At 41.1% G+C, this 114765-nt stretch carries 91 protein-coding genes and 2 pseudogenes; 47 read left to right on the forward strand and 46 right to left on the reverse strand.

Features of this window, described 5'->3' with window-relative positions; translation table 11 throughout:
- The 4 genes and pseudogenes from ACEYW6_RS14520 to ACEYW6_RS14535 all read right to left on the reverse strand — a co-directional run.
- Positions 1 to 620, reverse strand: a pseudogene (locus ACEYW6_RS14520) (hypothetical protein); the annotation flags it as partial.
- Positions 621 to 935: 315 nt separating this feature from the next.
- Complete coding sequence (locus tag ACEYW6_RS14525; protein WP_412980245.1) at positions 936 to 3536, reverse strand: CHAT domain-containing protein; 2601 nt, start codon at positions 3534 to 3536, stop codon at positions 936 to 938.
- A gap of 14 nt (positions 3537 to 3550) precedes the next feature.
- Positions 3551 to 6349 carry a filamentous hemagglutinin N-terminal domain-containing protein gene (locus tag ACEYW6_RS14530; RefSeq protein ID WP_412980246.1) on the reverse strand — a complete coding sequence of 933 codons (2799 nt, stop codon included), beginning with the start codon at positions 6347 to 6349 and terminating at the stop codon, positions 3551 to 3553.
- Positions 6350 to 6563: 214 nt separating this feature from the next.
- Positions 6564 to 6758, reverse strand: a complete 195-nt coding sequence (locus tag ACEYW6_RS14535; RefSeq protein ID WP_412980247.1) for a hypothetical protein — start codon at positions 6756 to 6758, stop codon at positions 6564 to 6566.
- 80 nt (positions 6759 to 6838) lie between these two features.
- Between ACEYW6_RS14535 and ACEYW6_RS14540 the strand changes: the two genes are divergently transcribed.
- Positions 6839 to 8068: an AAA family ATPase gene (locus ACEYW6_RS14540; protein WP_190893395.1), complete on the forward strand. Its 1230-nt coding sequence runs from the start codon at positions 6839 to 6841 to the stop codon at positions 8066 to 8068.
- A gap of 539 nt (positions 8069 to 8607) precedes the next feature.
- Here the strand turns inward: ACEYW6_RS14540 and ACEYW6_RS14545 are convergent.
- Positions 8608 to 9570, reverse strand: a complete 963-nt coding sequence (locus tag ACEYW6_RS14545; RefSeq protein WP_412980248.1) for a hypothetical protein — start codon at positions 9568 to 9570, stop codon at positions 8608 to 8610.
- Positions 9571 to 9625: 55 nt separating this feature from the next.
- Positions 9626 to 10837 (reverse strand): RNA-guided endonuclease InsQ/TnpB family protein, encoded by a 1212-nt coding sequence (locus tag ACEYW6_RS14550; protein ID WP_412980249.1) that lies wholly within the window; start codon positions 10835 to 10837, stop codon positions 9626 to 9628.
- A 104-nt stretch (positions 10838 to 10941) separates the two neighbouring features.
- On the opposite strand from ACEYW6_RS14550, the pseudogene tnpA reads away from it, so the two are divergent.
- Positions 10942 to 11315 (forward strand): annotated as a pseudogene (gene tnpA / locus ACEYW6_RS14555) (IS200/IS605 family transposase).
- A gap of 405 nt (positions 11316 to 11720) precedes the next feature.
- On the opposite strand, the gene ACEYW6_RS14560 reads toward tnpA, so the two are convergent.
- The 3 genes from ACEYW6_RS14560 to ACEYW6_RS14570 are packed head-to-tail and all read right to left on the reverse strand — an operon-like array spanning position 11721 to position 14626.
- Positions 11721 to 12539: an ABC transporter ATP-binding protein gene (locus tag ACEYW6_RS14560; protein WP_412980250.1), complete on the reverse strand. Its 819-nt coding sequence runs from the start codon at positions 12537 to 12539 to the stop codon at positions 11721 to 11723.
- Positions 12540 to 12557: 18 nt separating this feature from the next.
- Positions 12558 to 13598 carry a FecCD family ABC transporter permease gene (locus ACEYW6_RS14565; protein WP_412980251.1) on the reverse strand — a complete coding sequence of 347 codons (1041 nt, stop codon included), beginning with the start codon at positions 13596 to 13598 and terminating at the stop codon, positions 12558 to 12560.
- The gene (locus ACEYW6_RS14570) at positions 13595 to 14626 is read right to left on the reverse strand and encodes a FecCD family ABC transporter permease (protein WP_412980252.1); all 1032 of its coding nucleotides are present in this window, start codon (positions 14624 to 14626) and stop codon (positions 13595 to 13597) included. Before ACEYW6_RS14570 ends, ACEYW6_RS14565 begins: the two co-directional genes overlap by 4 nt.
- A gap of 331 nt (positions 14627 to 14957) precedes the next feature.
- On the opposite strand from ACEYW6_RS14570, the gene ACEYW6_RS14575 reads away from it, so the two are divergent.
- Positions 14958 to 15152 carry a hypothetical protein gene (locus ACEYW6_RS14575; protein WP_412980253.1) on the forward strand — a complete coding sequence of 65 codons (195 nt, stop codon included), beginning with the start codon at positions 14958 to 14960 and terminating at the stop codon, positions 15150 to 15152.
- Positions 15142 to 17247: an acylase gene (locus tag ACEYW6_RS14580; protein ID WP_412980254.1), complete on the forward strand. Its 2106-nt coding sequence runs from the start codon at positions 15142 to 15144 to the stop codon at positions 17245 to 17247. The genes ACEYW6_RS14575 and ACEYW6_RS14580 overlap by 11 nt, the downstream gene beginning before the upstream one ends.
- Before the next feature lie 149 nt (positions 17248 to 17396).
- Here ACEYW6_RS14580 and ACEYW6_RS14585 read toward each other — a convergent pair whose 3' ends face one another.
- Positions 17397 to 18407 carry a glycosyltransferase family 2 protein gene (locus ACEYW6_RS14585; protein WP_412980255.1) on the reverse strand — a complete coding sequence of 337 codons (1011 nt, stop codon included), beginning with the start codon at positions 18405 to 18407 and terminating at the stop codon, positions 17397 to 17399.
- 789 nt (positions 18408 to 19196) lie between these two features.
- Between ACEYW6_RS14585 and ACEYW6_RS14590 the strand changes: the two genes are divergently transcribed.
- Positions 19197 to 20585, forward strand: coding sequence for a cytochrome P450 (locus tag ACEYW6_RS14590; protein ID WP_412980256.1), 1389 nt, complete (start codon positions 19197 to 19199; stop codon positions 20583 to 20585).
- A gap of 223 nt (positions 20586 to 20808) precedes the next feature.
- Here the strand turns inward: ACEYW6_RS14590 and ACEYW6_RS14595 are convergent, their stop codons facing one another.
- Positions 20809 to 21798 (reverse strand): phytanoyl-CoA dioxygenase family protein, encoded by a 990-nt coding sequence (locus tag ACEYW6_RS14595; RefSeq protein WP_412980257.1) that lies wholly within the window; start codon positions 21796 to 21798, stop codon positions 20809 to 20811.
- Between the two features lie 1074 nt (positions 21799 to 22872).
- Between ACEYW6_RS14595 and ACEYW6_RS14600 the strand changes: the two genes are divergently transcribed.
- Positions 22873 to 25221 carry a WD40 repeat domain-containing protein gene (locus tag ACEYW6_RS14600; RefSeq protein ID WP_412980258.1) on the forward strand — a complete coding sequence of 783 codons (2349 nt, stop codon included), beginning with the start codon at positions 22873 to 22875 and terminating at the stop codon, positions 25219 to 25221.
- Between the two features lie 17 nt (positions 25222 to 25238).
- Here the strand turns inward: ACEYW6_RS14600 and ACEYW6_RS14605 are convergent, their stop codons facing one another.
- The 5 genes from ACEYW6_RS14605 to ACEYW6_RS14625 all read right to left on the reverse strand — a co-directional run bounded on the left by ACEYW6_RS14605 (position 25239) and on the right by ACEYW6_RS14625 (position 31140).
- Positions 25239 to 25817, reverse strand: a complete 579-nt coding sequence (locus ACEYW6_RS14605; RefSeq protein ID WP_412980259.1) for an HMA2 domain-containing protein — start codon at positions 25815 to 25817, stop codon at positions 25239 to 25241.
- A 286-nt stretch (positions 25818 to 26103) separates the two neighbouring features.
- Positions 26104 to 26409: a DUF5132 domain-containing protein gene (locus ACEYW6_RS14610; RefSeq protein WP_412980260.1), complete on the reverse strand. Its 306-nt coding sequence runs from the start codon at positions 26407 to 26409 to the stop codon at positions 26104 to 26106.
- 70 nt (positions 26410 to 26479) lie between these two features.
- Positions 26480 to 28732 (reverse strand): heavy metal translocating P-type ATPase, encoded by a 2253-nt coding sequence (locus ACEYW6_RS14615; RefSeq protein WP_412980261.1) that lies wholly within the window; start codon positions 28730 to 28732, stop codon positions 26480 to 26482.
- Between the two features lie 316 nt (positions 28733 to 29048).
- On the reverse strand, positions 29049 to 29888 hold the full coding sequence (locus ACEYW6_RS14620) for a hypothetical protein (protein ID WP_412980262.1): 840 nt from the start codon (positions 29886 to 29888) through the stop codon (positions 29049 to 29051).
- A gap of 37 nt (positions 29889 to 29925) precedes the next feature.
- A complete protein-coding gene (locus ACEYW6_RS14625) occupies positions 29926 to 31140 on the reverse strand; it encodes an HMA2 domain-containing protein (RefSeq protein ID WP_412980263.1) in 1215 nt (404 codons plus the stop codon).
- Between the two features lie 350 nt (positions 31141 to 31490).
- Here ACEYW6_RS14625 and ACEYW6_RS14630 point away from each other — a divergent pair, with 350 nt between their 5' ends.
- Together ACEYW6_RS14630 and pip are read left to right on the forward strand one after the other, a co-directional pair.
- Positions 31491 to 33269, forward strand: a complete 1779-nt coding sequence (locus ACEYW6_RS14630; protein ID WP_412980264.1) for an iron uptake porin — start codon at positions 31491 to 31493, stop codon at positions 33267 to 33269.
- 574 nt (positions 33270 to 33843) lie between these two features.
- Entirely contained in the window at positions 33844 to 34791 is a 948-nt protein-coding gene (gene pip / locus ACEYW6_RS14635) for a prolyl aminopeptidase (RefSeq protein ID WP_412980325.1), read from the forward strand.
- 44 nt (positions 34792 to 34835) lie between these two features.
- On the opposite strand, the gene ACEYW6_RS14640 is transcribed toward pip, so the two are convergent.
- Both ACEYW6_RS14640 and ACEYW6_RS14645 read right to left on the reverse strand, forming a co-directional pair.
- On the reverse strand, positions 34836 to 35273 hold the full coding sequence (locus ACEYW6_RS14640; RefSeq protein WP_190893437.1) for an NUDIX hydrolase: 438 nt from the start codon (positions 35271 to 35273) through the stop codon (positions 34836 to 34838).
- A gap of 402 nt (positions 35274 to 35675) precedes the next feature.
- Positions 35676 to 36647 carry an RsmB/NOP family class I SAM-dependent RNA methyltransferase gene (locus ACEYW6_RS14645; RefSeq protein ID WP_412980265.1) on the reverse strand — a complete coding sequence of 324 codons (972 nt, stop codon included), beginning with the start codon at positions 36645 to 36647 and terminating at the stop codon, positions 35676 to 35678.
- Between the two features lie 161 nt (positions 36648 to 36808).
- Here ACEYW6_RS14645 and ACEYW6_RS14650 point away from each other — a divergent pair, with 161 nt between their 5' ends.
- The 4 genes from ACEYW6_RS14650 to ACEYW6_RS14665 all read left to right on the forward strand — a co-directional run bounded on the left by ACEYW6_RS14650 (position 36809) and on the right by ACEYW6_RS14665 (position 43214).
- Positions 36809 to 38227, forward strand: a complete 1419-nt coding sequence (locus ACEYW6_RS14650) for a DUF2157 domain-containing protein (protein WP_190893442.1) — start codon at positions 36809 to 36811, stop codon at positions 38225 to 38227.
- 196 nt (positions 38228 to 38423) lie between these two features.
- Entirely contained in the window at positions 38424 to 39134 is a 711-nt protein-coding gene (locus ACEYW6_RS14655) for a GDYXXLXY domain-containing protein (RefSeq protein WP_190893445.1), read from the forward strand.
- An 865-nt stretch (positions 39135 to 39999) separates the two neighbouring features.
- Positions 40000 to 41343 carry a hypothetical protein gene (locus ACEYW6_RS14660; protein ID WP_412980266.1) on the forward strand — a complete coding sequence of 448 codons (1344 nt, stop codon included), beginning with the start codon at positions 40000 to 40002 and terminating at the stop codon, positions 41341 to 41343.
- Between the two features lie 242 nt (positions 41344 to 41585).
- Positions 41586 to 43214, forward strand: a complete 1629-nt coding sequence (locus ACEYW6_RS14665) for an NAD(P)H-hydrate dehydratase (protein ID WP_412980267.1) — start codon at positions 41586 to 41588, stop codon at positions 43212 to 43214.
- A 50-nt stretch (positions 43215 to 43264) separates the two neighbouring features.
- Here the strand turns inward: ACEYW6_RS14665 and larC are convergent, their stop codons facing one another.
- On the reverse strand, positions 43265 to 44545 hold the full coding sequence (gene larC / locus ACEYW6_RS14670; protein WP_412980268.1) for a nickel pincer cofactor biosynthesis protein LarC: 1281 nt from the start codon (positions 44543 to 44545) through the stop codon (positions 43265 to 43267).
- Positions 44546 to 44614: 69 nt separating this feature from the next.
- On the opposite strand from larC, the gene ACEYW6_RS14675 reads away from it, so the two are divergent.
- Positions 44615 to 45274, forward strand: coding sequence for an L-threonylcarbamoyladenylate synthase (locus ACEYW6_RS14675; RefSeq protein WP_190893451.1), 660 nt, complete (start codon positions 44615 to 44617; stop codon positions 45272 to 45274).
- Positions 45275 to 45670: 396 nt separating this feature from the next.
- Positions 45671 to 46891, forward strand: a complete 1221-nt coding sequence (locus tag ACEYW6_RS14680) for a HetZ-related protein (protein ID WP_412980269.1) — start codon at positions 45671 to 45673, stop codon at positions 46889 to 46891.
- A gap of 737 nt (positions 46892 to 47628) precedes the next feature.
- Here the strand turns inward: ACEYW6_RS14680 and ACEYW6_RS14685 are convergent.
- Complete coding sequence (locus ACEYW6_RS14685; protein ID WP_412980270.1) at positions 47629 to 49440, reverse strand: ABC transporter ATP-binding protein; 1812 nt, start codon at positions 49438 to 49440, stop codon at positions 47629 to 47631.
- Between the two features lie 648 nt (positions 49441 to 50088).
- Entirely contained in the window at positions 50089 to 51489 is a 1401-nt protein-coding gene (locus tag ACEYW6_RS14690) for an ATP-binding protein (protein WP_412980271.1), read from the reverse strand.
- A gap of 712 nt (positions 51490 to 52201) precedes the next feature.
- Here ACEYW6_RS14690 and ACEYW6_RS14695 point away from each other — a divergent pair.
- From ACEYW6_RS14695 to ACEYW6_RS14705, 3 genes are all read left to right on the forward strand, one after another.
- A complete protein-coding gene (locus ACEYW6_RS14695) occupies positions 52202 to 52903 on the forward strand; it encodes a response regulator transcription factor (RefSeq protein WP_412980272.1) in 702 nt (233 codons plus the stop codon).
- A 734-nt stretch (positions 52904 to 53637) separates the two neighbouring features.
- Positions 53638 to 55080 carry a glycosyltransferase gene (locus ACEYW6_RS14700; RefSeq protein ID WP_412980273.1) on the forward strand — a complete coding sequence of 481 codons (1443 nt, stop codon included), beginning with the start codon at positions 53638 to 53640 and terminating at the stop codon, positions 55078 to 55080.
- A 297-nt stretch (positions 55081 to 55377) separates the two neighbouring features.
- Positions 55378 to 56151 carry a sucrose-phosphate phosphatase gene (locus tag ACEYW6_RS14705; RefSeq protein WP_196513711.1) on the forward strand — a complete coding sequence of 258 codons (774 nt, stop codon included), beginning with the start codon at positions 55378 to 55380 and terminating at the stop codon, positions 56149 to 56151.
- Positions 56152 to 56250: 99 nt separating this feature from the next.
- Here the strand turns inward: ACEYW6_RS14705 and ACEYW6_RS14710 are convergent, their stop codons facing one another.
- Entirely contained in the window at positions 56251 to 57117 is an 867-nt protein-coding gene (locus ACEYW6_RS14710) for a DUF2382 domain-containing protein (RefSeq protein WP_412980274.1), read from the reverse strand.
- Positions 57118 to 58343: 1226 nt separating this feature from the next.
- Here ACEYW6_RS14710 and ACEYW6_RS14715 point away from each other — a divergent pair.
- The 5 genes from ACEYW6_RS14715 to ACEYW6_RS14735 all read left to right on the forward strand — a co-directional run bounded on the left by ACEYW6_RS14715 (position 58344) and on the right by ACEYW6_RS14735 (position 63248).
- Positions 58344 to 59627, forward strand: a complete 1284-nt coding sequence (locus tag ACEYW6_RS14715) for a DUF389 domain-containing protein (protein WP_412980275.1) — start codon at positions 58344 to 58346, stop codon at positions 59625 to 59627.
- Positions 59628 to 59698: 71 nt separating this feature from the next.
- A complete protein-coding gene (locus ACEYW6_RS14720; RefSeq protein WP_412980276.1) occupies positions 59699 to 60514 on the forward strand; it encodes a potassium channel family protein in 816 nt (271 codons plus the stop codon).
- Between the two features lie 31 nt (positions 60515 to 60545).
- Positions 60546 to 61553, forward strand: coding sequence for a mechanosensitive ion channel family protein (locus ACEYW6_RS14725; RefSeq protein ID WP_412980277.1), 1008 nt, complete (start codon positions 60546 to 60548; stop codon positions 61551 to 61553).
- Positions 61550 to 62899: a DUF2254 domain-containing protein gene (locus ACEYW6_RS14730; RefSeq protein ID WP_412980278.1), complete on the forward strand. Its 1350-nt coding sequence runs from the start codon at positions 61550 to 61552 to the stop codon at positions 62897 to 62899. Before ACEYW6_RS14725 ends, ACEYW6_RS14730 begins: the two co-directional genes overlap by 4 nt.
- On the forward strand, positions 62871 to 63248 hold the full coding sequence (locus tag ACEYW6_RS14735) for a DUF2808 domain-containing protein (protein WP_412980279.1): 378 nt from the start codon (positions 62871 to 62873) through the stop codon (positions 63246 to 63248). Before ACEYW6_RS14730 ends, ACEYW6_RS14735 begins: the two co-directional genes overlap by 29 nt.
- 172 nt (positions 63249 to 63420) lie before the next feature.
- Here ACEYW6_RS14735 and ACEYW6_RS14740 read toward each other — a convergent pair whose 3' ends face one another.
- The 7 genes from ACEYW6_RS14740 to ACEYW6_RS14770 form a co-directional block, all read right to left on the reverse strand.
- Entirely contained in the window at positions 63421 to 64605 is a 1185-nt protein-coding gene (locus tag ACEYW6_RS14740; protein WP_412980280.1) for an acyl-CoA dehydrogenase family protein, read from the reverse strand.
- Positions 64606 to 64765: 160 nt separating this feature from the next.
- Positions 64766 to 64888 carry a hypothetical protein gene (locus ACEYW6_RS14745; RefSeq protein WP_412980281.1) on the reverse strand — a complete coding sequence of 41 codons (123 nt, stop codon included), beginning with the start codon at positions 64886 to 64888 and terminating at the stop codon, positions 64766 to 64768.
- A complete protein-coding gene (locus ACEYW6_RS14750; RefSeq protein WP_412980282.1) occupies positions 64885 to 65646 on the reverse strand; it encodes a class II aldolase/adducin family protein in 762 nt (253 codons plus the stop codon). Before ACEYW6_RS14750 ends, ACEYW6_RS14745 begins: the two co-directional genes overlap by 4 nt.
- Before the next feature lie 132 nt (positions 65647 to 65778).
- Positions 65779 to 66411: a hypothetical protein gene (locus ACEYW6_RS14755; protein ID WP_412980283.1), complete on the reverse strand. Its 633-nt coding sequence runs from the start codon at positions 66409 to 66411 to the stop codon at positions 65779 to 65781.
- A gap of 34 nt (positions 66412 to 66445) precedes the next feature.
- Entirely contained in the window at positions 66446 to 67555 is a 1110-nt protein-coding gene (locus ACEYW6_RS14760; RefSeq protein WP_412980284.1) for an LLM class flavin-dependent oxidoreductase, read from the reverse strand.
- A gap of 32 nt (positions 67556 to 67587) precedes the next feature.
- Positions 67588 to 68604 (reverse strand): aliphatic sulfonate ABC transporter substrate-binding protein, encoded by a 1017-nt coding sequence (locus tag ACEYW6_RS14765; RefSeq protein ID WP_412980285.1) that lies wholly within the window; start codon positions 68602 to 68604, stop codon positions 67588 to 67590.
- A gap of 18 nt (positions 68605 to 68622) precedes the next feature.
- Positions 68623 to 69570: a D-2-hydroxyacid dehydrogenase gene (locus tag ACEYW6_RS14770; protein WP_412980286.1), complete on the reverse strand. Its 948-nt coding sequence runs from the start codon at positions 69568 to 69570 to the stop codon at positions 68623 to 68625.
- Between the two features lie 915 nt (positions 69571 to 70485).
- Here ACEYW6_RS14770 and ACEYW6_RS14775 point away from each other — a divergent pair.
- Positions 70486 to 71589 (forward strand): sulfonate ABC transporter substrate-binding protein, encoded by a 1104-nt coding sequence (locus ACEYW6_RS14775; protein WP_412980287.1) that lies wholly within the window; start codon positions 70486 to 70488, stop codon positions 71587 to 71589.
- Between the two features lie 23 nt (positions 71590 to 71612).
- Complete coding sequence (locus ACEYW6_RS14780) at positions 71613 to 72434, forward strand: NADPH-dependent oxidoreductase (protein WP_412980288.1); 822 nt, start codon at positions 71613 to 71615, stop codon at positions 72432 to 72434.
- A 570-nt stretch (positions 72435 to 73004) separates the two neighbouring features.
- Here ACEYW6_RS14780 and ACEYW6_RS14785 read toward each other — a convergent pair.
- The gene (locus ACEYW6_RS14785) at positions 73005 to 73760 is read right to left on the reverse strand and encodes a dienelactone hydrolase family protein (protein ID WP_412980289.1); all 756 of its coding nucleotides are present in this window, start codon (positions 73758 to 73760) and stop codon (positions 73005 to 73007) included.
- A gap of 219 nt (positions 73761 to 73979) precedes the next feature.
- Here ACEYW6_RS14785 and ACEYW6_RS14790 point away from each other — a divergent pair, with 219 nt between their 5' ends.
- The 6 genes from ACEYW6_RS14790 (at position 73980) to ACEYW6_RS14815 (ending at position 78596) form a co-directional block, all read left to right on the forward strand.
- Positions 73980 to 74429, forward strand: a complete 450-nt coding sequence (locus tag ACEYW6_RS14790; RefSeq protein ID WP_412980290.1) for a beta-lactamase hydrolase domain-containing protein — start codon at positions 73980 to 73982, stop codon at positions 74427 to 74429.
- Positions 74430 to 74595: 166 nt separating this feature from the next.
- On the forward strand, positions 74596 to 75015 hold the full coding sequence (locus ACEYW6_RS14795) for a VOC family protein (RefSeq protein WP_412980291.1): 420 nt from the start codon (positions 74596 to 74598) through the stop codon (positions 75013 to 75015).
- Positions 75016 to 75194: 179 nt separating this feature from the next.
- Positions 75195 to 76049, forward strand: a complete 855-nt coding sequence (locus ACEYW6_RS14800) for an ABC transporter ATP-binding protein (RefSeq protein WP_190893493.1) — start codon at positions 75195 to 75197, stop codon at positions 76047 to 76049.
- Positions 76006 to 76860, forward strand: a complete 855-nt coding sequence (locus ACEYW6_RS14805; protein ID WP_412980292.1) for an ABC transporter permease — start codon at positions 76006 to 76008, stop codon at positions 76858 to 76860. The genes ACEYW6_RS14800 and ACEYW6_RS14805 overlap by 44 nt, the downstream gene beginning before the upstream one ends.
- A gap of 19 nt (positions 76861 to 76879) precedes the next feature.
- Complete coding sequence (locus ACEYW6_RS14810) at positions 76880 to 77359, forward strand: MarR family winged helix-turn-helix transcriptional regulator (protein WP_412980293.1); 480 nt, start codon at positions 76880 to 76882, stop codon at positions 77357 to 77359.
- A complete protein-coding gene (locus tag ACEYW6_RS14815) occupies positions 77319 to 78596 on the forward strand; it encodes an MFS transporter (protein ID WP_412980294.1) in 1278 nt (425 codons plus the stop codon). The genes ACEYW6_RS14810 and ACEYW6_RS14815 overlap by 41 nt, the downstream gene beginning before the upstream one ends.
- A gap of 28 nt (positions 78597 to 78624) precedes the next feature.
- Here the strand turns inward: ACEYW6_RS14815 and ACEYW6_RS14820 are convergent, their stop codons facing one another.
- The 8 genes from ACEYW6_RS14820 to ACEYW6_RS14855 all read right to left on the reverse strand — a co-directional run bounded on the left by ACEYW6_RS14820 (position 78625) and on the right by ACEYW6_RS14855 (position 89057).
- The gene (locus ACEYW6_RS14820; protein WP_412980295.1) at positions 78625 to 79686 is read right to left on the reverse strand and encodes a sulfonate ABC transporter substrate-binding protein; all 1062 of its coding nucleotides are present in this window, start codon (positions 79684 to 79686) and stop codon (positions 78625 to 78627) included.
- Positions 79687 to 79716: 30 nt separating this feature from the next.
- Positions 79717 to 81567 carry an ABC transporter ATP-binding protein gene (locus ACEYW6_RS14825; protein ID WP_412980296.1) on the reverse strand — a complete coding sequence of 617 codons (1851 nt, stop codon included), beginning with the start codon at positions 81565 to 81567 and terminating at the stop codon, positions 79717 to 79719.
- 107 nt (positions 81568 to 81674) lie between these two features.
- Positions 81675 to 82742, reverse strand: coding sequence for an aliphatic sulfonate ABC transporter substrate-binding protein (locus ACEYW6_RS14830; protein ID WP_412980326.1), 1068 nt, complete (start codon positions 82740 to 82742; stop codon positions 81675 to 81677).
- A gap of 187 nt (positions 82743 to 82929) precedes the next feature.
- Complete coding sequence (locus tag ACEYW6_RS14835) at positions 82930 to 83928, reverse strand: aldo/keto reductase (RefSeq protein WP_412980297.1); 999 nt, start codon at positions 83926 to 83928, stop codon at positions 82930 to 82932.
- Between the two features lie 24 nt (positions 83929 to 83952).
- Positions 83953 to 84606 carry a dienelactone hydrolase family protein gene (locus tag ACEYW6_RS14840; protein WP_412980298.1) on the reverse strand — a complete coding sequence of 218 codons (654 nt, stop codon included), beginning with the start codon at positions 84604 to 84606 and terminating at the stop codon, positions 83953 to 83955.
- 99 nt (positions 84607 to 84705) lie between these two features.
- Complete coding sequence (locus ACEYW6_RS14845; protein WP_412980299.1) at positions 84706 to 86244, reverse strand: amidohydrolase family protein; 1539 nt, start codon at positions 86242 to 86244, stop codon at positions 84706 to 84708.
- A gap of 560 nt (positions 86245 to 86804) precedes the next feature.
- Complete coding sequence (locus tag ACEYW6_RS14850) at positions 86805 to 88169, reverse strand: LLM class flavin-dependent oxidoreductase (RefSeq protein WP_412980300.1); 1365 nt, start codon at positions 88167 to 88169, stop codon at positions 86805 to 86807.
- A gap of 66 nt (positions 88170 to 88235) precedes the next feature.
- Positions 88236 to 89057, reverse strand: coding sequence for a class I SAM-dependent methyltransferase (locus tag ACEYW6_RS14855; protein WP_412980301.1), 822 nt, complete (start codon positions 89055 to 89057; stop codon positions 88236 to 88238).
- Between the two features lie 967 nt (positions 89058 to 90024).
- On the opposite strand from ACEYW6_RS14855, the gene ACEYW6_RS14860 reads away from it, so the two are divergent.
- From ACEYW6_RS14860 to ACEYW6_RS14870, 3 genes are all read left to right on the forward strand, one after another.
- Positions 90025 to 91872: an iron uptake porin gene (locus ACEYW6_RS14860; protein WP_412980302.1), complete on the forward strand. Its 1848-nt coding sequence runs from the start codon at positions 90025 to 90027 to the stop codon at positions 91870 to 91872.
- A gap of 297 nt (positions 91873 to 92169) precedes the next feature.
- Positions 92170 to 92997 (forward strand): aliphatic sulfonate ABC transporter permease SsuC, encoded by an 828-nt coding sequence (gene ssuC / locus ACEYW6_RS14865; protein ID WP_412980303.1) that lies wholly within the window; start codon positions 92170 to 92172, stop codon positions 92995 to 92997.
- A 60-nt stretch (positions 92998 to 93057) separates the two neighbouring features.
- On the forward strand, positions 93058 to 93825 hold the full coding sequence (locus tag ACEYW6_RS14870) for an ATP-binding cassette domain-containing protein (RefSeq protein WP_412980304.1): 768 nt from the start codon (positions 93058 to 93060) through the stop codon (positions 93823 to 93825).
- A 121-nt stretch (positions 93826 to 93946) separates the two neighbouring features.
- Here the strand turns inward: ACEYW6_RS14870 and ACEYW6_RS14875 are convergent, their stop codons facing one another.
- Positions 93947 to 94456, reverse strand: coding sequence for a pentapeptide repeat-containing protein (locus ACEYW6_RS14875; protein ID WP_412980327.1), 510 nt, complete (start codon positions 94454 to 94456; stop codon positions 93947 to 93949).
- A gap of 489 nt (positions 94457 to 94945) precedes the next feature.
- On the reverse strand, positions 94946 to 96265 hold the full coding sequence (locus tag ACEYW6_RS14880) for an MFS transporter (RefSeq protein ID WP_412980305.1): 1320 nt from the start codon (positions 96263 to 96265) through the stop codon (positions 94946 to 94948).
- 613 nt (positions 96266 to 96878) lie between these two features.
- Between ACEYW6_RS14880 and ACEYW6_RS14885 the strand changes: the two genes are divergently transcribed.
- The 14 genes from ACEYW6_RS14885 (at position 96879) to ACEYW6_RS14950 (ending at position 110494) form a co-directional block, all read left to right on the forward strand.
- The gene (locus tag ACEYW6_RS14885) at positions 96879 to 98366 is read left to right on the forward strand and encodes an amidohydrolase family protein (protein ID WP_412980306.1); all 1488 of its coding nucleotides are present in this window, start codon (positions 96879 to 96881) and stop codon (positions 98364 to 98366) included.
- A gap of 244 nt (positions 98367 to 98610) precedes the next feature.
- Entirely contained in the window at positions 98611 to 99663 is a 1053-nt protein-coding gene (locus tag ACEYW6_RS14890) for a sulfonate ABC transporter substrate-binding protein (RefSeq protein WP_412980307.1), read from the forward strand.
- 78 nt (positions 99664 to 99741) lie between these two features.
- Entirely contained in the window at positions 99742 to 100371 is a 630-nt protein-coding gene (locus ACEYW6_RS14895) for a thioredoxin family protein (protein WP_412980308.1), read from the forward strand.
- Positions 100372 to 100599: 228 nt separating this feature from the next.
- Positions 100600 to 101409, forward strand: coding sequence for a nucleotidyltransferase domain-containing protein (locus ACEYW6_RS14900; RefSeq protein ID WP_412980309.1), 810 nt, complete (start codon positions 100600 to 100602; stop codon positions 101407 to 101409).
- A 30-nt stretch (positions 101410 to 101439) separates the two neighbouring features.
- Positions 101440 to 102189, forward strand: a complete 750-nt coding sequence (locus tag ACEYW6_RS14905) for an SDR family oxidoreductase (RefSeq protein ID WP_412980310.1) — start codon at positions 101440 to 101442, stop codon at positions 102187 to 102189.
- On the forward strand, positions 102189 to 102548 hold the full coding sequence (locus tag ACEYW6_RS14910; RefSeq protein WP_412980311.1) for a DOPA 4,5-dioxygenase family protein: 360 nt from the start codon (positions 102189 to 102191) through the stop codon (positions 102546 to 102548). The genes ACEYW6_RS14905 and ACEYW6_RS14910 overlap by 1 nt, the downstream gene beginning before the upstream one ends.
- 221 nt (positions 102549 to 102769) lie before the next feature.
- Positions 102770 to 103825: a sulfonate ABC transporter substrate-binding protein gene (locus tag ACEYW6_RS14915; RefSeq protein WP_412980312.1), complete on the forward strand. Its 1056-nt coding sequence runs from the start codon at positions 102770 to 102772 to the stop codon at positions 103823 to 103825.
- Positions 103826 to 103908: 83 nt separating this feature from the next.
- Complete coding sequence (locus tag ACEYW6_RS14920; protein WP_412980313.1) at positions 103909 to 105618, forward strand: fumarate reductase/succinate dehydrogenase flavoprotein subunit; 1710 nt, start codon at positions 103909 to 103911, stop codon at positions 105616 to 105618.
- Between the two features lie 26 nt (positions 105619 to 105644).
- Positions 105645 to 106340 carry an HAD family hydrolase gene (locus tag ACEYW6_RS14925; protein WP_412980314.1) on the forward strand — a complete coding sequence of 232 codons (696 nt, stop codon included), beginning with the start codon at positions 105645 to 105647 and terminating at the stop codon, positions 106338 to 106340.
- A gap of 63 nt (positions 106341 to 106403) precedes the next feature.
- Positions 106404 to 107186 carry a class I SAM-dependent methyltransferase gene (locus tag ACEYW6_RS14930; RefSeq protein ID WP_412980315.1) on the forward strand — a complete coding sequence of 261 codons (783 nt, stop codon included), beginning with the start codon at positions 106404 to 106406 and terminating at the stop codon, positions 107184 to 107186.
- Between the two features lie 175 nt (positions 107187 to 107361).
- Positions 107362 to 107589 (forward strand): ferredoxin family protein, encoded by a 228-nt coding sequence (locus tag ACEYW6_RS14935; RefSeq protein WP_069068766.1) that lies wholly within the window; start codon positions 107362 to 107364, stop codon positions 107587 to 107589.
- Between the two features lie 37 nt (positions 107590 to 107626).
- A complete protein-coding gene (locus ACEYW6_RS14940; protein WP_412980316.1) occupies positions 107627 to 108589 on the forward strand; it encodes a HEAT repeat domain-containing protein in 963 nt (320 codons plus the stop codon).
- Positions 108590 to 108608: 19 nt separating this feature from the next.
- Positions 108609 to 109370, forward strand: a complete 762-nt coding sequence (locus ACEYW6_RS14945) for a DUF4058 family protein (protein WP_412980317.1) — start codon at positions 108609 to 108611, stop codon at positions 109368 to 109370.
- A gap of 65 nt (positions 109371 to 109435) precedes the next feature.
- Entirely contained in the window at positions 109436 to 110494 is a 1059-nt protein-coding gene (locus ACEYW6_RS14950; protein ID WP_412980318.1) for a P-loop NTPase, read from the forward strand.
- Positions 110495 to 110554: 60 nt separating this feature from the next.
- On the opposite strand, the gene ACEYW6_RS14955 is transcribed toward ACEYW6_RS14950, so the two are convergent.
- The 6 genes from ACEYW6_RS14955 to ACEYW6_RS14980 all read right to left on the reverse strand — a co-directional run bounded on the left by ACEYW6_RS14955 (position 110555) and on the right by ACEYW6_RS14980 (position 114695).
- Entirely contained in the window at positions 110555 to 111523 is a 969-nt protein-coding gene (locus tag ACEYW6_RS14955; protein ID WP_412980319.1) for a TauD/TfdA dioxygenase family protein, read from the reverse strand.
- Positions 111524 to 111539: 16 nt separating this feature from the next.
- A complete protein-coding gene (locus ACEYW6_RS14960; protein WP_412980320.1) occupies positions 111540 to 111740 on the reverse strand; it encodes a hypothetical protein in 201 nt (66 codons plus the stop codon).
- Positions 111741 to 111752: 12 nt separating this feature from the next.
- Entirely contained in the window at positions 111753 to 112370 is a 618-nt protein-coding gene (locus tag ACEYW6_RS14965; protein WP_412980321.1) for a pentapeptide repeat-containing protein, read from the reverse strand.
- A gap of 193 nt (positions 112371 to 112563) precedes the next feature.
- Positions 112564 to 112872: a hypothetical protein gene (locus ACEYW6_RS14970; RefSeq protein WP_412980322.1), complete on the reverse strand. Its 309-nt coding sequence runs from the start codon at positions 112870 to 112872 to the stop codon at positions 112564 to 112566.
- Positions 112873 to 112907: 35 nt separating this feature from the next.
- Entirely contained in the window at positions 112908 to 113582 is a 675-nt protein-coding gene (locus tag ACEYW6_RS14975) for a cadmium resistance transporter (protein ID WP_412980323.1), read from the reverse strand.
- Positions 113583 to 113894: 312 nt separating this feature from the next.
- Complete coding sequence (locus tag ACEYW6_RS14980; protein WP_412980328.1) at positions 113895 to 114695, reverse strand: SDR family oxidoreductase; 801 nt, start codon at positions 114693 to 114695, stop codon at positions 113895 to 113897.
- Positions 114696 to 114765: the final 70 nt, after the last annotated feature.

The raw sequence follows: 114765 nt of genomic DNA on the forward strand, positions 1-114765 counted from the left end.
TGACCGTTGAATAAACCTTCAACTTTCTTGCCAGGATAGCTTTTCTTATTGAATTCTAGGTTAGCGATCGCTTGTTGAAGTGTCCAACTAGGTTCCATGCCAACTTGCACTCCATCCCAGAAAAGTTGGTATTTACCTAAAGCGTTTGGATTTTGGGTTGGTTGAGAAGCAGTATTGCCTGAATTGGGTAAATTGATGGCAAAATTGTCACCTTTGCAACGGCGAAATGCACATGCTTCTGCCTTCCCTTCAAATCTTAGTGGACTTCCCTTAACACAACCTTGTACTTGGGCGTAAGAGCCAGCAAAATCAACAGTACCAAAAGTCGCACAGCCACCATCACGACCTATATATTGTTTCTGACTGGTGATTGGCCCAAGCTTGGCATAAAATTCGTAACCAGCACCTTTTTCTTCAACACATACACCTACACCTTTAACATCTATGCAATTAGCCTTATCTTGTGCCATTGCAGGTTGAGCAAAATTCAATGAAAATAGTGGCACACCGACACTGATGAGTGCTGCAAGTAGACCTAATGGTTTGCGGGACATAAATTTTTCCTTACGAGTAGATTGGTGAGACGAAAAAGCAGATTTAGAGGTGTAATTAGTAGTCATGGTTTACGTTCCTTTGTTGAGTAGTTAACGGTATGATTGTTTATAAGTTGATTTGCTGTTGAGCTAGGCGAAATTAACAGGGCAAATCGCTCATCATGCTGATGATTTGCTGCCACTGTACAAATCTGCATTGGGCAGAAATAATGACTACCTGGCTTCAACTTCTGTGGAGAGTAGTTAAAGTAGTTTGAATTACCGCAACCTCGAATTTGTTGGTTGGCGTTACTTACTTCACCCTCCACAGAGTTACACGTTTAACTTTTGAGGTTTATGCACTCAAATAAGAACAAAGCCAAAAAATTTTTTAACAACCCACTAGAGCCAATTTCCCAGCAAGACGTAAGATGCCCAATGTAAAGGATGGCGGTAATCTGGGTCTTTTAAAAGAGAGAGTTGAGCTTGCCGCAGTGCTTCTGCTTTTGTCACCTGCTTTGTTGCCAATTCTTTATAAAATTGACCAATGAGGCGAGCACCCGATTCATCATCCAAACTCCAAAGAGAAGCTAAGGTACTGCGTGCACCTGCTTGAATTGCCATCCCAGCCAGTCCTAAAGCTGCTCGTTTGTCTCCCTCGGCAGTTTCGCAAGCACTGAGAACGAGTAATTCAATTGGCTCAGGTGTAGTTTGCTCTCTGCTACGAAGCAAATCTTTTAGTTCGTTGAGTTTAATCGGTTTATCCCAAGCCAGCACAAAGGTTTCATCAGCATTGGAACTAAATTGACCATGAGTTGCCAGATGCACTACAGAGAAGGGCACAGAGTCAATCTGTTTTCGTAATTCTGAACTAGTAAATTTCTGATTCACGAGAACTTCGCTAGGCACTTCCGACTCAATTGCTTTTAATTCGTCACTGACATTTGGTAAGGAACTAAACCCATGTCGTGCTTCTGTGAGTCCAGCGACCAAAGTTTTTAGCCTACCTTGGCGCAAAGGACGGGGCCCCAATAGCTCTAACCCAGGCGTAAGGGCAATACTGTATTTCTCTACCAAATACTGTTTGCCATCATACAAGGCTGCGATCGCCACATTCCGCAAAGAACCATCTAAGACGAAAACTAATGTTTTCACCTGACTTTCAGACAGTTCTGCTTCCACAGGGCGAATTAACCAGTCGTAAACTTTTGCAGATAATAATTTTCCTTCAGGTGTTGTGAAAGGCTTCTCTAAATTTTCTCTGAGTTGCTCTATAACTTCTTCTACTTCGTGTTGACTTATTTTGGTGGCATAGTGGCGTAGTGGCTGCTGAGGTAAACTCAGAATTACTTCTAGTCGGTCTGGGAGAATGATGGGATAAATTACCGCTGCTTCTGATTGTTGAATCTGCTCAATCGGTACTATCTGACCTTGTAGACAAGCTGAACGAAAGAAGTTGTCGAGTTCTGCTAGTTGTAGTGATTCAATTACTTGACGGGCTTGTTTTAGCTCCACCTGACTAGGTTCTACGCTTTCGCCCGGATTTAACAGTAATTGTACATATTCACGATATACAGGCTCTACAGCTTCACGGAAGGTAAATTGAATATCATTGTTAATTGCCACCAAATCGCTACGCAGAGATTTTAATGTTGTGAAAGCTACTTCGTAGGCAGATGTTGCCGGCTTGATTTCCCCTTGGGCTTTTAAAATGCGTCCTAATTGCCATTGCCACTGATAACTAATATGTGGAGTATTAATGGCTTGAGCTATTTGCAAAGCCTGCTGGGTTAAATCTTGAGCATTTGACCACTGCTGAGTTTGTTCGTAGAGTCCACCTAGATAACCCAAAGCATAAGACTCAGCTTGTTGGTCACTTAAGTTTTGAGCTTCTTGAATTGCGATCGCCAGTAGTTTAGCAGATTCAGCGTTTCCTTTAGTTCCCAGTTTCACCAAACTTTTGGCAAGGTTGATGCGAGAGTAAATTGTTGAGCGACTGGGAGGTAGATTACTAAACTTTGGCTGGAGTTGTAGCGAGAGATTCTCGGCTTTTTTCGTTTGTCCAGTTGCTATCAATAGCTGGAGTTGATTGATTTGAGACTGAATCTGCGTCATGTTGCTTGCAGAGGCAGTAGTTGCAGCCTGTTCGTAATATGCCAATGCTGCATCTGTATTGCTTTGGGCATAAGCTGTGTTACCCAGGCTGAGTAAGGTTGCACTCAATTCTTGTTGTGACGCATTAGCGCCACCCTGTAGCATCTGCAAACTTTGCTGTAAAACTCTGCGAGAATCAGCGAAAGCGCCCACTGATTTAAGAACGTTGCCCAGGCTACGCAATCCTGTAGTTTTTAACTGCCGGTCTGGTTGATTCTCTAGTGTTTGTTCTACTTCTGCTAGGGTTTTACGAGCTTGGAGATAAAGCCCTAGAGCTTGTTGGGCTTGAGCTTGATTAATTAAACTGCCAATTCTGCCTTGTGTATAGCCTGCTGTGATATAAATGGCAGTTGCCTGTTGCCAACTATTGAGAGCTTCTTCTGCCTTACCTTGAGCTAATTGCAAACTTCCTTGAGTGTTGAGCGCTTGGCCAAAGATGAGTTTTGTTTGTGCTGTTGTCTGTTTGGAGTTTTGGATTAAATTCAAGCTAGAGCTAATTGTCTTAGTTGCCTGCTGCCACTGTCCCAACTGCTGGTGAGCCAAGGAGAGATAATTTAGCACCATAGCTTGAGACGATAAATTCTTTTCTGCTTTGAGTGCCAATTGCCAAATATTTACAGCATCAGCATATCGTTCTGCTTGGTACAGTTCTCTACCTTGTTTAATTAAATTTGAGTTCGATAAATATTGTGTTGATCTCTGCTCCATTTTCTCTTCTACAAGCAGAGGTTGAACAGAAGAGGCTGTAACTTGCCTGAATTCGAGCATCAGAGTTAGACTCATCCCCGTTAGCACACAAAGCAGAAAAGCTAGAGCTTTACGCAAAAATCTTGGCTGTTTTTTTGCCATCTGAGAGTCCAACATCAGTTTTGGGCAACTGGACAATTAACAGGTGTGAGTGAAGAGTTGTGAGGAGTAGTAGTTGGAGCTTGAGCTACAAGGGTAATAGTACCATCAGCATTAGTTACCCATCCTTGAGCTTCGGCGATCGCAGCAGGTGTTTGTGAAACTAAGCTTACCTCTTGTTGAGAGCCACTGATCTGTTCATTAAGCAATGCGTGGGGTTGCAAGTCTTGCCAGATGGCATCACTGCTAAGTGGCTCAATGGGGTTAGGTGGCAAACCACCTCGCCCAGTGACTATAAATTCACTTTGTTGATTGGCTGTTACTCCCCCAGCACTCTTACAGGTTTGGGCAATGAGTGTGGAAGCATCTACTATATTTGTGGGCAAATTCGCTAGTCCGCGGCTGGGGTCGACATCGGGTGTGTTAATGTCTACAACTCCATTAATTCCCAGTTCTGAACTGGCGTTGATGTCACTGAGGGGTGTTAAAGTTTCACGGAATTGCAATCCAAAAATACCTTGAGCGGTAATATTTATTTTGCCTCCCGAACCCTCGAAGGCGTTGGCAATGATGTCGCTATTTTCGTTAGGGACAGCAACCACAAAACTTGTATCAATATTGATATTGCCGCCATCACCTTTGTCGAAGGCTTGGGCACTAATTGAACTATTATTCCGCAATACTACCAGATCGGATACTCTAAGCTGAATGTTAGCTTCACTACCAGAGGCTGTGGTAGCAGAGAGCGCTCCCTCGTTCAGCAAGATAGCCTTGGCGGTGATATCTAAATTACCTGGATTGCCTACTCCCAAACCACTAACAGTAACTTGACCTCCATCTCGCACAACCAAATTCTTTGTAGCAATTGTGAGATTGCCAGAATTTCCGAACCCTTGCGAACCAGCAGACAATATACTATTAACTCTACGAATACTAGAATTTCCCAACCCAGTATCTCCTATTCCAGAACCAGATACTTCTACAGATTCCAAGGCATTCACAGTCACCTTTCCCCCTAAACCCTCATTAAAGGTGCTAGCGCCAACTTCTCCCCCGTTTTGAATCAGTAAATTCTCTACGTTGAGAGTTAATGTTCCTCCCGCTCCTCTAGCAAAAGTATTAGCTTGGATTTGTGCTCCATCTTGAACTACTAAGCGACTAGTGTTGATTGTTATATCTCCTCCCTTACCAGTCGGTTGTGTAATGTCTGGTCGCCTGCCAACTGAACTGAATATGCCGCTACTTACTTGAGAACCATCGCTTCTTATGGCTGTACCGTTGGCTTCCACAGACTTAGAGGCATCCACAATCATTGTTCCGCCATTCCCGGAAGAGAAAGTGGATGTTCCTATCTGTGCGCCGTTACGGATAACTAACTGCCCAGTTTTAATTGTTAAATTTCCAGCATTACCTTTAGCACCTATATTAGATTGAGCAAACAAGCCACTGGAATTCCGTCCACCCCCGTATATTCCACTTAGCTCTACAAATTCTTTCGCAATCACTGTCAGTTCTCCTCCCTGACCCGTGTTGAAAGTAGAAACCGATACGACTCCTCCATCTTTAACGATTAACCGTCCAGTATCAATCGTTATATTGCCGCCTCTTCCCTCAGCCTGAGTTGTGGCAAAAAGACCAGTAGAAGACCCATTGAATGAAGTTCCAAAGAGTTCTACAGAATTCAAGGCATTCACAATTATTCTTCCACCTTGACCTACACCTCTGGTGTTAGCAAAAATACCTGAGCCATCCCCCATAATCAATCGGCTAGTGTTAATAATTACGCTGCTTCCCTCTCCAGAACCAGAATTAGCGACATTGATTAGACTGTTCTCGTCAATCGGGGAACCTCCACTCATTTCTACCAAATCTGTGGCGTTGATAATGACACTTCCTGGCTTTCCAGAACCTCTGTTGCGGTTAAAAATTCCTGATTCTTCGCTGAGAGTGACTTGCCTACCTTGGAGATGAACGCTACCTATACTTTGACTAATACTGTCAGAATTAGCAATGATTTCAGCCCTACGAGACAATTGGATATCCCGATAATTTTCAATGCCTTCATAGCTTAATGTCAGAGGAATAGCATCAGAGGCAAATGACCAGTTCAAGTGGACAAGACCATTGCCGAAGACAGATCCCAATTCTATCTGTCCCCCATCTGCTTTCATCCTCCCTTGTTCTAGAAAAATATCGCCTCCTACAAGTGCAAGGGTTCTTTGCGGTTGCACCTGGAGTCCGACAATTTCACCATTACTATCCTTAACAGTGGATTGGTTGAGGATACTACCTGGATTTGCGGCAAATTGTAAGCCAAGGGGTACATTGACAGTCAACAAGGGAGGAATTTGGGGATTAGTAGCACTAAAAGCAAAATTGTTATCAAATCTCAAACTATCAGCTGTACTCGCCACAAAAGAACCTGCAATGTCTAATCTTGCATTGACTCCAAATACAATACCATTGGGGTTAATTAAAAACAGATTTGCATTACCTAAAACCCCTAGTGTCCCCAAAATCTTGGAGTGGTTATTACCTGTGACTCTCGTGAGGATATTCTCTACTCCCCTGGGGTTAGAGAAGTAAACCCGTTGTTCGTTACCAATGCTAAATTCGCCAAAGCTGTGAAATAGGTTTGCTCCTCGGACTGCACCACCATCGATACGATTGCCTATTGCTTCTTTAACCTCAACCTCTTGGATTAAGATTGATGATTCACTTCCCAAGGTGGTATCAGCTTTAATTTCGGCGAGGACATGGTTTTTTCCAAAAATAGAAGAACTCAGCGCCGAAAGGGCTAATGTAAAAAGTAACAATTCTCTTAAGAGTTTAAACAATTTTTACAAAATAAAGATTAATTGTTGTTATAAATAATAACACTTTTTGATTTTTTTAGGTTTACCAAGAATGGAGATTTTATCCAATTGTAAAAAATTATTGAAGACAGAATCTCTATATCAATCCAAATTCCATTATCGTGCTACCGCACTCATGTTTTATTTGTTAATTTACCTGTACTAGCAAGAAAGCTTATACTAAACTTGAAAGGTCAGTGTCCTTGATGAATTGACACTCGATTGCATCCAATTTCAGAGACGCGGCTTTAAGGGACTCCAGAACTGCCCCACTCTCACGATCATCGGCATCGGCTGCATCTATAACAGTGTATCCATCTGATAGTTTAAATCTAGGCGATCGCTTTGCTAATCTCTGGACTACACACATTACTGACATCTTAATGTTAGATTAGATTATCCTAATTTGATATCTTTCTAAGTGCTAGTTAACCAGAAGAATAAATAAACATGAAAATTCAAAAACTAATTACAGAAGCACTTAGTTTACCTAATGATGCTATTTCCTATCATGTTAGTCAGCAGTTAGCAGCTATTTATCCTAAAAAAACGTTGCTGGGAAGTAATGATAGTTCGTTTAATTTAGAAAAGTACGCTGAGGCAAACCTCTGCAAAATTCAATATGATACTCATATCCATAACCAAATCCTCACTGGTTGGAACGGTATGGAGAACGAGATTTACAATTTTACTGAAAATGCCAGTTTTGAAGTTTCATGGCAAGGAGAAAAACTTAATGTACTTTTAATGAGTTGGCATGAAGGTTATTGCAAAACTCGCCATTTTTGGATTTTAGCTAATAGCACAAAATTAGCTAAAAACTTTTTTGCCGCAGTTTGTGATTGGAACTCAGAAATTCGTGATGAACTTTTAGTTTTTGAAGATGGGTACTGGAATAAAAACCCAGAGTTGTTTCAATCTATTCAAAGCGCAAATTTTGATAATCTCGTCTTGCATAGCACTCTGAAACAAGACATTCAAGATGACCTAATAACCTTCTTTGCATCCCGCGAAACTTACACAAATTATAGTGTTCCTTGGAAACGTGGTATTTTATTAATTGGCTCGCCTGGAAACGGTAAAACCCATACAGTGAAAGCATTAATTAATCAAATGCAGCAGCCTTGTTTATATGTTAAAAGCTTTAAATCTGAGTATGCAACTGATAGCGAAAATATCCGTAATGTATTCAAACAGGCACGGCAGTCAGCCCCTTGTATTTTGGTATTAGAAGATATTGATTCTCTATTGAATGATGAAAATCGCTCTTTCTTTTTAAATGAACTTGATGGCTTTGCCTCTAATGAAGGAATTGTGACCATTGCAACCACTAATCATCCAGAACGTTTAGATTCAGCAATTAGCGATCGCCCCAGTCGCTTTGACCGCAAATATCATTTTGACTTGCCAGCTATCCCAGAACGAGAAGCCTACATCACATTATGGAATGATAAATTAAAAACTGCTATGGGCTTGTCTGAGCCGGCTGTGAGTCAGATGGTTGCATTAACTGAAGGCTTTTCTTTTGCCTACCTCAAAGAACTATTTCTCTCGTCAATGATTCGTTGGATGGGAGCAATGGAAGATGGTGCGTTAGAGAAAATCATGATTTCTCAAGTTGCAATTTTGCGAGAACAAATGATCAGCACAACTGTTAGCAGCAAAGATTTAGAAAACTAAAATCAAAGAAGAATTTAGGAGCGGAGCCGGAGACGCTCCGCTTTCGCTCAGAATCAATATTGCTGATACCTGAATTCTGAACAACTTTAGCAAAATCGGCGGCAGATTTTCTTGCAATACAGTTCAGTTAAGCATTTTTTTCTTCCCTTTTTTCTCTTTTTTCTCTTTCTTCTCTTTCTTCTCTTTCTTCTCTTTCTTCTCTTCCTTTGCGTCCTACCCTTCTCCTTCGGAGACGCTACGCGAACGGGAAGCCACTTCTCTACGAGACACTCCGCGAACGTGTCTATGTGTCCTTCTCTAACGAGACGCTCTTGCTAGCTTGCTTCGACCTAGGAGTATGCGGTTCGTTAAAAAATTGACTTTGTTTGACAAAGAGTTAAGCCTTAACCCAAGCGTATTGGCTTTTCTTGGGTTGCGATCGCAACGGCTTGTTACAGACTTTCGGCAATTTTGACTAATAACTGCATACCGATGACTATATTAAAGCTTGGTCTAAAAGCTTTGTAAATATTAGCTTGCGAGTTTTCGGATAAGTCTTATTAATCAGCAAAGGCAATTTTAATAACTGCTAATTTTCTCACTAGCGTCATCTCTCCTGTATCGATATCCACGGTGAATAAAGAATTCATTGGCTCATGATTGAGATTAGCAACTGCATATAGTTTTCCTAATGGAGAAAAAGCTAAACTGAGCAAGTCGCTTTCTAAAGGTTTATTGTTGAAGTGTAATTCTGACAACTTGATAATTAGTGCTTTGCCAGTCATTACTGAATTATTCTCCATATCTAACTGCACCAAATGCACACTGTACCCCATACCCATGCTTGTAGCATAAATTTTTCTATTAACAGGGGATTGGGCGAGATTACTGTAGCGTCGGTCTGGTTGCAAATCGGGTAATAGTGCATCATAAGTTACTTTACCCGTCTCATAGTCAATGGTTGCTAACTCAAAAGGTGGAACACCCCCTCTTAGACCAACTATGCCCAAAAGCTTGCCATCTTGAGTTTCTAGCAGACTTTCTAAAGTACTATTATCCTGTTGAAATCCCCACACTTTTAGAGCTTTGTGAGTTCGAGAAGACTTGTCACGATTAAAAAATATGAGACGATTAAAATCGCCATTTTGCGTGCGTGCTACACAGGTGATAATGAACGTCCCGTTAGATAGATGAGTGAGACTTGTTAGCCGCTCATAAGGGTTGCTATGGAAGGCTTTATGCACATCTGGAGTACGTGTATTTTTATTCTCAACGGTGTTAACCGAAATTGGCGAGTGGGATAACTGTTTACCAGTTTCTATATCTAAAGATATTAGAGATATTTCAGGGGTCGTATGGGCTATATTTTCCACTTCTGAAGTGTGCAATGGCTTTCCTGCTGGATTACAAATTTTTTTTGCAGTTTCATTGGCTACACTTGTACTAACCATACTGAGGTTTTTCTTGGTCGCAAAGTGTACTCCATAAATTATGGAAGATGTCTGCACAGCACTTTCTTGCATATTGGAATTCATATCATTTTTAATAATTGTTTACGGACTTTTGACACTCTCACCGCTAACCGCAAAGCGGTGTAGCGGGAGATTCTTGCTTCTCAGAAACACGCTTTTGGGTACAAGTACCAACGAGTCTTACTGCTTCTCCACAAGCTTGAAGTTCGGTATGTCCTACCGTATTTGTTGACAGTATTTTTATGCCTTCTTCTCTCAAGTTTCGTGAGGCATTTTCATCCCTATCATGGGTTGTTTGGCAACTTGAACAAATCCACTCACGGACACTTAAATTCAACGAGTCATTCTTATGATCGCAGCATGAACAAAGCTTTGAACTAGGAAAGAATCTGTCAACTTGAACAAATTTACCTCCCTCTCTCTCTAGTTTGTAACTAATGAAATTAAGCAGCATACCAAAACCAGCATCATGTATTGACTTAGCCAAATTGGTGCGTGTCAACCCTTTAATACAAAGGTTCTCAGTTACTATGACTTGGTTATCATCAACTAACTTTCGTGAGAGTTTATGGAGAAAGTCTTGTCTTGTATTTGATATTTTTTCGTGAACTTTAGCAACTACCTTAATTGCTTTACATCTATTGCTAGACCCCTTTACTTTACGAGATAAAGCTTTCTGTCTAATTCGCAGTCGTTTGGCATATTTTCTAGTGGGTTTGATGGGGTCAACTTTATAACAGCTTTCACCGTCAAATACAGTTATTAAACTGGTTAATCCTAAATCAATTCCTGATATTTTTCCTTCCTTAGTGTTTGTTAAATCTCCAGTTTCAAATAATATTACTGCAAAATATTTGTCTGTACTTGTTTTAGAAACAGTCACAGATTTAATCTTGTCATTAATATTCTTTGAGAGACTAGCTTTAACAATACCGAGTTTAGGTAGCTTTAATCCGCCATCTTTGATTGAACAGCTTTCAGGAAATCGGATTGACTGTTTAGAATGCTTGCTTTTGAATTTTGGGAATCCTGTACGTTTTGCAAAAAAGTTTTTAAACGCAGATTCCAGGTTTTTTAGTGACTGTTGTAGAACAGCAGCAGTTGGTTCTTGCAACCATTCAAAATCAGCTAGTTTCTTCAACTGAGTAAGGTCTTTAGCCATCTGGCAGTAAGTCATTCCCTTACCAGTTTCTTCGTACTGATTATTAGTTTTATTAAGGTAGAAATTCCAAATAAAACGGGAACATCCGAAGCTTTTAGCTAGGGGTATTTCCTGTTCTTTGTTTGGGTAAATTCTGACCTTCAGTACATCTAACATCAATACAGCATTGAGAAACTTATGGTAATATACTGCTTACCGCTACCTCTTGCCAATATATGTAACATCATGGTTTTACGTGTGTTTCCAGGCTTAACGCTCACATTGTTCTAGTTGTGAAGTCCCGTAGAAAAGCTATTAATGCCGAAATACTAAACAGGCTAAAAGAAATCATCACAGATACCCTTAAAAAATGGGATGGTGAATTACTAGAGTTTAATGGCGAAGCAGACCATGTGCGTCTATTAATTGACTATAAACCAGATAAGCCACTATCAACACTGATTGGAAATATCAAAACAGTGAGTAGTAGATTAATTCGTAAAGAATACCCCTGGTTGGCTAAAAAATACTTCTATAACAAACCTTACTTTTGGACTGGTGCGTATTTTGTGCGGAGCCGGAGATGCTCCGCCTCCGGGCTAGTTGTGGAGGTGTCACGGTTGAACAATTAAATAATTACGTTGATAACCTTTGAACTTCCAAAACAATGATTCGCTACGCTCAATTTTATATTGGTCGCAATTCATAATCCCGTTAAGTCTGACGACTGTAACGGGAGTCCTCTTGCTCCATTCAGATAGAATTACGTTTATAACAAGTCTTAGTAGACTGTTACTACTCTCATAATACACTAGGATTGCATTGTGTAATTAGTATCAAATTTTAAAATTTCTCAGTTGTATAGGACTCCTGTCTTATTTCTGAACAATATTTCAGATACAACTTTGATAAAACGAATCGGAGTCCTATGGATTCGATTATTGCTGGCAGAAGTCAGTCAAGGCGAAATAAAAATTCTCTATTGACAAAGTAGTTTCAGGAAATTATTTAATTTAACGGCTCAACGCCGTTAAATTAAATGCGCCATCTCTCCCAACTCTCAGGCTCTGGCAGAGTGGGATAATTCACTTCCTTTACCCTTGCGTCCTATAGGTAAACACATCGGTGTCCCCACAAGTGGGTCAAGAATAATCCGACACTTCAATCCAAAAACCTCCTGAACCATTTCTTGAGTCATGACTAGCTCTGGTTCGCCAGCAGCAAAAATTCGACCATCTTTAACTGCAACTAAGTAATCAGCATAACGACAAGCCTGATTTAAATCATGCAGCACCATCACAATTGTTCGCCCCTGAGTTTGGTTCAACTCATACAACAAATCCAAAATCTCTATTTGGTGGGTCAAATCCAAAAAAGTAGTCGGTTCATCTAAAAGTAAAATATCTGTATCTTGCGCTAGTGCCATTGCAATCCAAGCTCTCTGTCGTTGTCCACCAGACAAAGTATCTAATCCTCTATCTGCTAATTCCAACAAATCTGTAATTAAGAGTGCCTGCTGTACGATTTTTTCATCTTTTGCCGACCACTGCTGCAACCAATTTTGATAAGGGTAACGCCCTTGTGCTACCAAATCTTGTACTGTTAACCCTTCCGGTGCTACTGGCCCTTGGGGTAAAATACCTAACTGCTGCGCTACTTCTTTAGTGGAAAGATTAAAAATAGACGTTCCATCAAGATAGACATTACCGCCACAGGGTTTAAGCAATCTTGCCAAACCTCGTAACAACGTTGATTTCCCACAACCATTAGCACCAACTAAAGCACTAATTTGTCCGTTAGGGATTGCCAAATTCAGGTCACGGATAATCAGCGCACCATCGTAGGCTAAAGACAGATTTTTGGTTGACAGTCCTTTCATAGGTGATATTTCTCAGCTTTATTTTTTGCGATTACGAATTAATAAATAAAGAAAATAAGGAGCGCCAACAGCAGCAGTTACCACCCCACAAGGAAGTTCAATAGGTGCAAATAGCGTTCTTCCTAGCAAGTCTGCCATTACAACAATCACTCCCCCCAACAGTGCGGAGGTAGGAACTAAGCTTTCATGGGTTGCACCTACCAACTGTCGTCCTAAATGGGGTGCGATTAAACCAACAAAACCAATATTTCCGGCGGTGGCGACTCCTGCACCTGCTAAAGCTACACCCACCAGCACCAGTAAACCACGTTGCCATTCCACCTGGCTACCTAGACTTTTGGCGACATCATCTCCTAAGTTAAGAGCGTTCAAATGCCTTGCTAGTGTCAAAGCCATAGGCACAAAAACAATTAACCAAGGTAGTAAGGAAAAGACTTGCTCCCAAGTCCGGCCGTAGACGCTCCCAGCTAACCAAACCAAAGCATTACTAACGTCATAAATTTCGCCAAAGGTAATCATCAAGCTGGTTATGGCACTGGCGATCGCAGATAAACCAACACCCATTAAAATTAATAGAATCGGGGAACTACCGTTATTCCAAGCTAGCGAGTAAATTAAAATCGCCATTAGCAAAGCACCAGCAAAGGCTGATAGAGGCAAGGTGTAAATTGGTGCTGATGGAAATAGTACAATTACTGTAACAGCCGCCAGACTCGCCCCAGCATTGATGCCAATAATACCTGGGTCAGCCAATGGATTGCGTGTCAGTCCTTGAAAGATAGTCCCAGAAATTGCTAGCGCCATCCCTACCATAAAAGCTACAAGGGTGCGGGGTAGACGGAGATTCTGAATCACGAATGAATGGTCTGGATTTCCTGTATCTAAACCCAATATAGTTTTCACGATATCTAAAGGCGAGATTGGATATTCACCCCGCCCGACATTCATCACCATCGCCACTGCGATCGCTACTGCCAAACATAGCAGTATGATTGGTACACGTCGATCGATGCGGAAAGATATCGCTTGGGAACGAATGACTAGCCAATCAAAACTCATTTTTTCACCTTTGATTTAGCTAGGTATACAAAAAAAGGAGCGCCAACTATTGCTGTCATTACACCCACAGGTAACTCCTGTGGTTTGAGCAATACACGGGCGGCAATGTCTGCAACCAAGAGTAAAATAGCACCCAAAACTGCACAATAAGGTAATATCCAACGGTAATCGGCTTTAATGTAAAATCTCACTATATGGGGAACAACTAAACCAATGAAGCCGATTGGCCCTGCAAGAGCGACGGAACTTCCTGCTAGTAAGACTACGCTGATAGCGGTAAATATTTTGATCCAAGCTGTCTGTTGACCCAACCCTTTGGCGACATCTTCACCTAAACTCATAGTGGTAATTTGTCTGCCGAGGGCAAAAGCTATTACTAATCCGATGCCGACGAAAGGCAGTAGTTGTAAGAATAAATTAAAATCTCGACCAGATAACGAACCAGCTAACCAAAATCTAACTTGTTCGAGGGTTTGTTGACTGACAATGAGGATACCGGTGGTGAAGGAAGAAATCAGAGCAGTTAACGCCGCTCCTGCTACTGTCAGATTCAGTGGGGTGGCTCCTCCCCGTCCCAGAGAACCAAGGATGTAAACTAACACCGCTGTTACTCCCGCGCCCAGAAATGCCACAAGGGCGTAAACACTTAGGGATGAGCTGCCAAAAACAAAAATTGCCACAACGACAAAGAGGGCGGCTCCCGACTCAATACCTAAAATACCTGGATCTGCTAAGGGGTTTCGCGTCAAACCCTGCATCAATGCTCCCGATACGGCAAGGGCTGAACCTACAAGGATAGCAATTAGCGATCGCGGTAATCTCACAGTCTGAATAACTAAGTGATCATAGGAACCATCAAAGGCTATAAAAGATGTCAAAATCTTGCTAACAGGTATTTCTGCTGCACCTAGTGTCACACTGTATATTAAACAAATTAGCAGCATACACAGTCCAAAAACCAGACCAAATAAGGCTGTAATTGGTGGCTTTTTCAATTCTCTAAGTGATACTGTGGTCGCTTTTATCATTATCCTGCCATTATTTGAAAATATTACGCTCTGCTGGTAGGTTGTTTTTTCAATAGGCACTCTCAATATTTAACAGCTTTTTAATCATTGGAGTTGATAATCTTTCTTGATAAATATATAGATTACACGATCGCGTAGTCTTTTCCAGATTTTTTAAACGGAATAAAGGATACCGTTCCAGCTTTGATATACTTTCTCAACAAAGTGGTATTGTTAGATCAACTTAAATCTGCTTTGTCAAAGTCACTTGCGTGCAGCTTTACCTTGTTATCAAGAGGCTGCTCTAAGGATTACCAAGAAATAAATCACTACTACTTGTGGGGCGGACAAGATGTCCACCCTTATTGAGGGTCTGGCTCTTTGGCCTACCCCACAAAAAGAGTTGGATGTTTTTTTATTTGGAAGTTCCTTTGCAGATGTGCAGAAGGGCAAAGGGAAAACTTTTCTTCCCAGCTTGTTCTTTGACCAACAGCAGTTTCAGTCACCAGGCGTTACATCTGTAAATGGTGGTGTTCATGAGGATTGATCTTTTACTTAAGGTTTACAAAAGAAAATCAATACGCGTTTTACCCTTAATACTCAGTTTCATACTGGTTTTGTTTGTCGGAAGCCGCACTATGGCTGTACCAACAAAATCCACAGAGATATTATGGGATACCTATGGTGTGCCGCACATCTACGGCAAAGATGAGCGGAGTGCATTTTATGCCTTTGGTTGGGCACAAATGCAAAGTCATGGAGATTTGCTTTTGCGTCTCTATGGTCAAGCACGGGGACGCGCCGCCGAATATTGGGGAGAGGAATACCTAGAGTCAGATCGTTGGGTACAGACTGCGGGAGTACCAGAACGCGCTCGTTCTTGGTACAAAGCACAGAGTCCAACTTTTCGTAGTTATCTTGATGCTTTTGCTACTGGGATCAATGCTTATGCAAAACAAAATCCTAACTTGATTGATGATCAGGTTGAGGCGGTGCTACCAGTCAAGGCAGAAGATGTCATGGCTCACTTACATCGGGTGCTCAATTTCACCTTTGTAGTCAATCCAGAGGAAGTATTAGATCTGAGCAAAGAAAAATTGCAAGCAGGATCTAATGGTTGGGCGATCGCACCAAGTCATTCTGCTAATGGGAACGCAATGTTGCTAGCAAACCCACACTTACCTTGGTCAGATTTATTTTTGTGGTATGAAGCCCAAATCACCGCACCAGGAATTGATGCTTATGGAGCAACACTTGTAGGTATTCCTGTATTAGCGATCGCCTTTAACAACAACTTAGGTTGGACTCACACAGTTAACACCTATGATGGTTGGGATCTTTATGAACTCACACTGGGAGGTAATGGGTACCGCTTTGATGACAAAGTTCGTAATTTCCAGACAAAAACCCTCTCCTTGAAGGTGAAACAGAAAGATGGCTCCTTGCAAGAGCAACCATTAGTAGTAAAAAGTTCTGTTCACGGGCCTGTAATAGCTGAGAAAGCAGGTAAAGCCGTGGCGCTGAGAGTTGCAGGTCTTGACCGGCCAGGCGTACTCCAGCAATGGTGGGATATGGCACGAGCAAACAACCTTAGCCAGTTTCAAGCCGTACTTAAGCGCTTGCAACTACCAATGTTTACGGTGATGTATGCAGATCGAGAAGGGCATATTATGCACCTATTCAACGGTCAAGTTCCAGTGCGCTCTAAGGGTGATTTTGAATACTGGCAAAGCATAATTCCAGGCAATACATCTAAAACCTTGTGGACAAAAATTCATCCTTACCAAGATTTACCACGCATAGTTGACCCTAAGAGTGGCTGGTTACAAAATACAAATGATCCACCTTGGACAACTACCTTTCCAGCCGCCATTAAAGCAGATAATTACCCACCTTACATGGCACCTCGTTTTATGGATTTCCGCTCCCAACGTTCTGTAAGGATGTTGGCTGAGGATGACAAAATCTCTTTTGATGAAATGGTTGCATACAAGCACTCTACCCGTATGGAACTGGCTGATCGGATTTTGGATGATTTAATTCCAGCTGCACGCAAGTACGGTCAGGACATAGGGCAAAAAGCAGCCAATGTCCTAGAAGCCTGGGATCGGCAAGCCAATGGAGATAGTCGCGGGGCTGTATTATTTGCCTTTTGGGTACAACAGATGGACTTAGATAAGGCCTTTAGTAAACCCTGGAATGAAAATTCTCCACGCACCACACCCGATGGTTTAGCTAATCCTGAAAGTGCAGTTGCAACTTTGCAAGCAGTCGCAGCAGAGGTAGAAAAAACCTATGGGGCGCTTGATGTACCGTGGGGACAGGTTTTTCGGCTAAAATTGGGTGATAAGGATTTGCCTAGTAATGGTGGGGATGGCAACCTGGGAATTTTCCGTGTACTGAATTCTGCTCCAGGAGAAAATGGTCAGTTCCAAGCCTTTGCAGGTGATTCCTATGTGGCTGCAATTGAATTTTCTAACCCTGTACGAGCAATGGCACTCACCAGCTACGGTAATGCATCTCAACCCGGATCGCCTCACATTGGCGATCAGTTACAGATGTTTGCTAACAAAAAGTTGCGTCCTGTATGGCGATCGCGCTCAGATATTCTTGCTCATCTAGAAGAACGTAAAATATTCTGAGGATTCTGGGGAGACAGCTATGAAAGATCAGATTACCAAATATCAGGCTACTGAGCTACTACTGTTTCCCCAGAATCTTATTCTGTCTGTACAAGACTTCGGTTGAAAAATTGAGAGATATCCACGTTTCAATTCGGATTGCTATAGTACTAATTGCTAGTTTTTCGTTTCCTCTGGAGGTTATAAGAAATGTCAAAAACTGATTTATTACCCATCATATAGTATTGAATTCGACGTTTAATAATATTGTTAAATCGGGAAAGAAAATCATAAAAAAAGGATGGATTTTTCCTCATTTGTGTTAATGCATTTAACCATTTTCCTTGTTTGATAGGCTCTACAACTTGAGAATAAGCTAGATTTTTTTTATAGACTGCAAGATTATAAGAAAGAGCACGCATTAAAGCTGGATTGTTTTTCACAACTTCTTGTTGCATGAAAGAATTAGTAGCTTTGCAATATTGATTTAGACGTAACAATGGGCTTTTATATACAAGAGAACCGGGGCGTGAACGGTAGAAATAATAGGGTTTTGGCACAAGAAAAAAGCGAGCACCATTGATTAAGCATTTCATGTCAAGCCAAAAGTCCTCAGCTATGCTAACGGTTTCATCGTACAAAATGCCGTGCTGAATCAGAAATTTTCGTTTAAATATAGGCTTGCTTAAACCAAGATGCAACCCTGGTTTTCCATAGACATCAGTTTCTACAAAAGAAACGATATCTATTTGGAGAATTTTATCTATATGTTCTCCACTTTCTTCAATCAATGTACTCCAAGGGGATGTTGCACCATCTTTGATTAAATAAAGATCGTCAGCAATCATATCTGCATTTGTTTCATCTGCCAGCAATACAAGCTTTTCTAATCTTTCGGGATCATACCAGTCATCTGAATCAAGAACAGCAATCCATTCTCCTTGGGCTGCTTTGAGGGCACGATTACGCGCAGCAGAAACCCCAAGGTTTTGTTGATTAACTATTTTGAGACGTTGGTCAGTAAAACTTTTAGCGACTTCTACAGTTTTGTCACTTGAACCATCATCGACCATGATAACTTCAATATCTTTGAGCGTTTGCTCCAAGGCTGACTTTATTGCCTTCGCAATATAAGCTTCAGTATTGTAAGCAGGGATAATGACAGATACTTTAGGATTCACAACACTTAATTCCAGACTAAGTAGGAGAGCGAAAAAATTTCAAAGTAAGTAACGAAAAGTTAACTAGGCTGATTAAGTATCCTTTTTGACTCTCTCCCAGTAAAAAGGGATATTGTTCCAAAAGGAATAACAAGATGTTTTATACCTCTAGGAGCCTGAATAATAAGCATCCAACCATAACTCTAACTATTATTTAGTTCGACCTACAGGGATAAAAAGTTTGGTTCTAACGCTTCTTTTATAATTTCCAAGTGCATTATTTGATAATAATACACTTGGAAATCATAAAAGCCTTTTCTTGTGAGCTTTTAAAGCTGTTAAGCAATAAGTTTCGAGTATTAGATTCCATAAAAGAGTCGATAGAACCATGTTTATTTACTTAGGCTCATTTCACTATCGTACTTTTTTGTGACAAAGATATTAGCAAACTATGTCAAAACTGTAACTTACTCAGTTGTAAATCTGACTTTTTTCCTTAAGTCTCAAAAGGGTTGTTCACAAGAGATTATAGAACAAGCACATCATATAGGCAACACCTTGCTAATAGGCAACACCTTGCTAATTTACCAGGGTTCAACACCTGTAGAAACGACCTAAAGGAGGAGGCTTGGCAAAATCTAAGCTAATAAAATAGGCATTTTTGGATCGGAAACTGCACTTAATGCGATCGCAGAACTTTTCGGTTAACTGACAAAGCGTATTTACCAAAATCTCTCTATGTGATGAAGAATTTAATATTAATGGTGAATTAAGGTTCTTGAATAGACACGAACCTAAAGGGTTTTTACTATGGCTCTGAATGTATTCGAGTTATCAGCACCGCCGATTAACTCTATTGTTGGACATTTATTTGAACTTGGACAAGACCCATTAGGATTTCTGACCCGTTGTCGTGACTATGGTGATATTATTCCCTTACAGTTAGGGTTAACTCCGACTTTTTTAGTAACTAATCCTGAATACATAGAAGAAGTTCTAAAAAATCGCAACGATTTTATTAAAAGCCGAGGCTTACGCGCCTTAAAAACCTTACTAGGAGAAGGGTTGTTAAGCGCAGAAGGAGAATCCTGGTTTTGGCAACGTCGTCTTGCCCAACCAGTATTTCACCAAAAACGGATTAATGGATATAGCCAAATAATGGTAGAGTACACCAACCGAATGCTTCAAACTTGGCACGATGGTGAAACTCATGACGTTCATGCAGATATGATGCATTTGACGCTGCAAATAGTTATGAAGTGCATATTTAGCACTGATGTAGATGCAGGAGAAACAAAAGTTGTTGCCAATGCACTAGATGTAGCAATGCAGTGGTTTGAAAGTAAGCGACGGCAGAATTTTTTGGTATTGGAGTGGTTGCCAAGACCTGAAAACATCCGTTATCGTCATGCCATTGCCCAAATGGATGAAGCTATCTACAAACTGATTCAAGAGCGTCGCAACAGTGGGGAAAAAACCAATGATTTGTTGACAATGCTAATGGAAGCGAAAGACGAACAAACTCTTCAGCAGATGGATGATAAACTGCTGCGAGATGAAGTCGCCACCTTGATGTTGGCAGGGCATGAAACTACTGCAAATGCTTTATCCTGGACGTGGTTGCTCTTGGCACAAAATCCCGAAGTGCGTGAAAAATTAGAATTAGAGCTAAATCAAGTTCTGCAAGGAAAGTTACCAACACTCGAAGACCTTAGGCAGTTAGTTTATACACAGCAAATTATCAAAGAATCAATGCGATTATATCCTCCAGTCCCTCTCATGGGGCGGGAAGCAGCAATAGATACCCAGATTGGTAAGTACGAGATTCCCCAAGGCATGGCAATCATGATTAGCCAATGGGTAATGCACCGTCATCCAAAGTATTTTGAGAATCCTGAAACTTTTCAACCAGAACGTTGGACACAGGAGTTTGAAAAAGAACTTCCTAAAGGAGTATATATACCCTTTGGGGATGGGCCAAGGATTTGTATTGGTAAAGGTTTTGCTCAGATGGAAGCGGCTTTGTTATTGGCGACTATTGCTCAACGCTTCCAAATAGATTTAGTGCCAGGATACCCAATCGTGCCACAGCCTTCAATCACCTTACGCCCGGAAAACGGGCTGAAGGTGCAACTCAAACAGATTGTGCCAAACGCTTCTAAAGACGGGAAACCTCAACACGTACAAACTTCTAATTAGCAGTAGCGAAAAAGATTTTAGGCAGTTATTGATCTCCTCTAACCCACGCCACTTGCTCCAGTTCGGGGTTTCGGCCAACTGGAGCAAGTGGCGTGGATTTATGGGGATCTAGAACGCTTTATAGCCCTTTCAAGGTGGGTGAAAATTTTTGGTACGCGACACCTGCTAAATTGGCTATACGACCTTAGCAGATGGGTGTTTAATTTATTTTGATTGTTTGAAATTATAATTTCGGGTTAACGAGGAATCGCAAACTTGAAATGTCTCGTGTATCATGCTGCATACCATAGTCAGTTATGGCATATTCAAGTTGTAATATGAGACGATCTCGATTAATTGGAGTTTTGCTTTTATGAAAACAAAATGTATCTTCAACGAATCCAAAGCCTGCTTTACCACAAATAGTCACTAATGAGTCTTTAGTATAATAATTAATAATTTCTGCATCAGTTTCTGATTTAGGTAGCAATAAATGTGAGAGTTTCTTTTGTTTATGACTACCCCGAATGCAGATATGAGCGCCGCTATTTGCATCAACATCTGTCAAATAAAAGAAAAATTTTAAAAATCGATAATCATCCATATCGTAGTGAAACATTTGAAATGTTTGTCTCCTTTGTTCATCTGTTACCTCTCCAGAAAAACTCCACCACAGTTGATTACATTGATGTGCAGGTTCATGTTCTAAAAATTTGGCAGCTATTGCCAATAATTTAGGATCGTTCTGCAGTTGCAAAATAGCAGGACAAAGCAAAGCTGTGTTGAAGTAACCAGCTAAAGTCAATGGTTCACCATAAGCGATTTCTGCTAATTCCTTCTGAGAATAATAGAATCCCAATCTGCATTGGCGATGGATATAACAAGGATTAGAGTGTGCAAAAGAGACTATTTCTTCTACTATATTTTGAGGTAGATTGATACCTAAATAAAACCCATCTTTCTTGAGACTGTCAACTACTAAATTTACGTCGATATATGGGAATAAAGTAGGAGATTCATTTACATAAAAATTAGATGATTTAGCTGTAGCTTTTAAGAAAAACTCTCTTAGAAATCGCCCTATACGAAATCTCGCTAATTTCCGCATTAACAGCCATTGGGGATTTCTAACCAATCCTTTATAGTTTTCATAGCAAATATCATATAGTAACGGAAATTTTTTTTTTAAATAATTTCGAGTCAATATACTAAGTTGTCCATTATTGTCATTCATTATTATTTAAACTTTAGCAGTTAATACGTAATATTCTGTTACATTAATTTTGAGAAAATGAGTTTCAGTAGAGTTATTTTACGGCTCCCGTTTTTCTAAACAATAGCTCTTAATAAGTTTTTAGTAATTCTAGCTTTAGGCTTGTTGTAAGCTATCTTCTAGAGAAAAAATTACTTATATTGACTTTAATATCATAAAATTCTTAGCATTTATATTTGAAAAACTTATATTTTGGGTAATCTTTAAAATTATTTTTAGTTTGATTTTGCTTATACTTAAGTGGTTAAATTTTACCACTAAAACTGTTTTAATGATTACTCACAGTGAAGATAATGGCAGGAAATATGACTAACGGCGACAATACTGCTCGGTTAAGGGGAAATAGAGGGTAAAACCAAGAAAATAGTGTTCGCGTAAGAACTACGTGAACAACAAATCGGATAATTCGACTTACTTTTTCTGTTTGAGGCTATCGTACAAGTCCACCCAATTTTGACGAAGAGAGTCGATGCACGAAGTTAAGTCATAGATTTGAGTTCTTCTAGCTACGGAGAGGACAGCATCAATATGAGCAAGGCCTCCAGCCTTACCCAAATGCTTATATTTGCTCAATTTGCTGGGTTGAGTTGTGGAAAAATTGGTTTGGTAGCGTGTAATTTATACTACCAATAAGCTTGTTTTTTCCGCGTGCTTGGTAACGTAAAATACAACGACTAAGTAGTGATACTTCCCCTGAAGCCTGAATTTGTTGAATCATTTTGTTCGCGTATAATTTACATGAACAAATTATTCTTGATTCTACCATCTATATTCCCCTTAACCGAGCAGTATTGGGGCTAGTCATAGCTTTGCTACCAACAAGAGAACTTTTAAAACGCCCTCTTAGATGATTATCATTTCTATTTACAGGTATTTCATTACATAGACTTATTGACATGTAAGGGTTTTAAACTTTTACGGTTGAGTTACTATACTTTCAGTTAGTAATATCAAGAGGATGTATGAATTTACTGGATGGCAGTATTGCCCTGATTTCATACAAATCTTGCTTATTTAGTTTCTAGGTATGTGTTTATGCAGCAAGGGTTAAGGTTACTAATTCAACTGGTACTAGAGTTTGCACCTGTTGTTGCAGAGCTAGTACAGAAGAGAAATCAAGACAATTTATCTCTAAGTAAATATGAACCGATTGAAGCAATTCCCGAATTAGTCAAAGCTCTGAATCCTTCAAATAAAAACAGCAGTTACGTTGAGGACTTTGAACAAGAAAGAATTTCCCAGCAGCAATTAGTAGCTTACAATCACGAAATGCGATTAAGAATAGCCTCGCAAGAGCGAGAAACGGCGCTTAAGTTGCCAGAAGTTCATAAAATTCTTGATAGCTGGCCATTAAGACTATACCCTTCACAAATTTTAGACTCCACACATAATGGACACATTCCACTGAAAATTTTTATTGCTCCTCCTCAAGTAAATTTTGACAAATTTGACGATAATAAAGATGATAAAACTTCCCAAATTGAGTTAATGTTGGCTGAAGGATTACGAGATTTTCTTAACAAGCATTACTCTCTACACAGCCAAGTTAGACCAACAGAGTTATTGGCAGGAGCTTGGGACAGTAAACGTTTTCATAGTGAATCAAGTATTAAGGCTCTGTTTGAAATGTTGAAAACAGAGCCAAGTTTGATTTTGGAGTCAGAAAATGATGGTGATTATTTAAATTTTCGAATTGCCTACTGGGGTTTGGGACAAGGAAATTATTATTATAAAACAATTGCCCGTTTACCTTATCGACAAATTTTGGAAGAGTCTGCTAAAAGACGGGCGTTAGAATGGAAAAAGATTAGAGATGAACTGCTAGCATTGGGAGAAGACTTAGAGGAAATTAACCACATTGGAAAAGAGAATGTTGTTAATTTGGCAATTTTAGAAAAGCTAGAAAAATGGAATGAAAAAGGAATTGATATTAGTAAGTTATCCTTACAATATCAAGTCAATCGTCAAGACTTTGAAAAACTTTGCCAAGTTTTGATTACCTATCACTGTTTGGTTGCAGGTTGGGTAGCAGATGCTTACCACTTGGTTGATCATGGTGTACCTCCACTATTACCAGAGTTGCTGCCGAGTTTACTGTCAGATACTTTTGATTTACAATCATTACAGGTTATAGCCTCAGGTTATAAACAAGTTTACCAAGCTCTGGAAAATGAGCGTTGTTACTGGATTCCAGAATTGGCTTTGCAATTAGCCCAGAGTTTATCTCATTTAAGCGATTCCTCTTGGGCAAACGAACAGCTTGATTATTCTGTGAATACATGGTTGCGACTACGCCAAATATCACCACAAGATTCTACGAACCCGCTTCAGGCAATGCAATCAGCCGTCAGCGTCAAAGATGAGGAATATGTCAAAAAGTTAAGAGAATATTTTGTCGCAGTAGGTGATAGTCAGAGAATTGCTGATGTTGAAGAAATTTTAAATTGCGTCGCCAACCTCAAACACCAAGTAACACTACAACATATTGTTCTCAGCCACACCCTAACTGGACATTCAAAAAAAGTCACATCTGTCGCCATTAGCCCTGATTCTGAGAGTTTAGTTAGCGGGTGTGCAGATAAAACCATTAAAGTATGGAATCTTAAGACCGGCAAACTTATCCGCACCACAGAAGATTTAGGCGAAATTTCATCTGTTGCGATTAGTCCTGATGGACATTTTCTTGCCGTTGGTAGTTGCCAACACCCCAAAAGTAATGTCAAAGTATGGAATCTCAATTCTGACAAACTCCTCCACACTCTTTTAGGACATCAAAAACCGGTTAACTGCATTGCAATTAGTCCTGATGGACAAATTATTGCCAGTGGCAGTCATAAAATCAAAATTTGGAACTTGCATAAAGGCGATGCCTGCGGCGGGCTATGCCAACGCATTTGTACCCTTTGGCATTCATCCGCAGTTAATGCTGCTGCTATCAGCCCTGATGGTACAATCCTTGCTAGTGGTAGTTCTGACAACAAGATTAGGCTGTGGAACCCACGCACGGGTGATCCATTACGCACCCTCAACGGACATTTAGGTGGGGTGAAATCAGTAATCATTAGTCCTGATGGAGAAATTCTCGTTAGCGGTAGCACAGACAAAACTATCAAAATTTGGCATTTAGCTACAGGTAAACTATTACACAGCTTGACTGGACATTTTGAAGAGGTAAAATCCTTAGCTGTTAGTCCTGATGGGGAAATTCTCTTTAGTGCTAGCGCAGACAAAACCATCAAAATTTGGCATTTGCAGACGGGAGAGTTACTGCAATCTATCACAGAACACTCAGGGGCTGTAAACTCTATTGCTATTAGCCCCAATGGTCAATTTCTTGCTAGTGCTAGTTCTGATAAAACCATCAAAATTTGGCAGATAAATTAAGCTTTTTACTGCTTTGGTTACTCGTTGGTTGATTGTTCTTGGCTCGTTCTGTGCAACTTAATAAAGCTATCAAAAGCATACCATGCTAAAACATACCAAGGGATAACTTCTAACTCCAACCCTTTATTAAGTAATTGCCGCACTGAAAGACTAGCTAATCCCAATGGAAAAAGAATCCGCAGATCAAAAGCACCGTGCGTTGACTGTTTTACGCGCTGGTTTAAGTCAACAAGCGCAGATGAGACTCCTGCTGCTGCCTCGGTGTTACCCTCGGTAACATCGGCAAAAACTATTCCTAAATCTTTAAGTGTTGCTAGCACATTTTCTATGCTGCCATCGTTACCATCGTGATTGATCACAATACTGCCATGATGGACATTTGTCGTAACTCGATTAATGTGAGAATTTGCTGACAAAGCACTGGCGATGCGTTGCATCTTTTCTGGTTGACGATGGGAATGAGCGACTCTCAACCGCAATCTTCCGGGAGTCGAACTTACAACTTTTGTAGATATCGATTGTGGTGGTGTTTTTAAGCTGGCTTTGTCTATAATTTTTGGCATTTTATTATAAGTGCTATAGCCATTTTTTAACATAAAACTGCCTTTTTGACTTGTATGATTGTGGATTCTTTGTTGTGGATTTGTTATCTACAGGAATGAGTGCAAAATTACTAAAAAACGAACCGCAGAGGACGCAGAGAACACAGAGGAATGAGAGAGTTTTTGCGCTATCTTGCATTAGGGACTTCCAAAACATAAATTATTTTATTTTCGTAGGGTGCGTTAGATGGAACACCGTAACGCACCTTACTAATTTGATATTTTGGTAATTGGAAGTCACCTATAGTGAAGAATTTAACTTGCTAATGGGTAGATGAAATTATGCACCATTATCGGTGACATTATCCCCATTACTGGCAGTAGTTTCAAAGACGGGGGTTTCTTTTTCATCAGCAAGTTCTGCTCTGGCTTCGGCTACCATGTCTTCCCAAGTTTCGCCCATTTCTGCAATGGTTCCTTTGCTTCTTTCATAAAGACCAATTCCGCCTTTGATGACTGACTTGACTAAGGGTTTACCAACTCCAGCAACAATCGGCAGCAAAACAGGTGCTAAGAGGACTGCACCAATTCCGGCTATAATACCGGGAGCGCCTGCATCTTCAACAAAATCACTAATTTTAGCCATATTCAATTTCCTCCTATTAATTAAGAAATCTCAGAAAGCTTTTTAAGATACTCTTGCCGGCATAGTTGTATCATCTTGCCGATGGTAGAGTTTTATGGTGGCGACTTTTAAGAATTGGACGTAAACCGTTGACTCCGGCAACTACGGTTGAGCCATTGTTGACTACTGTTGCAGCTAAGGGGTTAAGACCAAAGAGAACAGCGATCGCTAATGCTGCTAAATTAGGAACAGCAACTAGTCCTGTGTTTTGCCGAATCAATTGCTTGGCTTGACGAGCGATCGCGATCGCTTCTAATAAACTATGCAAGTCATTCTGCATCAACACTAAGTCTGCTGTCTCGCGGGCTATCTCAGAACCGTTGGCAAAGGAAATGGAAACATCGGCGTAGGCTAAAGCTGGTGAATCGTTGATCCCATCGCCTACAAATGCAACTGTCTTGCCTTGTTCATGCAGTTGGCGGACAACTGTTGCCTTTTGTTCTGGAAAAGCTTCTGCGTGAGTATGCGTTGGCAAAATACCAAGTTCAGCAGCAACAGCAGTAGCAGTTCGCTTATTATCCCCTGTTAGTATATGAATCTCTACACCTTCGACCGTCGAAAGTGCCCTAATGACTTCCCGGCTTTCGGGACGCAGAAGATCACTATATTTAATAATACCTTGAAGTTGACCGTTGCTGGCTACATAAATCACTGAATTTGCAGATTTTTTTTGACCATTTAGGGCTTCGGTATCAATGCCACTGGAACGTAAAAAGCGATCGCTCCCGACATAAACTGTCTCTCCATCAATCTGAGCTTTTACGCCCAAACCTAGTTGATAATCCCACTTACTACGCGGCAAAATTGCCACTTGCTCTGCTTGGGCATAGCGAACAATTGCTTCTGCGACTGGATGAGTTAAACGCTGTTCGGCGGCAGCTGCCAATTCCAACACCCGCAATCTTGATGTGGCTGGATTGAGACTTTCCACACTGACAACATCGACTTCTCCCTTAGTCAGTGTCCCCGTTTTATCAAAAACTATGGTATCAACTTCTGCTAGTTGTTCTAACGCCCGTCCGCTACGGATCAGAATACCCCGCCGTGCAGCATAAGTTAATGCTGCTAAAACCGTTGTTGGGACTGATACTCGGATACCTGTAGCAAAGTCTAGAGTTAAAACGCTGGCTGCCCGTGAAGGGTTGCGAGTTGCGGCAAATACTGCCCCGCCAAGTAGCAAAGTTGGCATAACAGCTTTTTGAGCAAATTTCGTGGCATAATTCTCCATCCGGGTATCGTGGACAGGCGCTTCTTGCATTAACTTAATGCTCTGTCCGGCGCGGGTATCATTGCCTATCCATTCTGCAAGAATATAAATTCGTCCTTCTCGTACCAACGTTGAGGCAAAAACTGGTTGTCCCTTTTTCTTCAGCACCGGCATCGACTCGCCAGTTAGTTTTTGTTCATCTAGCAGGGCTTTACCTCGCAAAATGCTACCATCAACCGGCACTTGTTCGCCAGGGTAAACAATCACTGTATCGCCATGCTGCACATCTTGAATGGGAATTTGTTGCTTTTCGCCATTGCGTTCCACCCAGACAAATTGTCCCAAGGAACTAAGTAAATCTAGAGTTTGTTGAGCAGAAGAACGAGCCGTGCGATCGCGGATATTTTCTCCCACTTCAATTAAACTGAGCATGAGCGATGGTGTGAGAAAATGACCTTGGAAGGTAGTAATAGCGATCGCCATAAAATCCAAAAAGTCAATATTCAATTTTCGCTCTACCCGAATACCTTCCCAGGCTCGTTGGACAACGGGTAGTGTAGCAATGGCGATTGGAAGCACGACTATCAAAGGTGGGATCGGTAATCCTAACGGCCCTCCCAGTACTGCTAAAGTAGTGGCAACAGCCGAAAGTCGTAAACCTGGCCAAGATGTCTCTTTTTCAGTTTCCGATAATGATGTAGAGTTTTTGAGAACTTCTACAACACTTGCAGCCTGAATCAAATTGTGAAGGTGCGATCGCATCTTTGCATCGGAAACTTTCTCAGATTTATAAGTAACTGTAACTGACATTGCCGCAGGCTTGACACGGACATTCTTCACCAGCGCATCTGCTGTTAACAATACTTCGAGACGCTTGGCATAATCTGCATCACAGCGTAAGCGAGGTAGGCGAAACCGCAGTCTTCCCGGAGTTGTATGGACAACACTGTAGGTAACGTTGGGAAACTCTCCTTGAGAGTGTCCATTAGTGTCAGTTACAGAAACTTTACCATTCCCCTCTAACACAGTGAATTGAGATTTTGAGGGTGATGCTAGTTCCAGTGCTACTTTTGCCATTACTTTTCTTCAATCCAAAGTTGGTACACTTCACAATGAAAATCAGGCTCTTTAAGCTGATGCGCGTCTAAAGTATATAAACATTCTTGATGGTTGTTAACTGTTGACTGTTGACGGTTAACAGTCATCAATCATCAGTCATCAGTCATCAGTCATCAGTCATCAGTCATCAGTCATCAATCATCAGTCATCAGGTAAATGTACAAATTAAATGCGTAACAACTTACCTTAGTAAAGAGATCAAATTAGCCACCAATCCTGCAAGATTGATTAGCTATCAACAGTCTGGTTATTCGTCATTTGCTGAATTCGTTAGCTAACTTATCGCTGTGGCGGGATCATTGGCAGATTCAATTAGACTGGCTAGATGAGATATTGCTGCTGACAAAAAGTTTTGTACTCGCTTCTGAGAATCCCGCATCATTACAGTTTTATAGGTAATGACAACTGATTTCGCAGCGCTATTAACTCGCTCACTGGTAACTGTAGAATCTGATTTGAGTAAAGTCTCTAAGCGTTGGACATATTTTGGATCGCAGGCAATTTGAGGCACACGAAACCGCACCCTTCCGGGAATTGCATGAGCAATGGTATAAGCTACTTTTGCAGGTTTTTTTGCTTGTTGAATTACATAATGAGTAGAGGATACCGAATTGCTTTTAGTCTTAGAGACTGACGTATCCGCAGAGGATAAAGAGAATGTTGCTGATTTCTGCTTCTGGGCTTGTGTTTTTAGCTTTCTATCCTGCCTACCTTCTGTTGTCACCGCCGCTGAGTATGGTTTTAATTGGTTTGCAGCTGCTGGTACCACTTCTGCATTGCCAGCCAACTGAATCAAATTAGCCAAATGCGATCGCATCTCAACATCTGACATTACATCAGAATTGTAGGTAATGGCAATTGATCCTACCGTAGTATTACTGACTTGCTGATTGATTACTAAAGGCTCATTAGCAAGCAAGGCGAGAAGACGTTCCACATATTTTGGATCTTCGCTAATCTGAGGTATGCAAAACCCCACTTGTCCAGGAAATGCACAAATAATGCTATATGCTACCCTTGAAGGCGGTGTTGCTGGGTAATTAATCTCGTCTGTGACTGTTTGCTCTTGTTTTTTGTCTAAATCTGCTACCGTTGCTAAATTTAAACCAGCCATAATTCCCCTCCCGTATTCCGCAATTTGAAACTGTATATTAGGTTTCTAAGGGTAAGTTCGCCATAATACCTAATGACAAAGACATTGCAGGCGATTTTAGGTTACTCCACAGACTGGATAACTCTGAATTTGTTTGGTTTGCTGTTGTTGAGTTGATAATTTCAGCAGTCTGAGTAACTTGACTAGTAAGATTTGCCGTTGTCGCGTCTGGAATTTCAGCCGTCTGGCTAACTTCTTCGAGGGGTTGGTTAGCCGGTGTCATCCCTATTATTGGTGGGTTTGTCTCCAATGCCAATTCCATCAAACTCACCCAATGAGATAATGGAATCTCGCGAGACTGATAAGCGATCGCAATTGATGCAGCATCAAAATTTAAACGCACGCTGGTAACTTTAGCATCGGTTTTCACTATTCTCTCAAGTCGTCGTCCATAAGCTCGATCTTGGGCGATTTTTGGCACATTCAACCGAATACGCCCAGCAATTGCATGAATTACGCTGTAGTCAATCTTTGCAGGTGCTACCGCCTTGCTAGCCTTCTCAACATTATTTATGGACTTTTCTTGTTGGATAGAAGATTTGCGATCGTCTTTTGATAATTCCGAATCAGATTTTATGTTGCTTTTTATCGCAGAACTGGTATCGTTACCTTTGATTTTTTCTGATATCGAAACTTGAGAGCCAAGATAACCAATTACACCACGGGTTGCATCCGCCGCAATCACGTAAACTGGAATCGATACCCAGCCATGAATTCCCAATCCTCCTGTTACCGCCAAGCCTGTCATCATCGGAATTAAGGAAATACCCTGCTCTTTCCAAAATGAAGCCGATTTCCAAGCTGCAAAGGGATCGGTTTTGCTAAGTGAATCAGAGGAAGGGTGTGGCTGTTGGATCTCAAAGCCGAATTTTAGCGCCAAAATTTGCGGTAATGACAGCTTATCTTCATCAAAATTAACTATCAAACTACCCGTTTGCTCATTTACAGTAACTTCCCTGACTCCCTCTAAGGAGCGTAAATCTTCGGCTATGCTGGCTAGTATCGAATTAAGACTACTGTCAGTGGTACGCAATCGCACACGCCCGGTAGTTACATGAACTATTTGTAAGGCACCTGAGGGCTGTGACTGCGTTGCCTGTGCCATCTTAGTTGTACTTTGATTGACTTCGTTGCTTTGTTGTGTAGGGATTAAATCAGTAGAAATTTTCGCTAAAATATTTAATTTTTCACGATTACTAATATTTTTAGCCATTTACCGGATTACCCAATAGCTAGATCAAGTCAAAAGGTTAACAATAGATCAAATCTAACTTAAGCTTGGGGGGTCAAGTATGTGTCTTCCGAATTATTTTTAACAATAATTATTTTGTGAGAATGATTATCTTGAAGGGACGGAATTATACAAAATTTTCAGGCGGGGCCTTTCCATAATTTTTACCGTAGATGGAACAGAATATTTTTACTTCAATTAGATTCACTGCCCATATCCATATATTAAGTCACTGTAATCTGATAAGATTTCCAACAAGCACAATAACTGCTTGTTCTCTTTTTCTTGAAGCCATTGATTTCAGGTCTTTTTTGGGAAAGGAAGATAAAAAAATGTCTCATCTATTGTGGAAAACTCTGGTACTAAGCCCAGTAGTTTTGGGAGTGACGGTGTTGGTTTCCGCTAGAGCTATGGCTACTAAAGTACCTAGCTCTTCTGAAGATATAAAGGCAAAAGTTGCTCAGGCAGAAACGCCAATAGCTTCTAGTGCTTCAATATTGCTCCAAACAGAGCAACCAAAAGTGAATCAGCAATTGGTTGCCCAGGCAAAAACTGATGATAATAAAGTTTTAGAAGAAGTTAACCGCTATAGCAGCGAAGGCAAGAATCAGAATTCACTATCTCAAGTCACATCAGTTTCTCAGTTTTCTGATGTACAGCCGACTGACTGGGCATTTCAAGCTTTGCAATCCCTAGTCGAACGCTATGGCTGTATTGCTGGATACCCCAATAGCACTTACCGTGGCAACCGGGCATTGACTCGTTATGAGTTTGCCGCAGGTTTGAATGCTTGTTTAGATCGGGTTAATGAACTGATTGCGACAGCAACCGCTGATTTAGTGACAAAACAGGATTTAGCAACCCTCCAACGTTTGCAAGAGGAATTCTCGGCAGAACTAACAACTCTACGTGGTCGAGTAGATGCTGTAGAAGCACGGACTGCTGAACTTGAAGCAAATCAGTTTTCCACTACCACAAAATTGGTGGGTGAAGCTATTTTTGCCGTTACTGATGTGTTTGGCGGTGATACTGGCGATGCTAACAATACTGTCTTCCAAGATAGGGTACGTTTAGACTTGCAAACCAGCTTCACGGGTAAAGACGTTTTACACACCCGTCTTGCAGCAGGTAATGCAGCAGCCTTCAGTCAAGTGGATAATGGTGGTCTTCCTATCAATACTGCTGAAGGTACACAAACATTTCAAGTCGGCAGCACTGGTAACAACGGTGTCATTATAGACTGGCTGGCGTATTACGTACCTATAGGCCCAGCTCAAGCTTACTTTGCGGCCACCGGAGGTATTCATAGCGATTATGCTGCCACTAACAACCCTTACTTTGAGGACTTTGATGGTGGTAATGGTGCTTTGTCTACCTTTGCTTCTGAAAGTCCCATCTATCGCATTGGTGGTGGTGCCGGTGCAGCCCTAACTTTACCCTTTGGTAGCGGTGGCAGCTTTTTCAAACCAAGTTCACTAACTGTCGGTTATTTGGCATCAAATGCTAATAATCCTGGAGTAAATCAAGGTTTGCTTGAAGGTAACTATGCAGCCCTGGGACAGTTGAACTTTAGTGTTGGCGATCGCTTGGCTTTCGCAGCTACCTACGTTCACGGGTATCATGGTGCTGGAGGTGGGAATTTATTTGATGCAGGTGGTGGTTTAGCTGGCACTAACCGCGTCGTAGGTACTGGTCAATCTAATACCCTAAGTGCTCTAGACGCATCTTCTAGTAATTCCTATGGGATATCGGCAGCCTTTAGACCCAGTGACAAACTGTCAATCAGTGGCTTCATTTCTTATCACGATGTTACAGGCTTTGGTATTGGTGATGATTATGAAGCTTGGAGCTACGGAGTTGGCATAGCCTTACCTGACTTCGGTAAACAGGGTAACGTTTTAGGTATTTTTGCTGGTGCAGAACCCTATGCCTTTAACCGAGCAGGTTTTGCTGGTAATGATATACCTTATCACTTTGAAGGCTTTTACAAGTATCGCGTGTCAGATAACATTTCAATCACCCCTGGTGTGATCTGGTTGACCTCTCCTGGTCAAAACAGCGCTAACGACGATGCAATTATCGGTACGTTGAGAACAACTTTCACCTTCTAAAGGTTTACAGCAAAAGCGTGAAGAATGCAGAATTCAGAATTCTGCATTCTTTTTCAATTTTTAGAGACGCGATAAATCGCCGTCTCTACAAAGAATGTACTCGTCAATTATTCCTTGACAAACTACTATTTCCGACCTGTGTGTACACCGTAGCTTTATAAGGGGAGGGTTAGAGTGGGGTAAAACCTTGTTCACTCAGCTATTTCAAGCTTGTGTGTACACCGTAGCCTCAAAGGAGAGAGGAATGGAAGTGAGGTCAGAGTGTATCGCATTTAAACGAGAAGCACTATAAAAGCAAGTTTGCTAAGTTCCTATATTGAATTTGGGCAGTCGTTGATTGAATTTGGGCAGTCGTTGATTGAATTCGGGCAGTCGTTTATTGAATTCGGGCAGTCGTTTATTGAATTCGGGCAGTCGTTTATTGAATTCGGGCAGTCGTTTATTGAATTCAAGCAACCCCCAAGAATTTACATAAAGCCATTCAATATATTTGTGATAAATTATGATCGCGCCAACGATCTCACAACTCAGGGCTGGCGATCGCTATGACTACATTGCTGCTAAAATATCCAAAATGCGAGAACTTTACCCAGCGATCGAGCCTTACTTAGAAGGTAGTTTAAAGGTTTCCAACCTTCATACCATTCATTTTGAAGAGTCAGGTAACCCCCAAGGTCAACCCATAGTTTTACTGCATGGAGGCCCTGGTGGTGGATGTCCACCTTTTTATCGGCAATATTTTCACCCAGAAAAATGGCGGTTGGTGATGTTTGACCAGCGCGGTTGTGGTCAAAGTACGCCCCATGCAGAATTACGAGAAAACACAACTTGGGATTTAGTCAGTGATATCGAAAAACTGCGCCAACATTTAGGTATAGAAAAGTGGGCGGTCTTCGGCGGTAGTTGGGGTAGCACTTTATCATTAGCCTACAGTCAAACCCATCCCTCTCGCTGCACGGGGCTAATTCTCCGTGGAATCTTCATGCTGAGGCAAAAAGAGTTGCGATGGTTCTATCAAGAGGGTGCTAGCTATATTTTTCCTGATGCTTGGGAAGAATATCTGAAACCAATTGCGATCGCAGAACGTGATGATATGATCGCAGCATATTACAAACGCTTGACCAGTCCAGATTTAGAAATTCAATTAGCAGCAGCGCGTGCTTGGTCAATTTGGGAAGCTAGTACTAGTAGACTTTTCTTAGACCCAGAACTCATGCAAAAGTTTGGCGAGAGTGAATTTGCTTCAGCTTTCGCCCGCATTGAATGCCATTACTTTATGAATAAGGGATTTCTTGAAACAGAAGATCAATTACTCCAAAATGTAGACCGCATCCGCCACATTCCGGCTGTAATTGTTCAGGGACGCTACGATGTAGTTTGCCCGATGATATCAGCTTGGGAAATACATCGGGCTTGGCCAGAAGCAGAATTTATTGTGGTTCCTGATGCCGGGCATTCGATGAGTGAGCCAGGAATCCGCAGTGCCTTGATTGAGGCAACAGATAATATTAAATTCGGTTAAATACTTAGCCTGCTAAGAGGATGAATGTGTATTTCTATATCTGACTAACATCGAAATGCACAAAATTGAGATTTAACCTGGAAAAAACCTTTAAGGATTCGTTTGAGTGAATTAAACTTAACTCGCCTGATAGCTTTAGTCACTTCTACCCACTGGCGTTTTCTTTTGCTTGCTTCTGGATAATCTTCACTTAGCATTTCTACTGGTAACAAATACATCTTTACTCGGTATACTTTGCCTCGTTTGCGGTACTTATAAGTTCCCAGTTTATTGCCGTCTACCTGTCCAATCACCCCTGCTTCTTCCCACGCCTCTTTGGCTGCTGAAGCGGGTGGACTCATGCCATTAGGAATATCTCCTTTCGGAATTACCCAGTGTTGAAAGTTACGGGTTGTGATTAGCAAGATTTCGACTTTGCCATTGTTCACTCTATAAGGAATCACACCAGATTGTTTAAACACTTTGCTTACTTTTCGACTCATCTAATTTGCATCCTGTAGGCCTAGCTTTTTTGTACAATGTTTACTTCAAAAAGTCGAGAGCTGATACCGGATAAATTTTAGTTAACTTCAGGTTATGAAAAGGTTAAAAAAATTTTGCCCATAAGTAAGAGTTAATTATTGAAAATTTTTGATTGTTTAAATACGGCCGCACATCTATGCACCCCACCGTGTCTTGCAATAAGATGCGTAGTAGTGAGTCAGGCTCACTCTACGAGAACATCTGCAAACCCCCAGGGTATGAGAATGGCTAGGTTTGTAACTTTACAAATATAAAATCAACTGCTGTAAAATGTGTATTCCTGATGACTGATTGACAAATGCAGCACTATTTACAACATCAGATACTCTGTCTGGCTTAATGCCAGAATATCTGCCACCAATTTAACTTGACTTTTTCATATTTTGATAGATATACAGCGAAGATATTGTATTTAAATCTACTTCTTGAGGTTCATCTTCATCGTCATTGGTATTTTTAAACAATACTGTAAATGCACCAGCACCTAACCTATCCTGAGGAAAGATTCGATAACAAGGCATCGTAGTTAAATGCGACTGATATTTAGCTAAATTACTAATTTCCATCGCCTGAAAGTTGGGAAAACGTTCCAAAAACCATTCACAAACTTGCTCATTTTCTTCGGGTGAATATGTGCAAGTCATATAAGCAAGATAGCCTTGTGGTGAAACCAGTTTAGCGGAGTTAGCTATAATACGTTTTTGTCTATTTGCACTTTTATTAATAGCAGTCGGGTGAAAACAACCAGGCGCTTTTTCACCTTTAGCAAGTAAAGATTGTCCAGTACAAGGAGCATCTACTATTACTAAATTGCTAGAGCCGGTAAACATTTCAGCGAATATACTCGAATCTCTATTAACCACTGCACTAGGGCTGATCTGGCAACGCTTCAAATTAGAAATTAGCATTCCCAGACGTTTGCCAATTACTTCGTTACTGATGAGTAAGTCAGGTTGTAAAGCTTTCCAAGCAAAGATACTTTTACCTCCTGGTGCAGCACACATATCAAAAATTAAACTTACTGGCACAGGAATAGCTAACAAAGTAGTAGCTGCAAACACCGAAGAAAAATCTAAACAATAAAAATATCCTTGTTGATGCAAGGAATGCTGACCGGGTTTTTCTCCCAAGCACAAACGGTCAGTAAATTTTGGTTGCCAATCGGTTGGTGTTTCCACTGCCAAAGGCGAAAAATCGGGCTTTTCTTGACACCAAAGAATACTAGGTGAAAAAGGCTGAGGATTGATCAAAGCCTCGATAAATTTTTCTTGCTCATCTAGATTAGTGAACAAACGCCGTGAGACTTTAAGTAATAAATTAGAAGGTTTTTCCATCTAGATTACGAATTACGAATTACGAATTAGGTTGTATCAAAATCAAAATAAAACTGTTACACAAGAACAATGTAATTAAGGCTTTTGGCTTCATACTCAAAATATAATGACCGCCATTCAGAACGCAATGGCCAAGCTACCCCACTGCACCGGAGAAGGTCATGTTCTTAGATAATTTTCCGCAAAAATTACGCAAAGAAGCACAACTATGGAGGGATGAAGGATTAATTAGTTCTTCGCTGTATGAGCAAATAGCAGAACGTTATCAATTTAAAAACCTGGAAGCTGCTGCACGCGATCGCAATAAAGCGATCGCAATTGCTGTGGGTAGCATCCTTTTGTGCTTAGGCATAATTACCTTTGTAGCAGCAAACTGGCAAGCAGGATCGCGAGAAGTCAAGTTTATTCTGCTGATGAGTTTGTTTTTTACGATCGCTATTACTGGTTTTTACACCTGGAGACCACCTGAAGGAAAGAAGCCAGAACGAAGCAAACGTCTACTGGGAGAGGGGTTGCTAATTTTAAGCGCCTTCATTTTCGGTGCAAATTTACTGCTCATGGCCCAGATGTTTAATATTGCCGGTTCAGCTTCCCAACTTTTTCTCGCCTGGGGGCTGGGTGTTGTGGTGATGGCCTTCGGTTTGTCTTTAAATTCTTTAGGAATTCTGTCAATTGTTCTAGTAGAAATCGGGTATTGGACTGGACTAGAAGACTTGTGGTACTCTTCAGGTGAGTTAACTTGGTCGCGCCTAGTGGTGCAGCATATGCCTTTATTGGCATGGCTGGTGTTTGTACCCTTAGCCTACTTCTGTCGCTCACGTTGGATTTTTGGTCTAGCAGCCTTTGTTTTTGCTAGTTCCTTACAAGCCAACCTCAATCCTCTGCCACTGCTCAATTATGCTGATATAGCCCCTTGGGTGGCATCTTTTGCTTTTGCACTCCCACCTGCATTATTCTGGAGTTATGATGATCTGCTGTTTCCAACCATAAATTACAGGTTGTTTCAATCTCTGGCCCGTAATTTAGCGTTGGTAAGCTTCGGGATTGTCTTTTACGTTCTGTCTTTTCGTTGGGTCTGGGAATCTCCTGATTATGGTTATAATCAGCCAACGACTTTGACAAACTTATTTGAGTCTCTGCCGATCATCGATTTGGGGATTCTCAGTGGCTTGGCGGTATTGCAATGGTTGTTTCTACTGCGTCAAAGAAATAACCCACCGCGCCGCGAAGTGATTTTCACGACAGCTGTTATTGGTACCTTTCTTGCGTTTATTGCCATAGTACCTTTTTGGCATCAAACTATCAGCCGGATTGATGAACTTGGTGTTTTTATTTTCAATGTACTTCTAGCAACATTAGCCTGGGGACTAATTCAAGAAGGATTGAAATTAAGCAACAGAAGTTCCTTTTGGGGCGGTATGTTGTTAGTAACACTGCAAATTATCAGTCGGGTGCAAGAGTACGATACCGATTTACTTTTCAAGTCCCTAGTCTTTGTTTTGTGCGGTTCTGCTTTAATTAGTGCTGGACTCTGGTTTGAACGCCGCCTACCTGGTGGTAGCTCTACAAGTAAGAAGTAGTGCAAAAGACGAAAGAATTCAGGAGTCAGAATTCAGGAAAAGTTCACTAAATCTAAAATTGAATGATTCCTAACTCCTAACTCTTAACTCCTAACTAAAAATCTCTGTGCGTCAAAGTTTTTAAAGTTTCTCTGCGTTAGTCCTAATCTCGTTACTTTTTACCTCCTCAATACCTCTGCTTTTTAGGACTACGCTCATGACTAATAGTTCTTCTGAATCTAAAAATAAACCCTTGTCTCCCGAAGCCGAATTCTCCAGTAAGGTGACTTTTCGGGATTACTTGATTGCTACTGAACAAAAATCGAATAAGCCCTTACCTTTTTGGCGGTTACTAGCTCCCCTGGCGCTGCAAACAGGGCTAATTATGGCAGTACCAGCCCAAGCGCTTTATACAGATGTGACAGGTAAGACGGTGATTTTGCAAACCGTACCTGTAGACCCTAACAATGTGCTAGAAGGTAACACCTTAGCGTTAGATTACAACATATCCCGTACCGCAAACTTGAGCAGACTGCCGGGTTGGCAAACATTAGTTAGCAGAGGTCGTGGAAGCGGCAGACGATTACCTGAAGGAACCAACATTTACGTGACTTTGCAAGAGCAGATATCCTCTGGCCGAGGTGTTCCTAGAGCTTGGAGACCGTTACGAGTGACTAGCGATCGCCCCACAACTCTTAGAGCCAATCAGGTAGCCTTAAAAGGTGTTTATCAGGATGGTTCTGTTAACTACGGCTTAGAAACCTATTACATCCCAGAAAACCAACGGCAGCAGATTAGGAATGATTTGCAAGCCCAACGCGCCCGCAGAGGACAAGTACCCCCCATTGTGGTGAAGGCGAAAGTAGATCCACAGGGTAAGGCAGTCCCAGTTAGTATGTGGGTGCGCGATCGCAACTATCGCTTTTAAGCTGTTAGGCAAATAAACATTGCATATTTACACGCAAGGTTTGTCTCCGTCTGAGTGCCAACTTCCGGCGCTCAGAATTTTTTGTTTGTCATTTTTATTTACAAATGACAAACAGAAAAATGAATCTTGATGCCCTTATTTAGTACCATTTGTCAGAGATTAAGATAATTACACTAATGTATCGAGGGTGCAGTCTAAGTGGACAAATCCAAATTGTAGACTGTCTTTTGCAGGGCTTTAACTCTCCAGAAATATTTATTTAATTAATACTGGAAGACGAGTTAACACTCTTAGTATTGAGTTGACTCTAAGTATTTCAGGTAAATGAAGTACATGGGTAGGGGCACAACATGTTGTGCCCCTACGATTATCTGTACCTCACTAAGTCGCAATCTGCTGTAAACAACCGTCAACTTGTCATGTACAATCGTCTGAACCGAGGGTTACAAAGCATCCAGAATTTTATAACCCGCAACTTCGGTTATTAAGCCAACGGTGAGATCAAAATATAAAGAATACATAAAAAAACAGTATTCTCTTATACATTTTTCAACAAAAAATATGAAGATTTTGCAAAGATATTGATTTCATTATAGACATCTAAGTAAATTTTCGCTACGTAAGTATGTATCAGGTTGTTAACTGTTTCTTCTTTTCAAGAATCGAATACAGATTATTTTTTGTCATTAACACTCTTAAAGGTTGTTGGGATCATGACAAATAATTCGTTAATCAATACTTGTCAAGTCTGGAACTTTCTAGTTCTGACTCTGTGAACTTCTGAGATCAGAATTCACACTTATTGAAAGAGCAAGACTTTCAGGGGTTAAAGCTCTATCACACTCAATTGAGGAGAGTTAATATTATGCCCAGACTAATTGTTTCTTTTCCCCCGATCATAGGCACCTCTGGTTCTGATCTAGTAGTCGGCCAAGAGGATAATGCATTCCCAGCAATTGGAATTGAGGTTCTAAAAAACGGAGTCATTGATACTCGATCAGGTAACGACACTATCGAGGGTAGTGGCACCGGCGGCGACGACTATGGCATTGCTGGCACAGGTACAGGCATTGCTAATAGTGGCATCATTAATGCAGGTAGGGGAGACGATACTATCTCTGGCACAGGCACCGGCGGTTATCAGTATCGAACCTCTGTACCTGGTATAGGTATCTCCAACGCTCAGGGCGGCTACATTAATGGAGGAGATGGAAAAGATTCGATATTCGGAACCGGAAACCGAAGCTACAATGACGATTTTGGGATAGAGATAGACTTTGCTACAGGCATCCAAAACACTCAGGATAGCCGCATTGATGGAGGAAAAGGGGACGACTCTATTTCTGGAACTGGAATTGGAGAGGATGCTGTAGGAATCACTAACACTGAGGACAGCAATATTAATGGAGGAGAAGGGAACGATTCCATCTCTGGAAGTGGAACTAGTACTAGGGGAGAAGATGGTACAGGCATCTTCAACAGTAGTGGTAGCGTTATTAGTGGAGGCAAAGGAAACGATTCTATTACTGGTATCGGCAAGGGCGGTAATGCTTCACCAGCCCCCTCTTTCGATAGTCCTTCGGGTAACGGTATAGGCATCTCCAACAGTGAGGGTAGCCTGATCAGTGGAGGGCAGGGAAACGACTTCATCTCTGGCACAGGCACCGGCGGTAAAGGGAGCTACAATACCCCCTGGGGGGATTATGAACCCGGTGTAGGTATAGGCATTGTTAACAGTGGCATCATCAGTTTAGGCGATGGCAAGGATACCATCATCGGTACTGGCATTAGTCAAGGCATAGGTATTGTTAATACTAATGGCATTATCTGTGGAGGAGGAGGAGATGATACCCTTACTGGGTATGGTGCCAACATTGGCATCCAAGGTGGCACCATTGATGGCGGAAACGGTAACGATTATTTCAAAGCCCGTCGAATTGATGATAGCGGTAATCCTATTTCAGACCAAGGGGGCGCGATCGCCGATGTCTTGATTAAGGGTGGATGTGGAGCCGACATATTTGATGTTGGTTACGGTAATGCCACAATCAATGGTGGCTGGGGATGGGACAAGCTAATTCTGTCTGATTCCAAAAGTGATTACACCATTTTAGGCAGCTCCAACAATTACACTATTAAACGTGATGAGTTCACCCTTAATGTATTGAATGTTGAGGAAATCGTCTTTTTTGGCGCTGCTCCCCAGTAAAGTGTGCTTGGGATTCCTGATCGGATCAGGGAGAGGCATCTACAACAAAAAACCTTTAATTTTTACGCCGTAAGTCTCCCACTGAATTCTGTAATTAGAATCAGTGGTGAGATATAAGGCGGGTGATGAAGATTGCATCTAGGATTGATTTTTACCAAAAATTATAAAGTTTCAGTTACCCTAAAACTTAATAACTCAACACGAGCTAAACCATAGCTATCCGCTAACAGGACTCACGACTGATGCAGAACAGGCAAGAAAAAATTTCGCAAGTAGTAGTGACTGCTGGGCAGATGCGCGATATTGAAAAGCGGATCTTTGCAGCGGGAATGCCTGTAGTAGCTTTGATGGAAAAAGTGGCGGGATTAATTGCCCGTCGTATTCAAGAGATTCCCCCAACCCCTGTAAAAAAGGCTTACTCTATTCCTTTAAACACCCCCTTTTTAAGGGAGTCGCCACAAGCGAGAGGATCTCGTGTTGGAATTCTTGTCGGCCCAGGTCATAATGGCGGGGATGCTTTAGTAGTAGCGCGTGAATTACACTTTCGTGGGTATGAGATTTGGATTTATTCTCCTTTCTCTAAGCTTAAGGAATTAACTTCGCAGCACTTGCAGTACGCTCAGAGTTTGGGCATTCCAATTTATCAAAAAATTGAGCAACTGCCAGATTCTGATTTGTTGATTGATGGCTTGTTTGGGTTTGGTTTAGAAAGAAACCTCACCGATCCCATCGCCTCTGCAATTAATCAGCTAAATGAATTGTCTGTGCCGATTTATAGTATTGATTTACCTTCAGGTTTACACACCGACACAGGCGAAGTATTAGGAACTGCCATTCGCGCCACTCACACTTTTTGCTTGGGTTTATGGAAACTAGCTTTCTTCCAAGATCAGGCGCTGGAATATGTCGGCAAAGCTGAGTTAATCGATTTCGATATTCCTTTAGCTGATGTAGAAGCTGTTCTAAAAGATGCACCCAGAATAAAACGTATTACACGAGCAACAGCACTTGCTACTTTACGCCTACCCCGTCCACCAGTCACTCACAAATATAAGGAAGGACATTTACTGCTGATTTGTGGTTCGCGGCGCTATGCAGGTGGAGCAATTTTAACTGGTTTGGGTGCGCGGGCTAGTGGTGTGGGGATGCTTTCGATCGCTGTACCCGAATCGCTGAAATCTCTTTTGGTGTCACACTTGCCAGAAGCGTTAATTGTCGGTTGTCCAGAGACGGAAACTGGAGCGTTCACCGAAGGTGTTGGCGGAGCCATCGCCCAATTGCAATTACCAGAAAACACCGATCTGAGTTCCTTTAATGCGATCGCTTGTGGCCCTGGTTTAACACGAGATGCGACTCCCATTGTGCAAGAAGTCATAAAAAGCGATCGCCCTTTAATTCTCGATGCCGATGGTTTAAATATCTTGGCACAAATGGGAGCGATCGCTACGTTAAAAAAACGTCCAGCAGTAACCGTACTCACACCCCACACTGGCGAATTCCAACGATTGTTTCCTGATGTCCCCGATGCCAAACATGACAGGGTGCAAGCAGTACAAGAAGCAGCGACGCAAAGTGGGGCTGTAGTGTTGTTGAAAGGGGCAAGAACTGCGATCGCAAACCCTCAAGGTGCCGTTTGGATTGTTCCTGAAAGTACACCCGCCTTGGCGCGTGGCGGTAGCGGCGACGTGTTAACTGGGCTACTGGGTGGATTGTTGGCGCAAGCAGCAACTAAACAGATTCCAGTAGAAGATATTGTGGCAACTGCCGCTTGGTGGCATTCGCAAGCCGGTATTTTAGCAGCCCAAGAGCGTACCGAATTGGGTGTAGATGCTTTTACATTGACACAATATTTGATCAAAGCTCTAACTTAGTCAATTCCCTCGTTCCCAGTCGGAGACTGGGAACGAGGAGACGAGGAGATTCAGCTATTGACTAAATACCAACGCTGTAGCGCCAGCCGTTGAATTTCGCGCCAGGGAATATTATGTTTTCGGGCTAACTCTGCACAATCTTCATATTCTGGCTGCACATTTGCAATAACTTTTTCTGGTGATTGTCCTTTCCATGCTAATTTGACCCGCACTTTGCCATATTCAATTTCCACTTCTTGAATTTCCCGTTGTAAAATGGCGCGTTGCTGAGTTGTTCGCCGAATCCCTAAAGTAGTGGTTTCGCGGAATACAACAGCTTCACAAGCGAGTAAATTTTCTGGATGACAAATCACAGTCAGCAAAATCCCTGGACGAGACTTTTTCATGCCGATCGCTTGGGTAAATACATCCACCGCACCAGCAGCAAACAACGCCTCAAACACATAGCCGATCGCTTGCGGATTTAAATCATCAATTTGGGTTTCTAGGACTGATATCGTTTCTAAATTTGAGCTATTATCTTCAGAATCGCTGAAATTTGGCTGTAAACTTGCGCTTTCACCGAACCAGAGGCGTAAAATATTGGGAATGGGTAAATTTATGGTTCCTGCTCCTAGTCCTATCTGCTTGATAGCGATCGCGGGTGGTGAACCAAAATCTCTTACCAAAGTAGTAGCGATCGCAGCTCCTGTTGGTGTGACCAGTTCTCTGTCAATCCCATTGCTATAAACTGGACAACCCCGCATTTCCCACAGCTTTAATACCGCTGGTACTGGTACCGCCATCTGCCCATGTGCAGCCCGAACAGTGCCGCCACCAGTCGGGAACGCCGAGCAGTAAAGTAGGGGCCATCCTTCCTCATTGCTCTCAATCCCCAACCAATCCAACCCCAGGCAAGTACCCACAATATCTACGATCGCATCTATAGCACCCACTTCATGAAAATGAACTTTTTCAGGAGAAATGCCATGCACCGCTCCTTCTGCTACTGCTAGCTGCCGGAATACTGCCAAACTCCAAGCTTCTGCCCGTGATGGCAATCCCGCTTTGAGAATCATCTGCTCTATTTCTGGTAGGTGGCGTGTGTGTTGGTGACTGTGTTCGTGGTCGTGATGGTGATGATGATCGTGCAGTAAATCCACATGGACTTTAGTCGCCTGCTGACCATTTCGTTGGACAAGTTCTGCCCTTAACTGATATTCCTGTTCAATACCCAACCCATTGAGTTTTTCAATTAAATACTCCACAGGAACACCCAAACTTACCAAAGCACCCAGGCACATATCACCAGAAATTCCTGTCGGACATTGAAGATAAGCAATTTTATTCATAATAAAGTTTAGTCATTAGTCAAGAGTTAGTAACTTTCTTCCTAGTCCCCAATCCCTACTCCTCGTCCTATGGCAAAAATTTTCCCAGTTCATCCGGATAATCCTCAGAGTCGCCGAATAGAGGAAATAAAGTCGGCGCTTTCTAGTGGCGCAGTCATGCTTTACCCTACTGATACAGTTTATGCGATCGGTTGTGATTTGAATGCTAAGTCGGCGGTAGAACGAGTGCGGCAAATTAAACAGCTAGCAAATGATAAACCACTGACATTTTTATGTCCCTCGCTTTCAAATGTGGCAACTTATGCCTTCGTAAGTGACACAGCCTATCGAATTATGAAACGCTTGATTCCCGGGCCATACACGTTTTTGCTCCCAGCAACTAAATTAGTACCGCGATTGGTGCAAAGCCCCAAGCGGAAAACTACTGGAATTAGAGTTCCAAACCATACTGTGTGTTTGGAGTTGCTGGCAGCGTTGGGCAATCCGATTATTTCAACTTCAGCACATTTGCCACCAGATGAAGCAGATGATGGCATGATTCGGATAGATCCAGCAACTGTTCAGTCGCGGGTAGAGCTATTTGACCGTTTGGACAAGTTGGTCGACATCATTGTAGATACTGGCGAGGAACCTACATATGAAGTGTCTACCATCTTGGATATGACCGGAGACGAAGCAATGATTATACGGAGGGGTTTAGGTTGGGAAGCAGCAGCAGCATGGGTATAAGAATTAAACGTTCACAGGCGCACCTCTCCGTTTCGGAAATTGTGATAAAAGCGACTCCAGTTTTTAAATTGTCATATTTAAAGGCCATGTCTACGACGGGCACAGATGCAATAACAGGATGGGGTAAAAGTCGGTATAGCAAGAGATTTGACAACTTTGAGACAATGGTGGGGACATGAGTACCCATGTCAATTTGGTGGCTTGTGAAAAAACCGACACATTGCCATAACCGTAACTCTTTCGTATTTCCTACAGTTTTATATATGAGCTTTAGATGTGAGCATTATATACGGCAAGTCTTAATGGATGAATACCCAAAAATTCACAAGCCTTGGCTAGCCTTGATTGCTGTGTCTGCGTTGTAATTACGGTGCAATACTACTCCCTGGAAAATTCATGAAAGCTAACGTCGTCAATCTACCAAACTCTACACCCATTTTTAATAACCACCTTTCGACTGAAGAATTTTCAGACAGCAGCAGTGAAACCTTAATTGAATTGCTCTGTCACGAAATGCAAGCGCAAGTAAAAGCAGCACCGAGGTGCGTAGAAGCTTTAGCAAAGCGCATAACCATAGAAGTAGAACGCATTTGCGATAAAAGCTCCCGTATCCAAACATCTGGGGAAATCAAGTCCTGGCAGATTACGTTGGGAAGGCATCGGATGCAAAAGTGCTTACGTTACTACCAACTAGGTTCCAAACAAGGACGCGTGGAATTACATAGCAATTTGGGTGCTATGGTTTACCGCCATGTAACTATATCTGGCTCTGAGTTGGGTTTTGAGGCTCGTTACAGCCTAATTGAAGATTTTCTACAAGCGTTTTATATCGAAGCTATTAAAGCTTTCCGCAGAGAAAACGAACTACCTAATGATCACACGCCGCGTACTCAGCTGCAATTAGCTGAATATATGGCATTTACAGAACAGTATGCTAAACGCCGGATCAATTTACCTGGTGGTGCAAATCAGCAATTGATTATCTTACGGGCCCAAGGTTTTGCTCGTCGTCAGCCCCAAGAAACTACCGTGGATATCGAAATGGCGGTAGAGTCTGCTAAGGGTGAAGAGGCAGAATCTTACCAGCGTAACTCGGCGGTGCAACAGCTGCGATCGCAAATGGTAGCCCAAACTAATTTCGATCCATCTGAAGAGTCAGAACGCGATCGCGTCATCACTGAATTGATGAAATACCTGGAGTCTCAAGGTCAATCTGACTGTATGAACTACCTCAGCCTGAAACTCCAAGACCTCTCAGCCCCAGAAATTGACCAAATTCTCGGTTTAACCAGCCGTCAGCGCGATTATCTCCAACAGCGCTTTAAATACCATGTAGAAAAGTTTGCCAAGCAACACCATTGGCAATTGGTACATCAATGGTTAGGTGCGGGTTTAGAGCAAAAATTGGGTTTATCTTCTCAGCAGTGGGAAATCTTTGTGAATCAACTCACAGAACAGCAACAGCAAATATTACAGCTAAAAACTGCCCGACAAAACGACCAAGCGATCGCTAAAGCCATCAAATGCACTCCCAAACAGCTACAAAAACGTTGGACTCAACTGTTAGAACTAGCATGGGCTATCCGTAATGGCCATACTGAGGCACAGACAGGCTAAGGCCAAATAACTAAAATTTATATGCCAGTTGAAGGCGCAGAATATGGGATGTAACAAAAAGTGCATTTAAACCCCACTTGAAACAGCACTGCTTTTAAAAGCAGGGAAATCAAACACTTTTTAATGATGAATTTTGATATAAATTCACCCATGTTTATCATTAAAATTTAACTGTGTTTTAAAGAAAGTTTTTCTAAATTCTACTCATGTAAAAAAACAATTATGAAAGAAATCAGTAAGTCTACAAAAGCAACAGCATAATGGATTCCATTAACTCCAAAAAATATTGGTAAAATGAGATTATATTTATGATTAGTGTAATTACTCCTATGAGTTTACCTTTGTCTATAGCTTGAAATAATTTAATACTGCATCAAGCAAAAGAAGCCAATAATATTAAAAAAGTAACAATACGAAAGTTCAGTAAATCGTTATAAGTTATATTAAAATCTGGTATTAACCAGCGAATATAGATTTCTGAAAATAGCTGTGCAGATATCCTGCCCGTAAGCTTTAAGATTTACTAAACTGTTTCTGGTGGTAAAATACCCCATCAATTTCAAATTTGGGTTCTTTGACAGCTACCGCATCAAATCGTTCCTTCTGCCTCTTGCCTTTTTCGGGAAGTAGTTTCATTTGTTGAGGTATTTGTCCAGAGTTCAAATAGCAAAGTGGGGTATTGTTGAAAAAGTTTTTAGAAAATTGAGCCTAGACGCATATTTCTTTCTTCAACTTAATCATTTCACCCCCGATTGCACCCGCCACAAATTAGCATAAATCCTGTTTTTATCCAACAATTCTTCATGAGTTCCCGACTCAACCAACTCGCCATATTCCATTACATAAATACAATCGGCATTGCGGATAGTCGAAAGACGATGGGCTATAGCTATCGTAGTTCGATTAACGGTAATCCGTTCTAAAGAACGCTGAATTGCCGCTTCGGTTTCATTATCTACCGCTGATGTAGCTTCATCTAAAACTAATATAGGTGGATTTTTTAAAACAGCCCTAGCGATCGCAATTCGTTGCCGTTGTCCACCAGATAATTTTTGACCACGTTCTCCGACTATCGTCTCATAACTTTGAGGAAGCCGCATAATAAAATCATGCGCTTCGGCGATTTTGGCAGCTTCAATTATTTGTTCATCATTGGCATCAAAAGTACCGTAGGCGATATTTTCAGCAACAGTACCATGAAATAAGAATACATCCTGACTTACCAAGCCAATACTGCGACGCAAATCACGTAAATTTAATTTTTGGATATCAATACCATCAATAGTAATCTTTCCAGAAGAAATGTCATAAAATCGCAATAGTAACTTAACTAAAGTGCTTTTACCAGAACCTGTAGAACCAACAATAGCAATAGTTTGACTTTGGGGAATATGTAAGGATAGCTTCTTAATTACTGGTTCTCTATCTTGATAAGCAAAAGTGACTTGCTTGAAGTCAATTTCACCACGTACCTGAGCAGTATTTAAAGATATATCTCCCCTAATAATATTAATGGGAGCATCCAACAAATTCAGGACACGATTGGCAGAAGCCATTGACCTTTGATATTTATCAAATATTTCCCCTAATGATACTAAGGGCCACAATAACCTCTGTACTAAAACCAGTAAAACACTGTAATTACCAATAGATATCGTACCAGCAGATGTTGCCATACCTCCCCAAAATAGTAAAGCTGTGAATCCTATTAAAACTAGCATTCTGATTAAAGGAATAAATGCAGCTGAAAGTTTAATTGCCTTAGCATTACTTTTTCTATACGCTTCGCTTTCGTCTGCCAATCTAGCACTTTCATATTCTTCAGCTGTGAAACTCTTAATTGTGTTAATTCCACTAAGATTATTTGCTAATCGTGAGTTCAGAAAACCTACCTTTTCCCGCACATCAGCATAACGACTTTCTAGACGCTTTTGATAAATAAAAGAACCCCAAACAATAAATGGCATTGGCAGCATTACTACTAAGGTAATGGAGGGTGGTAAAATCCAGAAAGCACCACCAGTTAAAATGATGATTGAAGTACTAATCTGGATGATGTCGTTAGCTCCAAAATTTAAAAAATCTTCTAACTGATTGATGTCATCATTCAGAATTGACATCAAGCCCCCAGTGCTACTTTCTTCAAAATAAGCTGAATCTAATTCTTGTACATGATTGTAAGTATCCAAACGTAAATCATGCTGAATATTTTGGGCTAAATTACGCCACAGTCTATCATAAGCATACTGAGAAACTGATTCAAATATCCAAATAATTACAGTGATAAATGAAAGTAACAAAAATTGCGAAAATATATCTTGAATTCCCAACTTTCCAATTATGGAATCTTGCTGCTTGACGAGAATATCTACCGCAGTACCAATCAGCCAAGGTGGTGCCAAATCTAATATTGTATTGATTATTGAAAATAATGTTGCTTGCCAAATTTGTTGGCGATGCCGTCTTCCATAGTTGAGTAAACGTTGTAAAGGATGGGCTGAATTTCTAGGCTTCTGAGATATTTGAGGAGATTTAGATTTGATTTTCACGACTTTTTTTGTTTGTAGTTATGGGTCAATGCGTCATTTCCCAAAATTCATCACACACTGCCCTACAAGTCAGACTTAGGGCTTCTTTTTGCCTTGGCTAAAAACGAACACCTCAGTAATTTAATGCCACTGAAAATGCTAAAAATACAGGAATGGTTGCATAACTACAGCCTTGCTGCAAAAAAGTTTGTTGAGTATGATGTACTATCTCTGAATCAATAAATAATTCTCTATCAGAGTAGCAGCTAATGCCTCACCAATAATACTAGTTCTCAAAAAAGTTAAGATTATCGCAACTCCTATTCCCTTTGACTTTTCTGCCTTTGACTTGTCTGGTTAAGGCTTCTTCGCTGACTAACTGTTGGATACGATTGAATTGGCACTGAGTCTGATCTAAACTCAAGGGTGCGCTCAACGTACTTTACTGCATTGGCTGACCACCCGACACGAAAATCGATTCGATTGTCTACGTTAAAAAAATGGACTTTGATAAGGAGTTTTAGCCTTAACCCCGCTTAACGCACTCGTCCAATTATCCAAATCTCACTTGCTGCGATCGCGTTTCTCAAAAAACTATCTTGATAAAAGCAGAGGGTTATTGCCTGCCTACCGCAAATCATTTCAGAAATCAAAGCAGATTCCTATATATTAATGATGACTGCTTAATTTACTCTTGACTATTACTGTTCCCTGTTGGGGAAATTTTACCGTAAAACTTGTTCCGCCTTCTACCTTACTATCTACATAAATTTCTCCATGATGTATTTCTAAGCACTTTTTCACCACAGCCAGTCCTAGTCCAGTGCCAACAATCTTGCCTACATTCTTGGCACGATGAAAAGGCTCAAATAAATGCTGCTGAAATTCGGAAGGAATTCCTATTCCATTATCTTGAACTTGGAAAAATATTGCATCTAGTTCACAACTAAGAACTAGAAAAATGCTTCCCTTTGGAGGTGAGTATTTCATGGCATTTGAGAGTAAATTGCTCAGAATTGAATACAGCAAATTTTCATCTAACTTGGCATGAGTACAGTTACCTTGAGTGAGAAATTTAATAGTATGCTGTTGTTGATTGCAAAATTGGAGGTCTTCTATCAAATTAATGCAAAATGCTTCCAAATCCATCAGTTCTGGATGAAATTCTAATTTACCAGCTTCTGCTCTAGTCAAAGTTAAAATATCGGTCAATAACTGGTTCATTGATCTAGCTGAAGATTGAATACGATACAGATTTTTAAGTTTCTTCTCTTCTGTCCACTGCTGATTACTTTGAGACAATAGTTGAGCCGATCCTAAAATAATACTCAATGGTGTACGAAATTCATGGGATACCATTGAAAAAAAGCGCAATTTCAATTCACTAAGTTCTTTTTCTTGAGCTAATGTTTGTTGATTAGCTTCTGCTTGCTGACGCTTAAGCAGTTGTTGATAAAGCAAAGAATAAACGCCTAATAAAATTGCAAAACTCAGCAAAGTACCGAGGAATTCAATCGACATTCGGTTGCGAATATTGTCTTGGGAATGTCTGACTGATATTTGCAGTAACTGCTCTTCCCTAGCTTGCATTTGGGTAAGTGTTTCGCGGACTTGATTACGGTTTTGATTGCTTTTATTAACCAGGGGTGCTTGAATAGCAAAGGTTGATTTACCTTCTTCTTTGAGGTTAATCGATTGTTTAGATAATTCAACTCTTTGAGCAATGAGGAATTTTAGTTTCGTTAGTTGCTGCTGTTGATAAGAGTCATCAGCAATTTGTTGCTGCAACTTTTTGACTTTGGTATCTAGACTTTGTATTGCCTGATAGTAACGTTTGAGTTCTGATTGCTCTCCATAGAGAATATAGCCCCTGCGTCCGGCTTCTGCATCAGTTAGTGTAGCGAAGATATCGGTAACGTTTTTCATTACCTCATGTGTATCCTTGACTTGATTACTACTTTCAATTAACTGAGTAGCGTTTTGGTAAGAAATTAGACTAACTATACTCATTAATAATAAGGATAAGCCAAAGCCAGAGGCAATCCATTTCCTTTCCAGTGACCATTTCATAAAAAAATTAATTAAATTAATTAATGGTTTAGAGCCGATATCTTATACAGAACTTTACATCAAGGTAAATATTTTTCCAATAGAAACTTAGTCAAAAGGTCTTTTAATTCTAACCGATTTATAACCGATTTTTACCCAATCTTTTGACATCTAAGGTTTAAAATCGAGAAAATATAAAAATTTAGTAAATAGTTTAACTTTTTAGATTGAATTTTAACACTTTTAGTAAAACATAATTTAATTATTTAAAGTGTTAAATCTACTTAATATTGCCAATTTAACTCTATAACAATTAATAGCCTAGCTTTACAAAATGAATTTTAGTTTAATTTACAAGTGAGGAAATCTAATTGCCGTGTCTTCGTTTAAAACTTTTGAAAAAAACAATCACAAACTCAGATTTTACCTAGTTTTAGATTTTTACAAGGAGTCGGCCAAATAACTGACACTACGCTCTTATCAATTACTATGCTATCAAGTTCTATGCTAGCTGGAGGACTAGGGACAACAACCAACAATTATCTAGCCGCGCAACAGGCGGAGGTATGGTGGCTCCTATTTGTCGTGATTTTATGCAGAAGGCACTTAAGGGTGTACCAGTAGAAAACTTTAAGCCAGCTTCTAAATTTCCTCGTCCTAAATCAAATTAGAAGTATTAAGGTTAGGTATTGGGATTCATCCTAGTTTTTAAATTGATAAATATTCTAAAACAATGCGAATTTTGGTAGTTGAAGATGATGTCCAGTTAGCAGAGATGCTGATGGAAGCCCTGACTGACCGTCAATATGTGGTGGATATAGCCCAGGATGGAGAGCAAGCGTGGGATTGCATCAAAGTGTTGGAATATGATTTAGTGGTGCTAGATGTTACCTTACCAAAGTTGGATGGTGTGAGTTTTTGTCAACGCTTGCGATCGCCTATGGTGGGGCGTAGCCCATCGCGTAATAGCACAATACCCGTCCTCATGTTAACAGCACGTGATACCCTTGGTGACAAAATTACTGGGTTGGATGCTGGAGCAGATGATTACATGGTCAAACCTTTTGAAATGCCAGAGTTAATGGCTCGTGTTCGCGCATTGTTACGCCGTAATAGTGCCGCAGCATCTTTCCCAGACCTTGGTTGGGGTGGTTTGCGTTTAAATTCCAGCACTTATGAAGTCACCTATACTGATCAGCCTTTACACCTAACGCCCAAAGAATTTGCTCTTCTAGAATTAATGGTTTCTAGCGGTCGGCGGGTGCTAAGTCGAGCCGGAATTATTGAGCGTATTTGGTCACTTGATGACCCTCCTAGCGAAGAAACTGTTAAGTCTCACATTAAGAGTTTACGGTATAAACTTAAAGACGCAGGTGCGCCTGATGACTTTATTGAAACAGTTCATGGATTGGGCTATCGCTTAAAGCAGCTTTAGAAAACTAACCGATTTCTACCTGATATTTACCCTTTCTCTTTACAACTGATTGTTAAACTAAAATTAATGTAATTAACCTCTTCTTTTACACCAGAACACTAGAGTTCTCCAAACCAATTTAATTATTGGTTTGGAGAATTTTAATTTTTACGTCAATAAAGCAAAAAATACATAATTATTTTATTTTTAATCCTTAATTATTAAATAGCATCTCAAAATAAGATACAAGTTTACAATAATCTTGGCTCAAATTCTTCTTAAATTAAATAGTGTTGAATCATAATTAAATTATGAATTATGATTGCTGACTCCTGAATTCTTTCTGGCTAATTTTTTAATAACCGATTTTTACCCAATTACTAACCGATATTTAAACTTCTAAAGTGTAATATCCAGAACAAAAGTATTTTTGGAAAGTAAATTTCAGCTTTTAGGAGATTTTTATGTCTCATTTTTCAGTGAATATTTCTAATATTGTTATTAGCAACGAAGAGTATCGCAAGCTTAAAAATTATGCAGGAGAGCATCAGATATCAATTAATGAAGCACTTCGGTTATTAATTGATTCTCTTCCAGAATGCTCCCAAACGAATAAAAAGTTAAGTCGAAGTTATTCGTTTATGTTTCCTAGAAGGTTTTTACACATTTCCTTGAATGATAGGTAACTTGTAAAATTTTTTACTATAAATAACCTAGCTGTGGATTTTTCTGTAATCTAGAAATAAATTTTAATTATGAATACTCTTGCTTCTTTGAGTTTAGTTAAATGTCCAGAAAAATCTGCTCAAGAAACGCCAAATTCTCAACCCATTTATGCACTAATTTCAGTTCATGGCGACCCTACAGCTGAAATTGGTAAAGAAGGAGCAGGTGGTCAAAATGTCTACGTGCGAGAATTGGGGTTAGCATTAGCAAAACGCGGCTGTCAGGTTGATATGTTTACCCGACGCGAATACCCTAACCAAGAAGAAATTGTGGAATTAGCACCAGGGTGTCGCACAATTCGTCTAAATGCTGGCCCAGCAGAATTCATTTCTAGAAATAATTTATTTGAATATCTACCGGAATTTGTAGAAGCTTGGCTGAATTTTCAACAACGAACAGGGCGTAGCTATGCACTGATTCACACTAATTATTGGCTTTCTGCTTGGGTGGGATTGCAACTTAAATCTCGATTGGGACTACCCCAAGTTCATACCTATCACTCTATAGGGGCAGTTAAATATCGGAATGTGGAAAATCCACCGCAGATTGCTGCGATTCGCCATTGTGTAGAGAAAGCAATTTTAGAACAAGCAGATTGTGTAATATCCACCAGCCCCCAAGAAGCAGAAGATTTACGTCAGTTAATTTCGCAACATGGACGTATTAAAGTCATTCCCTGTGGAATTAATACTGAACACTTTGGTTCTATAAGTAAAGAAGTTGCTCGCCAACAGTTGGGAATTGCTTCAGATTCTCAGATTATCTTGTATGTAGGACGCTTTGACCCTCGCAAGGGAGTTGAAACCTTAGTAAAAGCCTGCGCCAGTTTGCCTGATACATTTCAATTCTATCTAGTTGGTGGCAGCCGTGAAGATGGAGCAGACTTCCAAGAACAACAACGCATTCAAACTTTGGTGAACGAACTGGGATTGGAAGCAGTTACAGTTTTCACGGGACGAATCTCTCAAACACTATTACCTGCTTACTACGCCGCAGGGGATATCTGCATTGTACCGAGTTACTACGAACCTTTTGGCTTAGTTGCGATTGAAGCAATGGCAGCCGGAACACCTGTGATTGCTAGTAATGTGGGAGGATTACAGCATACGGTGGTACATGGTGAAACTGGGCTTTTGGTTCCTCCCTGTGATTCTACAGCATTAGCGATCGCTATTCACAATCTGTTAAAAAATCCGCCTCTAAAAGAGAGCTATGGCAATGCTGCACAGAATTGGGTTCAGTCTCGTTTTAGCACTCAGGGAGTTGCGGCTCAAGTTCACGAACTCTACCAATCTTTAACACTTGATACGTTTGTTCAAGAAATTATTCAAGCTAAAAATTTAACTCCAGAGTTGGAAAAGCAAATCCAAAATTTGTTAAAATCGAAAGCTTTAAAATCTCGTGAAATTAAAGCTCTAGAAAAATTAATTGACTCCTTTTATAATGGTATTTTGAAGTGGGCAACGAGTTAAATTCAAAGTAAAAGCTGAGATAGTCGCCAAGTTAGTGTTTGAAATTTTGTAATCTGAGCAAAAAGCTTTAATTAGTCTATTTACAGAGTATTCTAGTTGACGTTTGATAAAATATCTAGAAACAATATTTCATTTAGTGTTAAAGCCGAGAGTGTAACGGCTTTTAGCACAGCACATACAACGCTAACACTAGTGTTATTAATACAGAGGTAAGGCTATACTTCCGTATTGAAATATATAAGTTATCTACACATCTTTAAATTTATGTAATTTTTTAACAAGTGGAAACAAGCAAATATGAAACTACTTTTAGTTATTGAATTAGATAATACCTTGGTTGGTAACAATCGAGCTATTGCCGCTTTAAACCAAAGGCTAGAAGCTATACGCAACCAGATGTACTTAGTCTATATTACTGGTCGGTCTTATGCTTCTAGTCGTCGGGTGATAACACAAGCACAGCTTTTGAAGCCCGATTATTTGATTGCTAGTGTAGGTACTGAGATTTATCAACAGGGTGTGCTTTTAGAAAATGATTGGGCAAATCAAATCTCAAAAGATTGGGATTGGGATGCAGTTTGGACAATTGCTAGCTACTTTTCTGCACTGATACCTCAACCCGACAGTGAACAAACTCCCTATAAATTAAGCTTTTGGCTAGATATGGATGCGTCGCTTGAGGTTATTCATGATTTAGAAGATTTGTTAGCTTTTACTGGATTGCAGACTCAGGTAGTTTTCAGCAATGGGCGAGATGTTGATATCATACCCAAGAACAGTAATAAGGGTAAAGCAACTGCATATCTGCAACAATTGCTGCAAGCGCAATCAGATGCAACCGTTATCTGTGGTGGTTCTGGAAATGACATCAGTTTATTTCAACAGCCATCAGCTGGGATTATCGTTGCTAATGCCCAGACCGAACTTCTGTGGTGGTATTATAAGACACATTACCCTTGGCACTTTCTAGCTCACTACCCTGGTGCCGCAGGTATTCTTGAAGGATTGATTTATTTTAATATTTTGCCATTTCCTAACAGATGGCGATGGGCTACGCCCCATCATAGGTGATCACAACCTATTCCAAATTAACTTTGAATGTCAAAAATTGCCCCGCACTTAGCTTCTTAAAGTACGGGGATATTTCACTAGGAGTTATCTCAAAGCCATTTAGCTTCTTCTGTCACGTAATCGCTCATCGTTCTTATTAATGTCTAATTCCTCACGACGAACAGTACCTTCGGCTTCAACTGTATCCTGTTCAACTACTTTCTTAATTTTCACTTCCTCACGCAAAACGGCTTCCTTCTGAATATCAGGGGTTTCTTCATAAAGATCCATGCGAGTAACTTCTCCTTCGCGGAAGTCAGCCTCAGCAGGCGATACAGTTCTACCAGACTGTTCTGGAGTAGTGCGTTCAATGATTATGCGTTCTTTTTCAACTGGTATAGCAACCCTTGCCGTCTCAGTTTCCACATGTTTGCCAATAGATACTTCTCCTGTCTTAACACGGGATTTATTGGCAACTAAACGTTCTTCGTATAGTTTCAGGTTTTGATGATCCTGCTGATTCATATTGTAAAGATTTGGTTCATCTTCATACCTGTATGCATTACGATCGCCAGAGATTGGTGGTGCATTTACAGGTGTCGATGTATCTAAAGTTGCTTGTCTGATTGGAGTCCGATAAACTCCCCGCACCCGTTCCTCATAATCGTAATCAATCTGTTCCAAATTATTAAAATCTGGTAAGCTTTCTACTTGCTGCTTCGTCAGCCCGATAGCATACACGCGCCGATTGCTATAGCTTATTCGGGAACGCCCAATTGGTAACAATACTTGTCTACCAAAGAACCAAAAACCTGTATCAACAACTAAATAGCGCACGCGACCCGAATCATCCACCAAGATGTGTTTGACACTGCCAACTTTATCGTCATCTATGTCTGAATAGACATCAAAATTCTTAAGGTCGTAGTTATCAAAATCTGCATTGCCATAGTTGGCAGCAAACTCTTCCAGTTTGTATAAAGCCATATTCTTTTTGCTCCAACATCTATACTTACAATTTTAAAAATAAGATTTTTTACTACTTCTTTCTAAAGAAAGATATTAGGTACTTGATTTAATTTATAACTATATCTTAAAGTTTTCAGAAAAGTATATTTTAGGACGAGATACAACCTCTGACTAAGATATTGGAGGTTTGTAACTATGTTTTTCAAACTAAAATAAGCCAAATGCCGCTAATATTAGCTTTAATTAAAGACCAGTCACATTCATTGAGTATTTTGGTTGTTGACAGGAGTAGTAACAACATATTGATTAGCAGATGAATTAGTAGGAAGTGGTTCTATTTTTCCTTGGTACACTAAAGTTTGATAAACTAAAGATGTAATCTCTCCTCTAGTTGAAGGTTTACTGGGATTAAGAAGTTTAGGATTTGGATGGTTGACCACTATATTTTTTTAGTCGCTGTCGCTACATCTCCAACTGCATATTACGGAATCTTATTGGCATCTGCGTAAGTGTATCAGTGGTTAAATTCAGACCTGTCTTTAAAGCAACTATTGCCTCAACCTTAGAAACCGATTGATTGGGACGAAAATAACCACCAGAATAACCCGACATAAATCCTTATTGATATGCTTCTTCAATGGTTATTAGTAAATAGTGGAGATTTAGTGGAGAAAATTCTACAACGGCTTTAAATACTACTAAAGGCTGATTATACTTATTACTTTAGGTATAGATAACGCAACAGTCAAAATATCAAAATCATCAATATTTTAGTAAAGGCTCATAATAAGAGGATGTTTTAAAATTCCTCTTGTCGGTATCAAAAGTTTGATATCCCTCTAAATTCCCCGATAAATTGGGGAACTTTGATTCCGATTCTCTTCTTTTAAGGGAGTTAGGGGGATCAACAAGGGTCTAAAATCACTGCCAAACACTTTCAAACAACCTATAAGAGAAAAATCCTAAGTTTAGTAATAAGAATCTAAAATTTTGGTTAAAAAATAGCGAATTTTTCCACGTTTTTCCACTATATAGATTTATATTAAATCCAAAAGATAACGTTATAAAACCTTACTTAATAACCTGTTTTTCTATTTAACTTATCAGTTATTTTACTAGTTCATACCAATTTTTAGACAAAATAAAATATTAATTAAGGATGAGATACATCTTTCAAAAAATCTTTCTTTAGATAGTAGAGTTATTGTCTGAAAAAACAAGATGGTTAGCGTTAGGAGGTGAAAATGCGTCAACTCATTATCCAAGTACCACGGGGAAACGGAAAAGCTGTTATCGATATTGCCAAATCTCATAACGGCACAAATCTAGCTCGATTTGAAGGAAATGGAGAAGAACCGATTGATGTAGTGATTGTTCATGTTTCTAATCGAGAAGTTGGCAAAGTTCTGGAGAAGTTGCAAGACTTGCCCAAAGTGCAGATTACGCTCATACCAACTGGTGTGATGATTCTGCAACCACCTGCATCGGAAGCGCCCCAACAAGTTGTAGATGTGGAAGAACGCAGTCCGATTGAGATTTTTCTTTCTGGTTTACAAAGTGTTGGCTCTTGGCAAGGTTTTCTTGGTTATGCAGCACTAGCAGGCTTTGTAGTCTGGATTGGCTTGTATACTAATACAGCTTACTTGCTGGTGGCGGCGATGCTTATTGCTCCGTTTGCAGGCCCGGCGATGAATACAGCGATCGCTACTGCATGGGGCGATCGCAAACTCTTAGGGCGGAGTGTTTTACGGTATTTTGCAGCTTTAGCAGTCACAATTGCTACTACTTGGCTACTTAGTCTGATATTACGGCAAGAAATTCCCACCAGTTTAATGGTACAAAGTAGCCAAGTTTCAGCAGTCGCAGTGATTTTGCCATTGGCAGCCGGAGCAGCAGGGGCGCTCAACTTGATGCAGTCAGAACGGAGTAGTTTAGTATCTGGGGCAGCGACCGGAATGTTAGTTGCCGCTTCCTTAGCTCCATCTGCGGGAATTGTCGGTATGGCAAGTGCAATTGGCAGATGGGACATGGTAATTTCGGGGCTATTCTTGCTGTTTTTGCAACTATGCGGCATTAATTTTTCAGCATCCCTCTTATTCCGAATATTCGGGCTGTCTGCTCAAGGAACTCGCTATGGGCGTGGTAAAAAACGGGTATTCGGTATTGCTTTAGTGATATCTGTCATCGCATTGGCAGGTTTGCTGACTTGGCAGTTTTCCCATTCTCCCAATTTACAACGCTCTAGCCTTGCCCAACGTGCCAACGCCCAAGTTCAGAAAACTGTGGAGCAAGTTGGTTTAGCAAAATTAGTGGAGTCGAATGTCCGCTTTACACGATCCAATATTGAAGGTCAGGATACCCTGCTATCTGTTGTTTATGTACAGCGTCAACCGGGAGTTACAGCGTCTAGTGAAGAAATTCGCTTACGCCTCACCCAATCAATTCAAACCCAATTATTGAAACAGGACTTAAATGTAACACCTCTAGTTGATGTCAACGTGCTAGAAACACCTGCTAGTAAACAATAAGACCAATTCTCTAAAATTACGAATTACGAATTACGTTAGCGAGTCATCGAGCGTCATTACGAATTAATCTTATGAGTAGTTTAAAGCTTTCAGAAAAACAAGCCCTAGAAAAAGAACGTAATGAAGTCTTGCAACAGTTGGAAGATTGGCTAGAAATTCCAATGCTGGTGCTGGGCTTTGTATGGCTAGCACTATTCATCATCGAGATTATCTGGCGGCTAAATTCTTTACTGGAAGCCTTTAGCATGACTATTTGGATTATTTTTATATTAGATTTTTTACTTAAACTAGCGATCGCTCCTCATAAATTTTCTTATATCAAAAGCAACTGGCTAACAGCTATTTCTTTGGTGTTGCCAGCATTGCGTACTTTTCGCATCATACGAGTCATCCGAATACTACGAACAACGCGGGCTGTGCGAGGGCTACAACTATTGCGAGTCATGACTCGTGCTAACCGAGGAATGCGGGTTTTGGGAGCAAGTATTAGCCGTAGAGGATTTAGTTATGTTGTGGCATTAACAATGATTGTTACTTTAATAGGAGCAGCAGGGATGTATGCGTTTGAAAACGAAGTTCCTGTGGAATCAGGGTTACACAACTACGGTACTGCTTTATGGTGGACAGCAATGCTTATAACAACGATGGGTTCTGAGTATTGGCCCAAAACGCCCGAAGGACGGCTACTTTGTTTTTTCTTAGCATTGTATGCGTTTGCCGTGTTTGGCTATGTGACTGCGACTTTAGCAACATTCTTTATTGGTCGTGATGCCGATGATGACGAAGCAGAGTTAGCTGGAGCGAAATCGATTCAACTGCTTCAGAGTGAAATCGCAGCATTGAGGGAGGAAATTCAAGAATTATTGTATCAGAATCCAAAGCATTGACTTAGCAAAGATTAATTAGTGAGGAAAATTCATGAATGCAGAAATCTCCGCAGCTTGGGATAAGGTTCAAAGCATGATTAACGGGTTCATAGCTTTGCTACCGAACATTGTATTAGGGTTAATTGTCTTCATCTTCTTTTTGTTTGTTGCTAGTAGAATTAAGGTACTGGTAAAGCGGTTAACTCGCAATCGTCGTTCTGCCCGAAATCTGGGACTAGTTCTAGGAAGATTAGCGCAAGGGCTAACAATTTTAATTGGATTGTTTATTGCCCTTTCCATTGTTATTCCTACATTTAGAGCGGGTGATTTGATACAGCTATTGGGAATTAGCGGTGTAGCAATTGGTTTTGCTTTCCGCGATATTTTGCAAAACTTCTTAGCTGGAATTTTAATTCTACTGACTGAACCTTTTCAAATTGATGACCAAATTGTTTTTAAAGGCTTTGAAGGAACAGTCGAAAATATCGAGACACGTGCAACAACAATCAGAACTTATGACGGTCGGCGGATTGTCATTCCTAACTCTGAGTTATTTACTAATTCGGTAACTGTAAACACTGCCTTTGATAACCGACGATTAGAGTATGATGTCGGCATTGGCTACAACGACGATATTGACCGTGCCAAGCAGTTAATGCTAGACGCAATGCATAGTGTAAATGAAGTTTTAAAAGATCCGGCTCCTGATGTACTAGTAATGGAACTTGCCGAAAGCACTGTTAACATCCGTGTGCGTTGGTGGATTCATCCACCACGACGGATAGATGATCTGCAATCACGGGATAAAGTGATTACTGCAATTAAGAAAACGCTTGTTGCAAACGGCATTGATTTGCCCTTCCCGACTCGACAAATTTTGTTCCACGACCAGACCGAAGAGACAGATGGCGATCGCTCCCGTCAGCGTGAAGGTTGGCCATCTGGTAAAGGTGAAGTACCGAAGCCTCGCCGCATCAGTGATTCACTTAGGTTACTTGCTCAAGTGCGCTCCTCACAAGATAACAACGGTAAAGTAGATTCTCAAACCAACGAAAAATGAGAAATGTCAAGTTAAGCAAACTTTGGGATCAACTCCACTCAAGTTATTGGTTCATACCAGCAGTTATGGCGGTAGTAGCTACTGCTTTAGCTTTCACAATACTTAATCTTGACCGTACAGATAAGGTGGAAATTAATTATTGGTGGGTTTATACAGGTGGAGCAGATGGAGCGCGATCGCTGTTAGGATCAGTTGCAGGTTCCATGATTAGCGTTGCTGCTACAGCCTTTTCAATTACAATTGTGGCGCTTCAGTTGGCTGCTTCCAATTTTGGGCCGCGACTTCTGCGTAATTTTATGCAGGATACAGGTAATCAAGTTGTACTTGGCACATTTATTAGTACATTCATTTACTGCTTGCTCGTACTGCGAACAATTCATGGAGAAGGAGATGGATACAGCGAGTTTGTACCCCAACTTGCCGTTACAGTCGGCATTTTACTCGCAATTATTAGCATTGGTGTTTTGATTTATTTTATCCATCATGCTTCAACAATAATTCAGGCATCTCACGTAATCCAAAATGTTAGTGAAGATTTACATTCAGCGATTAACCGTTTATTTCCCGAAAAAATAGGGCGTGATGAACCAGAAGATAACCTTGGAGTTATAGAAATTCCCATGTCTTTTGAGGAGGAAGCTTTACCGATTCGAGCTAATGGCACTGGTTATTTACAAGCAATTGACGACGAAGAATTAATGAAGATTGCTTGCAAGCAGAATTTGCTAGTACGCCTTAAGGTTAGACCGGGAAAATTTCTAGTTCAAGGTAGCGATTTAGTCTTGGTTTTTCCTGGGAAAAAAGTAACTAAAAAACTTACTAAAGAAATAAATGATGCCTTTATTTTAGGCAAAGAACGTACAGAGCAACAGGATGTAGAATTTCCTATCAATCAGTTAGTAGAAATTGCCCTACGTGCTATCTCTCCTGCTGTGAATGACCCATTTACTGCAATTCGCTGTATTGACCAATTAAGTGCTGGATTATGTCACCTTGTTCAAAAAAATTCCCCTTCATCTTATCGCTATGACAATAATAATAAACTGCGCGTCATTGCCGAAGGTGTAAAGTTTAAGGGATTAACAGATGCTGCTTTTAATCAAATTCGCCAGTATGGACGATCTGATGTAGCAGTCACTATTCGTTTATTAGAAGCTATAGCTTTAATTGCTACTTACACTAAAACTTCAAAATATCAAGATGTGCTTCGGCATCATGCTGATATTATTTTACAAGATAGCCGTGAGGGAATCTCACAAGAACAAGACTACAAAAATGTAGAAGAGAGATATTACCAGGTGATTAAAAATTTAAATAATGATCACACTAATAAGGATTGGGATTAACCAGAAAAATGAAGGAAAAGGTGAGACTGCTAACAAGTTAGCCCGTAGAGGACAAAAGTTAGGAATCACGCTGGCGAACAGAGAAAATCAACCACAAACTGTGATTGTCACTTTTGACCAACCAGTTGCACCCGGTAAAACAATCACTATCGGCTTGAAACCTTTTCGTAATCCCATGTACGACAGTGTGTACCAGTTCCAAATGCAGACTCTATCAACATATAACCCAATCAGTGGGACTGCTCGCTTACAATTCTATGGTGTTGATGCCTATGAATTATTAAGAAGATTTGAATTTATGGAAGTGTATTTTTCTTGGCCCCGGTTCGGGGCTATTTTCTTTTGGTAACTCCCAGATATCTCGTCTTTGCTGTTGTTCATCGACTAATAACTGAAGATGAGTTGGTGGTTGGGGCTGTTGCCCAGATAACCAAGGCACTCCATTTAATAGCTCTCTTTCAACTTGTCCATTAAACATCTGCTCACTGTTGATAGGTGTAAGCTGTGACTATTAATTGCTATTAGGTTGTAATTTTTAGTGCTGATTTCCCTAAAGACAAACAAATTGCATCATTTTGCGGTGTATGAATGCGACTGCAAAGTACATCTCGATAATGTCTTTCCAGAGGATTTTTTTTGGATAAACCCGGATTACCAATCAGTTCTAGTCCAATGTCTACAGCGCGAATGGCATTATTTGTAGCTAGATATTTCACTGTTTGCGCTTGTAAACCAATTTTGGTGTCATACTCACCTCGATCAATATCATCCGCCAAACTGTAAATTAGTCGTTGATTGGCGTACAGTAATGCTTCGATTTCACCAATGGCTGTTTGAAATCGGGGTAAAGTTGCTAAACTAGCACCTAAATTAGTAGGCGATCGCTCATTCAAATACTCAACTAACCAATCTCGCGCTGCTGTGGCTACTCCTTGATATAATGCACTCAACCACAAACTACCACCTGCTAATTTTAGAGGGTCTGGTGCTAAAAAAGTGTTCAGAGGATGCATATCCAAAGCGTATTCTTGAGGAATCAAGACATCTTCTAAAATTAGGTCGTGGCTGCCAGTAGCTCGCATCCCTAAATGATCCCAAGTTTCCTCAATCCTCATACCAGAAAGATCGCGTGGGACAAGAAAACTGCCTACTCGTGGTTTCTCTTCATCTGTTCGCGCCCAAACGACGAAATAACTTAAGATTGGACTGCCCGTAGTGTATTGTTTGTGACCAGTTATCAGCCAACCACTATCTGTTTGTTTGGCAATTGTGGCTGGTAGTCCTCCTCTGGCGGGTGTACCTAATTCTGGTTCCACACGGGCAGCATTGAGTAAAGCAATACCTGTAACTGACTCCCGACACAGCCGCTCATAAACTGCGGGATGCCAACGACGAGTCCGGGCTGCATTACTATGTTGTAAGTAGTGCATGGTCAACACCAAAGCTGTAGAAGCATCACCACTGGCTATCTTTTCAATTACTTGACAGACGGTGGCGTACCCTGCATCTTGTCCACCAAATTCTCTGGGAACCGTGAGACTTAACAGTTGTGCTTGGTGGAGAGCTTGAAAATTCTCAAAAGGAAAAGAACTGTCGCGATCGTGGATGGCTGCACGAGTGGCAAAATCAGCCGCCAGCGACTCGGCAAGCTTCAACAAATCAACAGATACTGCTGTATTAGCTTCTAAAACAGGTGATTGTGACATTTTGCTCAATTCCTACCTACTGGAGACAGTGCTAATTGCATTTGGCGATATCTTCATTAAAACTACTGTCCCATAGTTGTTTGACATCAACTTGTGAAGGAATTACACTGGCTTGGAAAAAAGTATCAGCAAATTGTTGTTGAGATGCGGTAAGCGCTAGCTATGCCGTCAGGCTTATCGCTTCATCAGAAACAGGAAGTAATTCTGGGGGACGCTGTTGTTGTCCTTCTATGGCATCAAAATATCTGTTGCTGACTTCAGCACCCGCGCCCCATCTTGTCAATTCAGCAAATCTGGTTCTTCCTCGATAATCCTTTCATAAAGTGGCTGAAAGCTAAACCAACCCCCAGAATCAGTTCCCACCTGGCTGTGTGTTAACGTCGCAATTTCATGGTCAATAGGAACAGGTTTACCTGCTGCTTCTGCTAAAAGTTGCGCTTGAGATGAACGTTCAAAGGAAATATACCACCAAGCAGCTGCATCTACTGTTGACCCCGCAGTTAAAAAGCCATGATTTTTCAGGATCACAGCTTTCTTATCCCCTAAAGCTTCAGCAATTCTTTTCCCTTCAGAAGTATCTAAGACAACACCTTTGTAGTCATCAAATAGGGCATGGTCTTGATAAAAGATACAAGCATCTTGAGTTAAAGGATCAAGTAGACGACCCAGACTTGACCAAGATTTACCATAAAGAGAATGAGCGTGAGCCGCCGCCACTATATCAGGACGCGCCTCATGAATCTGGGAATGAATCGCAAAAGCTGCCCGATTCACAGGCGCGTTCCCTTTAACAACTTCCCCATGACTATCCACCAAAATGAGGTCAGAAACACGGATATGGCCGAAGTATTTCCCTAAGGGGTTAACCCAAAAATGGTCAGTAAATTCTGGGTCACGAGCTGTAATATGTCCTGCTGTTCCTTCACTGAAGCCAAAACGGCCAAATAAGCGAAAAGCCGCAGCTAAGTGTTGTTTACGGTAAAGGCGTTCATCTTCGACTCGTTCAAAGACTGGCGGTTGAGGTCTGTCGAATTTTGGCATATTTTACTAATTCGTAATTCGTAATAGTCTTGGTAATTAGTACCAATGACTAAGGACAAATGACTAATGACCAAATCGGCGGGCGGCTATTCCTCTCATCCCTTGAAGGGAAAGGATTCCCGCCGATTTTTGTTAAGGCGCATTGGAGTACCCAGAGCGAAAAGACTGGATAGTTTGTTGTTCTGGATTATACTTATTTCTAAAAATTCTGCCAGTATCATTTCCCATAACATGAATTGAGATGGATGGCGCAAATATTGTAGTGGCTTTCACAGAGTGAATATCTCCATCGGGAGGCAACAAACGGTAAATATCACCACGTTTTACTTGATACAGACCAACAATTTCTAACTGAGCAAATCCTTCTATTTCACTATTATCTAAGCGACGGTATACAGTTTCTTCTTGTTTGCCTTGATATAACCCAACAAGTCCCCAAGATAAATGGTCGTGAATAGGAGTGATGGAATTAGGAGGAATCACTAAACTAAAAATAGTTAACTCTTGAGAACGATACAGCAACCATTGTCCGATACCACCACCCAAACCACCTTCAGGATTTGGTTGAGCAAAATGTTCTGGTAGCCAATCCTGTCTCTGGAGTAGGGCGGCAAAATACGGTTCAAGGATATTGAGGGTTTCTATGCGATTATGATTTGTGCTAGCAATAATTTCTTTGGCAGTAATTACAAACTCAGATAATTTAGGACTATCAACAAACCATTGGTCTGTTTCTGAGGGTTCGAGAGCAGTTGTGTAAGGCATAGGATTTTGGATTTTAGATTTCTCTTCTTTCAATCTAGGCAACAGTGACTGTTTGTTGTTCTCTTCGCTGCACCTCTTTTTTTACCAACGGAATCACATCTCGACCGTAGGCGATCGCATCTTCCACAGGGTCAAAACCGCGAATCAAAAGTGTTGTCACTCCAGCATCGTAATAATCAAATAACGATTCTGCTACTTGTTCTGGAGTCCCCACCAAAGCTGTAGTATTACCATAAGCTCCTGTAGCAGCTGCGATCGGTGTCCAGAGACGCTTATCGTAAATTTCACTGTCTTGGGCAAAATCTAGCAACCGCCTTGAACCAACGGCTTGCGGTCTGGCTGAAGCACCAGATGGAATTTGAATCCCTGCTTTAGCACGGTTTTCTTTCACCCGCGACAGAATATATCGCGCTTTTTCCCATGCTTTCTCTTCTGTATCCCCTAAAATTGGACGCAAAGAAACACTAAACCCAAAAGACTTTCCTAGCGGTGCAACAGCTTTGACTTCAGCGATGCGTTGCTTAATCGCCGCAATGGGTTCTCCCCAAAAAGCATACACATTACTATGTTTTGCCCCGACACTCACAGCTGCATCGGAAGCACCACCGAAATATATGGGAAGATGGGGTTTCTGTAATGGTTTTACCTCCGAGAATGCTTGCTTGACTTGATAAAATTCACCTTCATAATCAAAAGGTTCCTCACTTGTCCACACTCGCCGCACAATATCCAGATATTCATCAGTACGCCGATAGCGGGTATCGTGATCGAGCGAGTCACCATCTCGTTTTTGCTCGGCATCACTACCACCAGTAATGATATGCACAGCAACGCGACCATTCGTAAAATGATCTAACGTGGCTAATTTGCGTGCAGCTAAAGTAGGAGCAACAAAACCCGGTCTATGGGCCAATAAAAACTTGATTTTTTCTGTGACATTAGCAGCATAATTCACCACATTAAAACCATCAGGCCCTGTAGAACTGTATCCCACTAGAACCCGATCAAATCCGCCATCTTCGTGGACTTTAGCAAACTTACGGACATAAGCAGTATCTATACTTCCCCCTGTCAAGGATACAGCTGCACCATGTAATTCTGATGCTTGTCTGGTGCCAATCATGCCAATAAATTCAATCGGCATAAATTTTACTCCTAGTTGAATTAATATATGCTTTATTTCAAAGGACAAATCGCAGTTGCAATATCTACCCGTTGAGGCAGAATTTTTTGCTCTAGTAGCCAGTCAGCAGTTTTCTGAAGATTGGTAATGTCTTTATTATTAGGAAACACATAAGACTCTTGACCTCGATTTTTAGTCGCCTGCTTGGCTACAGCCTCAGAAATTTTTAGTTCTTTAACCATAAAATCTGCGGCAGCATCACTATTTTGATTCAGCCATTCACCATCCTGACTCAAAGCTGTCAGAGTAGTTTTCACTGCTGTAGGATTTTCCTTAGCTGCGTCGCTGCGAACCAGCATTACGCCGTAGGTAGGAGCAGGGTGAGTAGTGGTAATTCGCCGTGCATCATGTTCTAATTCTGCAATGGAAATATAAGGTTCCCAAACTGCCCAAGCATCAATAGTACCTTGGTAAAGAGCCGGTGCAGCATCATTTGGCGATAGATAAACTCGCTGGACTTGCTCTTTGGGGATATTCTCTCTTTCTAAAACTTTTAATAGTAGATATTCCCCTGCACCTCCTTGGTTAACCGCAACTTTTTTACCTACCAAATCCGCAGGTTTCTTTATAGAGGAATCACGACGAACTACGATCGCATTACCTAAGGCATCTGGTCTAGGACGCTGTAAGGAACCGATACAAAGAGGCTGTCCAGCAGCAATTCCAGAGATGGCAGGAATATCACCGCAGCCACCAATATCGGCTCGATTACCGTTGATGGCTTGCAAGAGTGTTGCACATCGATCGAAGGGACCACTCCACTCTACTTTGATGTTTTGAGTTAGTAGTTGGCTCTCTAATTCGCCACGCTGACGTGCAATAGGAATAATCCCCCCTTTTTGATAACCCAATCGCATTACTTGAGGTTTTTCTGAAGTTTGATTACTTACAGGTATGGCTGTAGAACTTTCACTAGTGCGAGTGCAGCTAGCAGTTAGAACACTGATAAACAGAGTTGTCACTAAAAAGCTACTGATTTGTTGCGATCTGGACTGTGAGAAAGGAATCATCAGAGTAGTCCAAATGAATTAATAACCTACTGTTTGATCTACGATGTTACGCAGAGGTTTACTTTGGCGATAACGTGTGAAATTATCTAGGAACAGAGCAAGCGATCGCTCCTTAACTCTGGGAGAATTACCAGAACAGTGGGGTGTAATAAAAACGTTGGGTAACGACCACAATGGACTTTCTGCTGGTAGCGGTTCTGTGAACACAGTATCTAAAGCAGCCCCGGCAATTTCCCCATCTTCTAAGGCTTTAACCAGTGCAAATTCATCCACAATTGCACCACGAGCAATATTAATTAAATAAGCACTCTTACGCATCAAGCGCAGTACCTCAGCATCGATCATGCCTTTAGTATCCCAAGTCAAAGGTGTGGCAATTACAACATAGTCAGCTTCGCCCAAAAGTGGTTTCCATTCATCTGCACCCACTACTTTGTCAAAGTTAGGTAGTGGTTGCGGGTGACGACGACTTCCAAAAATCCGCATCCCAAAAGCTTTAGCACGGGAAGCAATTTCTTGCCCAATTCCACCTGCACCGATAATTAATAAGGTTTTATCTAGTAATTCTTGAATTGGCAGACCTTTTTGCCAACGGTGTTGAGTCTGTTGTTGGTGTAATTTGGATAGTTGTTTGGCATAGGAAAGCATATAGGCAATGACGAATTCAGCTATGGGAACCGCATGAACTCCCGCACCGTTGGTTAAAATGAGGTTACGTTCTATATATTTGGGTGTAACGATGTGATTTACACCCGCATTTGGTGCATGATGCCAACGCAATTGTGGCGCAGATTCTAAAACTTGATGCAATGTTGTAGGTTTGAGGAAAAACCAGCTAAAGTAAACCTCGGCATTTGTAGCATCACCATCCAACTTACCTTCACTGTCAACACGTACAACTACTGTGTCATCAGGTAAATGAGCTTCAAGTTCTGTGGCTACGTCTATTGGTAGAATAATTTTCAAAGCTGATAACTCCCTTAACAATCACTTTGTCGGTAAGTTTTAAGCAGTGCATCTGGGCACTTGGTTGGAGATATTATTCGGGCAAAAAATAATGCAGATATGTCATTTCACCTTTTGAATTGGAGATAAAAAATTAGGAAGATGCGATGTCTATATTCCTTCTGCTTGCTTATATCTACACCTTTGTTGATAAATAAAAAAGCAGGTGCGACGATCCGCCTAGATTTAAAAATTCCATCCATGACATTCTCGCACCCACCTCAACTGCAAAAAGGTATCCATCCCCATACACATTGCAACTTAGTGCTTTGCTCAAAAAAGCACAGCCTTTAGTGGCAATGATGACTGTGTGCGAATAAAGCGCCAAAGTTGGGGCGATGGGCTTACACCCCACCTTTGCTGCGGAACGCTTCGCAAACTGCGATCGCACTTTAATATTTACTACTAATTCTTGGTCGACTTACCGGAGTTTATACACAAAAGAGCTTTACACACTTTTCTCAAAAAATCAAGAGCTATCTTAATAAAAGTTAAAATCGATTGAATCAAGTTGTAATAAATAGTAAAAGCTTTATTTCAGATAATCGAGCCGAAAAACTTCAATCTATGGCAATTTTAGTAAAATTCGGCAATTTTGCGGATTTCCTGCATTTTGGTATTAAAAAGTTGACTATACCAGATTTTGTTAACACAAGCAACTATATTTTGAGATTGAATTTGTAGCTGTAACTACCCATTTACTAAAATTTTTATGGGATGCTACTATCTTGTAAAAATTAAAGTACTGTAATTTGACCGATTTAGTGTAAATTAAGTAAATATATAAATTTAGCCAAATCATCATCAATTACTTGGTCTAACAATCGTGGCAATGAATAAACTTAGCATTTCCCCTAACAAAAGAGGTAAAAATTAATGTTTAATTTTTTATTTAAGCGCATAATAATCTATTGCAAAAAATGGGTTGTTTTCAGATTTGCTAGTCAAACCCGGTTATTATCAACTGTTCCTATACAAGTTACTGTAGCTTTTATTACTGGCTTATGCCTCAGCTTGCTATTTGCTTCTTGTACAGCAAATAATCCAAGTAATACTACAACTGTATCTGCAAATAATTCCACTCAAACCAAAGCATCAGTAGTCAGATTTGGCTATCAAAAATCAGCAATTCTCCTAAAAAGTAAAGGGCTTTTAGAAAAGCGATTACAACCTGAGGGTGTATCTGTTGAATGGATTGAATTTCCGGCTGGGCCACAGCTTTTAGAAGCTATGAATGTTGGCAGTATTGACTTTGGGCACACTGGAGAATCGCCACCAATTTTTGCTCAAGCAGGAGGTGCTGCAATCACATATGTCGTAGGAATCGCTCCAAGTCCTGCTAGTTCAGCAATTCTTGTTTCCAAAAATTCTGCTATCAAAACAGTCAACGATCTCAAAGGGAAAAAGATTGCTTTACAAAAAGGCTCTAGCGCCCATTATATGCTAGTACAAATTTTAGAAAAATATGGTTTAAAATATAGTGATATTCAACCCATATATTTACCACCAGCCGATGCTCGTGCTGCTTTTATCAAAGGTAGTATTGATGCTTGGTCAATTTGGGACCCATTTTACGCAGCAGCCGAAAAATCTAGCGATGCTCGTGTATTAATTGATGGCACAGGAATTAATAAACAGGGAGGATATTACCTTGCCAGCCAAAAATTTGCTAGCCAGCAACCAGCAATTATTAAGACATTACTAGAAGAGATTCAAAATTTTGAACAATGGTCTGATCAACATCGAGATGAAGTAGCTGCAAGTCTCTCCCCCATTTTGGGCATTGATTTGGAAACAATGAAAAAGACTACCAACAGAAGAAAGTTTGGCATCACACCAATCTCTCAAGAATTAATTACTCTTCAGCAGCAAGTTGCTGATAAATTCTATGAATTGAAATTGATTCCCAAACAAATTAACGTCAAAGAAGCGATGCTTACACCTGAGCAATATGCAGCTTTTTCACCCAAAATTAAATAATTCGTAATTAGTAGTTCGTAATTATGACCAATCCTACTGAGTTATTCCATCGTCGTTATGGCGTAGACGCGTTCAATGCAGATATTCCTTGGAATGAGACAATATCTAATTTGCTATCCCACCGTTCAATCCGCGCTTACTTGAGCGATCCCCTACCATCAAATACTCTAGAAACTTTGGTAGCAGCAGCCCAATCTGCATCGACTTCCTCAAATCTCCAGACATGGAGTGTAATTGCAGTAGAAGATGCACAACGTAAGGAGAAGTTATCGCAGTTGGCGAATAACCAAGCGCATATTCGCCAGTGTCCTTTATTTCTGGTGTGGTTAGCAGATTTGGCGAGATTAACATCTGTCGCTGAAAGTCAAGGATTACCCCATGAAGGATTGGATTATCTGGAAATGTTTCTGATGGCGGCTATAGATGCAGCATTAGCAGCGCAAAATGCTGTTGTCGCAGCAGAATCTTTGGGTTTGGGAACAGTTTATATTGGTGCATTGCGTAACCGTCCAGAAGAGGTGGCAGAGGTTTTAAATTTACCGCCTCATGTCTTTGCCGTTTTTGGCTTGTGTGTTGGTTATGCAGATTCATCTGTAAATGTGGAAGTTAAACCGCGTTTACCCCAAGCAGCAGTATTACATCGGGAGACTTATCAATTAGAGAAACAAGACCAGGAAATTGCTCTTTACAACCAAATTATGAAAGCATTCTACAGTTCCCAACAGATGAATGTTGCTGGCGATTGGTCGGAACACTCAGCTAAACGAGTAGCGTTTGCTGAATCTCTATCGGGACGCGATCGCTTGCAGGAAGCTTTGAAAAATTTGGGTTTTGAGTTGCGATGAAAAAGTAGAGACGCGATTAATCGCGTTTCTACAAAGGCAAAGAAGCAGTCCCCATTCAGCAGCTGACAATTCAGCGGCATCTGGAAAACCTCTCTCTAAATCTCTCTCCTAAAAGGCTACAGTGTACACACAAGTCACCAGTTTTATCCCAATACCCTTGGGATAAGCCAGAAACCCCTCATGTAGAGACGCGATTTATCGCGTCTAAAAAATTGACCGTTAGGGAGACGCGATAAATCGCCGTCTCTACAAAGAATGGACTCGTCAATTATTCCTTGACAGACTACTATTTCCTACTTGTGTGTACACCGTAGCCTAAAAGGAGAGAGACTTTGAATTTTCCCCTTCCCGCGTCGGGAAGGACAGGGTGGTTTCATACAAGCAGAGAAAAACTAAAACTGGGTTTCAAAGCCTCTCTCCGTTTCGGGGAGAGGTTTGGAGAGGGGTAAAAAGCTATGTTACAAAACGAGAAATCAAGACTTATGTATTTTTCTTTTTTCGTATGAAACCACCCTGCGCGTCGGGAAGGGGATTAGGTTTTTGGTGGACTTTTCCACATAACGTTGAAATTTAGACTGTTTGCAGTTGGAGGTTTTTTTGGAATAATTCTAAGACTTGTTGCCAAGCGTCGGCGGCAGCTTCGGGATTGTAGCTAGCACGATGGTTGCAGAAAAATCCATGCCCTGCTCCCTCATAACGAAAGATTTTATGAGAAATTTGATGTTTCTTTAATTCGGCTTCAATTTGTTCTGTGTGTTCTAGCGGGATGCCTTGATCTTCAGTGCCAAAGAACGCGTAAATGGGGGCTTTAATTTTGGAAGTATGGGTGAGAGTGGGTTCACCACCACCAGGTGTAGAGTTGGTAATCCCGCCACCGTAAAAGGAAGCTGTAACTTTAATGTCTGGCAGAGTGGCTGCTAAGTAAACAACGTGGCCACCAAAGCAGAAACCAATCGAGCCGATCGCATCTTTTTGGACATTTGGCAGAGTTCGCAAATAGGCGATCGCACTTTGAATATCGCTCAATATTTCTTCTGCTGTAGTCTGCTCTTTATAGCCTCTACCACGCTGGATATCTTCTTGGGTGTATACAGCCTCGAACCCCGGAGCAGTTCTTTGATAAAGTGCAGGAGCGATCGCTACATATCCCTCCTTGGCAAACTTCTCGGCAACTTCCCGAATATGAATATTTACCCCAAAGATTTCCTGAATCACGATAACGGCGGGGAATTTTCCCTGTTTTGCAGGTTCAGCTAGGTAAGCATCAATTTGCAAATCACCGTTTGGGACTTTAACTTTAGTTGTGCGAATTTCTGTGGTTGCCATTTTTAGGATGTAGCCTACAATCTCGTTGATAGTTGATTGTTCTTGATATCTAGCAAAATACTACAGTAAATTTGTCGAGTTACCGTATTTTATAAAAGTATCATTCCATAACTAAGTAAGAAAAACAAGTGCTGTTGCCAATATTCCAGACAAGAATTAGAGCGATTCTAATGGCATTACTGTTAAAATACGATAAATTTATCGATTTAATGTAGTAATATGACAAACTCTAAAAAGATTAGTGATGATCTAAGTGCAGCTGGACAACTGACCCCAGAACAATTACAACAAGCAGCAGCTGAGGGGTTCAAGTCGGTGATCAATTTGCGCTCCCCTGATGAGCAGGGTTTTTTGAGTGACGAACAGCAGAAAGCAGAAGCGGCTGGACTGCAATATACCAACATCCCCTTAAAACCTACAGAACCAAATCAAGAGTTAACGAAAGCAGCACTTGAGAAAATTGCCGATTTACCCAAGCCAATATTAATTCACTGTGCTGCTGGTGCTAGAGCATCGGGAATTGCCTTGATTGCTAATGCGATTCAGGAAAGTCTGAGTTATGAGCAAATTACGCAAAAAGCCGCCGATTTAGGAATTAGTTTAGATCAGCCACACCTGAAGCAATTTTTGCTGGAGAGATATACCGAAAAGCAGACAGAAAAAAGTTAGTTCTGAAATTTGAAGAAAACTTGTGAGCTTCAATGATTATCAGTAATTGTTGAATCTTCAGCATTACCCTGTTTGCTCTTACCCACTATAAATTCAAATAAATTTATTAACTTCAATGCTTGAAAGCAATACAAACAAGCATTACACGTTGCAATAAACATAAAAAATGGAGGAAATCAAAGTGTGGCTCACAGCAATCGATCATATTCAGGTGACATCACCACCTGAAGTGGAAAACGCGATGCTGTTTTTTTACAGTCAAGTTTTAAAACTCACTGAAATTACTAAACCATTGGTTCTCCAAGCTAATGGGGGCGCATGGTATGTGCTGGGGGATATTCAAATCCACGTAGGTATAGAGAAGCAGGCAAATAACCAAGTATCTAGACGGCATATATGTTTCCGAGTCCACGACTTAGAAGCATTTGCCAAACATCTGCAAGTTCATGGGGTAGAAATTATTAGCGATCGCGTACCGCCCAGCGTAGCTGATCGCCTTCCAACTGGATACGATCGCTTTTTTATCCGCGATCCTGGTGGGAATCGCATAGAAATAGCGGAATTTACCCCAATACGCTTGGGTTAAGGGTTATTGGTGGAGATAATTGGTATTTTAAGACGCGATAAATCGCATCTCTACATGAGGGTTTTGGGTTATCTGAACTGTATTGGAATTTATCCAACACAAAATAGACTCTTGACTTTCTAACCAGATATGCGAAGCTAATATTTAGATAGACTAAATATTAAAAGTGCATCAAACTCGTGACAAGACTTACGGGAAACGCTGATTTGTCTGAATCACTTGCTAGTAGCCCTAAAGCAGTGATTTTAGAAACACAAGGACTGACACGTTACTTCGGTAAAGCAGTTGCTGTAAATGATTTGAGTATCACAGTAAAACAAGGTGAGGTCTTTGGTTTACTCGGCCCGAATGGGGCAGGTAAAAGCACAGCCATCAAGATGTTGACGACTCTATTGCCCCTAAGTGCAGGGAGAGCAACTATAGCTGGCTATGATGTAACTCATCAGGCTGCTGCTGTCAGACGACTATTTGGCTATGTACCCCAAGCTCTTTCTGCTGATGGTAGTCTTACAGGCTATGAAAATCTCTTAATTTTTGCCAAGCTATACGACATTCCTGTTAAGCATAGGCAAAGACGTATCAGCGAAGTTCTAGATTTTATGGGTTTGCAAGATGCAGCCCATCGCTTAGTACGTAACTACTCTGGTGGCATGATCCGCAAGCTAGAAATTGCTCAATCCATCATGCACCAACCCAAGATTTTGTTTCTTGATGAACCGACTGTAGGGCTAGATCCCATTGCTCGTACTCAGGTATGGCAACTGGTGCAACAACTCCGCGCAGATTACGGCACAACCATATTTTTAACTACTCACTTTTTAGAAGAAGCCGATAGCCTGTGTAACCGAGTGACGATTATGCAGCAAGGCGAAGTTGTGACAACAGGCACACCAAGTGATTTGAAAGCTTCTTTGGATAAATCAAATGCAACTTTGGATGATGTCTTTATTCACTACACAGGGGATCAATTAACATCAGGAGTCAGCTATCGTGATACAGCAAGAACCAGACGTACAGCTCAACGGTTGGGTTAAAGCAAAACCTCCTCACCGACCCAATATTATCTCTGCAATTATTCAGATATTTACGAAAACCCTCGTGATTGCCGAAATGGAAGTGCGGAAGCTCCGGCATGATCCCACTGATTTAATAGTCAGAGCCGTACAACCATCACTGTGGCTTCTGATCTTTGGGCAAGTATTCTCGCGGATTCGGGCAATTCCTACAGGTGACTTACCTTATCTGGACTTCATGGCTGCCGGTATTCTGGCGCAAAGTGTGTTGTTTGTCGCTATTTTTACAGGCGGTATGACGCTAATTTGGGAGCGAGATTTAGGAGTTGTGCATAAATTCTTGGCTAGTCCAACACCTAGAGTAGCGATGGTGTTAGGGAAATCCCTAGCCTGTGGAGTGCGCTGTTTATCCCAGGTATTTGTTATTTATGGATTGGCACTAGTATTAGGTGTCAAACTTAATCTTCATCCTTTGGCTTTTTTGCAAGTGCTATTAGTCGTTATGCTGGGAGCAGGTTGTTTCTGCACATTTTCTTTAATCATTGGCTGTCTAGTGAAAACTAGAGAACGAATGACCGGAATTGGGCAGTTGTTAACTATGCCATTGTTTTTTGCTAGTAATGCCATCTATCCCATTTCCATGATGCCCGACTGGTTAAAATTTTTGTCTGGTATTAATCCCTTAACTTACGAAGTGGATGCCTTACGCAGCACGATGCTAGCAAATGGAACTAGTATCTATGGATTTGGTTGGGACTGTACAATTCTCTTGTTAACATTAATAGGCTTAACCCTGATTTGTGGACGACTTTATCCACGGGTGGCAATGTAATTAGGAGAAAGAATAGCTGATGAAACTCGGAAAACCTACGCAAGGCGCAACTTCCCAAGAATGTGCTGCCAGAGTAATGGATACAATTCCGTTAGTGATGCGGTTTATCCGAGCGGATATGCGAGCTCACAGTGCTGCTGCTTTATCTATACCACAGTTGCGATCGCTAGCATTTCTTAACCGCAGTCCAGGTGCTTCATTATCTGATTTGGCAGAGCATCTAGGTGTTACCTGTGCGACAGCATCAGCAACAACAGAAAGGCTAGTACAACGCAACTTGGTGCAACGCACCGATGATCCTCAAGAAAGGCGGCGAGTTCTCCTGAATCTTACTGAAGAAGGAAAGCATCAATTAAAGCAATCTCAAAACCAAACTCGCGCTCATATAGCCGACCTTTTGGAAGGTCTGACACCAGAACAAGTTTCCAATATTGAAGAAGGGTTGGCTCTACTAAAAAATGTCTTCGAGCAAACAGAAATTAAACGGGAGCAACGCTAAGTCTGCACAACACGATCCTTTTGCGGCGTTGAGGTTTCGAGATTATCGCCTATTTACAATTGGGCGTGTACTTTTGTTCATCGGGTCACAAATGCAGACTGTGGCCATTGGTTGGGAACTCTACGATCGCACAAATTCAGCTTTGGCATTAGGTGGTGTTGGGCTAGCCCAAGTCTTGCCCATGATTGCCCTCACCTTGATTACTGGACATATAGCCGATCGCCGCGATCGCAAACTGACAATGCTGCTGTCAGTATTTTTATTAGCCTTATGTTCCCTGGCTTTGGCGGTACTTTCATGGACTAATGACGCAATAGTATTAATGTATGCCTGCTTGGTATTTACAGGCATTGCCAGGGCGTTCTTGAAACCTGCCAGTGATGCCTTGATGTGGCAATTGATACCTACTAGTGCTTTTACTAATGCAGCCACTTGGAATAGTAGTAGTTTTCAGTTAGCCTCAGTTATCGGTCCAGCCTTGGGAGGATTTGGTATAGCCTTTTTGGGAGGTGCTACAGGGGTATACGTACTGGCTGCGATCGCAGGTTTGCTGTGTTTTATCTTAACGGCGGCAATCTCAAAACAAGAAACCATTCGTTCTACAGAACCAATCTCACTCAAAGCACTCTCAGCCGGGGCTAAGTTTGTCTGGGAAAATCAGTTGATTTTAGCAGCAATTACCTTGGATATGTTTGCAGTTTTGTTGGGGGGTGCGATCGCCTTACTACCCATCTTCGCCAAAGATATTTTGCAGGTAGGGCCATTAGAGTTAGGCTACCTACAAGCAGCACCCTCGATTGGTGCTTTATTTATGGCAGTTGTACTGGCATATCTACCACCCTTACGCAAGGCTGGCCCAGCCTTACTTTGGTCAGTAGTTGGCTTTGGTGTTGTGACAATTATCTTTGGGCTTTCTCGTTGGTTTTGGCTGTCATTATTGATGTTGGTGCTAAGTGGCGCACTAGATACAATTAGCGTTGTGATTCGTCATACCTTAGTGCAAATTAGAACGCCAGATAATTTACGCGGTCGGGTTGCGGCGATCAATAGTGTATTTATTAGTGCCTCTAACGAGTTAGGCGGCTTTGAATCAGGCTTGACGGCTGCTTTATTTGGCCCGGTTATCTCCGTAGTTAGTGGAGGAATTGGCACAATTATAGTGGTACTTGCTGTAGCTGCAATTTGGCCGGGAATTGCCAAGTTAGGAGCATTACAAGAGTTTGAACAAAAGGAGTAAAAGACGGTATGCTGCCAAAAATTCAATATTATCGCTGACTAGTGAGAGAAGCTGGTGTGATTGCAGCATATTGTTCAGGAGTCAGCAATGTTTCTTGAATATCAAGAGATTTGGGTAACAAGCCATTTTTGTAAAAATAATCGATGACTCGTTGTTGATCCTTGATGCGTCCAGCATCCATTGGACTTAATTGAAAGGTGCGACGACGAACCACTGTTTCTTGGATATCCAAAGCAAGCTTTGTTTCAGGTGCAAGCAGTTTTGCTGTCTCTTCAGGATGCTCATCTGCCCACTTACCAATCTTTTGCATTTCTTCAATGACAATTCGCAAAAGTTCTGGATTTTCTGTAGCAAACTTACGTCCAGCAATATAGTATCCACCAGGAGAATCTAGCCCTTCCCCGGTGCGAAGAATACGAACTCTACCTTGTTTTTCGGCGATCGCTAGGTGTGGATCGCCAAAGACAATGACAGGAATCCGACCTTGAAGAAAGGCATCACGCGCTTCTACACTAGGCATACTGATCACTTGAATATCTTCGTATTTCAAACCTATTTCATCCAAAGCACGCAGGATAAAGTAGTGGGAAGCAGACCCTTTTTGGAAGTTTACTTTCTGTCCTTTGATGTCCTTTAACTCTTTAAGTGGCGATTCAGGAGGAACAGCAATTGCACTTCCTTTCCCTGTTACAGGACTCCGACCTACAACATAAACAATCTTAGCTCCTGCTGCTTGGGCAAAAATGGGTGGAGTGTCGCCTACAGATCCTAAATCGATTTGTCCAACATTCATTCCTTCCATCAGTTGTGGCCCTTGGGCAAATTGCAGCCACTCTACTTTGACTCCCAAGGGTTCTAGGCGTTTTTCTAATACACCAGATACTCTTACCAAATCCCCGGCTTGTTGATAGCCCATTCGCAACACATCAGTTTTAATCCCACTAGCTGATGCACCTATAGTAGTAGCAGATGTTTCTGCTTGCTGGGTATTTGTCTTACAACTATTGAGGGTAAATGCAGTTGATAAACCCAACAAGCCTGCTGTACCAATCCGGATAAAACGGCGGCGAGTATTAAATATTCTAGTCATACTTGCAAAGAAAGAGAAAATTACTCGAAACTATCCTGTTTGTAGTTCGGAGGCATTTTGATTATTGGCTTCTACAGGTAAGAATCCACCTGCCTGCATTTTCCATAACCTGTAGTAAGCACCACGGCGTGCCAGCAGTTTGGCATGAGTACCATCTTCGATAATGCGCCCTTGGTCAAATACCAAAATGCGGTCTAGATGGGCAATAGTAGAAAGTCGATGAGCCACCACGATCACCGTTTTTCCATCCATTGCTAAGTCTAGAGTGTCTTGGATCGCTTTTTCGGTAATGGAATCGAGACTGGAGGTAGCTTCATCCAAAATCAGAATTGGTGCATCTTTGAGGATTACCCGCGCGATCGCAATCCTTTGTCTTTGCCCTCCAGAAAGTTTGACACCGCGCTCACCGACCAAAGAATCATACCCTTCCTGAATCTGAGCGATAAAATCGTGAGCATAGGCCTGGCGTGCTGCCTCTATCACTTCTTCGTTGGTGGCATCTAGTCGTCCATAACGAATATTTTCTATCAATGTCCGATGGAACAGAGACGGATCTTGAGGAATCAAGCTGATCTGGGAGTGTAGGGCATCTTGCGTCATGTCTCGAATATCCACCCCATCAATCAGAATCTGTCCAGATTGGGGGTCGAATTGACGCAAAATCAGATTGACGAAGCTGGATTTCCCAGAGCCAGAAAAGCCAACCAGTCCGACACGCTGGCCTGGTTGGATAGTTATAGACAGGTTGTCGAATACTTTTTTACCAAGAGAGTAGCTAAAATTCACTTGGCGAAACTCAATCTGTCCCTGAGTGATTGAGTGGGCGATCGCACTATCACGATCAATGATCTCATGGGGTTGAACAATAGTGAAGACACCATTGGCAATATTGCCGATATGTTCAAAAAATTCTAGAAACCGTTTACTTAAATTGCGGGCTTCACTAATGATTAACAGCGACAGACTGGTTGCTACGACAAAATCCGCCGTTGCGATCGTTCCCTGACTCCAAAGTGAGAGCGAGTAATACAAAGTCCCAATTTTCAGGACTGCTGCTGAGATAAACTGAAACCAGCGGATTCGCTCCGAGTACCAGTTGGATTTTCTCACCTCTTTGAGTTCGTCCCTTAATTGCTCATTCAAATAGCGTCGTTCAAAACCCAGGCGAGCAAACAGTCGGCTACTGGTGAGATTTGTGACTGCATCCACAATGATGCCAGTTGTTTCACTTCTTGCTGCTGCGGCTTTTCGGGAGTAAATTCGGCAGCGAGTTGCCAGCCAGAACGAAATACTGATGAAGAGAACTGCCCACATCCCCACGAATCCAGCAAGTGGAGGATAGACGCGATACAGTAATATCGTCGTGACAGTATAGACTATGATTACTGGCATAAATTCAGTAATCAGCATTTGCATCGTCTGAGTCACACCCAGAGAAGTTTCGCTAATCCGATGTGCCAATGCCCCAGAAAAACTGCTGCTGAGGTAACGGTGAGAATGGTGCTGTAAGTAGCTATATAGAGAACGGACGATGTGTTGTCGGTGGATCGGATGGAGGATAGTCTGCAAAAGTCCAGCTGCTCGCCCGAATATCACTTCACCCACACTCAAGGCGGTGAAAAGCATCAGGGGTTGGCTCATGGCATCAAGAATGGGTTTGCTGTCGGCCGCCTGTCGCGTCACACCCCGGATAATCTCACCAATGGCATAAGGTAACATGATGCCGCAGGTTGCGTGTATTACCTCCAGAATCACCATTGCCACATACCACCAGCGGAACTGGTTAACGAAATAGCAAATGAACCGAAATGGAGTTGCTGGCAAGTTGGGCGCATCAGCAGCACGTTGAAAGGATTTCGATTGTTTGGACTTTTTCTTCATGAGAGTCAATTTCGTAGCATCTTATCTTTTTAGGCTTCTCCTTAACAACTCAATTGAGTGATGCATTTGTACAGTGCGTAAGTCCTAAGAATTACTGAAACAAAGCACTAGACCATAATTTCTGATGGTGTGATTGCAGCATACAAATCAGGTGGAAGTAACGCATCCTGAATGTTGATTTTCTTTGGTATGACACCCTCTTGAAAGAACAAATCTGCTACACGTTGTTGTTCCGCGATCAATGCAGGGCTGAGTCCTCTACGTCCTGCAAAAGAGCGACGAGACATCACCCTTGCAACTACATCTTCATCGAGCTTTTGTTCAGTGATCATCAATTTGGCTACTTCGTCTCGATTCACGTCTGCCCACTTATCAAGAGCATGAAGCTCCTCAATAATAATTTTTAGCAAGCCAGGATTTTCTTGGGCAAACTTCCTGTCAGAAATATAGTAGCCCCCAGGAGAATCTAGCCCCACAGAATCTTTGATGACTCGAATTCGACCCATTTTTTCAGCGATCGCATAATGGGGATCTCCTGTCATCCAAACAGGAATTCTCCCTTCGAGAAACGCACCCCGCGCCTCGATAGTCGCCATACTTTTGATTTTAATATCTTTGATTGTCAAGCCGATTGACTGCAAAGCTCTAAGAATAAAATAGTGCGATGCCGAGCCTTTTTGAAAATAAACTTCTTGCCCCTTAATATCCTCAAATTTCTGAAGGGGAGACTCTGGAGGTACAGCAATCACACTACTTGTCCCTGTCGTTGCGGTTCTTTGTGTACCGACGACATAAACAAGGTCTGACCCAGCTACTTGGGCAAAAATTGGTGGCGTTTCTCCCACCGATCCCACGTCAACTCTTCCCCCAGCCATCCCTTCCATAAGTTGTGGCCCTTGGGCAAATTGCGCCCATTCCACCTTAATCCCCAACGGTTCCAAGCGTTTCTCTAAAACTCTGCGATTTCTGAAGAGATCCCCTGCACTCTGATACCCCATGCGGAGAACTTTCGTTTTGATACCAGAGTAATCTAAACTGGCAGTAGTACTGTTTATCAAAGAAGATTGTGCCAGATTCTGTGGACTTTTTTCGCTACAACTTCCTAACAGATATGCCATAGAAAAACTACATAGACCTGATGTAGCAAAATTGAGAAAACGACGGCGTTTAATCATAGCTATTTTATCCATGAGATATTTCTGATTTGAAAGAATTCTGGTTATTTTTTACAAAAAATTCGGGCGTTGAAATGCTTAAATATTCTGCTTTGCAAACTTTATACAATTCAGAACAGCCCGAAATCCTTCATGTGGTAGTGCGATTGATCATGTCTGAACGACCAAATTTCTAAGCCGATAATCCTTAACGCAGAGAATCTCCTCTACGATATTTGGCGGTAATGTCGTCTAGCTTTTGTTTCAAATTGTCATCGAGTTTGAGTTCTACAGCCTTGAGTGTGTCAGCAAGTTGTTCCGGTCGGCTAGCACCAATAATGGGAGCAGTAATAATGGGATTAGCCAGTACCCAAGCCACCGCTAGGCTAGTGAGCGACAATCCAGCGAATTCCGCCACTGTACGTAATTCTTCCACAGTATTGAATTCGCGATCGCGCCAGTATCGTTCTTGATAACGTTCTGCGGCAGTACCCAAGGTGAAACGAGTCCCTGTGGCGGGGCCTTGAGTGAGATTGTGTTTGCCAGTGAGTAGACCGCCAGCTAAGGGATTGTAGGAAATTACACCCAATCCTTCTTCTTTGGCTAGAGGCAAGAGTTCTCGCTCGATTTCGCGGAACAACAAATTGTAGCGGGGTTGAATCGAAACAAAGCGAGTCAGATTTCGCACATCGGCGCGACCCAAGGCGCGGGCGAGTCGGTAAGCCAAGAAGTTAGAAACCCCGATATAACGTACCTTGCCAGCGCGAACTATCGTGTCCAATGCTTCCAGAGTCTCATCAAGAGGGGTTGAGGCATCGTCAGAATGCAATTGGTAGAGGTCAACATAATCCGTTCCCAGCCGTCTGAGGGAAGCATCAATCGCATCCAAAATGTGTTTGCGCGAAGCACCCTGATCCCAAGGTGCAGGGCCAACCTTACCTACAGCTTTGGTAGCCAAAATAAAATGTTCGCGTTTGCCTTTGAGCCAGCGCCCAATAATTTCTTCGGTACTTCCAGCAGTAGCTAGTCCACCTCCAAGAGGATAAACGTCGGCTGTATCGAGAAAGTTAATGCCAGCATCGGCGGCGCTGTCAAGGATTTGTCTGGAAGTTTCTTCATCTGTCTGGAATCCGAAAGTCATTGTACCGAGACAGAGACGGGAAACGGTCAATCCAGTTTGACCGAGTTTAGTTGTTGGTAATGTCATGTTAGAAGAGGAAAGGAATTCTACTTAGGCTACTACAGACGCTTGACGACGGCTCTGTGAAATCAGCCATTCTTGCAATTTCGGGTCACTGTATACTTCATCGGCAATAAAATGATCGCCTTCCGGCAGGACGGTAAAATCTACTGTTCCCCCAAGTCCGCGCAAGGTATCGACAATCTGCTGTGCATCCTCAATCGGTAGTTTTTCGTCCTTTCCCCCTTGGAATATTTGGATAGGAATGTCCTTAAGGGCAGCTAGTTGGCTTGCTTCTAATGTTTTGGGTACACGACCAGACACTGCTACCAGACCAGCAAAGCGATCGCGGTGAGAAGCAGCGATATGCCATGCCCCAGCCGTACCTAAACTGAATCCAGATAAAATCACACGGGACGGATCTATGGGTTGGGAGGTAATGAGATTATCCAACAAAGCAATTACGTCAGATTCTCGATCTACCCAAGTTTGTCCTTCAGGAAGTTGGGGAGCTACAAAGACATAAGGTAACGAGCTTGACTCATCTACGAAACGAGGTAAACCCCATTTGAGCAGCACATTTAGATCATTACCGCGATCGCGTGCGCCATGCAGAAATAACACAAGAGGCGCGGGTTTTTTGGCATCATCAGAGACAGGCGAGAAAAGATAAGGCAGTGAAGCGGAACGGTGTTCGATAGGCATAGCTATAATTCCTCAAGTGTGTGTTTGATTTAGGAATTGGGGACTAGAAATCATCTAATCCCCGTGACTAGTAAAGTTCCCTCAGACTTCTTCCGTGATTTACGCCACTACAAGCTTCTTATCTACTTGTGGGGACGCACTTTCACTGACTTTGGATTCAATCGCTGTACCCTTGAAGAAATCGGGGTTCGCTTGGGTGTAGAACTTGTAGGGATTAGTGGATACATAAGCCTTGAAGTCGGCTTCAGAAATCACACCTTCTTGTACCAAATCCCAGCTTTCCGCTAGTGGATCGGTCAAATCTGGTACATCCCAGTGACCAACATCTGAGGAATAAATGGCGTTGATTTTCACACCCAAGGGATTGGCTTTGTCGTTGAATGCTGCTGCGATGGTGCGATCGTCAGACTCGGAACCAAAGAAGAAACTATTTACCCAGCGATCGCGGATGTCTTCAATTGTTTCAATCCCAGCTGCGGCAAAATCTTCTAGTTCACTACCAACGGGTGAGCGGCTGTGACGGTTGAAGGAAGAACCTAAGACACTCTTTTTCAATTCCTCTTTATTCAGAGGATGTGCTTCCAGGAATTCGCTACCAAAACGCTCGAACAATACGAACAATTCATCAGAATTGGCGTTATCTGGGTTGTAGTTTTGCAGTCCTTTGAGGTTGCGCTTGGAGAATCGATCTACTAAATGAATGTAAACGTGAGCGCCCCAATCTGCACCGCCTTCAAGCATAGCTACGCGCAACTGAGGGAAACGTTTGGTAACACCACCAAAGAACAATGCCTTGGCAAATGCTTGGGAACCATCGGCGAAATGACCGATATGGTTGTTCATGTAGTTACTGATGGAGGAGCGTCCAGTCCAACCTTGACTGCCGTAATGGGTAGTAACGGGTACACCTAATTCAACAGCCTTCGCCCAGAATGGATCGTAGTCATATTCACTATCCAATCCGTAAAAGTCAATGTAGGAGGCATACTTGGCGATTTCAGGATATTGATCTGCTGGATATTTATCAGCGATCGCCTTAATTGGCCGTTTCACACCACCAGGAATATTTGCCACTTTCAGCCCTAGTGTTTTTACTGCAAACTCTAGCTCCTCAACGGCTTCTTGAGGATTACCCATCGGGATACCAGCTACAGGTGTCAAGCGATCGCTATATTTCCGGTACAAGTCAGCATGATAGTGATTGACGGCCCGTTGCAGTGCTTGACGGTTCTCTTTACTTGCTCCAGCTGGTGCAAGAACATTATTCGGAAACAGTACCGAATAATCTGATCCCTGCTCCGCTTGACGCTCATAGAAGAGTTCAGGAAGAGTATAAGTAGCAAGATCCAAAGTATTGCGGGTTACTCTCGCCCACCAAGGCGATCGAATTGTGCGGTTGTACTGGCGTTCTTCTGGAGTTTGTTGATACCAGTCTTTACCATTGCTCTTGGAATTGAGACGAGAAGCTTCCGCCTTGCGTAATTCATCTACAAGTTTCGAGCCACCGTATTTAGCAATGTAATCCTCAAGCGCTGGAGTGAAATCATTGGTATGAACATCAGTGTCAATTATCGGATAATCAAGGTTTGCTTTGATTGCCGCGGAACGGGAAGTTTTTAATCTGCTATATTCAGTCATGATTTTTTCCTTGAATAAATGACAGAAGTAGTGCTGAGAAATGAGTTATGAGTGCTGAGTACAACAAAACAGACGAGAGTTAGTTGATATTTATCGCACACTGACTCACCACAAGCTGACTTTTCACGGCATCTGGAAAACCTCTCTCTAAATCTCTCTCCTAGAAGGCTACGGTGTACACACATCTCTATGCTGAGTGCAAAATGTGGTTTGATCCCCCTAAATCCCTTTCAAAAGGGGGACTTTGATTTTGGTTCCCTTTTTTAAGGGGGGTTAGAGGGGATCGGAACGATACGCGATAAGGTTATCAGACTTGTGTATACACCGTAGCCTAGAAGGAGAGAGACTTTGAATTTTCCCCCTTCCCGCGTCGGGAAGGGGGTTAGGGGGTTAGGTTTTTAGTGGACTTTTCCACATAACGTGAAAAGTCAGACCACAACAGCATCTACAGCACTCGAAACTCACTACTCTTTTTGCTTGTAGTAAGGACTTTAGTCCTGAGTTCACCTAGTGTCTGCAAGAGAGAACTAAAGTTCTTACTACGAACGAATCCTATTTATTTACACCAAAACCAATCTCTCATTCGCTTGTTTGACAACGAATTGATTACCCGGACGACGCAGCCCCAAGTTTTCCCGCAAAGTACTACCCTCATATTCAGTACGGAACAGTCCGCGTTTCTGGAGGATAGGAACGACCAAGTTAACGAAGTCATCCAACCCTGTAGGCAAGATGGGCGGCATGATATTAAAACCATCTGCTGCACCGTTGTTAAACCATTCCTCTAGTTGGTCAGCAATACTTTCAGGAGTACCAAGGATAGTGCGATGACCTCGTGCAGTAGCCAGAGACAGATACAACTGACGCAGTGTGAGAGTCCCGCGAGTAGCTAAATCCCTGACTAATTTCAGACGACTCTTATTATTATTGGTGTCGCTTGGTAGTTCAGGAGCTACATCATCTAAAGAGTATTTCGACAGATCCACACCTTTGTAATAGTTCTTTAAAATACCCCAAGCTACATCAGGATGAATCAACGATTGCAGAAATTCGTATTTCTCTTGGGCTTCTTCTTCAGTCCGGCCAATGATTGGGAAAGCCCCAGGCATGATTTTCAGATCGTCTGGAGAGCGTCCATATTTCGCCAACCGACCTTTGACATCAGCGTAAAATTCCTGGGCATCGGCTAGGGTTTGATTGGCGGTGAAGATTACCTCAGCAGTACGCGCAGCTAAATCCCGTCCAGCTTCCGATGCTCCAGCCTGCACAATCACCGGATAACCTTGAGGTGGACGACCAACGTTCAACGGGCCTTTGACAGAAAAATGTTTACCTTTGTGGTTGAGTATATGTAGTTTATCCTGGTCGAAATAGATGCCAGATTCTCTGTCACGGATGAAAGCATCATCTTCCCAGCTATCCCACAACCCTTTCACCACTTTCACAAACTCTTCTGCACGTTCATAACGTTGACTATGTTCCGGGTGATGCTCAAGACCGAAATTACTTGCGGCATTTTCGTTACCCGTGGTGACTACATTCCACCCCGCCCGGCCTTTACTTAAGTGATCTAGCGAGGCGAACTTCCGTGCCAGGGTGTAAGGTTCTTCATAGGTAGTTGAAGCAGTGGAAATAAAGCCAATGTTTTGAGTTACAGAGGATAACGCCGAAAAGAGTGTCACCGGCTCGAAATGGACAAGCTTACCGTTGCGTCTCTGCGTTTGAGGATCGCCACCCCAAACTCCTGGGCTGTCCGCCAGAAAAACTGCATCGAACAAGCCACGTTCAGCGGTTTGGGTAATTTCTTTGTAATGCTCAAAATTAAAACCCGCATCTATTTGTGCATCTGGATGTCGCCATGCAGAAACATGATGTCCAGTGGCTTGAATAAATGCTCCTAAACGAAACTTACGTGTTTTGCTCATCTGCTTTTCTTTTTTTTGGATAGATAGTACTGCAAGGCGGAAGTCAAAAGTCGAAATGAATACAAGTTAATGCTTCCAAACTACTTGGATTGTTGCTGTGAGTTCTTCTGTAAAGTGACCAGAAGGCTCAACTGCTAATAATGCTTCTTTGATATCTGCTTCAAATTCTTCGGCTTTATCGCCATAGAAAATTTTCAAAGAGAAGGCTGTGGTGTACAAGTAGCCAAGATAGCTGGAGACTGTCCAAGATTTTTCAAATGGCACCTCATACACTTCTTGGCGGGCAAATTTTGAATTGGCAATTACAACTTCGTGGGGAGGATCAACTGATTTACGAATACCCTGTCCTCGTTGTCCAGTTCGTCGCTCCTCACCTAACCATTTTTTCACTACTTCTATGGCAGCCTGTTTCCAGGGTAGAGAACTTACCCAAGGATTATCACCTGTATTGAGCAGTGCGATCGCACCATCATCTGCCAACAATTCATAAAGGCGTTCTAGTACAAGTTCCCGTTCCATCCAGTGAAAGGCTCTGCCAATGGTAGCTAGTTTAAATACCCCTAAACTAGGGTTAATCAGTTCTGCGCCTTGTTCTAGCCAAGTAATATTATTTGCTCCTACAACTGCTGCTTGGCGTTGCGCTTCCTTGAGCATTTCCGGATCGGGATCGATCGCAACTACTTCCTGAAATTTGGTGCTGAGGGGAATGGCAATTAAACCTGGCCCAGTACCCAAATCAAGCAGTCGTCCCTGACCATTAAGATGAAAAATTTCGGTTAGTTTGTCGAATACAGCAGGTGGGTATTTAGTTCTGTATTGAGCGTAAACTTCAGCAGCACCCTCAAATAATGTTGGGTCGTAGGTAGGAAGTGTTTTCAGTTGGGTCATAAGTTGGTTTTTTGGTTAATCAATCTATATTTAGGGATTGGGAAAATTATTCTTAAGATTTCTCTAGTCTCTGTTGGTAAGACAAATCCAGAAAAGAGTCCGCGTAGTCCGATAATTCCGACGTTCTTCTCAAGTTTGTTTAAACCATTTAGAACATTGATAAGGGGTTTCATTACTACTTGCGCTAAGTACACGATCAATCTTTACCCCATCAATATTGTTCTGTGGCTCTGGCTAAGTAGTCGTCCTCAACTGTATACATTAGATGAAAGTCTACTTTACTGATTCATTGGCTTTTACTCAGCAACGCCAATTGCTACAAGTCGGGTAATCTGCCCACGGTGCTGTCTCCCCAACGTAGTGGCTTCACCCTGTGGGAAGCCCCAAAAGTGTCTACAGCACTCAGCACTTTCAAGCTAGACGGTCATCTGAATAAATCACACAGCGAGGGCATGAAAATATTTCTTTGCCCAGTCATCCGTCATCAGTTCCTATTTTCAATTCAGTCAGCCAGTAAATGAAATGCTGTAGTGGATTTCTCACAAAATACTATAACTTGATTGATTTACCGTATTTTGCTCTGTAACAAAGCTTTTCATACTTCCTAGAAAAATGCAAGTGCCCTTAACACAAGTTGGCCAATAAAATCTTGTAAAAACATGTCTTAAGAGACTTGCTTTTTATTTTATTTTATGCAAATATCCAGAATTAATAGCGAAACACCTAAATATCGATAAGCTTTTAGTAGTTTACTGGTAACTACTAATTTAGGTTGACACAGTTCTCAGAACATCCCACTGTGAGCCTTTCTTGCCTCGTCTGTAATCTTTTAACACCATTTATCTTTGCCAAAAGCTGTTCGTAAACCAGAATTCAGAATCGATGAAAACTCCATCCATAAAGGGATGGAGTTTTAAAAAGAATAATTCTGTAAAGCAATCTATCTGAGAAATATTGTCCACAAAAGATGTGTAATCGGGATGTAAAAATCCTGTGGGGTGCTAGCGATCAAAGATTTATTAATTTTCTGTGCATAACTCAAGAACTAATGTTTAATGTTTTGTGGAATTACGGGCTAGTTATCCCAGCCTTTTTGAATGGATTTTTTATCTTTTCGTCAGCCGCACTTGCTGCTGAAATGCCAAATATATCTGAACCAAAATCAGAGATTAGAGGAATTTCCCCAAACAGCGGAACTCTCCTTATTAAACCGACTCAGGCTGGATTTAATCAAATTGCCAATGCAGAAATAATCAAAACGCCAGATTTTTCCCTATCCCCAAAAAAAAGTTTACTCTCCCAGCGGACTTTAACAAATCAAGATAAACCTCTAGGACAAGTTACATCTGTTTCTGAGTTATCTGATGTTCAACCTACAGATTGGGCATTTCAAGCTATACAGTCTTTAGTTGAGCGTTATGGTTGCATAGCCGGATACCCAAGCGGTGATTTCCGGGGGAACCGCGCCTTGTCACGCTACGAATTTGCGGCTGGATTGAATGCTTGTCTCGATCGCATCAACGAGTTGATTGCTACTAGCACCCAAAACTTAGTCACAAAAGAAGACTTGGCTGCTTTGCAAAATTTACGAGAACAATTTGCATCCGAACTGACAGCGTTGCGAGGTAAGCTTGATACCTTGGAACAACGTACATCTGAGGTAGAAGCCAATCAGTTTTCTACAACGACCAAATTGGTAGGTGATGCGATATTTTTGGTGGCTGATACATTTGGTGATCGGGCCAACAATACCCCAGCCAATGATACAGAAGATAGCACTAACACCTTTCTTGCCTACCGCGCCAGGCTAAATTTTCAAACTAGTTTTACTGGTAGAGATCAACTCACAACGCTATTGACACTTGGTAGTGCTATCCCTAACTTGACAAGCACTACGGGAACCGCAATGACCCGTTTTAGCTTTGATAGCGATGGTAGAGAAGGAACATATCTGAGTCAGTTAGTATACCGTTTTCCAGTAGGTAGCCAAGGTACTGTCTGGGTAGGAGCTAGAGCGCTGCAACCAGCTATTTTTACACCAACCTTAAACGCCTCAATTGGTGGGCTAAATGGTGCTGCTTCCAGGTTCGCAACATTCAACCCTACTATCTACCGGCCTGGTTTTGATGGTGCTGGCGCAGCTTTTGCATACAAGTTTAGCGATCAATTGCAATTAAACGCAGGTTACATAACTAATGATGCTCAAGCCAATATCCCAGAAGGTGATAGTAATGGATTCTTCAATGGCAACCATCTCGCACTAGCTCAGTTGACCATATCACCTACTCGTCAGCTAGATATTGGTATTACCTACGCCCGTAAATACTTTGGTACTGGAGCTTTTAATCTTACTGGTGGGACAGGTAGCGTGTTTGCTAGAAATCCTTTTGAGCAAAACGCTACCACTACTGATAACTTCGGACTGCAATTTAACTGGCGAACTAGTCGTCGCTTTCATTTAGGTGGCTGGTTTGGTTATACCCTAGCTAATCAGCTAGCCAATGGTGATAGTGATGCAACTATTATCAATGGTGCGCTCACTCTTGCGTTTCCAGACTTGTTTCAAGAAGGTAATGTAGGTGGAATTATCGTTGGTGTACCGCCTAAGGTGACTAGCAGTAATTATCGCCCAACACCCGCAGCCCCTCTCCGACAAGACCAAGATACCTCTTTGCATTTAGAGACTTTTTATTCCTATAGGGTAAATGACAACATCCGAATTATCCCTAGCTTGTACCTAATTACCAAGCCTGAACATAATGATGCCAACGATGCGATTTGGGTGGGTTCTCTCCGCACTACCTTTACTTTCTAGTCAGCAACTCACAGGAAAATCCCATAGCCAAAGCTGAAAAAGGAATATTCCCCACTTCTTCTTGGGAGTTGCTTTTTACTTAATTTCGTGTAAGATGTCTTTAATCTACGGTAATTCGCTCAATATGTAGTAGTTTAAAGAAGAAATACCCGAACGACAAGGTAATTTTTTGGGTTTGTTCTCCTTGCTTCCTGTTCCTGTCTCGGTAAAACAAACATACATAACACCAAACCTATTCAGTCCTATTGACGAAATAGGCGTTAATGAGAACTTCATAAAACAACTAATTGGTAGCTTATGACTATTACTCTGAAAAAGACTAAAAGCAGCGAAAAATCCCTAGAAGCAATATTCAACAACAAATTCGCCGATAAAATCATCCCTTGGTTAGTGCCTTTTACAGTGCTACTACTTTGGGAAATTGCTTCCAGAACTGGTTTACTTTCCAGCAGAATTCTTCCAGCACCAAGTAGCGTAGTTTTTACGGCATTTAAGTTAGCCTCAACTGGAGAGCTTTTCCAACACATGGGAATCAGTGCCGCACGCGCTATATCAGGTTTTATCGTTGGCGGTGGAATTGGCTTTATTTTGGGATTAGTCACTGGTTTTTCTCGCATTGGAGAACAATTACTGGATAGTTCCTTGCAAATGCTGCGTACTATTCCCAACTTGGCATTAATTCCGCTAGTAATTTTATGGTTTGGAATTGGTGATCAAGCTAGATTATTTCTAGTTTCTATAGGTGTATTTTTTCCAATTTATCTTAATACTTATCATGGAATTCGTAGTGTAGATCCCGAACTTATTGAAATGGGCAGAGTTTATGGCTTAAATACATCCCAGCTTTTGTGGCAAATTATTTTTCCAGGAGCCTTATCTTCGATTTTAATTGGTGTCCGGTTTTCCTTGGGTATTATGTGGCTGTCGTTGATTGTTGCTGAACAAATTGCAGCCGATTCCGGCATTGGTTATATGGCAATGAACGCCCGTGAGTTTATGCAAACGGATGTTGTGGTGTTAAGTATTGTTATCTATGCACTACTAGGTAAACTAGCAAATTCCATTGCTAAGGCTCTAGAAAATAAGTTTTTATCATGGAATCCCAATTACACATCTGCTGGGTAAAAATCCCAAATACTCAATAACTGAATCGCTCGATAATCTCTAAAAAAAGGAAAAATCAAAATGGTTTCAAATATACAAGGTTCACAACTTACAATTTTGGGTTTAAGCAAAGTTTTTGGAAATAAAACTGTCTTAAACTCATTAAATCTAGAAGTAGCGCCAGGAGAGTTTATTGCTATTGTAGGACGCAGTGGTTGTGGTAAAAGTACTTTACTACGCCTTGTATCAGGGTTAGATAAACCCACGACAGGCGGCATATTGCTAGATGGAGAACCACTACGCAAGCTCAGTCATTCTGTAAGAGTGATGTTTCAAGACCCCCGGTTACTACCTTGGAAACGTGTGATAGACAATGTGGGTCTGGGTTTGCAAGAAAATTGGCGTGCAAAAGCTGCGTGGGTATTAGAACAAGTAGGACTCAAAGATAGAGCTGGCGAATGGCCGTATGTACTATCTGGAGGACAACGACAACGGGTAGCATTAGCCAGAGCATTAGTAAGTCAACCACATCTATTACTACTTGATGAGCCTTTAGGAGCATTAGATGCGTTAACTCGCCTAGAAATGCAACATTTAATTGAAGATTTGTGGCAACAGAGAGGCTTTACGGCATTTTTAGTCACCCATGATGTAGAAGAAGCTGTGGCGCTAGCAGACAGAGTGATAGTAATTGAAGAAGGACGGGTTGCATTAGATTTACCTGTAAGATTGTCGCGTCCACGAGACAGAGCTAGTGAAGTATTTGTAAATATTAGGGAAGCAGTACTAGAACAAGTTATGAATAATGAAGGTGCTCACGCACATCAATTATTGCAAATGAGTCATTAATACTCTACTTTTAAGTGGATATTTCATCTAGTAAATTAACAAAACCCCAACTACCAAGGGTGGTAATTGGGGTCAAAAAGAGAGATATTCACTTAGTTTTTGTACCATAACTAAGGATTTTTTACTGAGTCATCAATCCCAGTGGTGTAATTGCTTTTTCCAAATCAGCCCCTTGAAAGTTTGCTCCAACTATATTCGCACCAGTGAGATTGGCCTTCTCTAAATCCGCATCAAATAAGTTTGCATTCTCTAAGTTTGCGCCTATGATGCTTGCCTTACCTAAATCTGCACCTTGAAGATTTGCCCCTTGCAAGTTAGTCCCTTGTAAGTTTGCTCGTTCTAAATCAGCACCTTGCAAGTTCGCATTCTCTAAATTTGCATTTTGCAGGTTTGTATCCTTCAGTCTTGCTCCTATTAAGTTACATCCAATACACTCATTGGTTGTTAGTAAATGTCTAACGTTATCAACTACAGATGTTACAGGAACAGGTGCAGATTCTATGGTTGTGGGTGGTGTTAGTGATTGAGCCTTTGCACTAGGTTGTTCGAGCAGAGAAAATCCTGCCACAAGTACCAAAAATACGGCTGCTACTATCCAAGTAGTTAATTTCTGAGAAATTGATTTCTTCATGAGTACCTCGCTATTCAAATTCACAATCTCGACTTTGGCTTTATAGAAATTGTTCATCTAGTGGTTGATATTTACTGTAAAGTAAGTTGATTAATAAAAACAAATATTATTTTTGTTCAAATCGATAAATTAAAGTGATGTGAAATTTTGTTGCTGACAGACATCATTCAAATAAATTCAACATTAGTGGAGTAAAAAACATGAAATACATTAATCTTGGCAAGATTAGGCTGAAAGTATCGCGCCTGTCTCTGGGCACAATGACTTATACCTGTCGTAAATGGCGAGAATAGGTGCTAGAAGAAGAGAGCAGTCCATTGCGGAGGTTTCCTCCGTTGTAAAAACTGCGATCGCCTCTCCAAAGACAAAGGTGTTCTCGTTCTCCTCCAGAGAAGCAAGCTACATGGAGCGTGCCAAAGGGAAGAGTGCCTAAAGGGAGAACACAGAGATAAAAACCTAAATTAGTTAAATAGCATTATTTATATTATTTTAATCTCTATTGGGCTGAGTAATTAAACCCAATTCTACATAAACTTGAGATATTAAATTTTTTATATTTGGTAACTTTTTTACAAAAAAGATAGCTCCTATTAAACAACAGATACCACCGAAAAGTAAAGCATTATCAACTCCTATTTTACTTGCTAATCCTCCAAAAAATAAATTACCAAAAGGTAATATTCCCAAAAAGCCTGTTGTGAATATACTTGTGACTCTACCCCTTTTAGTTTCATCCACCAAAATTAATTGCACAAAGTTGCTAATAGCTGCCAAAGTAAGCGTATTCGTCATTCCGACAATGAAAATTAATACTAGGCAAGTCTGTAGATTATTAGAGCGAGAAAACAGTATTAAACCTAAACCTAAAACCATAGCAGAATACGCTATGACATTTACTAATCCTGTAGCTTGTTTCCTTAAAATCAGATAAAGCCCAGCAATTATCGAACCCAGTGCGGAAGCAGTCATTAAAAATCCCATAGTTTCTGCATTACCATTTAATATTTCCTTGACGAAAACAGGTATGAGGTTAACGTGGGTCATGACCATGAAACAAATCAGAATTTGTAAGGCTAAAACATACCTAATGGGGAGAAAATCATAAGCGAAAGTAAAACCTTCTTTTAAGTTTTGGAAAATATTTGTGTTTTTTAGTAAATGTTTATTAGAAACTGATTTAATTTGTGCAGCTAATATAGCAAAAACAAAGGGTATATAGCTGATACTATCGACTAAAAAACATGAAGCTGCTCCAAATCTAGCAAGTAAAAATCCTCCTAGCATGGGACTGACAAACTTTGCTGTATTAATTAAGAATGAATGGATAGAAATGGCACTATAAGTATCTGCTTTGTTATCCACCAATCTAGGAATAGTTACCAACCGTGCTGGCAGATCAAACGCTTTGACAGTTCCTTGCATGATACCGATGATGATAATCCACGTAACGGTAATATGACTGTTAATAGTGAGAACAGTAAGAGTAGAAGATAGTAAAATGGATACTAATTGAGTAGTTAGTAATACATAACGTAAATTCCAGCAATCTAGATACACACCTACCAATGGCGTAATAATTAACCCCATAAATTGATTGGTGAATCCAACTATGCCAACTAACATGACTGAATTAGTGATTTGATAAACCATCCATACAAGAGCGATTTGAGTCATCCAAGAGCCAAAAAAAGATACACTCTCTCCAATTACGAAACAACAAACATTTGGAGATTTTAAAGCAGGTGGAATATCCCAAGAAGTAAACAATAGTTTGCTTAATTCAGAGCTTTTTTTATTACTTTTTTGCATCAATATTTTCCTTAAGGAGACTTGAGCCAATTTTTGGATGAAAAGTTCACTGACTTTGCTATTTTCTTCGCAATTATTCAGATAATTTAGGAATACTTAAATTTAGTTAAACGTAAAGTTAGCAGGCTTAATATATCCTGAGAAGGATGCTGAGACGAATAGCACTAAGAAAAGAAAAGCCAAAATGCTTGTGTAGCCTCGTTAGCCTCGTTCCCAGTCTTAAGACTGGGAATGTATTCTAAGAGGCTCTGCCTCTGGTCAAGCAACTGGAGGCGGAGCCTCCCAGGAGGGTTCCCAGCCTATGGTCATAATATATTTAGTTTTACTAAGAGTTAGTGTACCTTAAATTGTGAATTACGTATACTTTAGCTCCTAACCACTTGTCTTGTAGCTGTGACTGTGCAATAATACCAAGTGAATCTACGATAAATCGGTAGATAAATAGTATTTATAGCTTCTGGCACAAGTCTTGTACACACAGAGTAATCAGTGAGAACACGAATACAGTAATACAACTCCAGTTGATATCGAGTTGAAAATTTTGATTTTTGCTTGGTCGTAAAGCTTGATTTTGCTCAAAGTTGATGGTCATTTTAACTATGGAGACGTAATTATGACAATTGCACTTGAACGTCCTACTAAAAAATCTCGTTCAGCACAAATTCGGGAGCAACTAGGTTATCCCATCATTGATACCGATGTGCATACCCAGGAATTTGAACCAGCTTTTCTTGACTATTTAGCTCAGGTGGGTGGTGCTAAAATTGCGGATAGTTTCCGAGACCATTTACCCGGTGCTGGACGTTATCGTTGGTTCCAGCAAACTTGGGAAGAACGTCATACTTACCGCACTGCTCGTCCTCCGTTTTGGGGTCGTCCCACGAAAGATACTTTAAACCTTGCTACTATTAGCTTGCCGAAGCTACTGCATGAGCGCTTGCAAGAAGCTGGGACAGATTTTGCTGTATTATATCCCAACTTGGCAACTTTAGCACCGCAAATTAAAAACGAAGAAATGCGTCGGGCTGTTTGCCGTGCAGCCAACCTCTATCATGCAGATATATTCCGGCCATACTCTGATCGCTTAACTCCCATTGCTACTATTCCTCTCAACACACCAGAAGAAGGGATAGAAGAATTGGAATATGCAGTTAAAGAATTGGGATTGAAAGCAATTCAAATTCCTGGTTATGTTACCCGCGTTATCCCTGGCTTCGAGAAATACCCTGAAGAAGTACAACGAGAAGCAACTTGGATTGATAACTTTGCCTTGGATAGTGCATACGATTATGATCCCTTCTGGGCGAAGTGCGTAGAGCTAAAAGTTGTCCCCACTACTCACGCCTCTGGTATGGGTTGGACATCGCGCCGTTCGATTTCCAACTATCAATATAATCACATTGGACACTTCGCCTCGGCTGCTGAAGCTTTTTGTAAAGCACTGTTCTTTGGTGGTGTTACTCATCGTTTCCCCTCTCTCAGATTTGCTTTTCTAGAAGGTGGTTCTGCTTGGGGAGCTAGTCTTTATACAGATATTATTTGGCATTGGGAAACTCGAAACCCAGAGATTTTACAGAACAATCATCCTGGTAATGTGAATCGGGAAGAATTACGGGAATTGTTCATTCAGTATGGTGGCAAAGAATTTCAAAATCGTTTCGATGAAATTGGTAGTGGTTTAGGTTTCCACGGTAAATACTTTGCACCTGAAGATCCTGGCGAATTAAACGAATTTGCGGCGGCGGGGATTACCAAAGCTGAAGATGTGCGCGATCGCTTCCTCAATCACTTCTACTTCGGTACAGAATCAGACGATACCCGTGTGGCTTATGCCTTCCATCAAAAAGCCAATCCCTTTGGCGACAGAGTAAAAGCCTTCTTGGGTTCTGATTCTGGTCACTGGGATGTACCTGATATTACAGCTGTTACCTCCAACGCTTACAGCATGGTAGAACGCGGTATCCTCAGCGAAGAAGACTTGCGACACTTCTTATCTATCCATCCTTTGGAGTTGTACACCAGTCTCAATCGTGACTTTTTCAAGGGTACAGCAATTGAGAAAGCAGCAGAAGAATATTTAGCAGCTAATACTCGCGCTTAAGACAAGTTTGTGTACCTAATGCAATGACTCACTCCGCTATCTACCCTGAAGGTGGGCAATGTCCACCTTCTTATCTTGAAAAAGAAAATTGGCAATAAGAAAATAAATCTTTTTCATCCTTTACTTTCAGATTTTATCGTGATTAGCTATCTGAAAAATGAAGAGCAAGGATCACTATTATTTGCATTTACGCCACAGAATAATTTTAACCATTCCCATCAAAGTGATAGCGAACCATAACTTCATGAGATTCTCATCTAAAGTATTTCCAAAAATTAACCTATTTCAGAGATTTTCATTTTTGATAGTGCCTGGATTATTGACTATTTCGACAACTTTAATTAGCTGCTCAGTCGAAACTCCAACTACAGAAAATAAATCAAATGGCTTTACAACAACAACTCTCCGCATCGGATATCAAAGTGCTGGAGACCTCATTAAACTAAGAGGGGGAATAGAAAAACGTCTACAACCCTTGGGTGTTTCTGTGGAATGGGCACAATTTGCAGCAGGCCCCCAATTAATGGAAGCGATGAATGTAGGTAGAGTTGATATTGGCTCTGTCGGAGAGACTCCCCCTATATTTGCCCAAGCGGCTGGTACATCTTTAGTTTATATTGCTAACCGTAGCCCTGGCACAGGTGAAGGCAGTGGTATCGTAGTTCAAAAAAATTCACCAATTAAGAGCGTAGCTGACCTTAAAGGGAAAAAAATAATTTTTCAAAAAGGTTCAGCGTCCCATTACTTATTAGTTAAAGCTTTAGAAGAAGCAGGTTTAAAATATAGTGATGTTCAAGCTCTGAGTATGCCCCCATCTGAAGCGCGTGGTGCTTTTATTCAAGGGCAAATTGATGCTTGGGTGACGTGGGACCCTCATTTAGCGTTAGCACAGAAAACTGCAAATGCCAGAGTTTTGAGAAATGCTGGGGGTATCGCTACTCAGGGTGGATATTACATGGCTTCACGAAAGTTTTCTACAGAAAATCCAGAAATAGTGCGATTAGTGCTTGAGGAGATAGATAAAGTAGACAAATGGGCTGAACAAAACCAAGCCGAAGTTGTCAAACTAACTGCTCCTCACCTCAAAATTGATGAGGATATTATTGCAGAAATGGTTAAAAGACGAACTTACGGCTTAAGAGAAATTACTCCAGAAATTATGGCAGGTCAACAGCAAATTGCAGATTTATTTACCCAAGAGAAAGTAATTCCTAAATCCATAGACGTAAAAGAAGCAATGCTGACACCTGAGCAATATGCAGCTATCACACCTAAAACCATGATTAGTCAGAAATAATTAGTAATTCATAATTACAATTTACAATCAACGCGCTGCTTTTACTGTTGTTTTGAATAATTAAAGGATTTTTATTTTATGGCAAAAACTTTTTCAACAATGCTGCCTTTAGGTACTTTAGCACCTGATTTTTATTTACCAGATGTAGTTTCGGGTAGAACGATTTCACTCTCTGATTTTGCTAGCGAAAAAGCGTTGCTAGTAATATTTTTAAGTCGTCATTGTCCATACGTACAGCACATCAAATTTGAATTGGCAAAACTAGGTCAAGACTATATACAAAATACGGACAGAAATCTAGGAATTGTGGCAATTAGTGCTAATGATACCACTACCCATCCTGACGATGCACCGGAATCTTTGAAAGCCTTTGCACAAGAGTTAGATTTAGCTTATCCACTCCTGTTTGATGAGACTCAGAAAACCGCGAAAAACTTTTTTGCTGCTTGTACTCCCGACTTTTTTCTATTTGATTCTACCCAAAAACTGGTTTATCGGGGACAGCTAGACGATAGCCGTCCGCAAAGCGAAATACCTGTGACTGGAAAAGACTTGCGGGCTGCAATTGAAACTGTCTTGAGAGGTCGGGCTGTTACTTGGGAACAAAAACCTAGTATTGGTTGTAATATCAAATGGAAGCCAGGAAATGAACCTGTTTATTATAAAAATTCTGCGTTAGCGAAGCTCACCGAAGGTATCGCAGTTTGATAAGCTGTTACGCATTTAAGTTGTATATTTACTTACGGGGGTTGTCATTAGTCATTAGTCATTTGTATTTCCAATGACAGTCTTAACGGAAAAATGTACAACTTGGACGCGCAGTGGCTACAAGAGAACGCTTACTCTAGGGGAAGGGATGCGCTCAACAGCGAACCCGCCCCTACTGCTTGCTTGTGAGAAATGCGGGTTTTCCCTTCTGTCGTCTGCCTTTTCATCATGACTATGCCCATTCCCGAACCACAACGAGGCTTTTTAGAGCAGATTATTTCTCGTCTGAAAAAAGACGATCGCTTGTTAGGTGTAGCCATTGGTGGTTCTTATTTGAGTGGGGAAATGGATGAGTATTCCGACCTCGACTTAATTATTGTTGTAGCCGATGCTTATTATCAACAGGTATTGCATGAAAGAAAGCTTTTCGCTAATCACTCGGGTTCATTGCTAGCGGCTTTTACAGGCGAACACGTCGGTGAACCTCGATTGTTAATTTGTTTATATGAAAATCCACTTTTACACGTTGATTTTAAATTTTTAGTTTTAGAAGATTTTAAAATAGATAGGGTAGAAAATCCTATTGTTCTATGGGAAAAAGACAATTTACTAACCTTAGTTATAAAAGATAACCCACGAAATTATCCACCTTTAGATTTACAGTGGGTTGAAGACCGCTTCTGGGTTTGGGTACACTATGGCGCTACCAAATTAGGCAGAGGCGAACTCTTTGAAGCTATTGATTTTCTATCTTTTATTCGTGGACAAGTTCTGGCTCCATTAGCCAAAATGCAAGCAGGATTACTTCCTCGCGGTGTGAGGAATTTTGAAACAGAACTTCCTCATTTGTTAGCAGATTTTCGTCAGACTATTCCGATGAAATACGATAGTTTTGAGATTGCCAAAGCGTTTCAACACAGCATTTACTTATATCGTCAGTTTCGGGAAGGATTAAACAAACCAGAGTTGGTTGTGCATTCTTCAGCAGAAACAGCTTCTATGCAATATCTGCAAACAGTTATAGATGCTTTTAGATAGTAATGAGACTGGTAGAAAAAGGATTAAGTTATGGCAGGGAAATTAGAAAAGAAAGTAGCAATTATTACGGGAGCTTCTTCGGGAATTGGCGAAGCTACAGCGATCGCACTAGCCGCAGAAGGGGCAAAAGTGGTAATTGCAGCCAGAAGAAGCGATCGCTTGGAAGCATTAGCAAAACGAATCGAATCCAGTGGTGGTCAGGCTTTACCTATTGTTACTGATATCACCGACGAAACTCAAGCCAACAATCTAATCCAAAAAGCAAATGCAGAGTTAGGGCGAGTCGATATCTTAGTGAACAATGCAGGTATAGCCTTGACAGGTAATATTGATGGCGGTAACACATCAGACTGGCGGCGGATGTTTGATGTTAATGTCTTCGGATTGCTTTATGCTACCCATGCCGTTCTACCAATTTTCAAAGCCCAAAGTGGTGGGCATATCGTCAATATTTCATCAGTGGCAGGTCGTTTAGCGCGTGCAGGTGTCGGGATATACAACGCAACTAAATGGGGTGTAAACGCTATTTCAGAATCTTTGCGGCAAGAAGTGTTGAAAGATAACATCCGCGTCACCATCATCGAACCTGGTTTGGTAGAGACAGAAATTAACAATTATATTACCGATCCCATATCTAAACAGATTAGTGAAGAACGGCGTAAATCAATCAAAGCTTTGGAAAGTGATGATATTGCCAGAGCGATCGCTTATGCTGTAACTCAGCCACCCCACGTTAATGTCAATGAAATTCTCATTCGACCGACTCAGCAAGAACGGTAATGAAAGAAAATAGTATTATCACTGGTTTTCATGCTCATGTCTACTACGATACCGAGACTCGTGAGACTGCTGCCCGTATCCGAGAAGGATTAGGAGCTAGATTTGAAGTAAAACTTGGACGCTGGCACGATCAACCCATTGGCCCGCATCCACAAGCAATGTATCAAGTTGCCTTTTCACCAAACCAATTTACGCAAGTCGTCTCCTGGTTAATGCTCAACCGTGAAGGGTTAGATATTCTCGTCCACCCTGAGACGGGTGATGATGTCACAGATCATACAGCACATTCTTTATGGCTAGGAAATAAGCTAGATTTAAACATCGATTTCCTACAACGCATCAAACCCAACGCCTCTTAAAATCTCTCCGCGCACCTCTGCGCTTCCCTTGGCGTACCTTTGCGTTTAAAAACCGCTAAAATTTTATGCGCTAATTCGTCATAACCATAATAGTTTTCCTTATAGGCATATTTTTTCCGATCTTGCATTTGCGGCTTGTCTATGTGAATATTCTATCAGTAAAATACGGTAAATTGCTCAATTTGTCGTAGTATTGATATTGCTTGTAGTTTAATGTCCGTATGTTCAGTAAGTATTTACCACATCGACTGATGAAGATTGTCAGCAGCTTTCTTCAAAATTATGAAATATCCAGAATTGGCACATTTGCCTTATTCTTTGCTGTCGGATTAAGTTTAACTCTTGTGATCTCGGCTTGTTCTCCCAACAACACAAGTAACTTTGCTGCAACGCAGACAACAAATCAAGGTGTGGTAGTTCGTATCGGCTATCAAAAAGCGGCTACCATTCTCAACGCTCTCAAAAACCGAGGCAGTTTAGCGCAAACTTTAACTGCTGCTGGTGCTTCGGTGACATGGGCGGAATTTCCCGCAGGCCCACCTATGCTAGAAGCAATGAACGCAGGTAGTATTGACTTTGGCTACACAGGAGAATCACCACCAATATTTGCCCAAGCCGCAGGTACTCCCTTGCTTTATGTTGCTTACGATCCTTGGAGTCCCAAAGCCGAAGCAATTGTTGTGCCGAAAAACTCACCGATTAAAAATGTTGCTGACCTTAAGGGGAAAAGAGTAGCCTTTGCTAAAGGGTCAAACACTAACTATCTTGTTGTCAAAGCTATAGAAGCTGCCGGATTAAACTATAGTGACATTCAAGCAGCACATCTGACACCAGCAGATGCCCGTGCAGCATTTGAAGGCGGTAAAGTTGATGCTTGGGCAATTTGGGACCCCTACCTAGCAGCAGTTGAACACGATCTAGATGTCAGGATATTAACAGATGCGACAAATTTAGCACCAAATCGTGGTTACTATCTTGCTCGTCAAGAGTTTGTCAATTCTCACCCAGATTTGTTGAAAACCCTTTTAGATGAAATCAGCAAGATAGATAAATGGGCAGCAGGTAATCCACAGGAAGTTGCCAAGTTTCTAGAACCAGAATTAGGTATTAAAGCAGCAGCATTGCAAATTGCTGAAAAACGCCGGAAGTATGGCGTTTTACCGCTAACAGATGAAGTCATCACTCAGCAACAAAACATTGCTGATACTTTTCATAAAATCAAGCTAGTTCCCAAGCAAATCCAGATCAAAGAAATCGTTTGGAACGGTAATTCGTAATTCGTAATTCGTAATTTAGGAAGTTCCATCTCCCTCATCCCCGTCATCTCCTCCGCTCCACCACTCCCCACTTCTAAAAGCTTATGGACATCAATACCCAACAGATAAAAACTGATGTACTTGTCATCGGTGGCGGTACGGCCGGGACAATGGCTGGAATTAAAGCCAAACAAGCGAATCCAGATACAGAGGTGCTGATCTTAGAAAAGGCTAACATCCGACGGAGTGGTGCGATCGCAATGGGTATGGATGGAGTGAATACCGCAGTTATTCCTGGTCATTCCACCCCAGAACAATACGTCCGCGAAGTCACCCTAGCCAATGATGGTATTCTCAACCAAAAAGCCGTATATCAAACAGGCAAATTAGGTTATGAAGTTATCCAAGAATTAGAAAGCTGGGGTGTGAAATTTCAAAAAGATGCCCAAGGCAACTATGACTTAAAACAAGTGCATCGTGTGGGGAAATATGTCTTACCCATGCCAGAAGGTAAAGACCTCAAAACAATTCTCACCCGCCAAGTCAAACGCCACAAAGTCAAAGTTACAAATCGCGTCATGGCAACCCGCGTATTAGTTAAAGAAGGACGTGCTATTGGTGCAGTAGGATTTGATGTCAGAAACGGTGATTATATTGTCATTCAAGCTAAAGCAGTCATTTTATGTACAGGTGCTTGCGGCAGATTAGGATTACCCGCTTCCGGTTATCTCTACGGCACTTATGAAAATCCTACCAATGCCGGAGATGGCTATTCAATGGCTTATCACGCAGGTGCAGAACTCAGCAATATTGAATGCTTTCAAATTAATCCTTTAATTAAAGATTACAACGGCCCCGCCTGTGCCTATGTTGCTGGACCTTTTGGCGCACATACAGCCAACGCCGAAGGAAATCGCTTCATTAGCTGTGACTATTGGAGTGGTCAAATGATGTTGGAAATCTGGAAAGAATTAAATTCTGGGAAAGGACCAGTCCAATTAAAAATGACCCATCTCGATGAAGATACAATTGCGGAAATTGAATCCATACTTTGGGCAAATGAACGACCAAGTAGAGAACGCTTTCATCAAGGTAGAAATGAAGATTACCGCACCCACGGCATAGAGATGCACATTTCTGAGATTGGCTTATGTAGCGGTCATAGTGCCTCTGGTGTGTGGGTAAATGAAAACGCTCAAACAACTGTCTCAGGTTTATATGCAGCCGGAGACATGGCCAGCGTTCCCCATAATTATATGATTGGGGCGTTTGTTTTCGGTCGTATAGCCGGGACTCATGCCATTGAATATATTGAAGATTTAGATTTTATAGAACCAGATGCAGAGTTTTTAGAAGCTGAAAAAGCCAGAATTTATGCACCATTAACACGTCCCAATGGTGTACCTCATACTCAGGCAGAATACAAATTAAGACGCTTAGTTAATGATTATCTGCAACCACCAAAATCAGGTAATAAAATTGAGATTGGTTTGAAACATTTTGTCCAATATCAACAAACATTAGATTTAATGGGCGCTCGTGACCCCCATGAATTAATGCGTTCTCTGGAAGTACATTTTATTCGAGACTGTGCAGAAATGGCAGCTAGAGCATCATTATATCGTCAAGAAACTCGTTGGGGACTTTATCATTACCGCTTAGATTATCCCGAAAAGAATGATGATGAATGGTTTTATCATGTCAATTTAAAGAAAGATGAGTTAGGGCAAATGATATTGTTTAAGCGTCCTGTAGAACCTTATATTGTGGAAGTAGATAAAGTTAAAGAATTTTACAATATTGCAGTTAGGTAAAATAACATTTTCCTAAAATAATAAAAATGGGTTATGCAGCGATAATTTTTGATCTAGATAATACACTGTTGAATTTTGAGCTATGTGAACGCCAAGCTATTCTTGGAGCGCTGGAAGCTTGTGGAATATATTTAGATTTACATGGAATAAATGAAACTACTTTTATTCAAGTATATGAAACTTATAACTCCAAGTATTGGAAACAGCGAGAAACTTTTTCTCCTGGTGAGTTGATAGAGATGTCTTATGGAAGTACACTTGCTCAATTAGATATAAAAACAAATCAAATCAGCAACCTTAGCCAAAGTTTTTGGCATATTTTTAATCATTCAGCCGTAATGGAACCTGATGTAAATGAAGTACTAACTGTTCTCGCACGTAATTATCGTTTGGCTGTCATCACCAACGGTTTTGTGTCAGCACAACTACCAAGAATGCAAGCTGCGGGAATTGACCATTTTTTTGAGGAAATTGTAGTTTCTGAAGCAATTGGTTTTGCTAAACCATCTCCTGAAATATTTCATCATGCGTTATCGAAATTAGATTTAACACCAGCAGAAGTCCTTTACGTAGGAGATTCTCTCACTCATGACTATGCGGGAGCAATGCAAGTTAATATTGATTTTTGCTATTACAACCGAAGAAACCAGAATTTAATACAAGAAGTACAACCAAAATTTATTATAAGTGAACTATTAAAATTGGTAACATTGTTTAACTAACAGTTTTTTGTTTATCTATTTAAAGTTCAATATCAAATTAATTTAAGTGATTTTATAATAAATATGTCTGTTTATAATTCAATCGGTCAACAATACTCAAAAACTCGCGTTCCTGATATCCGCATTATTAATAAATTAATTGATTTACTCAATTTATCCAAAGGTAGCATTATCGCTGATATTGGTGCTGGTACTGGTGGTTACAGCCTAGCCCTAGCTAACAAAGGATTTCTTGTTAATGCTATTGAACCTTCCTTAGTAATGCAAAAACAGGCAATAGAACATTCACAAGTTGAATGGTTCACTGGCTATGCAGAAAATTTACCCCTACCAGATAAGTCTGTTGATGGCATTGTAAGTATCTTAGCAATTCATCACTTTATTCATCTCGAAAAAGCGTTTCAAGAAATGCAACGAGTTATTAGGGATGGGAAAATAGTTTTGCTAACTTTTGATATTAGGTTTGCTCAGAAAATATGGCTTTATGATTATTTTCCGTTTTTGTGGGAAGATGCTTTACGCTTTTTACCACTTAACGAACAGATAAACTTAATTCAGAGTAATACTCAAAGGCGTGTTGAAGCCATACCCCTTTTATTACCATACGATTTATCTGATTTATTCGCAGCAGCAGCCTGGAGACGACCAGAGTTATATCTTAAACCAGAAGTACGTGCTGGAATATCGTCTTTTGCTTTAGCAAATCAAGATTTAATAAATAAAGGATTACAGCTATTGGCAGCAGATTTAAGTAGTGGTGAATGGGAAAATAAATATGGTGATGTTCGTAATTTAATGGAGATTGATTTAGGTTATCGTTTTATCCGCGCAACGTTGAATAACTGAATAAATGTGATTTAAAGTGATGGCGATTCAAGTGACTATAGATCCAAATGACTATAAACTGGAAATTCATCCTTCTGATTTAGACACTAGAATTAAAACTGCTAAAGCATCTCCGTGGGAAGGATTAGAATTTTTCGTTTAAAGTTTATTAATTAAATTAGGGAGTAATAAATGTATGGCTTTAATCACACAAAGAATAGATGTTCCTGTCATCGTTGATGAATCAAAATGTTTAGAAAAATGTACAGCTTGTATTGAGGTTTGTCCTTTAGATGTGTTGGCGAAGAATCCAGAGACAGGCAAAGCTTACATGAAATATGATGAGTGTTGGTTTTGTCTACCTTGTGAAAAAGAATGTCCTACTAATGCAATTACAGTACAAATTCCTTTTTTATTACGTTAAAGATTCTCTGTAACTCTGTGCCTCTGTGGTAAAAATAATGAATGATGACCTCAAAGATTGGCTAGAAATGCTGCGATCGCCTGATGTAAATGACCGCTTAGTAGCCGTCAAAACCTTACAACATCTGGGCGATGAAGAAACGACAGATGCACTAATTATCGCTCTGAAAGATGAACACGCTGCCGTCCAAAAAATAGCAATATCTGCCCTTTGGGAAATAGCCGAGCCTGTGGGGATTCCTGCTTTAATTGAATGCTTAAATTCAACAGACACAGATGTTCGTACTGAAGCTGCTTCAGCTTTAAACGATTTAGTTACCCAGAATGATTTGTTACTTTTACTAGATAAACTCCAGAGTCATGATCTAAATACACAACTCAATATTTTAGTGTTGTTACGGAAAATTCATGACATTCAATCCTTACCGGATATCTTACCATTTTTAACATCAAAAACTCCTGAATTACGTGAGGCAGCTATTACCACACTGCGATATATCAATCAACTAGAAAAATGTCCACAAGCTTTAGATTTAATCTTTGATGAATCAGCACTTGTTCGTCGTGCTGCTGCTTTAACTTTAGGGCATTTACAAGATACACAAGTAATTACAATACTTGCTCAAGCACTTACAAATGATAGCGACTGGCAAGTTCGCCGTAATGCAGCCAAATCTCTAGCTATTCATGAAAATCAGCAAGCAACTTCAGCATTAGAAATAGCTTTAAGTGATGAACATTGGCAAGTACGCAAATCAGCAGCACAAGCTTTGCAAACAATCCCAGATATTCGAGTTATACCGAGATTAATTCAAGCATTAACAGATGAATATGCAGATGTCCGCAAAGAAGCAGTAATTGCACTTGGGAATTTAGCTCATCCTGATGTTATTAACCCACTGCAACAAGCTTTAGATGACCCTGACAAAGAAGTGTCCATCCAAGCGCAACGGGCAATTCAGAAGATTAAAACAGATAGAATAGTCTCGAGGGAGCAGTAAATAACTAAGGGAAAGTGTAATGGACAATCCATTTCCTGGAATGAACCCGTATTTGGAACAGCCTGAACTTTGGCATCAAGTTCACAATCGTTTGATTGTAGCGATCGCTGATGACCTAACTCCTCAAATCGCCCCTAAATACCGAGTTTCCATTGAAGAGCGAGTTTACACTAGTGTAGATGATATCTTAGTCGTAGGAATTGCTGATGTAGCAATTGCTAAACGTAACACTACAGATACCAGCACAACTTTGACGGCTGCAAAACTTACCGAACCCAGTAAAGTGAAAGTTCCCATACCGGAACAAGTAACTGAAAGATTTTTAGAGGTGCGAGCAACTCAAAGTAAAGAAGTAGTTGCGGTGATAGAAATACTTTCCCCTAAAAATAAACGTTCCAAAGAAGGTAGAGCCGCTTACGAAAACAAACGACAGAAAATTTTAGCTTCTGCAACCAATTTGGTAGAAATTGATCTCTTAAGACAAGGAGAGTCAATGCCTGTTTTAGGAGCAACAGCCACAGATTATAGTATCTTGGTTAGTCGCAGCTACAATAGACCTGATGCAGATTTATATACTTTTGATTTAAAAAACCCAATTCCTGTTTTTCCTGTACCTTTGCGTGAGGGAGAACCTGAACCTATAGTTGACTTGCAAAGCTTATTAAATGAAGTTTACAAACGTGCTAGATTTGACTTGGCAATTGATTATTCACAACCTTTAAAGATAGTGCGATTGCCCGAAGAAGAAGCTTGGGTGAGAGAAGTTTTGCAGAGGATATAAATCAGAGCGATCGCTTTTACTATACTGCAACTAGCAAATTTCTAATCCCTAAGCTTCTCTTAACCATGTCTAACCACCAATCTCCCTTTCAGTATCCAGAAACTCACGTAAAATCAGACACTAATTTATATCAGCAAGAAGTCGTCCAACTACTCAAACAGGTTATTGAACCTAACTTAAAAAATGACATCATTAGTTTGGGAATGGTACGAAACTTACGCATAGTTGATGACTATATTTACTTGCGTTTATATATTGGTTCTCATCAGCACCAATTACAGCCAGAAATTGAATATAAATTATCATCTCTATCTTGGTGTAAAAAAACTTATATTCAAATTTGTACAATTCCCGGTGTTAAAACAACTCTAGGAATCTCTAGTGGTAAAGGTGGTGTAGGCAAATCCACAACGGCCGTTAATATCGCCGCAGCTTTAAAATTACAAGGTGCAAAAGTAGGACTATTAGATGCTGATGTTTATGGCCCCAATATTCCCCAAATGTTGGGTTTAGGGAAAGCTGATATTCAAGTGATTAATACTCCCACAGGTGATAAGTTTTTACCTCTAGAAGCTCAAGGAATAAAAATAATGTCAGTGGGTTTACTTGCAGAAGCAAATCGTCCTTTGGCATGGCGGGGGCCTGTATTACACAAAATTATCACGCAATTTCTGCAAGATGTGGAATGGGGTGAATTAGATTATTTATTGATAGATTTACCTCCTGGTACAGGTGATGCTCAAATTACAATTATCCAAGAAAGCCCAATTTGCGGAGTCATTTTAGTGACAACTCCTCAACAAGTGGCTGTTGCAGATGTACGACGTAATATATATATGTTTCGCCAAGTGGGTGTTCCTGTGCTTGGCATCATTGAAAATATGAGCTATTTAATTTGCGGTGATTGTGGTTCACGCACACCGATTTTTGGTAGTGGTGGCGGCGAACAACTGGCCGCAGAATTACAAGCGCCTCTGTTGGGACAAATTCCCATTGATCCCCGCATTTGTAGCGGTGGAGATACTGGAAATCCGATCGCAACTAGTGAACAAGCTTCTCCAGCCAGTGAGGTTTTTGTAAAAATAGCGATCGCCATAGGCTTAAGCTTCGCTCATCACACTTAATGCAACTTTTAAAAACCAGGCTGCGTAGATATTTCACAGCCTAGTTTAAAACTATCTAGCTTACGCCAGCACTGGTTGGGCTTCTAGTTTCTCAGCTTTCTGCTTGAGGACAGTCGGTAATTCACTGGTTAAAGGTTCACCTTCAACCACTTGTGAACGGAAACCATCAGGACCAACTGGAACATCTCCTGTGATGGTAGTGCGATAAAGTACGCGCTCAACTTCTATATGATCCAAATCTTGTGGGGCTAAATGCGAGGTGGCGCGGTTGTCCCAGAATGCGATATCACCATTGTTCCAACGGAAGCGGGTGGTGTAAGCAGGTTTGGTGATTTGATTGAAGAACAACTCAAGTAATAGTTCGCTTTCTTGTGGTGACACGTCCAGAATGTGGGAAGTGAAGCCAGGATTGACAAACAATGCACGTTCACCTGTCTCTGGATGAACCCGCACGACTGGGTGAATAGAAACCAGTGGATTAGCTGCAATGCGTTGGGCGAGTTTGCTATTGCTTGGTATCCGTAACCGAGCATTGAAACGATGTTCTGCTTTTAATCCATCTGCTAACTTCCGTAGAGGTTCTGATAGATCCTCGTAGGCTGCAACTAGATTAGTCCACTGGGTATCACCGCCAATGCTGGGGACATTCACCGCACGTAAAATAGACCCTGCCGGTGGGTTAACAACTGCTGTGACATCGGTATGCCAACGGCTTTCGTAGCTGGAACGGCGCAGTCCATTGCGGCGTTCGTAGCGACTGCGATCAATCGGCAGTATTTGAGAGAAGCCTTCGATTGGCTCATCCTCGTGGGGATGTGCATAGGTCACTTCACCGAAACGAGATGTAAACGCAATCTGTGCAGCATGATCGATGTTCTGACCGCGAAAGAAAATAACTTTCCACTTCAACCATGCTTGCCGAATTTCGGCAACCGCTTCATCATGCAGAGGACCCGACAAGTCTACACCACTGATTTCTGCACCGATGAAACCAGCTACCGGTTTGACTTCAATATGCTTGTTGCTCATATAAATCTCCAGGGTTTTACCCAATATATGGCTGTGTTCGCACTCGTTCACTTCCTTCGTGTTGCAATCCAATACCAGCAATATCTCGAAGGAAGCGATCGTAGCCAAAATTATTATACTGCAACTTGATAGATTTACCGTATTTTATTTTAGATGGGACAAAAAGATCCCCGATTTTTTCAAAAAATCGGGGATCTGAGGCTTTTAATATTTGCAAATCGAATTTAAATTACTGATACTGATTCGTGAATCCTGGTGGTATCAGTGCATCTTCCAAATCAGCCCCTAGTAAGTTTGCACCTTGGATGTTGGCATTTGTGAGATTTGTTTTTTGTAAATCTGCCTTTTGTAAGTTTGCTCCTTGCAAATCAGCCCCTAACAAGTTTGCTGCTTCTAAATCTGCATCAAATAAGTTTGCACCTTGCAAATTTGCTCCAGCTAGGTTTGCTTTGCTTAAGTCTACTCCCTGTAAATTAGCTGATGTTAAGTTTGTTCCTTGCAGATTCGCCTTTTCTAATTCGGCTTTTTGTAAATTTGCACCCGCCAAATTAGCTGCTTGCAGATTTGCATTGTCTAATTGCGCTTCTACTAAGTTGCATCCAACACATTCATTGGTTGCTAATAGACGCTGAACATTTGCAGCTACAGTGTTTACTGGCAATATTGTTTGAGGTATGACAAGAGGGGGAGATACTATTGGAGTTGATGTGAATTCTGTAGTTACTGGTGGTATTTCTGATTGAGCTAAAGCAGATGGCTGATCAAAAAGAGAAAATACCGTCATAAATGCCAGAAATACAGCAGTTAAAAGCCAAGAAGTTACTTTTTTCGAGTTTGTTTTTTTCATTGGTTTACTTTCCTTGAATTTAGTATGGTTTTTTGTTGAATGTTGATTCTACTTTAATGCTGATTAATCTTCAAAATCAAATACTATTATTTTGCATAACCATAAATAAAGATAATGATTAATTTTAGGTTAGTCATGCAAAGTATAAATCTGCGGTCAACATTAGTTAGTTTTAAAATAAGTTATATTTATATTATTTAAGAGAATGGTCGCTTTTATCAACTTCTAATCTGTCTCGATTTACCCAACGATTAACGAACTCATTTTTATTTTTCTGCACTTTGACTTGCACTTGCTTAGAGCCTAATTTGACGACTTCGCCAGGAATCCTCTGGATGTTCTCAGAGTCAGCACGAACCTTATAAAGCCAGATAACTTTTTGCCCTACGAAATAGTCAGAATTTGCGCTTAAGTGTGATGTTACATCTGCCCAAGAGGGAGCAGCAATCGCTAAGTCAATTAAAAGTATTAAAGTCATTAAAGCTATTTTGAGAATTTTCATGTGTTTGATCCAAGCTTTTATGTACGACGAATAACTTATTTAAAAAGCATTGCTAGATTAGGTACAAGTTGATAAGTTCCACTTTTAACCATGATGGATAATCCCAAGTATATTAATACAAAGGGAAAGACTTTCCGACCATAGCGAGTCATAACAGAAGCCATAACAGGATTCCGCGTTAGGTTGTAAGAGACAAAGCACCACATTCCAATCGCTAAATAGCAAACACATAAAATGACTGCCAGACTAGGAACGTTACTGCTAGCAAATAGCGGAACATAGATACCGATATTATTTCCACCATTGGCAATGGTAACAGCAGAAACACGATAGGTTTGACGATCTTTGAGCGTTGCTAATAATGATTTTTTCTGGCGTTTTGGTTTGGCTGAATTAGTAAAATTAATTGATACAGCTTGTAAAGTCTCTTCTTCCTCTTCTCGACTCATTAGATGGCTGATACCAATTATGATTGGGAGAATTCCTAGCAATCCAATCCATGCTTCTGGAAGAACTAAGCCACCAAAAAAACCAGGAAGGCTAGCCGTTACTAATGTAGTGAATCCCACAAATTCACCAATAATAATATGTTTGGGACGAAAGCTATGGTTTACTTTGCCAAAGAAAGCTGTTAAGTATAAATTATCATCAAATGTTGTTGCAAAAGCCACAGATATTGCAATAAATAATGTACCAATTAGCCAAGCCATATTTTTCTCCGCAACAATTTAGCAAAATTCTTTTAGAAGATGGTTGAAGCGATCGCAATTAATTACAGATGTAAATTTGTCCTTCAACGGGTAAGCTTAGTAGCTTATGAACTTAATATTATGGGCTGACTCAGATAAGAGCAAATACTCTTTTTTGTTGAAATGATAAAATGAAGTTATTGAATAAAAAATTAAAAGCACCAGGCAATTCTCACGCCTGGTGCAAGATGTAAATTAAGGCTCAGATACCCGATTTCTCTAAAAAATCGGGTATCTTGTTTTTCACAAATAATTTAGAACGCCTATGTCAGGTTAAACACCTGGAGTATTGCCACCATCAACCAGAATTTCTGCCCCAGTGATGGAAGAAGCAAGATCGGAGACTAAAAATAAAGCCAGTGCAGCGATCTCTTCTGGCTTAACGATTTTTCCTAGAGGTATTGCTTTTAATGATTCCGCCTTGATTTCTTCTACACTCACACCACGGATTTGAGCATTTTGCTCTGCCAAACGTTCGGCACGCTCTGTACCAGTTAGACCAGGTGAAATAGCGTTAATACGAATATTATGTTGGGCTAACTCTTTAGAAATTCCTCGCGTGAAGTTCAATAAAGCAGCATTGGTTGTACCCCCGGGGAGGAAGGACGGACGAGGTGTGCGTCCTGCACCACCAATAATGTTGACAATTCGCCCATCATGCCGATTTTTTTGATGAGGGACAACGGCTCTAACTAATCGGATGTAGCCTAACAATTTGAGATTCCAAGCATCCAAAAAAGCATCATCACCCAACTCTAAGAAAGATCCTGCACGCGCTGAACCAGCATTGTTAATCAGAATATCAATCTGACCAAATTGTGCCAGGGTTGTAGAGACAACCTGATCAATACTTTCTGCTTGAGTCAGGTCGGCACTAACGGAAATCACTTTAGCACCTGGAGTTGGTAAGGATTGGATATCGGCTACTGCTTTCTCTAGCTTTTCTTGATTACGAGCAGCAATCACTACATTCACACCTTCAGTGTAGAGAGCTTTAGCCGTGGCTAACCCAATGCCTGCACTTCCACCTGTAACAATTGCTGTTTTACCTGATAGTTGTAGGTCTAATACCAATTTAATATGAAGCTGCATAGAAAAGAGCTTCTAGGATAAAATTATAAGAAGAGATAGAAATTACCTGCTC

Source organism: Nostoc sp. UIC 10607 (assembly GCF_047228265.1).
GTDB classification, from domain to species: domain Bacteria; phylum Cyanobacteriota; class Cyanobacteriia; order Cyanobacteriales; family Nostocaceae; genus Nostoc; species Nostoc foliaceum_A.

Bases quoted from the DNA above. Each gene is read 5' to 3' on its own strand.
- ACEYW6_RS14525 (WP_412980245.1), bottom strand. From the start codon at position 3,536: ATGGCAAAAAAACAGCCAAGATTTTTGCGTAAAGCTCTAGCTTTTCTG.
- ACEYW6_RS14535 (WP_412980247.1), bottom strand. From the start codon at position 6,758: ATGTGTGTAGTCCAGAGATTAGCAAAGCGATCGCCTAGATTTAAACTA.
- ACEYW6_RS14540 (WP_190893395.1), top strand. From the start codon at position 6,839: ATGAAAATTCAAAAACTAATTACAGAAGCACTTAGTTTACCTAATGAT.
- ACEYW6_RS14545 (WP_412980248.1), bottom strand. From the start codon at position 9,570: ATGCAAGAAAGTGCTGTGCAGACATCTTCCATAATTTATGGAGTACAC.
- ACEYW6_RS14550 (WP_412980249.1), bottom strand. From the start codon at position 10,837: ATGTTAGATGTACTGAAGGTCAGAATTTACCCAAACAAAGAACAGGAA.
- ACEYW6_RS14560 (WP_412980250.1), bottom strand. From the start codon at position 12,539: ATGAAAGGACTGTCAACCAAAAATCTGTCTTTAGCCTACGATGGTGCG.
- ACEYW6_RS14565 (WP_412980251.1), bottom strand. From the start codon at position 13,598: ATGAGTTTTGATTGGCTAGTCATTCGTTCCCAAGCGATATCTTTCCGC.
- ACEYW6_RS14570 (WP_412980252.1), bottom strand. From the start codon at position 14,626: ATGATAAAAGCGACCACAGTATCACTTAGAGAATTGAAAAAGCCACCA.
- ACEYW6_RS14575 (WP_412980253.1), top strand. From the start codon at position 14,958: ATGTCCACCCTTATTGAGGGTCTGGCTCTTTGGCCTACCCCACAAAAA.
- ACEYW6_RS14580 (WP_412980254.1), top strand. From the start codon at position 15,142: ATGAGGATTGATCTTTTACTTAAGGTTTACAAAAGAAAATCAATACGC.
- ACEYW6_RS14590 (WP_412980256.1), top strand. From the start codon at position 19,197: ATGGCTCTGAATGTATTCGAGTTATCAGCACCGCCGATTAACTCTATT.
- ACEYW6_RS14595 (WP_412980257.1), bottom strand. From the start codon at position 21,798: ATGAATGACAATAATGGACAACTTAGTATATTGACTCGAAATTATTTA.
- ACEYW6_RS14600 (WP_412980258.1), top strand. From the start codon at position 22,873: ATGCAGCAAGGGTTAAGGTTACTAATTCAACTGGTACTAGAGTTTGCA.
- ACEYW6_RS14605 (WP_412980259.1), bottom strand. From the start codon at position 25,817: ATGTTAAAAAATGGCTATAGCACTTATAATAAAATGCCAAAAATTATA.
- ACEYW6_RS14610 (WP_412980260.1), bottom strand. From the start codon at position 26,409: ATGGCTAAAATTAGTGATTTTGTTGAAGATGCAGGCGCTCCCGGTATT.
- ACEYW6_RS14615 (WP_412980261.1), bottom strand. From the start codon at position 28,732: ATGGCAAAAGTAGCACTGGAACTAGCATCACCCTCAAAATCTCAATTC.
- ACEYW6_RS14620 (WP_412980262.1), bottom strand. From the start codon at position 29,888: ATGGCTGGTTTAAATTTAGCAACGGTAGCAGATTTAGACAAAAAACAA.
- ACEYW6_RS14625 (WP_412980263.1), bottom strand. From the start codon at position 31,140: ATGGCTAAAAATATTAGTAATCGTGAAAAATTAAATATTTTAGCGAAA.
- ACEYW6_RS14630 (WP_412980264.1), top strand. From the start codon at position 31,491: ATGTCTCATCTATTGTGGAAAACTCTGGTACTAAGCCCAGTAGTTTTG.
- pip (WP_412980325.1), top strand. From the start codon at position 33,844: ATGCGAGAACTTTACCCAGCGATCGAGCCTTACTTAGAAGGTAGTTTA.
- ACEYW6_RS14640 (WP_190893437.1), bottom strand. From the start codon at position 35,273: ATGAGTCGAAAAGTAAGCAAAGTGTTTAAACAATCTGGTGTGATTCCT.
- ACEYW6_RS14645 (WP_412980265.1), bottom strand. From the start codon at position 36,647: ATGGAAAAACCTTCTAATTTATTACTTAAAGTCTCACGGCGTTTGTTC.
- ACEYW6_RS14650 (WP_190893442.1), top strand. From the start codon at position 36,809: ATGTTCTTAGATAATTTTCCGCAAAAATTACGCAAAGAAGCACAACTA.
- ACEYW6_RS14655 (WP_190893445.1), top strand. From the start codon at position 38,424: ATGACTAATAGTTCTTCTGAATCTAAAAATAAACCCTTGTCTCCCGAA.
- ACEYW6_RS14660 (WP_412980266.1), top strand. From the start codon at position 40,000: ATGCCCAGACTAATTGTTTCTTTTCCCCCGATCATAGGCACCTCTGGT.
- ACEYW6_RS14665 (WP_412980267.1), top strand. From the start codon at position 41,586: ATGCAGAACAGGCAAGAAAAAATTTCGCAAGTAGTAGTGACTGCTGGG.
- larC (WP_412980268.1), bottom strand. From the start codon at position 44,545: ATGAATAAAATTGCTTATCTTCAATGTCCGACAGGAATTTCTGGTGAT.
- ACEYW6_RS14675 (WP_190893451.1), top strand. From the start codon at position 44,615: ATGGCAAAAATTTTCCCAGTTCATCCGGATAATCCTCAGAGTCGCCGA.
- ACEYW6_RS14680 (WP_412980269.1), top strand. From the start codon at position 45,671: ATGAAAGCTAACGTCGTCAATCTACCAAACTCTACACCCATTTTTAAT.
- ACEYW6_RS14690 (WP_412980271.1), bottom strand. From the start codon at position 51,489: ATGAAATGGTCACTGGAAAGGAAATGGATTGCCTCTGGCTTTGGCTTA.
- ACEYW6_RS14695 (WP_412980272.1), top strand. From the start codon at position 52,202: ATGCGAATTTTGGTAGTTGAAGATGATGTCCAGTTAGCAGAGATGCTG.
- ACEYW6_RS14700 (WP_412980273.1), top strand. From the start codon at position 53,638: ATGAATACTCTTGCTTCTTTGAGTTTAGTTAAATGTCCAGAAAAATCT.
- ACEYW6_RS14705 (WP_196513711.1), top strand. From the start codon at position 55,378: ATGAAACTACTTTTAGTTATTGAATTAGATAATACCTTGGTTGGTAAC.
- ACEYW6_RS14710 (WP_412980274.1), bottom strand. From the start codon at position 57,117: ATGGCTTTATACAAACTGGAAGAGTTTGCTGCCAACTATGGCAATGCA.
- ACEYW6_RS14715 (WP_412980275.1), top strand. From the start codon at position 58,344: ATGCGTCAACTCATTATCCAAGTACCACGGGGAAACGGAAAAGCTGTT.
- ACEYW6_RS14720 (WP_412980276.1), top strand. From the start codon at position 59,699: ATGAGTAGTTTAAAGCTTTCAGAAAAACAAGCCCTAGAAAAAGAACGT.
- ACEYW6_RS14725 (WP_412980277.1), top strand. From the start codon at position 60,546: ATGAATGCAGAAATCTCCGCAGCTTGGGATAAGGTTCAAAGCATGATT.
- ACEYW6_RS14730 (WP_412980278.1), top strand. From the start codon at position 61,550: ATGAGAAATGTCAAGTTAAGCAAACTTTGGGATCAACTCCACTCAAGT.
- ACEYW6_RS14735 (WP_412980279.1), top strand. From the start codon at position 62,871: ATGATCACACTAATAAGGATTGGGATTAACCAGAAAAATGAAGGAAAA.
- ACEYW6_RS14740 (WP_412980280.1), bottom strand. From the start codon at position 64,605: ATGTCACAATCACCTGTTTTAGAAGCTAATACAGCAGTATCTGTTGAT.
- ACEYW6_RS14750 (WP_412980282.1), bottom strand. From the start codon at position 65,646: ATGCCAAAATTCGACAGACCTCAACCGCCAGTCTTTGAACGAGTCGAA.
- ACEYW6_RS14755 (WP_412980283.1), bottom strand. From the start codon at position 66,411: ATGCCTTACACAACTGCTCTCGAACCCTCAGAAACAGACCAATGGTTT.
- ACEYW6_RS14760 (WP_412980284.1), bottom strand. From the start codon at position 67,555: ATGCCGATTGAATTTATTGGCATGATTGGCACCAGACAAGCATCAGAA.
- ACEYW6_RS14765 (WP_412980285.1), bottom strand. From the start codon at position 68,604: ATGATTCCTTTCTCACAGTCCAGATCGCAACAAATCAGTAGCTTTTTA.
- ACEYW6_RS14775 (WP_412980287.1), top strand. From the start codon at position 70,486: ATGTTTAATTTTTTATTTAAGCGCATAATAATCTATTGCAAAAAATGG.
- ACEYW6_RS14780 (WP_412980288.1), top strand. From the start codon at position 71,613: ATGACCAATCCTACTGAGTTATTCCATCGTCGTTATGGCGTAGACGCG.
- ACEYW6_RS14785 (WP_412980289.1), bottom strand. From the start codon at position 73,760: ATGGCAACCACAGAAATTCGCACAACTAAAGTTAAAGTCCCAAACGGT.
- ACEYW6_RS14790 (WP_412980290.1), top strand. From the start codon at position 73,980: ATGACAAACTCTAAAAAGATTAGTGATGATCTAAGTGCAGCTGGACAA.
- ACEYW6_RS14795 (WP_412980291.1), top strand. From the start codon at position 74,596: ATGGAGGAAATCAAAGTGTGGCTCACAGCAATCGATCATATTCAGGTG.
- ACEYW6_RS14810 (WP_412980293.1), top strand. From the start codon at position 76,880: ATGAAACTCGGAAAACCTACGCAAGGCGCAACTTCCCAAGAATGTGCT.
- ACEYW6_RS14815 (WP_412980294.1), top strand. From the start codon at position 77,319: ATGTCTTCGAGCAAACAGAAATTAAACGGGAGCAACGCTAAGTCTGCA.
- ACEYW6_RS14820 (WP_412980295.1), bottom strand. From the start codon at position 79,686: ATGACTAGAATATTTAATACTCGCCGCCGTTTTATCCGGATTGGTACA.
- ACEYW6_RS14825 (WP_412980296.1), bottom strand. From the start codon at position 81,567: ATGAAGAAAAAGTCCAAACAATCGAAATCCTTTCAACGTGCTGCTGAT.
- ACEYW6_RS14830 (WP_412980326.1), bottom strand. From the start codon at position 82,742: ATGATTAAACGCCGTCGTTTTCTCAATTTTGCTACATCAGGTCTATGT.
- ACEYW6_RS14835 (WP_412980297.1), bottom strand. From the start codon at position 83,928: ATGACATTACCAACAACTAAACTCGGTCAAACTGGATTGACCGTTTCC.
- ACEYW6_RS14840 (WP_412980298.1), bottom strand. From the start codon at position 84,606: ATGCCTATCGAACACCGTTCCGCTTCACTGCCTTATCTTTTCTCGCCT.
- ACEYW6_RS14845 (WP_412980299.1), bottom strand. From the start codon at position 86,244: ATGACTGAATATAGCAGATTAAAAACTTCCCGTTCCGCGGCAATCAAA.
- ACEYW6_RS14850 (WP_412980300.1), bottom strand. From the start codon at position 88,169: ATGAGCAAAACACGTAAGTTTCGTTTAGGAGCATTTATTCAAGCCACT.
- ACEYW6_RS14855 (WP_412980301.1), bottom strand. From the start codon at position 89,057: ATGACCCAACTGAAAACACTTCCTACCTACGACCCAACATTATTTGAG.
- ACEYW6_RS14860 (WP_412980302.1), top strand. From the start codon at position 90,025: ATGTGTAATCGGGATGTAAAAATCCTGTGGGGTGCTAGCGATCAAAGA.
- ssuC (WP_412980303.1), top strand. From the start codon at position 92,170: ATGACTATTACTCTGAAAAAGACTAAAAGCAGCGAAAAATCCCTAGAA.
- ACEYW6_RS14870 (WP_412980304.1), top strand. From the start codon at position 93,058: ATGGTTTCAAATATACAAGGTTCACAACTTACAATTTTGGGTTTAAGC.
- ACEYW6_RS14875 (WP_412980327.1), bottom strand. From the start codon at position 94,456: ATGAAGAAATCAATTTCTCAGAAATTAACTACTTGGATAGTAGCAGCC.
- ACEYW6_RS14880 (WP_412980305.1), bottom strand. From the start codon at position 96,265: ATGCAAAAAAGTAATAAAAAAAGCTCTGAATTAAGCAAACTATTGTTT.
- ACEYW6_RS14885 (WP_412980306.1), top strand. From the start codon at position 96,879: ATGACAATTGCACTTGAACGTCCTACTAAAAAATCTCGTTCAGCACAA.
- ACEYW6_RS14890 (WP_412980307.1), top strand. From the start codon at position 98,611: ATGAGATTCTCATCTAAAGTATTTCCAAAAATTAACCTATTTCAGAGA.
- ACEYW6_RS14895 (WP_412980308.1), top strand. From the start codon at position 99,742: ATGGCAAAAACTTTTTCAACAATGCTGCCTTTAGGTACTTTAGCACCT.
- ACEYW6_RS14900 (WP_412980309.1), top strand. From the start codon at position 100,600: ATGACTATGCCCATTCCCGAACCACAACGAGGCTTTTTAGAGCAGATT.
- ACEYW6_RS14905 (WP_412980310.1), top strand. From the start codon at position 101,440: ATGGCAGGGAAATTAGAAAAGAAAGTAGCAATTATTACGGGAGCTTCT.
- ACEYW6_RS14910 (WP_412980311.1), top strand. From the start codon at position 102,189: ATGAAAGAAAATAGTATTATCACTGGTTTTCATGCTCATGTCTACTAC.
- ACEYW6_RS14915 (WP_412980312.1), top strand. From the start codon at position 102,770: ATGTTCAGTAAGTATTTACCACATCGACTGATGAAGATTGTCAGCAGC.
- ACEYW6_RS14920 (WP_412980313.1), top strand. From the start codon at position 103,909: ATGGACATCAATACCCAACAGATAAAAACTGATGTACTTGTCATCGGT.
- ACEYW6_RS14925 (WP_412980314.1), top strand. From the start codon at position 105,645: ATGGGTTATGCAGCGATAATTTTTGATCTAGATAATACACTGTTGAAT.
- ACEYW6_RS14930 (WP_412980315.1), top strand. From the start codon at position 106,404: ATGTCTGTTTATAATTCAATCGGTCAACAATACTCAAAAACTCGCGTT.
- ACEYW6_RS14935 (WP_069068766.1), top strand. From the start codon at position 107,362: ATGGCTTTAATCACACAAAGAATAGATGTTCCTGTCATCGTTGATGAA.
- ACEYW6_RS14940 (WP_412980316.1), top strand. From the start codon at position 107,627: ATGAATGATGACCTCAAAGATTGGCTAGAAATGCTGCGATCGCCTGAT.
- ACEYW6_RS14945 (WP_412980317.1), top strand. From the start codon at position 108,609: ATGGACAATCCATTTCCTGGAATGAACCCGTATTTGGAACAGCCTGAA.
- ACEYW6_RS14950 (WP_412980318.1), top strand. From the start codon at position 109,436: ATGTCTAACCACCAATCTCCCTTTCAGTATCCAGAAACTCACGTAAAA.
- ACEYW6_RS14955 (WP_412980319.1), bottom strand. From the start codon at position 111,523: ATGAGCAACAAGCATATTGAAGTCAAACCGGTAGCTGGTTTCATCGGT.
- ACEYW6_RS14965 (WP_412980321.1), bottom strand. From the start codon at position 112,370: ATGAAAAAAACAAACTCGAAAAAAGTAACTTCTTGGCTTTTAACTGCT.
- ACEYW6_RS14970 (WP_412980322.1), bottom strand. From the start codon at position 112,872: ATGAAAATTCTCAAAATAGCTTTAATGACTTTAATACTTTTAATTGAC.
- ACEYW6_RS14975 (WP_412980323.1), bottom strand. From the start codon at position 113,582: ATGGCTTGGCTAATTGGTACATTATTTATTGCAATATCTGTGGCTTTT.